Origin of the sequence: Rhodoplanes sp., assembly GCF_013377085.1 — a bacterium.
Taxonomy (GTDB): Bacteria; Pseudomonadota; Alphaproteobacteria; order Rhizobiales; family Xanthobacteraceae; genus Rhodoplanes.
This window is the reverse complement of record NZ_JACAAX010000006.1, coordinates 1-112,912: the sequence shown is the minus strand read 5'-3', so window position 1 is coordinate 112,912 and position 112,912 is coordinate 1. Positions and strand designations below refer to the sequence as shown.

Here is a 112,912-nt window from a genome sequence, read left to right as displayed (position 1 = left end):
AAACGTGATTGATTTGTCGCAGCTTGACAAGGCATTGTCCCCGCTGCCCGACAACGGAACGTTAGTCGAAACGGTCATTCGATGCGCATTGCAACCTGGAATGTTAATTCGGTGAAGCAGCGCCTCGACAACCTGCTCTCCTGGCTGGCGGAGCGGCGGCCCGACATCGTCTGCTTGCAGGAGACCAAGTGTGTCGACGACGCGTTTCCGCGCGATCCGATCGAGGCCGCCGGCTACAACGTGGCCGTGCACGGCCAAAAAACCTTCAACGGCGTCGCCCTGCTGTCGCGCCGGCCCTTCGACGAGGTGACGGCAGGCCTGCCCGGCGATCCGGCCGACGACCACGCCCGCTTCCTCGAGGGCGTCGTCTCGACCGGGAGCGGCGGCGCGGTCCGGGTCGCATGCCTCTACCTGCCCAACGGCAACCCGGTCGGCACCGAGAAGTACCCCTACAAGCTGCGCTGGATGGACCGCCTCGCTGCCTATGCGCAGGAGCGCCTGGCGCTGGAGGAGCCGTTCGTGATGGCCGGCGACTACAATGTGCTGCCGTCCGAAAAGGATGTCCCCAATCCCGAGGCCTGGGCGAAGGACGCCCTCTTCCTGCCGACCACCCGGGAGAGGTTCTCGGCGCTGACGACGATGGGCTTCACGGACGCGATCCGGGCGGGCTCGGACGCTCCCGGCCTCTACACGTTCTGGGACTATCAGGCGGGCTGCTGGCAGAAGAACATGGGCCTGCGGATCGATCACCTGCTGCTGTCCCCGCAGGCGGCCGACCGGCTCGTCGCCGCCGGCATCGACAAGCATGTGCGCGGCTGGGACAAGCCGTCCGACCACGTGCCGGTGTGGTGCGACCTGGCTATCGACGCGGCCTGAGCCGGCAGCGGCCGCCGGGTTCGTTCGGGCCCCGTTTTCTGCTGTACTTGGACTTCGCCGCCCCTACTCCCGCCGGCCGCCGCGCAGCCAGCGCTCGATATAGGAGAGCGCCGTCGCCCGCTCGTCGTCGGTCGCCGTCTTGAAGGCGGCGGCGTGCATGTCGGAGATCCAGGCCTCCTGGGCCGTCGCGGCGTCGCGGGCGAGGGTGAGCCACATCAGGCCGCGGGCGCCCTGGCGCGGCACCGCCTCGCCCTTGAACAGCATGGCGCCGAGCAATGCCTGGGCCTGGTACTGGCCCTTGTTGGCGGCGAGCTGCAGCCAACGCGCCGCCTGGCGAGCATCCTTCACGCCGCCGGGGCCTTCGAGATACATGCGGCCGAGATGGTACTGGGCGTCGGGATCGCCGAAATAGGACGCCGCATAGGTGTACATCTCGCGGGCCCGGTCCGGGTCGGCCTTCACGGTCGAGTTCGGGATGCCGTCGAGATAGTAGCCGCCGAGCGCCACGAAGGCGTTGGCGACGAAGCGGGCCCGCGGCGTGCCCGGGCTCTCGTCCGCATGGGCGTCGGCGACCTCGCGGAAATACTCGAAGGCACGCACGTCGTCCTGCTTGACGCCGTCGCCGTCCGCATACATGCGGCCGAGCTTCCACTGGGCGATCGGGTGGCCGCTCGCCGCGGCGTATTCGAGCGAGGAGACGCCGCCCTTGGTATCGCCGGCACGCAGCGCCTGGGCCCCCGAGCGGAAGGCTTCGACCGGCGTGATGCTGCGCAGCTCCGGCGGCGACGGCAGCCGCCCCGGCGACATGATGACGGTACCGCGCGGGAAAAGATCGACGCTCACGGCGGGCGCGATCTCGCCCGGCGTGCGCGAGCCGTCGAACGCGAGCGCGGTCCCCAGCCCGATGGCCAGGCCCGCAACGGCGAGAATGCCTATACGACTAGACGTCCGCATAACACTTCTTCTCGGCCACAGCGCCCGGATGGGTGACGGCGCCGGTCCGCGCCGGGCCCACCTGCTGGGCGTATTTCCACAAGTAACCCGACGTCGCCGTCGTCCGTTTGGTCTTGAAATCCTCGCGGCGCCGGTCGAGCTCCGCCTTCGGCAGCTTGACGTTCAGGGTGCCGGCGTCGGCGTCGATCTCGATGATGTCGCCGTCGCGCAGGAGGCCGATCGGCCCGCCGGCCGCCGCCTCGGGGCCGACATGGCCGACGCAGAAGCCGCGGGTGGCACCGGAGAAGCGCCCGTCGGTGATCAGCGCGACCTTGCCGCCGGTGCCCTGGCCGTACAGCGCCGCCGTCGTGGCCAGCATCTCGCGCATGCCGGGGCCGCCCTGCGGCCCCTCGTGGCGGATGACCAGCACGTCGCCGTCCTTGTAGCGGCGCTTCTTGACCGCCTCGAAGCAGGCCTCCTCGCCGTCGAAGCAGCGCGCCGGGCCCGTGAAGGTGAGGCTCTCCATGCCGGCGATCTTCACGATGGCGCCGTCGGGAGCGAGATTGCCCTTGAGGCCGACCACGCCGCCGGTCGGCAGCAGCGGACGGTTGGCGGGACGCACGACGTCCTGCGCCTTGTTCCAGGCCACATGGGCGAGGTTCTCGGCCATGGTGCGGCCCGTCACGGTCATGCAGTCGCCGTGCAGGAAGCCGTGGTCGAGAAGCGTCTTGAGGATGAGCGGAATGCCGCCGACCTCGAACAGATCCTTGGCGACGTATCGGCCGCCCGGCTTGAGGTCCGCAATATATGGGGTACGCTTGAACACATCGGACACATCGAACAAATCGAAGGCGATACCGCACTCGTTGGCGATCGCCGGAAGATGCAACGCAGCATTGGTCGAACCGCCCGTGGCCGCAACCGCGGCGGCGGCATTTTCCAGCGCCTCGCGGGTCACAATATCGCGAGGCCGGATGTTGCGCCGGATCAGGTCGACGATCAGCTCGCCGGCCGTCATGCAGAAGCGGTCGCGCATCTCGAAGGGCGCCGGCGCGCCGGCCGAGTAAGGCAGCGCCAGGCCGATCGCCTCGGAGACGGTCGCCATGGTGTTTGCGGTGAACTGCGCCCCGCAGGCGCCGGCCGACGGACAGGCGACCTGCTCGAGCTCGTCGAGGTCGGCGTCGGAGAGGTCGCCGACCGAGTGGCGGCCGACCGCCTCGAAGACGTCCTGAACCGTGACGGGCTGCCCCTTGAAGGTGCCGGGCAGGATCGAGCCGCCATAGATGAAGATCGACGGCACGTTCAGCCGGCACATGGCCATCATCATGCCGGGCAGCGACTTGTCGCAGCCGGCGATCCCGACCAGCGCGTCATAGGCGTGGCCCCGCATGGTCAGCTCGACCGAGTCGGCGATGACCTCGCGAGACGGCAGCGAGGACTTCATGCCCTCGTGGCCCATGGCGATGCCGTCCGTCACCGTGATGGTGCAGAACTCGCGCGGCGTGCCGCCACCGGCAGCGACGCCCTTCTTCACCGCCTGGGCCTGCCGCATCAGCGCGATGTTGCACGGCGCGGCCTCGTTCCAGCAGCTCGCCACCCCGACGAAGGGCTGGTGAATCTGCTCCTTGGTGAGGCCCATGGCGTAGTAGTAGGACCGATGCGGCGCGCGGTCGGGACCCTCGGTCACGTGCCGGCTGGGCAGCCTGCTCTTGAGGTCGGTCCTGGCATCCATCTCGCGTCATGTCCCCGGTCGAGATCGCGGACGACCGACGCTCACGGGCGTCGTGGACTGCGATCTGGACCCATTCGAAATCGTGGAGGCGTGTGGCGGAAAATAGGCGTTTAGGGTCGTTACCGGCCCGGTCACGGAAATGTTGATCCCCTGTTGCTGCCGCGACACACGCTGTGGTCACGCGTGCACAGACCGCCACGCGACGCGCGGCGTCCTGCATGCACGATCAATCTGCAGAAAACCCCGTCGCCCCGGCGCCACTATGCACAGCCACCGTCGCCGGACCGTCAAAGCGACGGTGACGAAGCGATCGATCTCGTCGAGATTTCCTTCACCATGCAGACGACCGCCCTCCCCCGTGCCCCGTCCCCTTTGCAGCGCCGCTTCTTCGACCGCAGCGTCCATCGCGTCGCGCCCGGGCTGATCGGCGCGACCCTTTTGGTCGACGGCGTCGGCGGCGTCATCGTCGAGGTCGAGGCCTACCACCACACCGACCCGGCGGCGCACAGCTATGTCGGGCGCACCGCGCGCAACGCCGTGATGTTCGGCCCGCCCGGCCATGCGTATGTCTACCGGTCCTACGGCATCCACTGGTGCGTGAACGCGGTGTGCGAGCCGGAGGGCGAGGCGAGCGCCGTGCTGATCCGGGCGCTGGCGCCGACCGCCGGGCTGGAGGCGATGCGGGCGCGGCGTGGCGTCGAGGACGAGCGCCTCCTGTGCAGCGGGCCGGGCCGGCTGTGCCAGGCCCTCGGCATCACCAGGGCACTCGACGGCGCCCCGCTCGACGCGGCCCCCTTCGTTCTGCTGGCGCGCGCCAAAAAGCCCGCGATCGTCGCCGGTCCGCGGATAGGCATCACCAAGGCGGCCGAGAAGCCGTGGCGCTACGGGCTGAAGGGCTCGCCCTATCTCAGCCGGCCGTTCCGGCCGGCGGCGCCGGCCCGGCCGGTGCGCTGAACCAGAAATTCGATTGGACCGACGATCGAAGGCTGCGGCGGCGGCCCCGGTGTCCCGGGACCGCCTCTCCGAACCCCATGGGCGCAGCCTTACTGCAGCGCCTCGCCGTGCTGGGTGACGTCGAGCCCCTCGATCTCCTGCTGGCGGCCGACCCGCAGCGGCACCAGCCGCTGGACCAGCATCAGCAGCACGAAGGTGACGAGGCCCGACCAGGCGAGAATCGCCAGCACGCCGTAGAGCTGGGCGACGAGCTGCTCCGGATGGCCTTCGAGCAGGCCCGGGACCCCGCCCGGCAGCTCCGGAGTGGCCGACACCGCCGCGGTCGCGAACACCCCGGCAAGCAGCGTGCCGACGGCGCCGCCGATGCCGTGGACGCCGAAGACGTCGAGGGAGTCGTCGTAGCCGAGCTTGGTCTTCAGCCAGGTGCAGGCATAGAAGCAGATGACACCGGCCATCAGGCCGATGACGATACCGTGCCAGGGCAGCACGAAGCCGGAGGCCGGCGTGATGGTGCCGAGGCCGGCGACCGCCCCCGAGATCATGCCGAGCACCGACGGCTTGCCGCGGGTCAGCCATTCGAGCGCCAGCCAGGCGAGTGCCCCGGAGGCGGCGGCGAGATGGGTGGCCACGATGGCGAACACGGCGCGCGAGCCGGCCCCCAGCGCCGAGCCGCCGTTGAAGCCGAACCAGCCGACCCACAGCAGGCCGGTGCCGATCACGGCGAGCGACAGGTCGTGCGGGGCGAAGTTCTCGGCTCCGTAGCCGTGCCGGCGGCCGAGCACCAGGGCGGCGACCAGGCCGGCGACGCCGGCATTGAGATGGACCACCAGGCCGCCGGCGAAGTCGATGGTGCCGAGCTGCATCAGGAAGCCGCCGCCCCACACCCAGTGGGCGATCGGCACATAGACCAGGAACAGCCAGCCGAACGCGAACCAGACGAAGGCCGAGAACCGCATGCGGTCGGCGACCGAGCCGGCCACCAGCGCCACCGTGATGACCGCGAAGGTCATCTGGTAGAGCATGAACAGCATCTCGGGGATGGTCTTGGCGAGCGGGCTGACCGTGTCGAGGCCGATGCCGTGCAGCATCACCCGGTCGAGCGAGCCGATCACGGCGCCGTCGCCCGAAAATGTCAACGAGTAGCCGAGCACGGCCCACAGCACCGAGCCCAGCGCGGTGGCGACGAAGGTCTGGGCCATGGTGGCGAGGATGTTCTTCTTGCGGACCATGCCGGAATAGAACAGCGCCAGCCCCGGGATGCTCATCATCAGCACCAGCGCGGTCGCGGCGATCATCCAGGCGGTGTCGGCCGCATCGATCTTGCCGGCGGCCTGTGCGGGGTCCTGTGCGGCGGCCGGCCCGAGCGCGAGCGCCGCCAACACGGCGGCGGCCACCGTCGCGGCGCCGAACCGGCGCCACGGGCGTGTTGGAGTCATAGCGGTGTCCCCCCTTGCGACCCGGCGCTCAGAGCGCGTCGACGTCGGTCTCGCCGGTGCGGATGCGCACCGCCCGCTCGACCGTGGTGACGAAGATCTTGCCGTCGCCGATATGGTCGGTGCGGGCGGCGCCGCGGATCGCCTCCAGCACGCGCTCGACCCGGTCGTCGTCGACCACGATGTCGACCCGCACCTTGGGGAGGAACGCCACCGTGTACTCGGCGCCCCGGTAGATTTCCTTATGGCCCTTCTGGCGGCCGTAGCCCTTGACCTCGGTGACGGTCATGCCCTGGGCGCCCGCGGCCGAGAGGGCGTCGCGGACGTCGTCCAGCTTGAAGGGTTTGATGACGGCGGTGACGAGTTTCATAGCGGCGCTCCGTTGCGAGTGGTCGGACGCCGGGCAGGACGGGATCGGGGCAGTCCCTGCGCCCGAAAAGGGCGCGGCGGTCCGAAGGCGTTTCGAGGCGCCCAAGATACCGGCAACCGAGGCTGGAATTTAAGCGAAATCGCGCGCCGTCCCCCATTTTGGCGGGGTTCGTGGCGGCCGCAGCACAAGACTGCCGCAGCCGCCGCTGCGCGAACGGGCACCAGCCCCGACGAGTCGGGTCCTGGCGGACCCGCCCGGCGGGCGCTTCAGCCGGCGTCCTTGAGCCGCTCCAGCGCCTCGAGGATCTTGGCCCGGCGGGCCATCGCCTCCTCGCGCTTCTCGCGCTCGCCCTCGACCACCTCCTCGGGGGCGCGGGCCAGGAAGTCGGCATTGCCGAGCTTGCCGTCGACCCGGGCGATGTCGGCCTCGGCCTTGGCCTTCTCCTTGCCGAGGCGGGCCCGCTCGGCCGCGAGGTCGATGACGCCGGCGAGCGGAATCGCCGCCACCTCGCCGCGGACCACGAGCTGGACCGAGCCCTTCGGCACGGCGTCGGCGGACTCGATTCCGGACAGCCGCGCCAGCCGCATCACCTCGGGCAGCCGCTTGGCGCGTTCGGCGGTCATGCGGGCGCCGGTGAGCACCAGCGGCAGCAAGGTCGCGGGCGGGACGTTCATCTCGGCCCGCACCGAGCGCACCGCCGTCACCAGATCGATGACCCAGCCGATCTCCGCCTCCGCCTCCTCGTCGTCGAGGCCCTTCGGCTCCGGCCAAGGCGCAAGCGCCAGCAGGCTTTTTCGCGGGTCGCCGCCTTCCGCCGTGACGGCCCACAGCTCCTCGGTCACGAACGGCATGAACGGGTGCAGGAGCTTGATGATCTCGTCGCGGACATGGGCCACCATGGCCCGGGTCTCGGTCTTCTCCGGCCCGTCCGCCCCGAGCAGGACCGGCTTGGCGAGTTCGAGATACCAGTCGCAATAGACGTTCCAGACGAAGCGATAGACGCTGGCCGCCGCCTCGTTGAACTTGTAGGCCTCCAGCGCCTCGGTGGTCTCGGCGACCGTGCGGGACAGCTCGTGGCCGATCCAGCGATTGAGAACGCTGTCGTTGGCGCGCGGATTGAAGCCCGGCACGGCGGCGCAGCCGTTCATCTCGGCGAACCGGCAGGCGTTCCACAGCTTGGTCGCGAAGTTGCGGTAGCCCTCGACCCGGGACTTGGCGAGCTTGATGTCGCGGCCCTGCGCCGCCATGGCGGCGAGCGTGAAGCGCAGCGCATCGGCGCCGTACTGGTCGATCAGCTCCAGGGGGTCGATGACGTTGCCCTTGGACTTCGACATCTTCTGGCCGCGCTCGTCGCGGACCAGGGCGTGGATGTAGACGGTCTTGAACGGGACCTCGTCCATGAAGTGAAGTCCCATCATCATCATCCTGGCAACCCAGAAGAAAATGATGTCGAACCCGGTCACGAGCACGCTCGTCGGGTAGAACCGCGCGACCTCCGGGGTCTGGTCCGGCCAGCCCAGCGTCGAGAACGGCCACAGGGCCGACGAGAACCAGGTGTCGAGCACGTCCTCGTCGCGGATCAGGAAGGGCTCGCGGCTCTCCGGGTCGAGCGCCATGTCGTGCCCTTCCATGGGCGTGATGGCCTCGGTCTCGGCGTAATAAGCGAGCGCGCGGGCGACCGCCTCCTCCTCGGTCTCGGCGACGAACACCTTTCCGTCCGGCCCGTACCAGGCCGGGATCTGGTGGCCCCACCAGAGCTGGCGGGAGATGCACCAGGGCTGGATGTTCTCCATCCACTCGAAATAGGTCTTCTCCCAGGTCTTCGGAACGAACACGGTCGAGCCGTCTCGCACCGCCTCGATGGCGCGCACTGCCAGCGCCTTGGCGTTGACGTACCACTGGTCGGTCAGGAACGGCTCGATCACGGCGCCGGAGCGGTCGCCGTGCGGCACCATGTGGGGGTGCGGCTCGATCTTCTCGAGCAGGCCCTCGGCCTCCAGCCGCTCGACGATCTTCTTGCGGGCCTCGAAGCGGTCGAGCCCATGCAGCGCGATGGTCTCCTGCAGCGCCTCGGTGACCGGCACGTCCTCCAGGAAGGCGGCGTTCTCGGCGAGATCGAGCCGGCCTTCGGTGTCGAGCACGCTGACCAGCGGCAGATGGTGCCGCCGGCCGACCTCGAAGTCGTTGAAATCGTGCGCCGGCGTGATCTTGACCGCGCCCGTGCCCTTCTCCGGGTCCGAATAGGTGTCGGCGACGATCGGGATGCGGCGGCCGACCAGCGGCAGGATCACATGGCTGCCGATGAGGTGCTGGTAGCGCTCGTCGTCGGGATGCACGGCGACCGCGGTATCGCCCAGCATGGTCTCCGGCCGGGTGGTCGCGACCGTGATGGTCTCCTGGGTACCCTCCACCGGGTAGCGGATGTACCAGAGGTTCCCCTTCACCTCGACCTGCTGCACCTCGAGATCCGAGATGGCGGTCAGGAGCTTCGGGTCCCAGTTGACCAGCCGCTTGTCCTTGTAGATCAGCCCCTGGTCGTAAAGCTCGACGAACACCTTCAGAACGGCGCGGGACAGGCCCTCGTCCATGGTGAAGCGCTCGCGCGACCAGTCGCAGGAGGCGCCGAGCCGCCGGAGCTGGTTGACGATGGTGCCGCCCGATTCCGCCTTCCAGGCCCAGACGCGCTCCAGGAACGCCTCGCGGCCCATGTCGCGGCGCGACGGCTCCTGGCGCTCCATGAGCTGGCGCTCGACCACCATCTGGGTGGCGATGCCGGCATGGTCGGTCCCCGGCTGCCACAGCACATCGCGGCCGCGCATGCGCTCGAAGCGCACCAGCACGTCCTGCAGGGTGTTGTTGAGGGCGTGCCCCATGTGGAGCGAGCCGGTGACGTTGGGCGGCGGGATCACCAGGCAATAAGGCGCCGCCGTCCGCCGCTCTGGCCGACCGGCCCGGAACGCCTGCGCGGTCTCCCAGGCGGCCGAGATGCGGTCCTCGATGGCGGCAGGCTGATAGGTTTTTTCGATCATTTTTTCGGGTTCTCGACGCGTCGGAGCATGATCCCGAAAAATGGGGACCGATGTTCGGAAGAGATCATGCTCCCCTCGATAGGATGGAGCGGGCCACCAAAGCCGTGGCCACCGCCCCTGTCAACGTCGCCGAACGGGTAGCGGCCGGGCCGCGGGCTCAGCCGGTCCGCCGAACCGACGCGGTGACGAACTTCGCCTCGTAGATGCGCCGCGCCCGCAGCATGTGGGCGACCGCGAGCTCCTCCAGGAGATCGAGCCGACCGTCGCGCAGCAGCCGCATCATCTCGGTGTGCTCGTCGCAAGCCTGGCCAAGCGCCTCGGCATCGGCGACCCCGTAGGCCCGGATCGGGAAGCTGAGCCAATCGTGCAACCGGATGGCGTTGGCGATGAAGGGATTGCCGCAGAGCGAGAACAGCGCCTGATGAAACATCATGTTGGTGCGGTGGACCGCGACCACGTCACCGCCCGTCGCCGCCTCGGCATGGCAGTGCCGCCACCGCTCGACCACCGCGAGGCCGTCGGCCGGCACTGTTCCCATGCGACGGACGGCCGCCCGGTGCAGCACCTCCCGCATGTCGTACAGCCGGGCGATCTCCCCGGCATCGAAGCGGCGAAGCTCGGCGCCGCGATGGCGCGGCTTGACCACCACGCCGAGCCGCTCGAGCTCGTCGAGGGCGGCGCGGACCACGTGGCGCTTGCAGCCGTAGTCCTCCATCAGATGGTCTTCGATGAGACGCCCGCGCGGAAGAATGCGGCCCAGGATGATGTCGGCCTCGAGCGCGGCGATGACGGCCGCGACCGGCGGCGACACTGGCCGGTCGGCCCCCGGCAAGGCGAAATAGGCGGAATCGGCGCCGCTCGCAGCGGGAGCGTCGGGCGCGCCTGGCGCGCTGGGCTGCGGATCCGTGGCGATTATCGATAATTTCATCGGCATCGAGGTGCTTTTCCCCGTCGTCCACCACCATAGACTGCGCTCATCGGTCCTGCAGCAACGGTGAGACGATGAACGCGAAGCCCAAGATCGCGGCGCGCCCGGACGACCTCGTCAGCATCGATCCGGCGACCGGCCGGATCGCCGGCACGGTGCCGGTGACGAGGCGCGGCGAGGTCGACGCCCTGGTGGCGCGGGCCGAGGCCGCATTCCGGTGCTCCGGCTGGGCGGCGCGGCGGCCGGACCGCAAGGCGGCCGTGCTGCACGAGGTGGCGCGCCGGCTGCTCGCCGAGAAGGAGGCGCTGGCGCTCCTGCAGATGCGCGACAACGGCAAGCCGCTCGCCGAGTGCCGCGCCATGATCGACGCCGCCGCCGGCGCCTTCCGCTACTACGCCGGCGTGGTCGAGACCCACGAGACCGAGGTGACGCCGCCGCGCGGCGACTACGTCTCGATGACGGTGCTGGAGCCCTACGGCGTGGTGCTGGCGATCACGCCGTGGAACTCGCCGATCATGAACGAGGCCCAGAAGGCGGCGCCGGCGCTCGCCGCCGGCAACGCCGTGATCCTCAAGCCCTCGGAGGAGACCCCCCTGCTGGCCCCCGAGCTCGTCCGCATCTGCCTGGAAGCGGGCCTGCCCGAGGACCAGCTCCAGGTCGCGCAGGGCACCGGCGAGGAGATCGGCGCCGCTTTGGTGGCGCATCCCGGCGTGCGGATGATCTCGTTCACGGGCGGCACCGACACGGGCCGGGCGATCGCCCGGGTCGCCGGCGCCCGCCTCGTCCCGGCCGCCCTCGAGCTCGGCGGCAAGTCGCCCCATATCGTCTTCGCCGACGCCGACCTCGACCAGGCGATCGCCGCCGTCGCTGCCGGCATCTTCGGCTCGTCGGGCCAGAGCTGCGTCGCCGGCTCGCGGCTGTTCGTCGAGGCGAGCGTCTACCGCCGGGTGGTCGACGGCGTGACGGAGCGCGCCGCCGCCGCACGCGTCGCGGCGCCCGACGATCCCTCCGTCGAGATCGGGCCGCTCGCCTCCTTCCGGCATCGCGACAAGGTCGCGCGCCACGTCCGCGAGGGCCTCGCCGAGGGCGGCCGGGTGCTCACCGGCGGCGAGGTGCCGCGCAGCCCGGTCTACGACATCGGCGCCTACTACGCCCCGACCGTGATCGAGGGCCTGCCGGCGACCGCCCGGCTCTGCCAGGAGGAGATCTTCGGGCCCGTGCTGGTGGCACTGCCGTTCCGCGACGAGGCGGAGCTGATCGCCAAGGCGAACGGCACGCCCTACGGGCTCGCCTGCGGCATCTGGACCGAGAGCTTCAAGCGGGCCTGGCGGATCGGCCGCGCCCTCGAGGCCGGCTCGGTCTGGATCAACACCTACAAGCAATCGAGCATCAGCTCGCCCTTCGGCGGCTTCAAGGACAGTGGGCTCGGACGCGAGAAGGGCGTCGACGGCCTGCGCCTCTACGGACAGGTGAAGAGCATGTATTTCGGCCTCCACACCCAGCCTTTCGGAATCGCCCGATGACCGGCGCCCGCGTCTCCGCCGCCGTGCCGATCGCCGGCCGCCGCTTCGTCGTCATCGGTGGCGCCAGCCTGGTCGGCTCGACCACGGCCGATCTCCTGCTGGCGCGCGGCGCCGGCGAGGTCGTGCTGTTCGACAACTTCTCCTTCGGCTCGCGCGAGGCGATCCGCCATCTCGCCGACGATCCGCGGGTACGGGTCTTCCAAGGCGACGTGATGCGGCTGCCCGACCTGCTCGCCGCCCTGGAGGCGGCCGACGGCGTGCTGCACCTCGCCGCCATGATGACCATCTCGATGGACCGCGACCCGTGGAGCGGGCTCGACGTCAACATCCGCGGCGCCCAGAACGTCATCGAGGCGTGTCTCGTGCGCGGCGTGCGAAAGCTGGTGTTCGCCTCGTCGAACGCCGTCTACGGCTACGGCCCCGGCGTCGCCGGCGACCTGGTCGAGGACACGCCGTTCCATTCGGCCGGCGCACCGCCCGCCGCCGTGCTGTACGGCGCCTCGAAGATCATCGGCGAGCAGCTCTGCCGCCAGGCGCACCGCAAGCACGGCCTCGACTATGTCGTGCTGCGCTACTCGACCGTCTACGGCGAGCGCCAGCACTATCGGGCCGCCAACGCGCTCTACATCGTCGAGACCCACGACCGCATCAAGGCCGGCTTGCGGCCGCGGGTGATCGGCGACGGCGCCGAGACCAAGCACTTCGTCTATGTGGGCGATCTCGCCCGCGCCAATGCGATGGCGTTCGAGGCGGCGGCGACCGACGTCGCCGTCAACGTCTCGGGGCCGGAGCCGATCACGACGCTCGCGCTGGTCGAGCTGGTCTGCGAGCTGACCGGCACGACGCTGCGCCCCGAGCATGTCGAGCCCGAGGCCGGCAAGGTGCGCCTCACCTCCGGCGGTGCCTTCCGGATCGACCACGCGGCGGCCGAGCGCGCGATCGGCTGGCGCCCGGAGGTGAGCATGCGGGAGGGCCTGCGCCGGCTGCTCGCCTGGCGCGACCAGGGCGCCGCGACCGTACAAGCCGCGGAGTAGAGCGGCGGCGCGCAACGTGCCGGGCCGCGAGCCCGGCGCCACAACAAGAAACCGAGACGCTCGACCGTTGGCCCGGGAGGACCGCACATGACCACGACGATCACGCGACGCCGCCTGATGGCGGCCGGCGCCGCCTGTCTCGCCATGCCGGCCGTGACGCGCGCACAGGGACCGTATCCGAGCCGGCCGATCGAGCTCTATGTCGGCTTCGCGCCCGGCGGCGGCACCGACATCACGGCCCGCACCTTCGCGAAATACCTCGAAGCCGCGCTCGGCGGCGCCGTCCTGGTCGTCAACAAGCCCGGCGCCTCCGGCGAGATCGCGCTGTCCCAGGTGGCGCGCGCCGAGCCCGACGGCCACACGCTGGCCGTCACCAACATGCCGGGCTTCATCACGATTCCGATCGAGCGCAAGGCGCAGTTCAAGCTCGACGACTTCCACCTGATCGCCAATCTGGTCAGTGACCCGTCGGCCTTCAGCGTGGCGCCCGACAGTCCGATCCGAACGGTCGGCGATCTCGTCACGGCGGCAAGGAGCCGCCCCGACCAGGTCACCTACGGCTCGACGGGGGTCGGCACCGACGACCACCTCGCCCTCGTGCTGTTCGAGGAGGCGGCCGGCGTGAAGCTCAACCACATCGGCTTCCGCGGCGCCGGGCCGCTCGCCACCGCGCTGGTCGGCAAGCATATCGACGTCGCCGGCCTGAATGTCGGCGAGGCGGTGCCGCAGGGCGGCAATCTCCGCATCATCGTCCAGGGCGGCACGACGCGCTCGCGCTTCGCGCCCGACGTACCGACTTTCAGGGAGGCCGGGCTGGCGATCGAGATGGGCTCGGAGCGCGGCCTGGTCGCGCCGCGTGGCCTCGACCCGGCGGTCGCCAGGCGGCTCGGCGAGGCAACCGCCAAGGTGTTCAAGGACCGCGAGTTCGTCGAGCGGATCGAGCAGCAGTTCACCGAGGTCGCCTATCGTCCGGGCGCCGCTTGGCGCGACAGCCTCGCCGCCGCCGACGCGCGGTTCCGCGCGCTGTGGCGCAACCGGCCCTGGTCGAGCAGCTAGCCCCGCCCGGCCCTGGAGGAGCGCGGCCGCCCTGGAGGGGCGGCCCGGATGGTATAAGCTGCCGACCCGACAGGACGCAGCTCGCCCGTGCCGATTCCCTCCCCCGCTCCGCCGCCGGCTGCGTCGCCTCCCGCGCCGCCGTCAGTCGCGCGCCCGATCGCCGTGCTGGCGCTCGCCGGTTTCGCCAGCCAGGCGCAGGTGCGCGCCGCCGACTCGGTGCTGCCGCAGATCGCCGCCGATTTCGGCGTGACGGTCGGGGCCGCCTCCATCGTCGTGTCGTCCTATCTGGTCGTGCACGGCACCATGCAGCTCTTCATCGGGCCGCTCGGCGACCGTTTCGGCAAGTACCGGACCATCACGGTCGCGGCCGCGCTCGCCGCCGTCCTGGTGCTGTGCTGCGCGCTCGCCGCCTCGCTCACCGGCCTGACGCTGATCCGCATCGCCTGCGGCCTGATGGCGGCCAGCATCATCCCGCTCGGCATGGCCTATATCGGCGACACGGTGCCCTACGAGCGCCGCCAGCAGGTGCTCGGCCGCTATCTCTCCGGCCAAATCTCCGGCCAGCTCTTCGGCCAAGCCGCCGGCGGCATCATCGGTGACGCCTTCGGCTGGCGGGCCGTGTTCGTCGTGCTCGGCAGCGTGTTCCTGGTCGTCGCCGCCGCCTTGCTCGTCGAATTGCGCCGTAATCCGCTGACCCGCGCCCGTCCGGCGCATGCCGACGCGCTCGGGCTGATCGGCGGCTATCGCGCCGTGCTGACCAACGCCTGGGCCCGGACCCTGATGGGCATCGTGTTCGTCGAGGGCCTGCTGATGTTCGGCTCGCTCGCCTATATCGGGGCCGACCTGCATGTCCGCTTCGGCCTGAGCTTCACCATGGTCGGCGTGGTGATCGGCACCTTCGGGCTCGGCGGGCTGATCTATGCGGGGTCCGTGAAGCTTTTGGTCGGCCGGCTCGGCCAGACCGGGCTGGCGATGGGCGGCGGGCTGGTGCTCGGCCTCGCCTATGCGACGCTGGCGCTGGCGCCGGTGTGGTGGATCACGCCACTCGGCGTCACGCTGGTCGGGCTCGGCTTCTACATGCTGCACAACACGCTGCAGACCAACGCCACCCAGGTCTCGCCGGAGGCGCGCGGCACCGCGGTCGCGCTGTTCTCGGCGGCGCTCTACATGGGCCAGCCGGTCGGCGTCGCCTTGTTCGCGTGGGTGATCGACCGCTTCGGGGCGCCGCCGGTGTTTCTCACTGCGGCCGTCCTGCTGCCGCCGCTCGGCCTGTGGTTCGCGGCCAAGCTGCGGGCGCGCGCCGCCGCGGCGGCATGATCCGCCGGCGTTTCAGAGCGCCGATCAGTTGCTGCGGCCGCGCGCGACGCGGTCGATCTCGGCCCGCACCATCCGCTCGACCATCTGGGGCAGATTGTCGTCGAGCCACGCCTTCAGCATCGGCCGCAGCATCTCGCGGACCAGATCCTCGAGCGTGCGGGCATTCTGCACCAGCACGGTCTCGGCGAGCGCGTTGAAGGCCGAATCGACCGCCGCCGAGGTGGTCGACGACATCAGCGGGCGGTCGGGCGGGACCTCGGCATAGGAGGCCGGGATCGGCCGCGCCGCCGGCTTGGCAGGGGCCGGCTCGTCGTCCCAGCCGGAAGGCTCGCTGAACACGACGTCCGAGTGGGCGTCGATCTTTTGGAAGGCCGGCGCCGGTGTCCGCATGGCCTCGGTGAGCTCGAGGACATCCTCTGCGGGAGGCGGCGGTGCGGGACGGGGCGCAGGCGCGGCGGCCACGGGCGGAGGGGGCGGCGGCGGAGGCGGCTCGGGTTCCGGCTCCGCGGGCGAGTCGAAGCTCGCGAACAGCGCGTCGATGTCGTCTTGGCTGTTGCTGGCGTCGGGCGGCTTGGCGGCTGCCGGCGGCGGCGGCGGTGCGGGCTTCGGGACGGCGGCCACAGGCGCGGGTGCTGGCTTGGCCGCAGGCGCCTTGGCGGTGTCGTCGTCGGCGATGATCCGTCGGATCGACGCGAGGATCTCCTCCATCGACGGCTCTGGCGCCTTTGCCGGTTGGTTCATGCGATCCGTTCCCGTTGCCGGTCGCTCCGGTCGAGCCGACGACTACCTGGTGCGAATCATCGCCCCGGCGCTGCCTCGCAGTATGAAGAGCGGACGATCATGTGCAACCAATCCAATGACATTACACCCAATTTCGGCGGCGCGCACGAGCCGCGCGGTCGCCGCTGCACCGTCAGCGGCCATCCGGAGTCCGCACGCCGCTCCAACTGTCGCGAACCTGATGATAGTGCGTCACAGGATCGTAGATCGAGGTCGGCAGCCCGAGCACCACGGGCGACAGCCGGCCGACCGCGGATAGGAGCGTGTAGGACGCCACCACGCGGTCGCGCTGCGCCGTCACCAGGGCGACCCGCGCATTGACGAGCTCCTGCTGGGCGTTGAGAACGTCCAGCGTCGTGCGCTGGCCGACCCGCGCTTCCTCGCGCACGCCGTTGAGCGCGATCTCGGCCGCCGACACCTGCGCCTGGGTCGCCTCGATCTGCGCCTTGGCGGCGACGAGCTGCCCCCAAGCCTGCACCACATTGGCCTGCGCCTGGTCGCGCGCCGTCTCGAGGTCGAGCCGCTTCTGCCCGAGCGTCTCCTTGGCCGAGCGGATCTGCGCGTAGTTGGCACCACCCTGATAGATCGGCACCGAGAGCTGGCCGATCACCGAGGCGGAGCCCTGCTTGGAGATGACCGGGCTGACCTGCCAGCTCTGCTGCGCGTTGGCCGTGGCCGTCAGGGTCGGGTAGAGCGCACCTTCGTTGATCTTCACCTGCAGGGCCTGGACGTCGATGCCGAACATCGCCGCCGTGACGTTCGGGTTCTGGGCCCGGCCGGTGCCGATGGCGCCCGGCAGGTTCGCCGGCGACAGTCGGTCGACTGGCGTCGCGGCCGCGAGCTTGCCGGGCTCCACGCCGATCACCTGGCGGTAGGTCGCCTTCGACGACGTGTAGTTCGATTCGGCCTGCGACACCTGCGAGCGGCCGGCGGCGAGGCGCGACTCGCTCTGCGCCACGTCGGTGCGGGTCACCTCGCCGACCGCGAAGCGGTCGCGGGTCTGGCGGAGCTGTTCCTGCAGCACCTCGACGTTGCGACGCTGCAGGTCGAGAATCGCGGTGTCGCGCAGCAGGTTCATGTAGGCGGTGGCGCCGTTGAGCAGGACGTTCTGCTCGATCAGCCGCAGCGTCTCGCGCGCCGCCGAGACCTGGCCTTCGGCCTGGCGTACGCGGTTGCCGGTCTGGAAGCCGTTGAACAGCGTCTGGGTTCCGGTGATGCCGACGCCTTGCGGCATGAAGTCACCTTCGATCACGACCCGCTGTCCGGCCGAGGCCTGCTCGGTGCGCTGATGCTGATAGCCGACCGAGGCGCTCGCCGAGACGCTGGGGCGATAGCCGGACAGCGCCGTCGGCACGTTCTCGTCGGTCGACCGCACGATCGCGCGCTGCGAGTTGAGCTGCGGATTGTTCTGATAGGCCTGGGCGAGCGCGCCAGGAAGCGTGTCGGCCAGCGTCGTTCCGGCGCTGCTCCCCAGCGCCGCCGCGAACCCCGCCGCGGCGAGAGCCGCTGCGGCGAACCGGTGCCGACGCGTCGTCGCCCCTGCCATGGTCTACCTCGAAATCGTGAACGCTCAGATATGTCGGCGGGCCGTGTGAGAGCTGGCCCACCGTGGCGTCACAATAAAAACCGCTCAGCGCCCTGGATACCCCGTCGGTGAAAAAGATGCGTGGTGGCGCATTCGCGCCACAGCCGGCCAGCGAACAGATTAGCCTTAGAAAACAAATACCGGCGGCTTGGAAAAGGCCGGCAGGACGGGCGCCGAGGCGTCGAAGACCGGAACCCCGCTCGCCTCGCGATTGACGGAGCGATAGAGCACGACCTCGCCCGGCGCCTTGCTGCCGATGACGGCGACCAGGCGACCACCCTCGGCGAGCTGCGCCAGCATCGCCTTCGGAACCGAATCGACCGTGCCGTTGATCAGGATGGCGTCGTAGGGCGCGCTCCCCGGCCAGCCGGCCTCCAACGGGCCCGACACCGCGGTCGCGTTGGCGACGCCGGCCGAGGCCAGGAGCCGGCCCGCCGATTCGGCGAGCGCTGCCGTCTCCTCGAGCCCGGTCACCTGGGCCGCGAGACGGGCCAGAACCGCGGTCGAGTAGCCGGTGCCGCAGGCGATGTCGAGCACGCGGTCGGTCTCCGCCAGGTCGAGCGCCTGGATCATGCGGGCCAGGACCATCGGCTTGAGCAGGCAGCGGTCGGGCCGGCCGTGCGTGACGGACGCGACCGCCAGGTCGCCGTCCATATAGGCCATGGCGGTCTTGCCCGCGGGCACGTAATGCTCGCGCGGGACAGCCAGCAGGGCATCAACCAGGCGCAGATCGGTGACGCCGTTCGGTCGCACCTGGTTGTCGACCATCTTGCGGCGGGCGGCAGCGAAATCCATGGGGTCGGCTCCGCTTGCGTCCGTGGGCCGGACGCGGCTCGGCCGGTGTTGTGGAGCAGGCCCCCGCAAAAGGCAAGGCGGCCCTGCCGGTCCGGCTACGGCCGCCCGGGCACAATCTCTCGGGAGGACCATTTGCAGTCGCTGGCCCATATCGTCGAAAGCCTCGAGCCGCTGGTGCGCGACCACGGGGCCGGCGCCGTCACGGTGATCATTCTGCTCGAATCCTTCGGCGTGCCGTTGCCGGGCGAATCGCTGCTGCTGTTCGCCTCGGCGCTGGCCGGGCGCGGCGAGCTGTCGTTTCCGGCCGTGGTGGTCGGCGCCTGGATCGGTGCGGTGGCGGGCGACAATGTCGGCTACGCCATCGGACGGTTCGGCGGCCGCGCCCTGGTGCTGCGGTTCGGCGGGACCATCGGCCTCGATGCCGCGCGGCTCGCCCGGGTCGAGGCGGCGTTCGCCCGCTTCGGCCCGGCGACCGTCGCGGTCGCGCGCTTTGTCGCGGTGCTGCGGCAGCTCAACGGCGTGGTCGCCGGCACGCTGGCGATGGACTGGCGGCGTTTCCTGGTCTTCAACGCGCTCGGGGCAGCCGCCTGGGTCGGCTTGTGGACGACGCTCGGCTATGTGGCAGGCGAGCACGCCGACGCGCTCGTCGCCGCCGGCCGGCGGTTCTGGCCGGCGCTCGCCGCCGTCGCGGCGATGACCCTTCTCGCCGCTGCAGTCTGGTGGCTGCGCCGACGGCGCAGACCGTAGTGTCAGCGCAGGAACGGATTGGTCGCCCGCTCGTGGCCGATCGTCGAGGTCGGGCCGTGGCCGCAGATGAAGGCGACATCGTCGCCGAGCGGCAGCAGCTTCTCGGTGATCGAGCGAATCAGGGTGTCGTAATCGCCACCCGGCAGGTCGGTGCGACCGATCGAGCCGCGGAACAGCACGTCGCCCGTGATGGCGAAGCCCTGGCTGCGGTCGACGAAGGCGACGCTGCCGGGCGAGTGGCCGGGACAGTGCAGCACCTCGAGCGCGAGCTCGCCGACGCTCAGCCGGTCGCCCTCCGTGAGCCAGCGGTCCGGCGTGCAGTTGCGGGCCTCGATGCCGTAGGCTTGGCCGGACTCGACCAGACTGTCGAGCAGGAAGGCGTCGTCGCGATGCGGGCCCGTGATCGCAACCCCGAGCCGCTCCTTCAGCTCCGCCGCCCCGCCCGCGTGATCGATATGCCCGTGAGTCAGCCAGATCTGCTCGACCGTGACGCCGGCCTTGGCGATCGTCTCGGCGATGGAGTCGAGATCGCCGCCCGGATCGACGACGACGCCCTTCTTGGTCGCCTCGCACCACAGCAGCGTGCAGTTCTGCTGGAACGGCGTGACCGGAATGATGGCGGCACGGGCACGGGTCGTCATGACAGGTCCTTGGTCAGCGTGTCGGGTGCGGCGGCGCGGTCGACGAGCCACAGGGTCTCCCCCGCGGACCTGGCCCGCGCGGCCGGCAGATCGTCGCCCGCGAGGATGCGCGACAGCGCCGCGCGCTTGTCTCGTCCCGACACGATGAACAGCATGGCCCGGCTCGACGCAAGCGCCGGCAGCGTGAGGGTGACGCGCGGAACGAGCGGCGGTTGGCCCGCCATGTCGACCCCGATCACCCAGCGCTCGCGCTCGTCGAGCCCGTCCGCCCCCGGGAACAGCGACGCCGCGTGGCCGTCCGCCCCCATGCCGAGCAGCACGAGGTCGAACAGCGGCCGGGCGCGATCGAATCGATCGGCCCCGTAATGCGCCATGAGCGCGCCTTCGTAGCGCCGCGCCGCCGCATCCGGGTCGGGCGCATCGGTGGGCATCGCGTGGATGCGCGCCGGCGGAACGCCGAGCGGGTCGAGCAGCACTTCTCGAGCCTGAACGGCATTGCTGAGCCCGTGCCCTGCCGGAACGAAACGCTCGTCGCCGAAGAACCAGTCGATCCGCCCGATCGGGATTTTTTCGCGCAGCGGCCGCGCAGCGAGCCGCCGATACACCGGCACGATGGTGGAACCACCGGTCAAGCACACCGCTGCATGCTCGTCCACGCGTTCGAGCAGCGAAGCGATGCGTTCCGCCGCCGCCGCGACCAGTGTGTCGTGATCGTCGAGGACGACGAAGTGTCGGTCGGCCATCCTTGAGTCCTCGTCGTCGCTGAGCGGGCGACTGCCCTCCTCCGTCATTCCGGGGCGCCGCGCAGCGGCGAGCCCGGAATCCATACTCACAGACCGGGGTTATGGATTCCGGGCTCGCGGACCTTCGGTCCGCGCCCCGGAATGACCGAGATATAAATAGCACCCGCCCTCAGCAGACCGGGCGCCAGCGGCGGCCGTGATCGCCGATCAGCCGGTGCGCCTCCTCGGGTCCGTCGCTGCCGGCCTTGTAGAAGGAGAGGCCCTCCGGGCCCGCCTGCCGCCAGGCGTCGAGGAAGGGCTGCACGGCGCGCCAGCCGGCCTCGACCCCGTCGGCGCGCTGGAACAGGATCGCGTCGCCGATCATGCAGTCGTAGATCAGCGTCTCGTAGCCGGTGCTCGGTGCGCTCTCGAAGTAATCCTTGTACTGGAACGTCATGTGCACACCGTCGATGGCGATCGACGGGCCCGGGACCTTGGCGTTGAACTGCAGCGAAATCCCCTCTTCCGGCGCGATCCGGACGGTGAGGAAGTTTTCCGCGAGATGCTCGATCGGCGTGTGGCGGAACATCGCGAAGGGCGCCTGCTTGAACTTGATCGCCACCTCGCTGACACGGGCGCACAGCGCCTTGCCGGTGCGCAGGAAGAACGGCACGCCGGCCCAACGCCAATTGTCGATCGACAGGCCGAGCGCCACATAGGTCTCGGTCGTGCTGTCGGGTGCAACGTCGCGGGTGGCGCGATAGTCCGGTACGTCCTCGCGGCCGGCCCGGCCGGCGAGATACTGGCCGCGCACCGAGCGGCGCAGCGCCTCCTCGGGCGTGATCATCTGAATCTCGTCGAGCACATTCGCCTTCTCGCTGCGCACCGAGCGGGCGTCGAAGCGCGACGGCGGCTCCATGGCGACCAGCGACAGGAGCTGGAACAGATGGTTCGGCACCATGTCGCGCAGCGCGCCGGTGGCATCGTAGAACTTTCCGCGACGACCGACCGGAAGCGTCTCCGCCACCGTGATCTGCACCTGGTCGATATGGTCGCGGTTCCAGATCGGTTCGAACAGGCCGTTGGCGAACCGCATCACCATGATATTCTGCACCGTCTCCTTGCCGAGATAGTGGTCGATGCGGAAGATCTGGTGCTCCTCGAAGACATCGAGCAGCGCCCGGTTGAGCGCCTGTGCCGAGGCGAGATCGGTGCCGAACGGCTTCTCGATGATCAGCCGGCGCCACGCCCCGTTCTCCTCGCGGGCGAGGCCGGTGCGGCCGAGCGCGCGGGCGGTCGGCGTGAAGGCAGTGGGCGGCGTCGCCAGATAATAGAGGCGGTTGCCGCGAGTGCCGCGCTTATGCTCGATGGCGACGAGCGTCTCGCCGAGCCGATCGAACGACGCCTCGTCCTCCGGGCCACCCTGGACATAGGTGACGCAGGAGAGCAGCCGCTCGACCACGGCCGGCTCGACCTTGCGGGTGGCGAACTGATCGAGGGCTTTTCGCAGGCCATCGCAGAACGCCGCGGTGGTCATCTCGGCGCGCGCCACGCCGACAATGGAAAAGGCGTCGGGCAGCAGGCCCGACGCGGCGAGATTGTAGAGGGCCGGCATCAGAAGCCGGTGGGTCAGGTCGCCGGACGCGCCGAACACCACGAAGCAGCACGGGTCAGCCGGGGGAACGACCCGCGCGCCGTTCTTTGCCGTCACGGACCCGCCTTCGGCTCGACATGGCCGCCGAAGCCCTGCCGCATCGCCGACAGGATCTTCTCACCAAACGTGTGGTCGCGGCGCGACCGGAAGCGCGCATAGAGCGCGGCCGAGAGCACGTCGGCCGGCACCGCCTCGTCGACGGCCGCCATGATGGTCCAGCGCCCCTCGCCCGAATCCTCCACATAGCCCGTGTAGTCGCCGAGATCGGCGTCGCGGGTCAGTGCCGAGGCGGTGAGGTCGAGCAGCCAGGACGTGATCACGCTGCCGCGCCGCCAGGTCTCGGCGATGTCGGTGAGGTCGAAGTTGAATCGCTCCTCCTTGGGCAGCGCCTCGCTGCCGGCGTTCTTGAGGATGTCGAAGCCTTCGGCATAGGCCTGCATCAGGCCGTACTCGATGCCGTTGTGGATCATCTTGACGAAGTGGCCGGCGCCGCTCGGGCCGGCGTGCAGATAGCCGCGCTCGGGTCGCGGATCGCGGCCTTCGCGGCCCGCGGTCGGCGGGATCTCGGCCTCGCCGGGTGCCAGCGTCGCGAAGATCGGGTCGAGGCGCTTCACCGTCTCCTTTTCGCCGCCGACCATCATGCAGTAGCCGCGCTCGAGCCCCCACACGCCGCCCGAGGTTCCGACATCGACATAGTGCACGCCGCGCTGCTTGAGCCAGCGGGCGCGGCGGATGTCGTCCTTCCAGAACGTGTTGCCGCCGTCGATCACGACGTCGCCGGACGACAAGAGCCCGGACAGCGTTTCGATCGTGCTCTCGGTGATCGGGCCGGCCGGCAGCATCACCCACACGACGCGCGGGGTTTCGAGCTTGCGCAGCAGATCCTCGATGTCGGAAGCGCCGACGGCGCCGTCGGTCACCAGGGCGGAGACCGCCCGCTGATCGCGGTCGTAGACGGCCGCCGTATGGCCGTTGCGCATCAGACGACGCACGATGTTGCCGCCCATCCGTCCGAGCCCGATCATTCCGATCTGCATGATGTGTTCTCCTTCAGCTCAGGGCGTGGCGCTCAGCGCGTGCTCGACGGCGGCGGCGAGCGCCGCCAGCCCGGCCGTGACGTCGGTCTTGATGTGGACCCGCAGCGCCCGCCGGCCGCGGTCGGACAAGACGCCGAAGTCGCCGCGCGCCTGCGCCGCCTTGACGAGGCCGAAGCTCGCGGTCTGCCCGGGAATCGGCAGGTCCGGGTGGTCGTCGGCCGTGATCTGGAGGACGACGCCGGTGTCCGGGCCGCCCTTGTAGGCCTGGCCGGTCGAGTGCAGGAAGCGCGGCCCGAAGCCGACGCAGGTGGCGACCTTGCGGCGCGCCCGCACGGCGAGCCGCATGCTCTGCAGCGTGCCGATATGGGAGCGGTTGCGTGCCACATAGGCGAGCAGCGCCACGTAGTCGCCGGGGCGGATGCGGGCGAAATGCGCCTTCAGCCAGCTTTCGAGATCATTGCCCGCCCCGGCGGCGCGCAGCGCCTCGGCGTTCTTGGCATCCGTGAACACGTCGAACGACCCGTTCGAGGCGACCGGCGTCTCGGCCGGCAGCCGCCCGGTCGCCTCGAAGGCGGCGGTCAGCTCGCGGGTCTTGATCTTGCTCGCCTCGACGTCGGGCTGGTCGAACGGGTTGATGCCCAGCACGGCACCCGCCACCGCGGTGGCGATCTCGAACCGGAAGAACTCTTGCGCAATCTCGGCGCGGTCGCGCAGCACGATGCGGACGACCGGGTGGCCGGCGTGCTCCAGCGCGGCGATCTCGGCGTCGTGCGGCGACGATGCGTCGGCGGCGAGCCTGAGATCGACGAAGATGCGGTCGCTGCCGTAGCACACCGGCGAGCCGAGCGGCTCGCCGTCGACCGGGATGATCGCCTTGCCGTTCTTGCCGGTCGACTCGGCGACGAGCTGCTCGGCCCAGGCGCCGAAATCGGCGAGCCCCGACGAGGCCAGCATCGTCATCTTGTCGCGACCGGCCTTGGCGGCGAGCCCGAGCACGAGGCCGAGCCGAACGCCCGGGTTGGCGGAAGGCGGCACGTCGGCGCCGCAGGCATGCACCATCACGTCGGCCGAGGCGACGAACGCCTCCACGTCGATGCCGGCCGCGGCCGCCGGCACCAGGCCGAACGGCGACAGCACCGAGTAGCGCCCGCCGATGGTCGGCTCGCCGTGGAAGATTTTTCGGAACCCGTCGCGCTTCGCCACCTTCTCGAGCGAGGAGCCCGGATCCGTGACGGCGACGACATGCTGGCCGGCCGCGTCGCCCACGGTCGCCCGCAGGCGGTCGAGGAAATAGGCGAGCATCACGTTCGGCTCGGTGGTCGAGCCCGACTTGCTGGAGACGATCACAAGCGTCGTGGCGAGCTTCACGGCGGCTTCGGTCGCCCGCACCTGCGCCGGATCGGTGGAATCGAGAATGCGCAGCCGCGGCCAGCCGGGCTGCGGCCCGAAGGTCTCGGCCAGCACCTCGGGGCCGAGGCTCGATCCGCCCATGCCGAGCAGCAGCACATCGGTGAAGCCGGCTGCCTTCACGTCGGCCGCGAAGGCCTTGTATTCGGCGAGCTTGTCGCGCGCCTCGGCCGTGCTCGACAGCCAGCCCAGCCACTTCGCCTCGTCGGTGCCGGTCCACACGCCGGCGTCGCGCGCCCACAGGTGGCGGATCAGGCCCTTGGCGCGCCAGGTCTCTGCCTCGGCCGACACGGCCTCGGCGAGGGCGCGATGGGCCGTGATGGTCTGCCGATTCATGCGGTCGCCCAAGACCTCGGCGCGCTTGGTCGCGACGGCGGCCAAAAGCTTGTCGGCGGCGTCGGCGAACAGCGCCACGCCCTCGGTGACCAGGCGGTCCGTCACCTCGTCGAGCGAGATGCCGGCCCGCGCCAGCCCGGCGAGCGCCGCCTCGGCCTCGTCGACCGATCGCTCGAGCGAGGCGGACGGGCTGCCGTGGTCGCGGAACGCATCGAGCGTCGCCGGCGGCACCGTGTTGACCGTATCGGGACCGATCAGCTCGTCGACATAAAGGACGTCGCTGTAGGATTTGTTCTTGGTGCCGGTACTGGCCCAAAGCAGCCGCTGCGGCCGCGCGCCCTTGGCGGCGAGCGCCTGCCAGCGCGCGCCGGCGATCATCGCCTTGTAGCTGCCATAGGCGACCTTGGCGTTGGCGATGGCGATCTCGCCCATCCGCTCCTCGATATGCGACTTTTCCTCGGGGTCGGCGACGGCGGCGGCCTTCTGCTCGAGCAGTGCGTCGACCGCGGTGTCGATGCGGCTGACGAAGAAGCTCGCCACGCTGGCGACCTTGGAGACGTCGCCACCCTTGGCCGCGAGCGCCTCGAGTCCGGCGATATAGGCCTCGGCCACCTCCTCGTAGACGCTCCGCGCAAACAGCAGCGTCACATTGATGTTGATGCCCTCGCCGATGAGGGTGCGCACGGCCGGAACGCCGGGCGCCGTGCCGGGCACCTTCACCATCAGGTTGGGGCGGTCGACGTCGCGCCACAGGCGGCGTGCCTCGGCGACGGTCGCCTCGGTGTCGAGCGCCAGATAGGGCGACACTTCGAGGCTGACGAAGCCGTCGGCGCCGCCGGTCGCGTCGTAGACGGGCCGCAGCACGTCGGCCGCCTTCTGGATGTCGGCGACGGCGAGCCGCTCGTAGAGGTCGCCGACGCTGCGGTCGCGCTCCTGCAGGGCCGCCCGGATGGCATCGTCGTACTCGTTCGAGCCGGCAATGGCCTTCTCGAAGATCGCCGGGTTGGACGTGACGCCGCGCACGCCGTCCTGCTCGACCAGCTTACGGAGATCGCCCTTCTCGACGAAGCCGCGGGCGACGAAATCGAGCCACACGGCCTGGCCTTGGGCCTGCAGCGCTTTCAGTGAAGTCATGGTCCTGGTCCAGAGGTTCGGGTTGCAGACCGAGCGGTCCGGTCGTAGGCGGCCCTCACGGGTCCGCGGGCGCCGGGACCCGGCACGGAGTCGAGCGTGATCTTAGTCGTTCGCACGCGCCCGACAACGACCGCGTCGACGGATCGTCGGGCCCGCGCTCCATTGTGATCGCCGTTTCGTCAAAGCGCGCAGGACGCGGCGCGGGGAACGGTCGGCGGAGCGCCGGCGAGGCTGCGGAACCACGCGAGAGGTCAGGGCTTGGCAAGAACCGCCTCGAGCGCACGGGCGAGCATTTCGGAGCGGAACGGCTTTTGGACGACCGGCATATGGGCCCAGGCAGGCGCCAGCCCGTCGGCACCGTATCCGGTGGTGAAGACGAACGGGACGCCGCGCTCGCGCAGCCGCTCGGCGACCGGATAGACCTCGACGCCGTCGAGATTGACGTCGAGCACCGCCACGTCGGGGCGCTCCTCGTCGAGGGCCGTCAGGGCTTCGTCGATACCCGCGACATTGCGCACCGTGCTGCAGCCGAGCTCGCGCAGCATGTCCTCGATCAGGAACGAAATGATGGCCTCGTCCTCGACGATGAGGACGTTCAGACGATCGAAATTCGGCAGAGACTGGTCTGCGTTGTCGTTCGACATCATCCCGGCGTCGATGACAATGGAATATCCATCGTACATCGCAGCCCGGACGCAGCGTAGTCAAGCGCGGCCGCCGCGCGGAGCTGCCGGGCGAGCCCGTGCTGCACCAGCCGCGAGCCGAAACCGCGGTGGTCCGGCGGGACCACGGCTGGGCCGCCCTGCTCGACCCACTCGATCCGGACGGTCGGCACGCTGTCGCGCTCGACCACCGACCAGGTCACCGCCACCCGGCCGGCCGGGACCGACAGAGCGCCGTATTTCACCGCATTGGCGGCGAGCTCGTGGAACACCAGCGAGAGCGTCAACGACGCCTGGGCGCCGAGCCGGATGGCGTCGCCGGCAATCTGCAGCCGGGTCGCCCCGCCACCGCAGCTCGGCGCCACCGCGCTCTCGACGATGGTCGCGAGGTCGATCGGCTCCCAGCGGCCGCGGGTGAGCTGGTCGTGGGCGCGGCTGAGCGCGATCAGCCGGCCCTCGAAATCGTCCTGGGCCTCGCGGGACAGGCCGCATTTGCGGATCGTGTGGTCGGCGAAGGACTGGACGGTCGCCAGCGTGTTCTTGACCCGGTGGTTGAGCTCGTTGAGCAGCGTGCGCTGCTGGTGGTCGACCCGCTTGCGCTCGGTGATGTCCTGGAAGCAGCCGACCGCGCCCAGCACGGCGCCGTCGTCGCCCGTGATCGGCTCGATATTGGCGAGCACCACGGCGCGGCCTCCGTCGGTTCTCTCCAGAACGATCTCGCGGTCGCGCACCGGCTGGCCGGTCCGCATGAAGTCGCCCACCGGGGTGTCGACGAGGCCGAGATGGTGCGTGCCGTGCTCGGTGTCGCGCACCGGCCGCGGCGGCCAGGCGGTGGGCGAGTCGTCGGTGACGATCGGCGAGCGGCCCCACATCTCGGCCGCCCGTCGGTTGCAATGGACGATCGCGCCGGCGCCGTCGCAGAGATAGGCAGCGACCGGAAGTGCATCGAGCATCTCTTTCCACGAATTCAGTTTTCGTGACGCGGCAAACAAATGCGAGCCACCCGATACGGCGCCGTCGTGCGTCAGAATGGGGTCCATTTCGGAGCCTTCACGGGGGGTGCAATCCGGCAGGAATGCTCAATTGCAGCCCTAACGCCGCAGCGCGGGATTGGTTCCACCGACCGATACGGAAGCTGTGGATGACGGATCGCCTTTGGCGACCGGGACCCGTTGGCTGTTACCGGCGGCGGTGCGCGTCAGGGCCGGGGCGCCAACCGGCAGCCGACGCGGGGATCGACGTCGTCCGCGGGCAGCAGCCCTTTCCGCGGCCGGACGGCTTCGATGCCGTGGTCAGCGGTTTCCGTCGAGAGCCGGAACCGGCCGATGGCCAAGGTCACCCGCGCGACCCGCGCGGCCTCGCCGATGTCGCCGTGGAAAACGGTCGAATCCAATCTCGAGCCGAACATCCGAGCCTTCCTCTCCCGCAATGGCGTGCGTGAGCGATCGTCATCGCGATCATGGTGAAGGCCGGTGGCGAGCAACGCCCACTACGTCTTCGACAAACCCGAGACACCGACAACCCTCACACTAGAGGGGCCGCGGTGGTTCGCTAATCCGGGCGAATGCGCTTGGTATGATTCCGCATTCGGTCGCGACGAATCGCGCCACATATACAATCGGTTATGACCGATTATCCGAAACCGTCGCAGCCCCCTTCGGATCTCCCGGCGCGGGGCCGGGTCAGTCCTCGTCCGGCGCGTCCTCGATCGGGTCGTAGCGGGTCGCGTCGAAGCCGAGCAGGTTCCACGACTGCACCATGTGGGCCGGTATCGGCGCCGTCACGTCGATGGTGCCGGCGCGCGGATGCGGGATCGCCAGACGGCGCGCCATCAAGTGAAGCCGGTTCTGAACCCCTCCAGGCAACTGCCAGTTTTCAATAGAGAAATACTTCGGATCACCAACGATCGGATGGCCTATATGGGCCATGTGGGCGCGCAACTGGTGGGTGCGGCCCGTCACCGGCTTGAGCGACAGCCAGGCGAGCTGCTGGGCGGCCGTCTCGACCACGGCGTAATACGTGACGGCGTGCGTCGCCCCCTCCTCGCCGTGCTTGGCGATCCGCATGAAGCTGTCGTCCTCGCGCTCCTCCTTGACCAGGAAGGTCGAGATACGGCCCTGCTTCGGCTTCGGCACGCCGGCGACCAACGCCCAGTAGACCTTTCGCGCCTCGCGCGACCGGAAGCTCTTGGCGAGGGTCGAGGCGGCGAAGCGGGTTTTTGCCACCAGCAGGCAGCCGGCCGTGTCCTTGTCGAGCCGGTGGACCAGCCGGGGCCGCTGGCCCTTGGCATCGCGCAGCACCTCCAGCATGCCGTCGACATGCCGCGTCGTACCGGAGCCGCCCTGCACGGCGAGCCCCATGGGCTTGTTGAGGACCAGCACGTCGTCGTCCTCGAACAGCGTGATGGACTTGAGGAACGCCCTCGTCTTCTGGTCGGCCTCCGAGCCGCCGGCCGGCTTCGGGGCGTCGAGCCGCAGCGGCGGCACCCGCACGGCCTGCCCGGCCTCCAGCCGGTCCTTGGTGTCGACCCGCTTGCCGTTCACCCGCACCTGGCCCTTGCGGACGATGCGCTGGATGTGACTGAACGACAGGCCCGGGAAGCGCGCCTCGAAGAAGCGGTCGACCCGCATGCCGTTCTCGTCCTCCGTCACCGTGACGGTCTGGACGGCGGTGGGCGGCGGAAGATTTGCGGCCTCGGTGGCCACCTCCACGGGTTCGGGCGCGGGCTGGTCCCGACGCGGACGCGCATCGCGGACGCGGTCCTGGCCGGGACGCTCCTCGCGGAACCGATCCTCGCCGGCATGGTCGTCTCGCCCCCGCGCGGGCCGGGGCCGCTCGGCATACGGACGATCGGCCGAGGGGCGCTCGGCCCGCGGACGGCCGGCAGTGGGCCGGTCGGCGTAGGACCGCTCAGCCAGCGTGCCGTCCTCGGGGGCGGCCTCGCGGCGCTGCTTGCCGGTCTTGAGGAAGCGCCGGTCGGGAGCGCGCTCCTCCTTGTTGCGGCCGGTGCGCGGACGGTCGTCGCTGCGGGCAACGCCGTAGATGCGCGTGCGTCCCTCGTCACCGTCGCGGCGCGGCCCGCGCGATCCCTCGCCCGCCGTCCGCTTGCCGCCGAATGCGGGACCACCGCCGGGCCGCTTCGCGCCGAAGGCGCCCTTTGGCTTGCTGCCGGGCTTGCCGGGACCACGCTTCGCGGCGCCCGGACCTTTGCCCGGAGGACCGCCCATGCGGCCGCGTCCCGGGCCGGCGGCCCGATCCTGATCGCGCGGACCGGCGATCCGCCGTCCGCCGCCCGGCTGCCGGGGTCCGCTGCCGCCTCGTGTCATGGCTCACCTCAGGTTCGGCGATTCCGGGCCGTGTGCAGCACGGCGACGATGTCGACGGCGTCCTCGCCGACCCGGTAGATCACCACGTATGGAAGTCCCGGCACGACCAGGATGCGGGTGCCCGGCACCTCGCCCGGCCGACCGGACCAAGGCATTCGGCGAAGTCGGTCGACTGCCGTATCGATCCGTCGGATCACCTTGCGGGCGGCCTCTGGATCATCCTGAGCGATGTAGTCGCGGATTTCTGCGAGGTCAGCAAGCGCAACCGTCCGATAGCGGAGCTTCATTTCGTCAGACGATCAAAGACCGCGCGAACCTCCTCCTCGCTCGCATAGTCCGGCTCGCCCTCCAGGCGACGCTCGATCTCGGCGACCTGATCGACGGTCAACCAGGTTCCGGTTTCACTCGCCTCGACATAGTCGGTGAGCAGCTCGGCCACCTCGGCCTGCTGTTCCTCGGGGAGAGCTTTGATCCTGACGAGGACCTCGTCGAGACGCTTGTTCATGGTGCGATTCCCCATCGGCTGCCCACGCGGAGGCCAGTATAAGCCAGGCACCAGACGCGATCGACCTCCTCAGCCGCCGCGCTCGCGCCTGAGCTTCGCCCAGTAGTCCAGGCGCTTGCGGATCTCGCGCTCGAAGCCGCGCTCGGGCGGGTCGTAGAAGGTCTGGCGGCCGAGGGCCTCCGGAAAATAATCCTGCCCCGAAAAGGCCTCCTCGGTCGCGTGGTCGTACTCGTAGCCGGCCGAATAGCCCTCCTGCTTCATCAGCTTGGTGGGCGCGTTGAGGATGTGCTTGGGCGGCAGCAGCGAGCCGGCCTGCTTGGCGGTGCGCATCGCCGCCCCGTAGGCCTTGTAGGCGGCGTTCGATTTCGGCGCGGTCGCCACATAGATCACCGCATTGGCGATGGCGAGCTCGCCCTCCGGGCTGCCGAGGAAGTCGTAGGCGTCCTTGGCCGCGTTGGCGATCACCAGGGCCTGCGGGTCGGCCAGCCCGATATCCTCGACCGCCATGCGGACGATGCGGCGGGCGAGAAACAGCGGGGCCTCGCCGGCATCGAGCATGCGGCACAGATAGTAGAGCGCCGCGTCGGGGTCGGAGCCGCGCACCGACTTGTGCAGCGCCGAGATCAGGTTGTAGTGGCCGTCCTGGCTCTTGTCGTAGATCGGCGCACGCCGCTGCACGATCTCCTGCAGCGTGGCGACGTCGAACACCTCGCCGGCGCGGGCGGCCCGCCACACCTCCTCGGCCAGCGTCAGCGAGGCGCGGCCGTCGCCGTCGGCCATCCGCACCAGCGACGCGCGCGCCTCCGCATCGAGCGGGAGGGCGCGGCCCTCTGCGGCCTCCGCCCTCGCGAGCAGCTTTTCGATGGCGGCAGCATCGAGCGGCCGGAACACCAGCACGCGCGCCCGCGACAGCAGAGCGGCGTTGAGCTCGAAGCTGGGGTTTTCCGTGGTGGCGCCGACCAGCACCACGGTTCCGTCCTCCATCACGGGCAGGAAGGAGTCCTGCTGGGCGCGGTTGAAGCGGTGCACCTCGTCGACGAACAGAAGCGTGCCCTGCCCCATCTCGCGACGATCGCGGGCGGCGTCGAACACCTTCTTCAAATCGGCGACGCCGGAGAAGACCGCGGAGATCTGGACGAACTCGAGGTCGGTCGCGTGCGCCAGCAGCCGCGCCACCGTGGTCTTGCCGGTGCCGGGCGGCCCCCAGAACACCAGCGAGCCGAGCGAGCGCGTCTCGATCATCCGGGTCAGCGCGCCGTCCGGCCCGAGCAGGTGGTCCTGCCCGACCACCTCGGCCAGGCTGGTCGGGCGCAGCTTGTCGGCGAGCGGACGCGGCGCGTCGTGATCGAGGCTGGCGGCCGCGAACAGCGAGGGTGAAGCGTCAGGCTTTTTGGCGCGGGTGGCCATGGAACGTCCTCAGCCGTCGACCGGCCGGGTTGCGGTGCGAGCGGCTAGAGCACTTTTCGCCGAAAACGATCCACACGCCGCTCATTCCCGCGCAAGCGGGAATCCAGGGCCGCCTGCCGTGTGGCCCCTGGGTCGCCGCCTTCGCGGGGACGAGCGGAAACCGATCGATTCACAACCACCGATAGATACTCTACCCGCCGAACACCACCGAGATGGATTGGCCCTCGCGCAGGATGGTGATCCGCCACAGGCGGTTCTGCTGGCCGGCGGCGCGTTCGAGATCGCTGCTCGATGCGATCTTCTCGCCGTTGATGGCGAGCACGACGTCGCCCTTGCGGAAGCCGAGGCTGCGGGCCGTCGAATTCTCCTGCACCTCGATGATGGCGACGCCCTGCAGCGAGATGTCGAGGCGGAGCTCATCGGCGAGCGCCGGCGACAGGTTCGCCACCTTGGCGCCCAGGAAGGGCGAGCGCGCCTTGATGACGCGCTCGTCGCGCGGGCCGTCCGGCACGGTCTCGAGCGGCACGCTGACGCGGATCTCGCGGCCGCTGCGCAGCACGCCGACCTGGGTCTGGCCGCCGGTCGCCTTCATGGCGAAGCGGTAGTCGAACGCATTGGGGTCGTCGACCTCGGTGCCGTCGATGGCGATGATCAGGTCGCCGGTGCGCAGGCCCGCCCGGTCGGCCGGGCTCTTCTGCACCACGGTGCCGACCAGCGCGCCGGCCGGCCGCTTGAGGCCGAAGGCCTCGGAAATCTCCGCCGTCACGGCCTGCAGCTTGGCGCCGAGCCAGGGCCGGCGCACCACGCTCGACCCGCCCTGGGCCGAGGCGATCACGCCGCGCACCATGTTGACGGGAATCGCGAAGCCGATGCCCTGCGAGCCGCCGGAGCGCGAGAAGATCGCCGTGTTGATGCCGATCAGCTTGCCGGAGAGATCGACCAGCGCGCCGCCCGAATTGCCAGGATTGATGGCGGCGTCTGTCTGGATGAAGAACTGATAGTCGGTGATGCCGACCTGGGTGCGGGCGACGGCCGAGACGATGCCGTGCGTCACGGTCTGGCCGACGCCGAACGGATTGCCGATCGCCAGCACCAGGTCGCCGACCGCGAGAGCGTCGGAATCGCCGAGCGCGATCGCCGGGAACTTCTCGCTGACGTCCTTGAGGCGCAGCACCGCGAGGTCGGAGCGCGCGTCCTTGAGGACGATCTCGGCCTCGAACTCGCGCTTGTCGGCGAGCGAGACCTTCACCTGGTCCATGTTCTCGATGACATGGTTGTTGGTCATGACGAGGCCGTTCGGATCGACGATGACGCCGGAGCCGAGCGAGCGTTGCACCTGCTCCTGCGGGCGGCCGCCAAAGAAGCGGCGGAACACCGGATCGTCCATCAGCGGATGGCGGTTCTCGACGATGCGGGCCGCATAGACGTTGACGACCGAGGGGGTGACGCGCTTCACCACCGGCGCGTAGGAGAGCTTGATCTCCCCGACCGAGGTCGGCACCCGGGACTCCTGGGCGGCGGCGGCGCCGATCGAGAGCGTCGCCAGGACGGCGGCGGCAATCCCCAGACCCGAGCGCAGAATGGACGGCATGGTGCGACTCCTCGTCGAAAGCTCGCGAACCATAGTGCCTCGCCCTCGGTAATTGAAGGGCCGCGGGAACCCCGAGCCGGGAACGACTGGATTCCCGCTTGCGCGGGAACGAGCGGGGTCCTCGGGGCGTCCCCCCGAAACCTCACTCGCGTGGCGGTAGCTTGCGCAGGTAAGCCACCACGGCGTCGATGTCGCCCGGGGTCATCCGCGAATAGAAGCCGTAGCCCATCGGCGGCTTGAGCTTCGTGCCGTCGCGCGAAATGCCTTCGGTGAGCGCACGCTTGATCTCGGCATCGGTCCAGCCGCCGAGCCCCTTGGTCGGGTGCGAGGTGATGTTGCGCGACGTCGACACGCCCCAGGGCCCCTTGAACTCCTGGTTGCCGGTTCCGGCCGCCGCGAAGTCGAGCCGGCCCTGCACCCGCGGCGTGTGGCATTCCATGCAGTGGGCGATGGTGACGAGGTACTCGCCGAGCTTCACCTTGTCGGTCAGCACGGCCGGGTCCACCGGCGTCTCGGCGCCGGGAAACACCTCGCGCGACACAGCAGCCTTGTAGACCGGGTTCTCGACCTTGTTGGGCGACGACTTGACGGTACGCAGATAGGCCACGATGGCCTTGGAATCCGCCGGCGTCAGCACACCATAGAAGCCGGTCGGCATCGGCGGGGCGAGCGGCACGCCGTTGGGGCGCACGCCGGTGCGCAGGGCCTTCTCGATGTCGTCGTCGCTCCAGGCGCCGATGCCGTTCTGCCGGTCCGGCGTGATGTTGGAGCCGCGCACCCGAAACGCCGGAGTGTCGAACACCGGGGTGCCGCCGGTCAGGGCACGCGCCATGTCGGGACCGTTGGCGCCGAACGGCGTATGGCAGTTGTGGCAGGTCATCACGGTGTTGACGAGGTAAGCGCCCCGTTCGACCGGCGTCTCGGCCCGCCCCGTCGTCGCACCCGCCGCCACGACCGCCAGCAGCCAAAGAAACGTCGTCAGCCCGCGCATCCCGATCTCCTCCCGTTTTGTCGCTTTGTGCGATTCGCGGCAGGATTGTTCGGAATACGCAGGCGTCCGTCCAGCAACCGGGCCGGCTCGCACCCGACTTGGGCCTGCAAAAGATCGTGACCAAACAAAACGCGCCACGGACGGGGTCCGGGCGCGCTCAGGGTCGAAACGTTTTGCAGCGCCGCTCCGATTCGGAACGGCCGTGTCAGGCGGCGGTCACGCCGCCTCGGCGTCCCTCTCGACCACCGGGCCGGAGTCCTTGCCCTTGGCGGAGACGTCGCGATCGACGAACTCGATCACGCCGACCGGGGCATTGTCCCCGTAACGGAAGCCGGCCTTGAGGACACGGGTGTAGCCGCCGTGGCGGTCCTTGTAGCGCGGCGCGAGCACGTCGAAGAGCTTCTTGACCATGGCGACGTCGCGAAGCTCGGCGATCGCCTGGCGGCGCGCGTGGAGGTCGCCGCGCTTGCCGAGCGTCACCAACTTCTCGACGATCGGCCGCAGGTCCTTCGCCTTCGGCAGCGTGGTGACGATCTGCTCGTGCTTGATCAGCGCCTGCGCCATGTTGGCGAACATGGCGCGCCGATGCTCGGACGTGCGGTTGAGCTTCCGGTGGGCGGAGCCGTGGCGCATGGTCGTATCCTCTTCCAGTCGGTCATTCCGGGGCGCGCGGCGATCCGGAATCCAGCACTAATGTCGACACTGGACCTGCTGACCGGCCGCAGCGCGTCCGGTCACGCAGACCTCAGTAGTGATCCTCGAAGCGTTTCGCCAGCTCCTCGATGTTCTCGGGCGGCCAGCCGGGCACTTCCATGCCGAGATGCAGGCCCATCTGCGCCAGCACCTCCTTGATCTCGTTGAGCGACTTGCGCCCGAAGTTCGGCGTGCGCAGCATCTCCGCCTCGGTCTTCTGAACGAGATCGCCGATATAGACGATGTTGTCGTTCTTCAGGCAGTTGGCGGAGCGCACCGACAGCTCGAGCTCGTCGACCTTCTTGAGGAAGGCCGGCGGGATGCCACCGAGGTCGTCGGCGAGCAGCATCGGCTGCTCCTGGCGCTTCGGCTCCTCGAAGTTGACGAAGACGTTGAGCTGGTCCTGCAGGATGCGGGCCGCATAGGCGAGGGCGTCATCGGGCGTCACGGCGCCGTTGGTCTCGATCGACATGGTCAGCTTGTCGTAGTCGAGGATTTGGCCCTCGCGGGTGTTCTCGACCTTGTAGGAGACCTTCTTGACCGGCGAGTAGAGGCTGTCGACCGGGATCAGGCCGATCGGCGCGTCCTCGGGCCGGTTGCGCTCGGCCGGGACATAGCCCTTGCCGGTGTTGACCGTGAACTCCATGCGGATCTCGGCGCCCTCGTCGAGATGGCACAGGATCAGCTCCGGGTTGAGGATCACGACGTCGCCGACCGTCTGGATGTCGGCGGCCGTGACGATGGCCGGGCCCTGCTTCTTCACCACCATGCGCTTCGGGCCTTCGCCCTGCATCTTGATGGCGATGTCCTTGATGTTCAGCACGATGTCGGTGACGTCCTCGCGCACGCCGGCGATCGAGGAGAACTCGTGCAGCACCCCGTCGATATGGACCGACTGCACGCTCGCACCCTGCAGCGACGACAGCAGGATCCGACGCAGCGCATTGCCGAGTGTGAGGCCGAAGCCGCGCTCGAGCGGCTCGGCCACCACGGTCGCCAGCCGCTTGGGGTCGACCCCGGGGGTGACCTGCAGCTTGTTCGGCCGGATCAGCTCTTGCCAGTTCTTCTGAATTGTCACGTCATCACCCATCGTTAGGTGGCGCGGGGGAATTTACGCCGCGCGTCCCGCTCCGCCCGCGGGACAAAAAAGCGGCGACGGGCCGAAACGGTCCGCCGGCTCGAAGAAACGATCAGACGCGCCGGCGCTTGCGCGGCCGGCAGCCGTTGTGCGGGATCGGCGTCACGTCGCGGATCGACGTCACCGTGAACCCCGCCGACTGCAGCGCCCGCAGAGCCGACTCGCGACCCGAGCCGGGACCTGCGACCTCGACCTCGAGGGTGCGCATGCCGTGCTCCTGGGCCTTGCGAGCGGCGTCCTCGGCGGCCATCTGGGCCGCATAGGGGGTCGATTTGCGCGATCCCTTGAAGCCCATGGTGCCGGCCGACGACCACGCGATCGCGTTGCCCTGGGCGTCCGTGATGGTGATCATCGTGTTGTTGAACGACGCGTTCACATGCGCCACGCCGGACGCGATGTTCTTGCGCTCACGACGACGGACGCGGGTGGCTTCTTTTCCCATTGTCGACCCTTCTGCGGCCGGCTCTCGCGCCCCGGTCCGCCCTGTATCCGTAAAAGAGATGCGGCTCGCTTACTTCTTCTTGCCGGCGATCGCCTTCGCCGGGCCCTTGCGGGTCCGCGCATTGGTGTGGGTGCGCTGGCCGCGCACCGGCAGGCCGCGCCGATGGCGCAGGCCACGGTAGCAGCCGAGATCCATCAGCCGCTTGATGTTCATGGCGACCTCGCGCCGCAGATCGCCCTCGACGAGGAAGTCGCGGTCGATCATCTCGCGAATCTGGAGCACTTCCTGGTCGGTGAGCTGCGACACGCGGCGCTCGACCGGGATGCCGACCTTGTCGACGATCTCCTGGGCCTTCGCCGGCCCGATCCCATGGATGTACTGCAGACCAATGAGGACGCGCTTATTGGTCGGAATGTTCACGCCAGCAATACGGGCCAAGGCCGCAGCTCCTTCTTCCCCCGGCCTTCGGGCCGGTCAAAACCGAATCAGTGACGCGCCGCCGATAAGCGCGAAAACGACGCCACTCCCCGACCTCCGGGGCTCGGCGCCGTCCATGAGTTCACTCCGACTGGGCGGGCAGTATGTACGGATTCCATCGGAACTCGTCAACCTCTGCGCCCGCAAGTCGCGGCAAGCCGAACTCCGGGACCGGCTCGCGCCGGCCGCCGACACCCTGCCCTGCCTTATCGTACCGCCGTCGGGGTGGATCGGCTCTCCCCCGCCGCCGCCTTCAACACCGCGTCGATCGCCTTGCTGACGTCCGCGATGGGCGCCATGCCGTCGATCGTCCGCAACTTTCCCTTGCCTTCGTAGTAGGCCGCAAGCGGAGCGGTCTGGGACCGGTAGGCGTCCAGCCGAGTCTTCAGGGCCGCGGCATTGTCGTCCGCCCGCAGGGACTCGCCCCGCGCCGTCATCTCACGCACCCGCTTCTCGACACGATCGAGCAGCGCCTTCTCGTCGACCTTCAGCTCGATCACGGCATCAAGCCCGAGGCCCTTGTCGACGAGCATTTTCTCGAGCGCCCCGGCCTGCGGCACGGTGCGCGGGAAGCCGTCCAGGATGAAGCCGTTGGCGGCGTCCGGCTCGGAAATCCGGTCGGCCACGATGGCGACCACCACCTCGTCCGGCACCAGGTCGCCGCGGGCCATGATGTCCTTGGCCTTGAGGCCCACCGGGGTCCCGGCCTTGACGGCGGCGCGCAGCATGTCGCCAGTCGAGAGCTGGACGATCTTGTAGGTGGTGACCAGGTGCTGGGCCTGGGTGCCTTTGCCGGCGCCCGGCGGGCCGAGAAGGATCAGTCTCATCGCCGTCGGCCTCTGAGCTTGGATTTCTTGATCAGGCCCTCGTACTGGTGGGCCAGCAAGTAACCCTGGATCTGGGCGACCGTGTCCATCGTGACGCTGACCACGATCAGCAGCGAGGTGCCGCCGAAATAGAACGGCACCGAGGCATAGGAGATCAGGATTTCCGGGATCAGGCAGACGATCGCGAGATAGGCGGCGCCGACCACGGTGATGCGCGAGAGGACGTGGTCGATGTACTCCGCGGTCCGCTCGCCGGGCCGGATGCCCGGGATGAAGCCGCCGTGCTTCTTGAGGTTGTCGGCCGTCTCGGTCGGGTTGAACACGATCGCCGTGTAGAAGAAGGCGAAGAAGACGATCATGCTGATGTAGAAGAGCAGGAACAGCGGCCGGCCGTGACCGAGCTGCGTCGTGATGATGCTCAGCCACTCCGGCCCCTGCCCCGCATTGAGGTTGGCGACCGTGGTCGGCAGCAGCAGCAGCGACGAGGCGAAGATCGGCGGAATGACGCCCGAGGTGTTGAGCTTGAGCGGCAGATGCGAGGTCTGCCCCTCGAACATCCGGTTGCCGACCTGACGCTTGGGATACTGGATCAGCAGCCGGCGCTGGGCCCGCTCCATGAACACGATGAAGGCGATCACGGCGATCGACATCACGATGATGACGAGGATCAGCCCGGTCGACATGGCGCCCTGACGGCCGAGTTCGAGCATGCCGGCGATCGCCGACGGCAACTCGGCCACGATTCCGGCCAGGATGATCAGCGAGATGCCGTTGCCGATGCCGCGCGCCGTGATCTGCTCGCCGAGCCACATCAGGAACATGGTGCCGCCCGTCAGCGTGATGACGGTCGAGATGCGGAACATCCAGCCAGGATCGGACACCACCGAGCCGGCGCCCTCGAGGCCGACCGAGATGCCGTAGGCCTGGAAGACGGACAGCACGACGGTGAGGTAGCGCGTGTACTGGTTGATGACCTTGCGGCCCTGCTCGCCTTCCTTCTTGAGGTTCTCGAGCGTCGGCGACACGGTCGTCAGGAGCTGGATGATGATCGAGGCGGAGATGTACGGCATGATGTTGAGGGCGAAGATGGCCATCCGGTGGATGCCTCCGCCCGCGAACATGTTGAACATACCGAGGATGCCGCCCGCCTGGGTGCGGAAGATCTGCTCCCACTGGCTCGGATCGATGCCGGGCAGCGGGATATAGGTTCCGAGCCGGTAGACCAGCAGCGCCCCGAGCGTGAACCAGATTCGCTTCTTGAGCTCTTCGGCCTTGGCGAGGGCCGAAAAGTTGAGATTGGCTGCCAGTTGCTCTGCTGCAGAAACCATGTCGAGGCTCCGGTTGACGCCCCCGGTGGCGTCGCCCGGCCGGCGTTTCCCGCTATATAGGGGTCAGCCGGCCTGTTCGCCCGTCTCTTTTCGCGGCGCCAGCACCTTGACGGAGCCGCCGAGCTTCTCGACGGCCGCGACCGCCGAGGCCGAGGCGCCGTAGACCTCGAACTGCAGCTTGGCCGTGAGCGTGTCGGCGCCGTTGCCGAGCAGCCGCACGCCGTCGCGGGCGCGCCGCAGCACCCCGGCCTGGACCAGCGCCGCCGCGTCGACCACCGCGTTCGGGTCGAGCCGGCCCTTGTCGACCGCCGCCTGCACCCGGCCGAGGTTCACCTCGGTCAGCGTCAGGGCGAAGATGTTGTTGAAACCGCGCTTCGGCAGGCGCCGATGCAGCGGCATCTGGCCGCCCTCGAACCCCTTGATGGCGACGCCGGTCCGGGCCGTCTGGCCCTTGCCGCCGCGGCCGGCGGTCTTGCCCTTGCCGGAGCCGATGCCGCGGCCGACGCGCATGCGCGACTTGCGGGCGCCGGGCTTGTCGGCGATCTCGTTGAGCTTCATGGCTGTTCCTCGGTCCTCTCGGGGTCGCGCGCGCGGTTCGTGGCAAAGGCGCCCGCCCTGCGGGCGCCGCCCGACCGGCCGGGGATCGGCCCCGGCCGCGACAGTCTCAGTCTTCCACCACCCGGACGAGGTGGTGCACCTTGTTGATCATGCCGCGTACCGACGGCGTGTCGGGCAGTTCCGACACCCGGCCGATGCGATTGAGGCCCAGCCCGATCAGCGTCTCGCGCTGATCGTGATGCCGGCGGATCGGGCTGCCGGTCTGCTGGACCTTGAGGGTCTTGGTTTCGGTCGCCATGGTCGCTTCTCCCGGCCGCCTTATTCGGTTGCAGCCTGCTCGTCGGCGCCTTCGCGGCGACGCGACTGCAGCGACGACACCTTGATGTTGCGCCGGGCCGCGACGGACCGCGGCGAATCCTGGTGCTTGAGCGCGTCGAAGGTCGCCCGCACCATGTTGTACGGGTTGGACGAGCCGATCGACTTCGCCACCACGTCCTGCATGCCGAGCGTCTCGAAGACGGCGCGCATCGGGCCGCCGGCGATGATGCCGGTGCCGGCCGGTGCCGCCCGCAGATAGACCTTGCCGGCGCCGTGACGGCCCGACACGTCGTGGTGCAGCGTCCGACCCTCGCGCAGCGGCACCCGGATCAGCCCACGCTTGGCCGCTTCGGTGGCCTTGCGGATCGCCTCCGGAACCTCGCGGGCCTTGCCGTGGCCGAAGCCGACCCGGCCCTTCTGGTCACCCACCACGACCAGCGCCGCGAAGCCGAAGCGCCGGCCGCCCTTCACCACCTTGGCGACGCGGTTGATGTGGACGAGCTTGTCGGTGAACTCGCTGTCCCGATCGTCACGGTCGCGTCCGTGTTCACGTGCCATCTGAAGTCGTCTCCCTCGGGCGATCGCCCGTCATCGCCCTAGAAATTCAGCCCGCCCTCGCGGGCGCCGTCGGCCAACGCCTTGACGCGACCGTGATAAATGTAGCCGCCGCGGTCGAAGACCACGTCCTTGACGCCCTTGGCGACCGCTCGCTCGGCGAGGAGCTTGCCGACCACCTTGGCGGCGCCGGTGTCGGCCCCGGTCTTGAGGCTTCCCCGCAGATCCTTCTCGAGCGAGGAGGCGGCCGCGACCGTCACGCCCTTCAGGTCGTCGATGACCTGGGCGTAGATGTGCTTCGACGAACGGAACACCGAAAGCCGCAGCCGGTCGCCGGCCGCCGCCCTGATGGCGCGCCGAACCCGGCTGGTGCGCCGCGCTGTCTTGATACTGAGCCTGGACATCGTGCGCTCCGCTCTATTTCTTCTTGCCTTCCTTGCGGAAGATGTATTCGCCCGCGTACTTGACGCCCTTGCCCTTGTAGGGCTCGGGCGGGCGGAACGCCCGGATCTCGGCGGCCACCTGGCCGACCTTCTGCTTGTCGATCCCGCTGACCAACACCTCGGTCGGCTTCGGCGTCACGATCGCGATCCCCTCGGGGATCGGATAGATCACGTCGTGGCTGTAGCCGAGAGCGATCTGCAGGTTCTTGCCCTGGACCGACGCCCGGTAGCCGACGCCGACGATCTCGAGCTTCTGCTCGAAACCCTTGGTGACGCCGGTGATCAGGTTGGCGACGAGGGTGCGCGACGTGCCCCACATGGAGCGCGCCCGCTTCGTCTCGGAGCGCGGGTCGACCTTCACGGTCCCCTGCTCCATCTTCACGATCACGTCCTCGGGCAGCACGATCTGGAGGGAACCCTTCGGCCCCTTCACCTTGACGGTCTGCCCACTGATGTCTGCGGTGACTCCGGATGGGACCGGCACCGCCTTCTTGCCGATGCGTGACATGCTGGCCCCTCTAGAACACCGTGCAGAGAACTTCGCCGCCCACATTGGCATCGCGCGCGGCGTGGTCGGCCATGACGCCCTTCGGGGTCGACACGACCGCGATGCCGAGGCCGTTGTTGACCCGCGGAAGCGCCTTGACGGAGGCGTAGACGCGGCGGCCCGGCTTCGACACGCGGGAGATCTCGCGGATCACCGGCGCGCCGTCGAAATATTTGAGCTCGATCTCGAACTCGGTGCGTCCGTCCGCGTGCTCGGTCGTCGAGAAGTCGCGGATGTAGCCTTCGCTCTTGAGAACCTCGAGCACGCTCGCCCGCAGCTTCGAGCCGGGGGTCGAGACCCGCGACTTGGCGCGCATCTGCGCGTTGCGGATGCGGGTGATCATATCGCCGATCGGATCGTTCATCGCGGCGCCCTCCTCACCAGCTCGACTTGAGGAGGCCCGGGATCAGGCCCTTGGAGCCGAGCTCCCGCAGCGCGATCCGGCTCATCTTGAGCTTGCGGTAATAGGCACGCGGACGCCCGGTGATGTCGCAGCGGTTGCGGATGCGGGTCGCCGAGCTGTTGCGCGGCATCTGCGCCAGCTTGAGGGTCGCGGCGAAGCGCTCCTCCATCGGCGCGTCCTTGTCGTTCGCCTCGGCCTTCAGCCGCGCCCGCTTGGCCGCGTGCTGAGCCGTCAGCTTCCGACGGTGCTCGTTCTTTTCGACAGAGCTCTTCTTCGCCATTCGATGCTCCTAACTCCGCGTTTGAGACGGAAACGTCATCCGACTCACTGCCGGAACGGGAAGTTGAAAGCGGCCAGAAGGGCGCGCCCCTCCGCGTCGCTGCGGGCCGTGGTGCAGACCGTGATGTCCATGCCCCACACCTCGGACACCTTGTCGTAGTCGATCTCGGGGAACACGAGGTGCTCCTTGACGCCGAGCGTATAGTTGCCGCCGCCGTCGAAACTCTTCGGGTTCAGCCCGCGGAAGTCGCGAACGCGCGGAAGCGCGATGTTGATCAGCCGGTCGACGAACTCGTACATCCGGTCGCTTCGCAGCGTCACCTTGCAGCCGATCGCCTGCCCCTCGCGCACCTTGAAGGTGGCGATCGACTTGCGCGCCTTGGTGATCACCGGTCGCTGACCCGAGATCATCGCCAGATCGGCGGCGGCCTGATCGACCTTCTTGCGGTCGTTGACGCCCTCGCCGATGCCCATGTTGATCACGATCTTGGTGATCCGCGGCACCTGCATCTGGTTCTTGTAGCCGAACTCCTCGGTCAGCTTCTTCTTGACCGTCTCGTTGTACTGGATGCGAAGGCGCGACGGCCCCTTCGGCTCCTCGACGGCCGGAGCCGCGGGCTTCGCGGACTTCTCGGTCTTCGCGCCTTTGTCGCCCTTCGGAGCGCCACCCTTCTCGGCCTTCGGGGCAGCGGACTTCGCGCCCTTCTCGACCTTGTCGGTCTTGCCGCCCTTGTCGGACTTCTTGCCGTCCTTCTTGTCGCTCTCAGCCATTGATCTCGGCTCCCGAACGCTTCGCGACCCGCACCTTGGTGCCGTCCGCCTGAATCTTGAACCCGATCCGGGTCGGCTTGCCGTCCTTCGGATCGGCGACGGCCAGGTTTGACAGGTGCACCGGCGCTTCCTTGGAGATGATGCCGCCTTCTTGGTTGGCGGACTGGCGCTGGTGTCGCTTGACCATGTTGACGCCGCGCACCAGGGCACGGTTCTCCGACGGACGCACCGCGATCACCTCGCCGGTACGGCCCTTGTCGCGCCCCGTGAGAACGACGACCTTGTCGCCCTTGCGGATCTTCGCAGCCATCACAGAACCTCCGGGGCGAGCGAAATGATCTTCATGTGGTTCTTGGCACGCAGCTCGCGCGGCACCGGGCCGAAGATACGCGTGCCGACCGGCTCCATCTGCGGGTTGATCAGCACGGCGGCGTTCCGGTCGAACCGGATCACCGAACCGTCCGGACGGCGAATGTCCTTCGCCACCCGCACGACGACCGCCTTCATGACGTCGCCCTTCTTGACGCGGCCGCGCGGGATCGCCTCCTTCACGGACACCACGATGACGTCCCCGATGGTCGCGTACTTGCGCTTGGAGCCGCCCAGCACCTTGATGCACATGACACGGCGAGCGCCGGAATTGTCCGCCACGTCGAGATTGGTCTGCATCTGGATCATGAGCCGCCTCTTGTTCTTTCGTGTTGAGCGCGCCGACTATTTCGCGCGCTTCTCGCCCTGGACGACAGCCCAACGCTTCAGCTTGGAGATCGGGCTGTGCTCCTCGATCCACACGGTGTCGCCCACCGCGTATTGGTTGGTCTCGTCGTGCGCGTGGTACTTCTTCGAGCGCCGGACGGTCTTCTTCATCACGGGGTGCGTGAAGCGACGCTCGACCCGCACGATGACGGTCTTGTCCTGCTTGTCGCCCACCACGACACCCTGCAGCATGCGCTTCGGCATCGTTTTCTCCTTACTTGGCCACGGCGGCTGCGCGCTTCACCTGCGCCACCGTCTTGATGCGGGCGATGTCGCGGCGCACCTGCCGGACCCGCGAAGTGTTCTCGAGCTGGCCGGTCGCCTTCTGGAAGCGCAGGTTGAACTGCTCCTTCTTCAGCTTCAGGAGCTCGTCGTCGAGCTGGTCGACCGTCATGGTGCGAAAGTCGTCGATCTTGGCCATGGCGTTCACGTCCTCACTCCGCGATGCGCTCGATGAAGCGCGTCTTGATCGGCAGCTTGGCGGCCGCGAGCGTCAGTGCCTCACGGGCCACCTGGCTGGTGACGCCGTCCACCTCGAACAGGATCTTGCCGGGCTTCACCCGGGCGACCCAATACTCCGGTGCGCCCTTGCCGGAGCCCATGCGGACTTCGAGGGGCTTCTTGGAGATCGGCACGTCCGGGTAGATGCGGATCCACACGCGGCCGGCGCGCTTCATGTGACGCGTCATCGCCCGCCGTGCCGCCTCGATCTGGCGGGCCGTGATCCGCTCCGGCGCCATCGCCTTCAGGCCGAACTGGCCGAAGGCCAGAGTCGTCCCGCTGGTCGCGATGCCGTGAATCCGGCCCTTGTGCGCCTTGCGGAACTTGGTGCGCATCGGTTGCAGCATGGATCGTCGCCTTTCCTGTCCTCTCGCGCCGGGCGGCTCAGGCCGCGTCGCGGCGCGGACGGCCGCCCGCGTCGCTCTCGGCCTGGCGCTTGTCCTGCGCCATCGGATCGTGCTCGAGAATCTCGCCCTTGAAGATCCACACCTTGACGCCGCAGGTGCCGTAGGTCGTGAACGCGGTCGCAACCCCGTAGTCGACGTCGGCGCGCAGCGTGTGCAGCGGAACCCGGCCCTCGCGGTACCACTCCATGCGGGCGATCTCGGCGCCGCCGAGCCGGCCGGAGCAGTTGATACGGATGCCCTCGGCGCCGAGCCGCATGGCCGACTGCACCGCCCGCTTCATCGCGCGCCGGAAGGCGACGCGACGCTCGAGCTGCTGGGCGATCGATTCGGCCACGAGCTGAGCGTCGAGCTCGGGCTTGCGGATCTCGACGATGTTGAGAACGACATCCGAATTGGTGAGAGCGGCCACCTTGCGGCGGAGCTTCTCGATGTCGGCGCCCTTCTTGCCGATCACCACGCCCGGCCGCGCCGAGTGGATGGTGACGCGGCACTTCTTGTGCGGCCGCTCGATGACGATGCGCGACACCGCCGCCTGCTTGAGCTGCTTGAGCAGCTCGGCGCGGATCGCCATGTCCTCGTGCATCAGCTTGCCGTACTCGTTCTTTCCGGCGTACCAGCGCGAATCCCAGGTGCGGTTGATCCCGAGGCGCAGCCCGATCGGATTGACCTTCTGACCCATGGGGCCTCTCCTTAAGACGCGCTGGCTTCGACCTGACGAACGACGATCGTCAGGTGCGAGAACGGTTTCATGATCTTGCCCGAGCGTCCGCGACCGCGCGGCACGAAGCGCTTGATCACCAGCGCCTTGCCGACATGGGCCTGCGATACGACCAGATCGTCGATGTCGAGTTCGTGGTTGTTCTCGGCATTGGCGATCGCCGACTGCAGGCACTTGCGGACGTCGCGCGCGATCCGCTTGCGCGAGAACTCGAGGTCCGCGAGCGCAGCCTGCACCTTCTTGCCGCGAATGAGCTGCGCGACCAGATTGAGCTTCTGCGGCGAGACCCGGAGCATCCGGGCGACCGCCTTGGCCTCGTTGTCGGCGAGGCTGCGCGGACGTTTTGACTTGCTCATCTCTCGTTCCCTCGCCTCACGCCCGCTTGGCCTTCTTGTCGCCGGAGTGGCCGTGGAACGTCCGGGTCGGCGAGAACTCGCCGAACTTGTGCCCGACCATTTCCTCCGTCACCATCACCGGGACGTGCTTGTGTCCGTTGTGGACCCCGAAGGTGAGCCCGACGAACTGCGGCAAAATCGTCGAGCGCCGGGACCAGATCTTGATCACGTCGTGTCGGCCGGACGAGCGGGCGGTTTCCGCCTTCTTCAGCAGATAGCCGTCGACGAACGGGCCTTTCCAAACGGAGCGCGCCATCTCGTGCTTCCTTACTTCTTCTTCCGCGCGTGGCGGCTCGAAACAATGAACTTCGTGGTGCTCTTGTTCTTGCGGGTCTTCTTGCCCTTGGTCGGGAAGCCCCACGGAGTCACCGGATGCCGACCGCCCGAGGTGCGGCCTTCGCCGCCGCCGTGCGGATGATCGACCGGGTTCATCGTCACGCCACGATTGTGCGGGCGCAGACCGAGCCAGCGGGAACGCCCCGCCTTGCCGATCGAGGTGTTCATGTGGTCGGGGTTCGACACCGCCCCGACCGTCCCCATGCAGCGGCCATGGACCAGGCGCTGCTCGCCGGAATTCATGCGCAGGATGACGTAGTCGCGATCGCGGCCGACGATCTGCGCGTAGGTGCCGGCCGATCGTGCGATCTGCCCACCCTTGCCGATCTTGAGCTCGACATTGTGCACGATCGTGCCGATCGGCATCGAGGCGAGCGGCATCGCGTTGCCGGGCTTCACGTCGACCCGCTCGCCGGAGACGACGGTGTCGCCGGGACCGAGGCGCTGAGGCGCCAGGATGTAGGCGAGCTCGCCGTCCTGGTACTTGATCAGCGCGATGAAGGCCGAGCGATTGGGATCGTACTCGATCCGCTCCACCTGCGCCGGCTGGTCGTGCTTGACGCGCCTGAAGTCGACGAGCCGCAGCGCCCGCTTGTGGCCGCCGCCGCGGAAACGCACAGTGGTGCGGCCGAGATTGTTGCGGCCGCCGCTCGAGCTCTTGCCCTCGGTCAGCGCCTTGACGGGCTTGCCCTGCCAGAGAGCCGAACGGTCGACAAGGACGAGCTGGCGCTGGCCCGGAGTCGTCGGCTTGAAGGTTTTGAGTGCCATCGTGATCCCCTTAGAGCCCGGTCGTCACGTCGATCCGGTGCCCCTCCTCGAGGGTCACGATCGCTTTCTTGACGTCGGAGAGCTCTCCCTTGACGCCCCGGAAGCGCCGCAGCTTACCCTTGCGGATCAGCGTGTTCACGGCCTTCACCTTGACGTCGAACAGCTTCTCCACCGCCTCTTTGATCTGCGGCTTGGTGGCGGTCTTGCGGACCTTGAAGAGCACCTGGTTGTTCTCGGACGCGACCGTCGCCTTCTCGGTGATGATCGGGCTGACGATGACGTCGTAGTGGCGCGGATCCCTGGTGGTCATTTGAAGCGCGCCTCCAGCGCATCGACCGCGGCGCGGGTCAGCACGAGCTTTCTGCGACGCAGGATGTCGTAGACGTTGATGCCCTGCACGGGCAGGACGTCGATGTTCGGGATGTTGCGTGCCGCCAGCGTGAACTTCGATTCGAGCTCGGCGCCGTCGATGATCAGCGCGTTCTCGAAGCCGAGCTTGGCGAAGCGGGCCTTCAGGGTCTTGGTCTTGCCGTCGTCGAGCGCGGCCCTGTCGAGCACGACGATGCCGCCGTCCTTGGCCTTGGCCGAGAGGGCGTGACGCAGCGCCAGCGCCCTCACCTTTTTGGGCAGCTCGATCGCATGGCTGCGGACCTGCGGACCGAAGGCGCGGCCGCCGCCACGAAACTGCGGCGCACGCGCCGAGCCGTGGCGGGCACTGCCGGTGCCCTTCTGCTTGAACATCTTCTTGCCGGTGCGCCAGATCTCCGCGCGGTTCTTGACCGCGTGAGTGCCCCGCTGGCGCCGCGAGAGCTGCCAGACGATGCAGCGTTGGATGAGGTCGGCGCGCGGCTCCAGGCCGAAAATATCGGCCGAGAGCTCGATCGACCCCGTCGTCTCGCCGTCGAGGGTGGTGACCTTCAGTTCCATCTTACGCTCCCTCGCCCGGCGCGGCCGCAGCCTCGGTCGCCGCGGCGCCGACGGTCGCCGGGAGCCGGAACTTGCCCGGATGCGGCACCTCCTTGGGCAGCGACTTCTTCACGGCGTCCCTCACCGTGATCCAGCCGCCCTTGGCGCCGGGGACCGCTCCCTCGACCAGGATCAGCCCGCGCATCACGTCGGTCTGGACCACCTTGAGGTTCAGGGTGGTCACCCGCTCGACGCCCAAATGACCGGGCATTTTCTTGTTCTTGAAGGTCTTTCCCGGGTCCTGGCGACCACCGGTCGAACCAATCGACCGGTGCGAGACCGACACGCCGTGCGTGGCGCGCAGGCCGCCGAAGTTCCACCGCTTCATGCCGCCGGCAAAGCCCTTGCCGATCGAGGTGCCGGTGACGTCGACGAACTGGCCGACCACGAAGTGGTCCGCCGTGATCTCGGCGCCGACCGGGATGAGGCCGTCGTCGTTCACGCGGAACTCGACCACCTCCCGCTTCGGCTCCACCTTGGCCACCGCGAAATGCCCGCGCTCCGCCTTCGACACGTTCTTGGGCTTGCGGACCCCCGAGCCGAGCTGCATCGCGACGTAGCCGTTCTTTTCCTTGGTGCGGTGGGCCACGACCTGACAGTTCGCGAGCCTGAGCACCGTGACAGGCACGTGCTCGCCCGCGTCCGTGTAGACGCGGGTCATTCCCACCTTTTGTGCGATCACACCGGAACGCATCGTTGTCGTCCTTTCCTGCGCTCTGCCGTGTGGCGCCTTAGAGCTTGATCTCGACGTCCACGCCGGCGGCGAGGTCGAGCTTCATCAAGGCATCGACGGTCTGCGGAGTCGGATCGACGATGTCGAGCAACCGCTTGTGGGTGCGCATCTCGAACTGCTCGCGGCTCTTCTTGTCGACGTGCGGCGAGCGATTGACGGTGAACTTCTCGATCTTGGTCGGCAGCGGAATCGGACCGCGCACCTGCGCACCGGTCCGCTTCGCCGTCGCCACGATCTCGCGCGTCGAGGCGTCGAGAATACGGTGATCGAACGCCTTGAGGCGAATTCTGATGTTCTGGCCGTTCATGTCTTCTGCCTCGATCGCCGTCGCTAATGGCGAATAGCGAATAGCGAATGGTGAGTAGGGAAGAGAGAGCAGTGAATGGCGAACGGAGCCGTCTCCATTCGCCACCCCCTACTCGCCATTCGCTTTTACTCGATGATGCTCGCGACCACGCCGGCGCCGACCGTGCGGCCGCCCTCGCGGATGGCGAAACGCAGCTTCTCTTCCATGGCGATCGGCACGATGAGGTGCACTTCCATGGCGATGTTGTCGCCCGGCATCACCATCTCGACGCCTTCCGGCAGGTGTACGACACCAGTCACGTCGGTCGTCCGGAAATAGAACTGCGGACGGTAGTTGGTGAAGAACGGGGTGTGGCGGCCGCCCTCTTCTTTGGTGAGGATGTAGGCCTCGGCCTTGAACTTGGTGTGCGGCTTCACGGAGCCGGGCTTGCACAGCACCTGGCCGCGCTCCACGTCCTCGCGCTTGGTGCCGCGCAGCAGGCAGCCGACATTGTCGCCCGCCTCGCCCTGGTCGAGCAGCTTGCGGAACATCTCGACGCCGGTGACCGTCGTCTTGACGGTCGCCTTGATCCCGACGATCTCGACTTCCTCGCCGACCTTGACGATGCCGCGCTCGATACGGCCGGTCACCACGGTGCCGCGTCCCGAGATCGAGAACACGTCCTCGACCGGCATCAGGAAGGGCTGGTCCTTCGGACGATCCGGCTGCGGGATGTAGTCGTCGACCGCCGCCATCAGCTCGAGGATCGACTGCTTGCCGAGCTTCTCGTCCTTGCCCTCGAGCGCCATCAGGGCCGAGCCCTTGACGATCGGAATCTTGTCGCCCGGGAAGTTGTACTTGGACAGAAGCTCGCGAACCTCGAGCTCGACCAGCTCGAGCAGCTCGGGATCGTCGACCATGTCGACCTTGTTCATGTAGACGACCAGCGCCGGCACGCCGACCTGGCGGGCGAGCAGGATGTGCTCGCGGGTCTGCGGCATCGGGCCGTCGGCCGCGCTCACCACCAGGATCGCGCCGTCCATCTGCGCCGCACCCGTGATCATGTTCTTCACGTAGTCGGCGTGCCCGGGGCAGTCGACATGCGCGTAGTGGCGCTTCGCGGTCTGATACTCGACATGCGCCGTCGAGATGGTGATTCCGCGAGCCTTCTCCTCCGGAGCCTTGTCGATCTGGTCATAGGCCGTGAACGTCGCGCCGCCGGACTCGGCGAGGACCTTCGTGATCGCGGCCGTCAGCGTCGTCTTGCCGTGATCCACGTGCCCAATCGTGCCGATGTTGCAGTGCGGCTTGTTACGTTCGAACTTCTCTTTGGCCATCGGGACTCTCCGTTGCCTTTAGGCGTCTAAGCGTTGCGGTCGTGGCGGTCAGGCCTGCGTGGTCACGCGTACTTGGCCTGAACCTCCTGTGCCACGTTGTTCGGGACTTGCTCGTAGTGATCGAACTGCATGGTGAAGGTGGCACGTCCCTGCGACATCGACCGCAGAGTGTTGACGTACCCGAACATGTTGGCGAGCGGCACCATCGCGTTCACGACGTTGGCGTTGCCCCGCATGTCCTGGCCCTGGATCTGGCCGCGGCGGGAATTGAGATCCCCGATGACGGAGCCCGTGTATTCCTCGGGCGTCACCACCTCGACCTTCATGATCGGCTCGAGCAGCACCGACCCGCCCTTCTGCAGGGCTTCGCGCAGCGCGGCACGCGACGCGATCTCGAACGCCAGCGCCGACGAGTCCACGTCGTGGTACTTGCCGTCGACGAGCGATACCTTGAGGTCGACCACCGGGAAGCCGGCGAGCACGCCCGAGCCGAGGACCGAGTTGAGGCCCTTCTCGACGCCCGGAATGTACTCCTTCGGCACGTTGCCGCCGATCACCTTGTTCTCGAACTCGAAGCCGGTGCCGGCCTCGGTCGGCTCCACCAGGATCTTGACGCCGGCGAACTGGCCGGAACCGCCGGTCTGCTTCTTGTGCACGTAGTCGATGGTGACCGACTTGGTCAGCTTCTCGCGATAAGCCACCTGCGGGGCGCCGATATTGGCCTCCACCTTGTAGGTGCGCTTGAGAATGTCGACCTTGATGTCGAGATGCAGCTCGCCCATCCCCTTGAGGATGGTCTGGCCGGACTCCGGATCGGTCGACACGCGGAAGGACGGGTCCTCGGCCGCGAGCTTGTGCAGCGCGACGCCGAGCTTCTCCTGGTCGGCCTTCGACTTCGGCTCGATCGCGATCTCGATGACCGGATCGGGGAACTCCATCTTCTCGAGGATGACCTGGTGCTGCGGGTCGCACAGCGTGTCGCCGGTGCGCGCCTCTTTCAGGCCGGCCAGCGCGACGATGTCGCCCGCATAGGCCTCCTTGATGTCCTCGCGGTTGTTGGCGTGCATCAGCAGCATGCGGCCGATGCGCTCCTTGCGCTCGCGGGTCGAGTTCACCACGCCGGTGCCGCTCTGCATGATGCCCGAATAGATGCGGCAGAACGTGATGGTGCCGACGAAGGGGTCGTCCATGATCTTGAAGGCGAGCGCGGCGAGCGGCTGGGTGTCGTCGGGCGGCCGCGCCACCTCGTTGCCCTTGGGGTCGATCCCCTTGATGGCAGGCACCTCGACGGGCGACGGCAGGAAGTCGACCACGGCGTCGAGCAGCGGCTGGACGCCCTTGTTCTTGAAGGCCGAGCCGCACAGGACCGGATAGAACGTGCCTTTCACCACCGCCTTGCGGATCAGCCGGCGGAGCGTCGCGTCGTCGGGCTCCTGCCCGTCGAGATAGGCCGCCATCACGTCGTCGTCGAGCTCGACCGCGGCCTCGATCATCAGCTCGCGATATTCCTTGGCCTGATCGAGCATGTCGGCCGGAATCTCGATGTCCTTGTAATCGGCGCCGAGGTTCTCGTCGTCCCACACCACGCCGACCATGCGGATGAGGTCGATCAGGCCCTTGTACTGGTGCTCCGAACCGATCGGGAGCTGGAGCGCGATCGGACGCGCGCCGAGCCGGACCTTGATGTCGTCGAGGCACTTGAAGAAGTCGGCCCCGACCTTGTCCATCTTGTTGCAGAAGACGATGCGCGGAACCCGGTACTTGTCGCCCTGGCGCCACACCGTCTCGGTCTGCGGCTCGACGCCCTGGTTGGAGTCCAGCACGCATACGGCGCCGTCGAGCACGCGAAGGCTGCGCTCGACCTCGATGGTGAAATCGACGTGGCCGGGCGTGTCGATGATGTTCAGGCGCTTGCCCCGCCAGAAGGCGGTCGTCGCGGCCGACGTGATGGTGATGCCGCGCTCCTGCTCCTGCTCCATCCAGTCCATGGTGGCCGCGCCCTCATGGACCTCACCGATCTTGTGGCTCTTGCCGGTGTAATAGAGGATCCGCTCCGTCGTCGTGGTCTTGCCGGCATCGATGTGCGCCATGATGCCGAAGTTGCGGTAGTCCTCGATCGGATGGGCGCGGGGCATGGGGGTATCCTTCAGTGTCTTTCTGCGGCGCTCGTCCGCATTACCAGCGGTAATGCGAGAAAGCGCGGTTCGCTTCCGCCATGCGGTGCGTGTCTTCGCGTTTCTTAACCGCGTTGCCGCGGTTGTTGGAGGCGTCGAGCAGCTCGGACGAGAGCCGCTCCGTCATGGTCTTCTCGTTGCGATCACGCGCCGCCGAGATCAGCCAGCGAATGCCGAGCGCCTGACGGCGATCGGTGCGGACCTCGACGGGTACCTGGTAGGTGGCGCCGCCGACGCGGCGCGAGCGAACCTCGATGGCCGGCATCACGTTGTCGAGCGCTTGCTGAAAGACCGACAGCGGGTTGGTCTTGGTCTTGCCCTCGATGATGTCGAAGGCGCCGTATACGATCGCCTCCGCCGACGACTTCTTGCCGGCATACATGATCGAGTTCATGAACTTGGTGACCACCACGTTCCCGAACTTCGGGTCCGGGAGGATTTCGCGTTTTTCGGCGCGGTGACGGCGGGACATGTCGCTTACTCCGCTCTTACTTCGGACGCTTGGCGCCGTACTTCGACCGGCGCTGCTTGCGGTTCTTGACGCCCTGGGTGTCGAGCACGCCACGCAGGATGTGATAGCGGACGCCCGGCAGGTCCTTCACGCGGCCGCCGCGGATCATCACGACCGAGTGCTCCTGCAGATTGTGGCCCTCGCCCGGGATGTAACCGATCACCTCGAAGCCGTTGGTCAGACGGACCTTGGCGACCTTGCGGAGCGCCGAGTTCGGCTTCTTGGGCGTCGTCGTGTAGACGCGCGTGCACACGCCCCGCTTCTGCGGGCTCTGCTGCAGGGCCGGGACCTTCTTGCGTGCCCGCTGCGGGACGCGCGGATTTCGGATCAGCTGATTGATCGTCGGCATCGCTCGCCTTCAGTCTCCCTGCGGGTCGCCCCGCTCTGCGGGTTATCCCGCGTCGCGCCGAACTCGTCGCGAAATCGCGCTGACGCGCGAAAACGCACCGCCGCGCCGTCCCTTGCGAGGATGGCGCTTCCGTCGACAGAGGAACGCGCGGTGTTGCCACCCCGCGTTCGTGTGCACATACCTGACAGTCGTGTGTCAGAGGCAGCGTTTGAGCATCAATCGTCGAGGCTGAAGCGTCCTGTCGGCGATTCGGTGCTCACAGGCCCCGAACAGTCGAAAGAGTAGGACAAGCCGTTCCGATCAGCGAAGCTCACCGCCTGCCGAAAAGTGGGCGGGTTTTAACGGCCGGGCCGAGGGAAGTCAAGCCTCAAAGGTCTCGGGGACCCGCGGTTTTTCATGCCTCGCCGGCATTTGAGCCGTCGTGCGCCGCGCCGCCTCGTCCGATCACGCCCCCTCGTGGCTGCGCATGCTGCGCGTACGGATCTGGTCTGCGACCTCCTCCCCGTCCCGGTCACGCAGCGAGAACACCTGCAAATAGCCGTTCAACACGTTGCCCCGGGCCGACAAGGCGACCGGCTCGGCCCCGCGATCGGGGGCGATCAGGCGGCGATAAAACCTGGAGAGCGCCCCCGGCTCACCCCGCTGAGTCGCGACGTTCTCCCGCACGGAATCGGCGGTGAGCGGCGGTCCGGGCTCGGTCGTCGAGAAGCTGGCCCAGGCGCCCGAATCGCAGTGCATCGGGGTCCGGCAGCCGTCCCGGCCGACACCGATTCCCGGCACGTTCCTCGAACGATTCGGGCACCCGGTCCGGCGGGATGGCGCCCTCGGCGGTGCCGATCTCGTCGCCGAAACAGACCGTCGGGATTCCGGGTAGGACGCGACGCAGCATCGCCGCGAGCCCCCCGGCCCGTGGCCCGTGGCCCGTGGCCCGTGGCCGATGAGGCGGCTCGGCATTGCCGTTTCCGCAATCATTCCAATGGCGGTTGACTTTGACCCGTCATCCTTCGAGGTGCAAGGAGCGCGGCGGTGCTTCGCGCCGTCCGGGCGCGCGCCTCGAAGGATGAACGGCCCCCCAAGTCGACCTCGACGCCTTGGGCACTCGATCGTGTCGAACTCGGGCAAGCGCGAGATCGATGCCGTCGCCCGTCGAGGGCGGCGCTGCGCGCGGCCACCGCAGCGTAACGGAGAGAGCCAGGATCAGGCGTCGGTATCAGGTGCCGCAGGCATCACTCGGCCCAGCCCCCTCCTCCGCGGCCCGTGGAGGGCCTGGGCGCGCCCAGCAAGGAAAGGGCCGCCCGGATCGCCGGGCGGCCCCTTTGCTCTTTCAGGCCGGTGCCCAGGTGGCCTACTCGGCCGCCGGCAGCGCCGCCGGCAGCTCCGGCGGCTTCTCGGCCTGCTCTCTCTCGCGCTCCTCGAGGATGAGGGCGTCGCGCTTGCCGGCGATCGCGCGCAGCACGTTCATCTGGGCGCCCGTCCCGGCCGGAATCAGGCGGCCGACGATGACGTTCTCCTTGAGGCCGTCCAGCGTGTCCGCCTTGCCGGCCACGGCCGCCTCGGTGAGCACGCGGGTGGTCTCCTGGAACGACGCCGCCGAGATGAAGGAGCGGGTCTGCAGCGAGGCCTTGGTGATGCCGAGCAGAACCGGATGCGCCTTCGCCTCCTTCTTGCCCTCCTCGACGGCGCGGGCATTGACCTCGTCGAACTCGACCCAGTCGATCTGCTCGCCCTGGATCAGGTCGGTCTCGCCCGAATCGTCCACCTCGACCTTCTGCAGCATCTGGCGAACGATCACCTCGATGTGCTTGTCGTTGATCTGCACGCCCTGCAGCCGGTAGACCTCCTGGATCTCGTTGACCAGATAGGCGGCCAGCTCCTCGACGCCCTTGACGGCGAGGATGTCGTGCGGGGCGGGATTGCCCTCGACGATGTAGTCGCCCTTCTCGATCAGGTCGCCGTCCTGCAGATGGACGTGCTTGCCCTTCGGGATCAGGTACTCGCGCGGCTCCACGTCCTTCTCGTTCGGCTCGATGGTGAGCCGGCGCTTGTTCTTGTAGTCGCGCCCGAAATGCACCGTGCCGGAGATCTCGGCGATCACCGCCGCCTCCTTCGGCCGCCGCGCCTCGAACAGCTCCGCCACCCGCGGCAGACCGCCGGTGATGTCGCGCGTCTTGGCGCTCTCGGTCGGCATGCGGGCGATGGCGTCGCCCGCCTTCACCTTGTTGCCGGGATCGACCGAGAGGATGCAGTCCACCGCGAGCTGGTAGCGGGCGTCGCCGCCGCGGGCCAGCTTGAGGATCTTGCCGTCGTCGCCCTTGATGACGATCGACGGACGCAGATCGGCACCGCGGCCGGCGCCGCCCTGCGCGCGCCAGTCGATGACGACGCGCTTGGCGATGCCGGTCGATTCGTCGAGCGTCTCCGACATCGACTGGCCTTCGACCAGGTCCTCGAAGGCGATCGTGCCCTCGGCCTCGGTCAGGATCGGCCGCGTGTAGGGATCCCACTCGGCGATGCGCTGGCCGCGCTTGACCTTGTCGCCCTCGTCGACCTTCATTCGCGAGCCGAACTGGATGCGGTGGACGGCGCGCTCGGTGCCGTCCTGGTCGGCCACGATCACGGCCATGTTGCGCACCATGGCGATCAGCTCGCCGTCGGAGTTGCGCATCATGTTGCGGTTCTTGATCCGGATCATGCCTTCGAAGTTCGACTCGATGAAGGACTGCTCCGAGATCTGCGCCGCGCCGCCGATGTGGAAGGTCCGCATGGTGAGCTGCGTACCCGGCTCGCCGATCGACTGCGCCGCGATGACGCCGACCGCCTCGCCCATGTTGACCGGGGTGCCGCGGGCGAGATCGCGCCCGTAGCAGGCCCCGCACACGCCCGAGGTGGTCTCGCAGGTCAGCACCGAGCGGATCTTCAGCTCCTGCACGCCCGCCGTGACGATCGCATCGACGTCACGCTCGTCGAGCAGCGTGTTGCGCGGCACGATGACGGTGGTGCCGGTCGGGTCGCGCACGTCCTCGGCCACGGTGCGGCCGAGGATGCGGCTTCCCAGCGACGCAACCACCGTGCCGGAGTCGATGATGGCCCGGACCTTGATACCGCCCGTGGTGCCGCAGTCGTCGGTCGTGATGATGCAGTCCTGCGCCACGTCGACCAGACGCCGCGTCAGGTACCCGGAGTTGGCCGTCTTCAGCGCCGTGTCGGCGAGGCCCTTGCGGGCGCCGTGGGTCGAGTTGAAGTACTCGAGCACGGACAGCCCTTCCTTGAAGTTCGAGATGATCGGGCTCTCGATGATCTCGCCCGACGGCTTGGCCATCAGGCCGCGCATGCCGGCGAGCTGGCGCATCTGAGCCGGCGAGCCGCGGGCTCCGGAATGAGCCATCATGTAGATCGAGTTGATCGGCACCTCGCGGCCGGACCCGTCGTCCAACTTACGCACCGCCGAGATCTCGCGCATCATCTCGTCGGCGATCTGCTCGGTGCACTTCGACCAGGCGTCGACCACCTTGTTGTACTTCTCGCCCTGGGTGATCAGGCCTTCGAGGAACTGCTGCTCGAACTCCTTGGCGAGCGTGCGCGTCTGCTCGACGATCTTCCACTTCGAGCTCGGCACGACCATGTCGTCCTTGCCGAACGAGATGCCGGCCTTGAAGGCGTGGTGGAAGCCGAGCGCCATGATGCGATCGCAGAAGATCACGGTCTCCTTCTGGCCGCAGTGGCGGTAGACCGTGTCGATCATGTTGGAGATCTCGCGCTTGGTCATCAGCTTGTTGACGACTTCGAAGGAGATCTTCTTGTGGCGCGGCAGCACCTGGCCGAGGATCACCCGGCCCGGCGTGGTGTCGCAGATCCGGCGGCTGTCCTCGCCGGTCTCGTCGATCCCGTCCCAGCGGTACTTGATCTTCGAGTGCAGCGTGACGACGCGCTCGCCGAGCGCGTGCTCGATCTCGGCCAGGTTGCCGAACACCTTGCCCTGCCCCGGCTCGTTCTCGCGAATGAGCGACAGGTAGTAGAGGCCGAGCACGATGTCTTGCGACGGCACGATGATGGGCGAGCCGTTGGCCGGGTGCAGAATGTTGTTGGTCGACATCATCAGCACGCGCGCCTCGAGCTGGGACTCGAGCGAGAGCGGCACGTGGACGGCCATCTGGTCGCCGTCGAAGTCGGCGTTGAAGGCCGCGCAGACCAGCGGATGGAGCTGGATCGCCTTGCCTTCGATCAGCACCGGCTCGAACGCCTGGATGCCCAGGCGATGCAGCGTCGGGGCGCGGTTGAGCAGCACCGGATGCTCGCGGATCACCTCGTCCAGGATGTCCCAGACCTCCGGCTTCTCCTTCTCGACGAGCTTCTTGGCCTGCTTCACCGTGGTCGACAGGCCCTTGGCGTCGAGCCGCGAATAGATGAACGGCTTGAACAGCTCGAGCGCCATCTTCTTCGGCAAGCCGCACTGGTGCAGCTTGAGCTCCGGACCGACGACGATCACGGAGCGGCCCGAATAGTCGACGCGCTTGCCGAGCAGGTTCTGGCGGAACCGGCCCTGCTTGCCCTTCAGCATGTCGGCGAGCGACTTCAGCGGGCGCTTGTTGGCTCCCGTGATGACGCGGCCGCGCCGGCCGTTGTCGAACAGCGCGTCTACGGCCTCCTGCAGCATCCGCTTCTCGTTGCGGATGATGATGTCGGGCGCGCGCAGCTCGATCAGCCGCTTGAGGCGGTTGTTGCGGTTGATGACGCGGCGATAGAGGTCGTTGAGATCCGAGGTCGCGAAGCGGCCGCCGTCGAGCGGCACCAGCGGCCGCAGATCGGGCGGGATCACCGGCACGACGGTCAGGATCATCCACTCGGGCTTGTTGCCCGATTGGACGAACGCCTCGATCAGCTTCAGCCGCTTGGCGAGCTTCTTCGGCTTGAGCTCGGAGGTCGACTCGGCGATCTCCTTGCGCAGATCCACCGCGAGCTTCTCCAGGTCGATCGCCTTGAGCATCTCGCGGATCGCCTCGGCGCCGATCATGGCCGTGAAGCTGTCCGCGCCGTACTCGTCCTGCGCCCGCAGATAATCCTCTTCCGACAGGAGCTGGCGGTTCTGCAGCGGCGTCAGGCCGGGCTCGAGCACCGTGTAGTACTCGAAGTACAGGATCCGCTCGAGGTCCTTCAGAGTCATGTCGAGCAGCAGGCCGATGCGGCTCGGCAGCGACTTCAGGAACCAGATGTGCGCCACCGGAGCGGCGAGCTCGATATGGCCCATCCGCTCGCGACGCACCCGCGACAGCGTCACCTCGACGCCGCACTTCTCGCAGATGATGCCCTTGTACTTCATGCGCTTGTACTTGCCGCACAAGCACTCGTAGTCCTTGATCGGACCGAAGATGCGGGCGCAGAACAGACCGTCGCGCTCCGGCTTGAAGGTCCGGTAGTTGATGGTCTCCGGCTTCTTGATCTCGCCATAGGACCACGACAGAATCTTTTCCGGGCTCGCGATCGAGATGCGGATCTGATCGAACACCTGGGCCGGCACCTGCGGCCCGAAAAGATTCATGACCTCTTGATTCATCGTCATCTCCACGCTCGGTGGGTTCGACCGTCGACCGTTCCGCAGCCGTATCGGTCCTTGAATTCGCCCGCGACGGGCCGCACCGTGAGCCGTCGCGGAAAGGCGCATCCCGGAGAACGTCGCGGGGCGCGTCCCGGCCGCGGCCCTTCGGCCGCGGCATCGGAAGGGCCGGGAGACACCCGGCCCGTCCTGCGGGTTACTCCGCCGCCTCCGCCGTGTCGCCCGGGCCGCGCGCGTTCTTGGAGTTGTACAGGTCGACGTTGAGGCCGAGCGAGCGCATCTCCTTCACCAGCACGTTGAAGGACTCGGGGATGCCCGCCTCGAAGTTGTCGTCGCCGCGCACGATCGACTCGTAGGCCTTGGTACGGCCGGCGACGTCGTCGGACTTGACGGTGAGCATCTCCTGCAGCGTGTACGCGGCCCCGTAGGCCTCGAGCGCCCACACCTCCATTTCGCCGAAGCGCTGGCCGCCGAACTGCGCCTTGCCGCCCAGCGGCTGCTGGGTGACGAGCGAGTACGGGCCGATCGAGCGGGCGTGGATCTTGTCGTCGACCAGATGGTGCAGCTTGAGCATGTAGATGTAGCCCACCGTCACCTTGCGGTCGAACTGGTCGCCGGTGCGCCCGTCGTGCAGGACCACCTGCCCCGAATGGTCGAGCCCGGCGAGATCCAGCATGTTCTCGATGTCCAGCTCCTTGGCGCCGTCGAACACCGGGGTGGCGATCGGCACGCCCTTGCGCAGGTTGGTGCCGAGCTCGACGAGCTCGCCTTCGCCCAGCGACTGGATGGTCTTGTTGTCCTCGCCGTAGACCTTGTTGAGCATCTCCTTGAGAGGCTTCAGGTCGCTGCGGGCATAGTAGGCGTCGATCGCCAGGCCGATGCGCTTGCCGAGGCCGGCGCAGGCCCAGCCGAGATGGGTCTCGAGGATCTGCCCGACATTCATCCGGCTCGGCACGCCGAGCGGATTGAGGACGATGTCGACCTGCTGGCCGTCCTCCAGGAACGGCATGTCCTCGCAGGGGACGATCTTCGACACCACGCCCTTGTTGCCGTGGCGGCCGGCCATCTTGTCGCCGGGCTGGATCTTGCGCTTCACCGCGACGAAGACCTTGACCATCTTCATCACGCCGGGCGGCAGCTCGTCGCCACGCTGCAGCTTCTCGACCTTGTCGAGGAAGCGCTGCTCCAGGCCCTTCTTGCTCTCCTCGTACTGCTTCCGGATCGCCTCGATCTCGGTCATCAGCTTGTCGTTGGCGGCAGCGAACAGCCACCACTGCGACCGCGGATACTCGTCCAGCGCCGCGCGGGTGATCTTGCTGTCCTTCTTGAAGCCCTTCGGGCCGGCGATCGCGGCCTTCCCGTCGAGCAGCTCGGCGAGGCGGCCGTAGACGTTGCGGTCGAGGATCGCCTGCTCGTCGTCGCGGTCCTTGGCGAGACGCTCGATCTCCTCGCGTTCGATGGCGAGGGCGCGCTCGTCCTTCTCGACGCCGTGCCGGTTGAACACCCGCACCTCGACGACGGTGCCCTGCACGCCGGGCGGAACCCGCAGCGACGTGTCGCGGACGTCCGAGGCCTTCTCGCCGAAGATGGCGCGCAGGAGCTTCTCCTCCGGCGTCATCGGGCTTTCGCCCTTCGGCGTGATCTTGCCGACCAGGATGTCGCCCGCGTGAACCTCGGCGCCGATATAGACGATGCCGGCTTCGTCGAGGTTTTTCAGGGCCTCTTCGGAGACGTTCGGGATGTCGCGGGTGATTTCCTCGGGGCCCAGCTTGGTGTCGCGGGCCATCACCTCGAATTCCTCGATGTGGATCGAGGTGAAGACGTCGTCCTTGACGATCCGCTCGGAGAGCAGGATCGAGTCCTCGAAGTTGTAGCCGTTCCACGGCATGAACGCGACGAGGACGTTGCGGCCGAGCGCCAGTTCGCCGAGATCGGTCGAGGGACCGTCGGCGATGATGTCGCCCTTGGCCACCGAGTCGCCCACCTTCACCAGCGGACGCTGGTTGATGCAGGTGTTCTGGTTGGAGCGCTGGAACTTCTGCAGCCGATAGATGTCGACGCCCGACTTGGTGGGGTCGAGATCCTCGGTCGCCCGCACGACGATACGGGTGGCGTCCACCTGGTCGATCATGCCGGTCCGGCGTGCCGCGATGGCGGCGCCCGAGTCACGCGCGACCACGCCCTCCATGCCGGTGCCGACGAACGGCGCCTCGGAGCGCACCAGCGGCACCGCCTGCCGCTGCATGTTCGAGCCCATCAGGGCGCGGTTGGCGTCGTCGTTCTCGAGGAACGGGATCAGCGCCGCGGCGACCGAGACGAGCTGCTTCGGCGACACGTCCATGTAGTCGACGCGGTCGGGCGGCATCATCAGCACGTCGCCGGAATGCCGGCAGACGATCAGATCCTCGGTGAACTGGCCCTTGGCGTCGATCGGCTGGTTGGCCTGGGCGACGTAGTAGCGCCCTTCCTCCATGGCCGAGAGATAGATCACCTCGTCGGAGACCCGCCCGTCCTTGACGCGTCGATACGGCGTCTCGACGAAGCCGTACTTGTTCACCCGCGCAAAGGTGGCGAGCGAATTGATCAGGCCGATGTTCGGGCCTTCCGGCGTCTCGATCGGGCAGATGCGGCCGTAATGGGTCGGGTGCACGTCGCGCACCTCGAAGCCCGCCCGCTCGCGCGTCAGACCGCCCGGGCCGAGCGCCGAGAGGCGGCGCTTGTGGGTGATCTCGGAGAGCGGGTTGGTCTGGTCCATGAACTGCGAGAGCTGCGACGAGCCGAAGAACTCGCGCACGGCCGCCGCCGCCGGCTTGGCGTTGATCAGGTCCTGCGGCATCACGGTGCCGATGTCGACCGAGCTCATCCGCTCCTTGATGGCGCGCTCCATGCGCAGCAGGCCGATGCGATACTGGTTCTCCATCAGCTCGCCGACCGAGCGCACCCGGCGGTTGCCCAGATGGTCGATGTCGTCGATCTGGCCCTTGCCGTCGCGCAGATCCACCAGCGTCTTGATGACGCCGAGGATGTCGTCCTTGCGCAGCACCCGGATGGTGTCGGGGCATTGCAGGTCGAGGCGCATGTTCATCTTGACGCGGCCGACCGCGGACAGGTCGTAGCGCTCGCTGTCGAAGAACAGCGAGTTGAACATCGCCTGCGCGGTGTCGATGGTCGGCGGCTCGCCCGGCCGCATCACCCGGTAGATGTCGAACAGGGCGTCCTCGCGCCGCATGTTCTTGTCGACCGCCAGCGTGTTGCGGATATAGGCGCCGATATTGACGTGGTCGATGTCGAGGACCGGAACCTCCTTGTAGCCGACCTCGGCCAGGAGCTTCAGGGTCTTGTCGGTGATCTCCTCGCCCGCCTCGACATAGATCTCGCCCGTGTTGGCGTTGACGAGATCCTCGGCGATGTAGGAGCCGATCAGCTCCTCGTCGGTCATGCGCAGCGCCTTCAGCCCCTTCTCCTGGAGCTGGCGGGCCTGCCGGACCGTGATCTTCTTGCCGGCCTCGACGACCACCTTGCCGGTGTCGGCGTCGACCAGATCGTTGATGGCCTTGTAGCCCTTCAGCCGGTTGGCGTCGAAGGGCACGCGCCAGCCGTCCTTGGCGCGCTTGTAGATGACCTGGCGGTAGAACGTGTTGAGGATCTCCTCGCCGTCGAGGCCGAGGGCATAGAGCAGCGACGTCACCGGAATCTTGCGGCGCCGGTCGATGCGCGCATAGACGATGTCCTTGGCGTCGAACTCGATGTCGAGCCAGGAGCCGCGATACGGGATGATGCGGGCGGCGAACAGGAGCTTGCCCGACGAGTGGGTCTTGCCCTTGTCGTGATCGAAGAACACGCCCGGCGAGCGATGCATCTGCGAGACGATGACGCGCTCGGTGCCGTTGACGATGAAGGTGCCGTTGTTGGTCATGAGCGGGATGTCGCCCATGTAGACATCCTGCTCCTTGATGTCCTTGACCGACTTGGCGCCCGTCTCCTCGTCGACGTCGAACACGATCAGGCGCAGCGTCACCTTGAGGGGCGCCGCATACGTCATGCCGCGCTGGCGGCACTCGTCGACGTCGTATTTCGGAGGCTCGAACTCGTAGCGCACGAACTCGAGCTGGGCCGTGTTGGAGAAGTCCGAGATCGGGAACACCGACTTGAAGACGGCCTGCAGCCCCTCGTCGGGCCGCCCGCCTTTCGGCTCCTGGATCAGCAGAAACTGGTCGTACGACGCCTTCTGAACCTCGATGAGGTTCGGCATCTCTGCGACTTCCTGGATTTTACCGAAGAACTTGCGGACCCGTTTGCGACCGGTGAACGTCTCTGCCATCGTGGCCTCTCGCTTCCTCCGCCGGCCGAAATGGCGACGGGGGGCTTCCGGCAGCTCGTTCGAGCGCGTCCCGGAAGCGGCATCTCGGCAGGGCTTTCGCGACGCGACCTCATGGGCCGATGCCGCGCGCCCGCCGTCCGAGTCAGGCGATCCGGGCTTGCCCGGACCGCGCACTCATCGTCACCGCCCTGCGGGACGGCCCCGATTCCGCAATATAGGAACGGAATCGCTTGACAAAGCTCACGTTTACTTGAGTTCGACCTTGGCGCCCACCTTCTCGAGGGTCGCCTTGATCTTCTCGGCCTCGTCCTTGTTGACGCCTTCCTTGACGGCCTTCGGGGCGGCCTCGACCAGATCCTTGGCCTCCTTGAGGCCGAGCCCGGTGAGCGCGCGCACCTCCTTGATGACCTCGATCTTCTTGTCGCCGACGGCGGCCAGGATGACGTTGAACTCGGTCTTCTCCTCGACCGGCGCAGCGGCGGCAGCGGCCGGGCCGGCCACCGCGACGGCGGCGGCGGCGGACACGCCCCACTTCTCCTCGAGCAGCTTGGCGAGCTCGGCCGCCTCGAGCACCGTGAGGCTCGACAGGTCGCTAACGATCTTCTGCAGATCAGCCATTAAAGTCAGTCCTTCTCGATTTCGACTAGGTCGGGTTTGGTGCGAGCCTTACGCCGCGTCCTTGTTGGCATAGGCCTGAACCACCCGAGCGAGCTTGCCCGCCGGGGCATTGACGAGCTGAGCCATCTTGGTCGCCGGGGCCTGGATGAGGCCGACGATCTTGGCGCGCAACTCGTCGAGGGACGGCAGCGAGGCGAGCGCCTTCACACCGTCCGGGTTCAGGGCGGTCTTCCCCATCGCCCCGCCGAGGATCACGAGCTTGTCGTTAGCCTTGGCGAAGTCGGAGACGACCTTCGGCGCGGCGATCGGATCACCCGAATAGGTGAGCACGGTCGGCCCCTTGAGCAGGGGCGCGACGACCGCCGCGTCGGTGCCATCAAGAGCGATCTTGGCGAGCCGGTTCTTGGCGACCTTCACCGACGCACCCGCCTGCTTGGCCTGCTTCCGCAGGTTCTGCATCTGGGCCACGGTGAGGCCGGCATAGTGAGCCACGACCACCACGTTGGAGGCCTTGAAGACCTCGTTCAACGTCGTGACGAGCTCTTTCTTTGCCGCTCGATCCACGTTTTGCTCTCTCTGGTTGGCGGCTCCCGGAAGGAACCGCCGGTTGCGTCGAATCGTCCCGCTCCTGCGCGTTTCGGCGCCGGACCAGAACGATGCTTCATGCCCTGTCCCCCGAAAGCGCGCCGACGCGCCGCCGGGACAAACCCGAGTCGGAACCGTACGGGGTCTCCCCCGAATCGCTCTTCCCCGTCTGTGCAGGCCCTTGGAGCACCGAATTAAGCCTTTGCCGTCGCACGTCTTGCTCGAGCAGAAGCACCTGCAGTCTCGGACAGGACCAGCCGTTCGACCGGAACGGCTGCACGCGCCGCGGAGTTGGCAGATCCGTCCCCCGTCCCTTCAGATCGATCCCGTCGGATGCCCAAAAGGAACAGAGTCCTGAACCGCCAGATTTTCCGAGAACACGCAAGGGCGCGCCGACAAAGGGCCGGCACGCCCGTGGGGGGTATTTAACGGCTCGGGACCGTTTTGCCAAGTCCCCTCTCGCGATGCGGTGTCGGCAAGGCGGGGGAGCGGTGCGGGATCTCTGCGTCCGGCGGTAGCGCGGTCTGAGGAATCGCGCGCTCGGCGGCACTCACTCTATAAATACTGCACTCACTCTATAAGTGTGGATAAATAGGGACACCTCGCCATACAGCGAAGCCTGATGATCGAAAGGGCCGGCCGCGCCGGCCGACTCGCTGGCAAAAGCGTCGGTCGGGCGCCCGGCCTCCGCAGGGAGCAGGAGCGCGGAGGCCGGGCCCGACGGCGCCGCGCATGACCGCGGAAAAAGCGCCAGATCAACCGTGTACTAGTCCTAGCCCATCACCCGTTTTGGTGGAGTTTACGAGTCCGCTCAAATTTTTGGGGTGACCGGGACAGGCGTCGCGACCGACGGCAGGACGATCCGGACCAGGAGCCCCCGCGGGACACCGTCCAGCAGCGCCAGCGTGCCGCCATGTGCCGTCACCACCACCTGGGCGATCGACAGGCCGAGCCCGAAGCCGGTCGTCCCGTCCATGCTGCGGGCCGTCTCGCCGCGGACGAAGGGCCGCAGCATGGCGGTCCTGTCGCGCTCGGGAATGCCCGGGCCATCATCCTCGATGTCGATCACGACGCCGGCCACCGTCGCGGCGAGGCGCACCCGCGCGCAACCACCGTACCGAACGGCATTGTCGACCAGGTTGGTGACGGCCCGGTGCAGCTCGTCCGGATGCCCCCGCACCGCGACATGATCGGGGCCCGCATAGGAGACATCGTGCCCCAGATCGGCGAACTGGTCGCACACGGTGGTCAGGCTCGCCGTGAGGTCGACCATCACGGGAGCCCGGGCCGACCGCCCGTCTCGCATGAACATCAGAAGCGACTCGACCATGGCGCGCATCTGGTCGAGATCGGCCAGCGCCTGCGCGCGCAACCCTTCGTCCTCGATGAACTCGCTGCGCAGTCGCAACCGGGTGATCGGGGTGCGCAGATCGTGGCCGACGGCCGCGAACATGCGCGATCGCTCCTCCAGCATCGCTTTAACGCGTGCCCGCATATGGTTGAGCGCACGAGCAGCGCTTCGAATTTCCTCCGGCCCGCGCTCGGGCAGCAGCATGATCTCTCCGTCCGGCCGGAACGCCTCGGCAGCGCTGACGAAGGCGCGCAGCGGCCGTGTCAGGGCGCGGGCCGCCCACCACCCGAGGACGGTGATCAGAATGGCCAGCACCAGGATCGACACGATCACCGGGTCGATGGGCCGCCCCGGCGGCGGCATGACGCTGGCCGACAGCACCGCCCCGTCGCTCAGCCGCACCGCGACCCGCTCGGGTCGCTCCGGGCCACCCGGCGCCACCAGCGCCGCCGTCGTGCCCGGCGGCAAATGGCGGCGTAGCCCCTCCAGCCGCGGGTCGTCGGCGTCGCCGGCCGGTTCGGCGCCCGCCGGCGCCAGCCGCATCTGCATGCGTGGAAAGGCGCGGGCCGCCTCGGCGATCAGGTCGGCCCGGCGGGCCGGGTCGCGCGTCTCGGCCAGGCGGACCAGGGCGACGAGAGACGGTCCGTCGTCGCGCTCCCGTCCGTCGTCCTGGCGCAGCAGAAAGCCGATCGTCAGCACCACATGGATGGCGAGGAGCGACGCCACCACCAGGGCCGCGATCTGGCTGCTGATCCGCTGCGGCAGCAACGCGCCCGGCCGGAGCGTCATGAAGCCGAGACCTCGGGCGTGAACACGTATCCGCCCGAGCGGACCGTGCGGATGATCTCGGGGTGATGCGGGTCGGCCTCGATCTTGCGGCGGAGCCGGCTGATCAGCACGTCGATGCTGCGCTCGAAGGCGCCGGCGCTGCGCCCCTGGGTGAGGTCGAGGAGCTGGTCGCGCGACAACACCCGGCCCGGATGCTCGCACAGCGCCTGCAGGAGGTCGAACTCGCCGCCCGTGACGGCGACCGCTCCGCCCTCCGGATTGGTCAGCTTGGCGAGCCCGCAATCGAGCCGCCAGCCCAGGAAGGTCATCACCCGCGGCCGCCGCCCGGCCGGGCTCCGCAGCCCGCTGTCGCTGCGCCGGAGCACGGCCTTCACCCGTGCCAAAAGCTCGCGCGGGTTGAACGGTTTGCCCAGATAGTCGTCGGCCCCCATCTCGAGCCCGACAATGCGGTCGACCTCCTCGCCGCGGGCGCTCAGGATGATCACCGGCACCGAGGAGCCGGCCCGCAGCCGGCGGCACAGGCTGAGCCCGTCCTCGCCGGGCAGCATCAGGTCCAGCACCACGAGGTCGATCCGGCTCGCGTCCATCACGCGGTCCATCTCGCGCCCATTGCCGGCGAGCGACACGCGGCAGTCATTGGCACGGAGATAGCGGGCCACGAGGCGGCTGATCTCCTGGTCGTCCTCGACAACCAGAATGTGCGGAGATTCGGTCATGTCGGGTCCTTCCGACCGGCCGCAACGGAGAAACGGCCGGGATCTGGCGGTATTTTTTGTTTCTGATTGTTTCCATAAGCACTCAGGAAACACCGAGAAACAACAACGTGGATCACAGCAAGACTTCGTTAAACGCGTGAGCCGAGCGTGAACGCCGCACGGATACACCGGCTCGACTTTTGTTTCTACGGGGGACTACGCGATGACCTCGATTTCCGCCGCCGGCCTGCAGAGCCAGGCGTTCTCGTCACCTCGCGATCGGCTGCAGAACGAGCTTTTGTCGGAGATCTCGAGCGGCACCGTGAGCGCCAGCGACCAGTCGGCGCTGAGCTCCGCCCTCGACAGCATCGACTCCGCGCTGAAGAGCACCGGCGAGAGCAGCCGCAGCGCAGGCTCCGCCCCACCCTCGCCCGACGAGATGAAGGCCAAGATCACCGACCTCATCAACCAGCAGGTGAAGAGCGGTGCGCTCACCTCGGACCAGGCCGACGAGTTGTCGAACATCTTCGACAGCGCATTCAAGAACGGCGCCGGCGGCCCGGGCGGTGCCGGCGGAGCGGGTGGCCCGCCGCCCGGCGGTCCTCCCCCCGGCGGCGGCGGCGCCGGCCCCGGCGCGAGTTCCTCAACCGACAACACACCGTCGTCGGACTCGTCCTCGTCGGACTCGTCGTCCTCCACGGACTCGGCCGTGGCAAAGCTGCTCGCCGAATTCCTCGACGCCGTGCAGCAGTCGACGAGTTCCTCCTCCGGCTACGACGCGAACGGCAAGTCGTCGCGCCTCAGCAGCGCCCTGGTGGTCGATTTTCAGAGCTGACGGCCGGTCTCGACGACCCGATCCGTCCCGTTCCGCCGGCGCCCCGCGCCGGCGTTTTCGCGCCGTCCCCCCTGCCGGTCCGAAGCCGCTGTCCGGCCCGGCGCCCACCGCCGCCGGTGGCGGCCCCGGCGACGCCGTTCACCGTGCCGACGCATCGTGATTTGCGGCCGACCCGTGGCTCCACTAGAGCCATAGCGGCTGGCCGCCCGGCCGGTCGCGCGCCCGATCGCCCCTGTGCGACGCGGACGCCGAAGGCTTCCCTCCGGAGACCATGGCCAATGCCCATGAAGGCCGCCGAGCTGATCGCTCCCTACCGCATCACCAAGGGCCGCAAGTTCAAGCTGTCGAGCATTGCGCCGGACGACACCCACGGCCTCGACATCGAGAAGGAGGACGCCAAGCTGCACATCGCGGCCGGCGTGACCAAGCTCTCCGAGATGCAGGAGATGCTCTACGCCCAGGACCGCTGGTCGGTGCTGCTGATCTTCCAGGCCATGGACGCCGCCGGCAAGGACGGCGCCATCAAGCACGTGATGTCGGGCGTCAACCCGCAGGGCTGCGAGGTCCATTCGTTCAAACAGCCCTCGACGCTCGAGCTCGACCACGATTTCCTGTGGCGCTGCGCCTGCCGGCTGCCCGAGCGGGGCCGCATCGGCATCTTCAACCGCTCCTATTACGAGGAGGTGCTGGTCGCCCGCGTCCACAAGGAGGTGCTGGCACGCCAGAAGCTGCCGCCGAGCCTGGTGACGAGCAACATCTTCGAGGAGCGCTACGAGGACATCGCCAATCACGAGAACTATCTCGCCCGCAACGGCACGCTGATCCTGAAATTCTTCCTGCACGTCTCGAAGAAGGAGCAGAAGCAGCGATTCCTGGAGCGCCTCGACGAGGCCGAGAAGAACTGGAAGTTCTCCGGCGCCGACCTCGCCGAGCGGGCTCACTGGAAGGAGTACATGCAGGCCTACGAGGACATGATCCGCGCCACCAGCGCCCCGCACGCGCCCTGGTTCGTGGTGCCGTCCGACAACAAGTGGTTCGCCCGCCTGGTCATCGTCGCCGCCATCGTCGAGGCCATGAAGGGGCTGGAGCTGAGCTTCCCGACGCTGAGCAAGACCGAACGGGCCAGCCTGCTGCAGGCCCGCAAGGTATTGGCGGCGGAGAACTCCGGCGGCTGACACGGCCGCCTCCGGCCGGCTCTCCTCGAATTGTTCGGCCGGTCGAACCGGTCGAACAATTATCGACACGACTCTCAGTCGGAGCTTGAAACCATCCAGTCGATGGCGTGAATGTATCCGGCCGGGCGGAAGCGCCGCCCGTGCTGGTGATTGCACAGATTTGGTTCGGGGGGCCCACATGCATCGGCTTCTCGTGATGACTTCGGTTCTCGCCGCCTCCGTCATCGTCGCCTCCGCCGGCGGCCCCGGCGCCGGCTCGGCCCATGCCCAGAGCAAAAGCGACGTGACCGCCTGCCAGTCGGGCGACCTCGACGTCCGCCTCGCGGGCTGCGCCCGCGTCCTCGCGCTGGGGAGCAAGGTGTCGGCCACGAACCGCTCGGCCGCACACAACAATCGGGCCGATGTCCACAATGCACGGGGCCAGTACGATCAGGCGATCCGCGAGCTCGACGAAGCTCTGCGACTCGACCCGACCAACGCCAACGCATTCAACAACCGCGGCATCGCGTTCGCCGGCAAGGGCGACAACCAGCGCGCCCTGCGCGACTTCGACGACGCCCTGCGTCTCGGCCCGAAGAACGCCACCATCTGGGCCAACCGCGCCGGCGTCCATCGCAACATGGGGAACCTCGTCCAGGCGTTGCGCGACTTCGACGAGGCGGTCCGGCTCGATCCGAACGCCGTGCCGCTCCTCAACGCCCGCGCCAACGCCTATTTCGACAAGGGCGAGTACGACCGTGCGATCGCCGACTACGAGCAGGCGATGCGACTCGCTCCCAAGGACGCGGTCGTGGTTCACAACCGCGGCAATGCGTACCGCCAAAAGGGCGAGCACGATCGCGCCATCCGCGACTTCGACACCGCGCTGCGCCTGCTGCCGACCTATGTGGCCGCCTACGTCAACCGGGGCCACAGCCACCACGCGCGCAGCGAGCATGCCGAAGCGATCCGCGACTTCGACGAGGCGATCCGGCTCGAACCCCAGTCCGGCCCCTACTACGCCTACCGGGGCCGGGCGTACCGGGACTCCGGCGAGGTCGAGCGTGCGCTTCGCGATTTCGACGAGGCGATCCGACTCAATCCGCGCGACGACGGCGCCCTCCACTTCCGGGCCGAGGCCTATGCGAGGCGTGGCGACCTCGACCGGGCGCTGCGCGATCTCGACGAGGAGATCCGGATCACCCCGAAGGATGCGGCGGCCTACAATCTCCGCGGCTTCGTCTACCGGCAGCGGGGCGACCTCGACCGGGCGATCCGCGACCTCGACGAAGCGACCCGCCTGAGCCCGCAGCTTCCGGCCGCCATCAGCAACCGGGGCGAGGCCCACCGGTTGAAGGGCGACCTGCCTCGCGCCCTGGCCGATCTCGACGAGGCGCTGCGGTTCGACCCGACCCTGGCCCCGGCCCTGACGAGCCGCGGGCTGGTCCACGAGGCGCGCGGCGACCTCGCACGCGCCAAGGACGATTTCCGGGCAGCGCTGAACGCGCCGGCGCGGAGCTACCTGACCGGGCCGTGGGCGGTCGACACCGCGCGGGCGCATCTCGCCACCATCGAGACCGGCACGCCGGCCGCGCCGACCCCGGCCTCGACCACCGCCGCGGTGACGCCGAGCCCGCCGCCGGGGCCGTCGGTCGCGGCCACGCCGCCGACCTCGGCGGCCGGCCCGCTGGAGCAGGCGTCAGCGGCGGGCCGCGGAAACCGGGTCGCCCTGGTGATCGGCAACGGCGCCTACCGCTACGCCACCGCCCTGCCCAATCCGAGCAACGACGCGCGCGACCTCGCCCGCTCGCTGCGCGGCCTCGGCTTCGACGTGGTCGAGGGCATCGACCTGGAAAAGCACGGCATGGAGTCCAAGATCCGCGAGTTCGGCAAGAAGCTCGACCGCGCCGACCTCGCCTTGTTCTTCTACGCAGGACATGGCCTCCAGGTCGCCGACAAGAACTACCTGGTGCCGGTCGACGCCAAGCTGGAACGGCCGGGCGACCTCGTGCTCGACACCATCACGGTCGACGACGTGCTCGCCCAGATGGAGAGCGAGCGGCGCGTCAATCTCGTCTTCCTCGACGCCTGCCGCGACAATCCGCTGGCACGCTCGCTCGCCTCGTCGCTCGGCACCCGCTCGGCGTCGGTCGGCAGCGGCCTCGCCCCGATCCAGAGCGCGGTCGGCACCATGATCGTCTATGCGACACAACCCAAGAACGTCGCGATGGACGGCGACGGCCGCAACAGCCCGTTCACGGCGGCGCTGCTCAAGCATATCGGCACGCCGGGGCTGGAGATCGGCGCCGTGATGAAGCGGGTGCGCGCCGACGTCTACCAGGCGACCCGGCAACGGCAGTTGCCATGGGACCACTCGTCCCTGATGGGGGATGTCGTGCTGGCCCGGTGATCCGAAACCCGCTGGATCGGTCGGCCGTCGCGGAGCACGCCGACGGTGCGATCCCGGGCTCCGACCGTGATGTCGATGGTTCCGACGGGGCACAGGATTGCGGCCGCGGCCCACTCCGGGTCAGCCCGGGCCGCCTCTCGGGCCTTTGTATTATCAGCGATAATTCTTGATCGAACCGATTGGGCCTCCCGTCACACAAACCTTCGCCGGGGCTTGAATCCACCCGGTCGATTGCGGGAATGTTCCATGGCGGGCGAATGCACGACCCGTGGCGATTGCGCGACATTCCGGGAGGGCCCGATGCGCCGGCTTCTCGCGATCCTCTCCACCATCACGGTCCTGGCCTTCGGGCTGGGCGGCACCACACCCGCGCAGGCGCAGAGCCAGAAGGACTGGACCGCCTGCCGCACCGGCGACCTCGACGGCCGCGTCGCCGCCTGCACCCGCATCATCGAGCGCGGCGGCAGCAAGCTCACCGGGCGCGACCGCTCCTCGGCCTTCAACAACCGCGCCTATGTCTACAACGAGAAGGGCCAGCACGACCTCGCCATCAAGGATCTCGACGAGTCGCTGCGCGCCGATCCGACCAACGCCACGGCGTTCAACAATCGCGGCTTCGCCTTCAACGCCACCGGCAATCCGGACCGCGCCATCCGCGACTACGACGAGGCGATCAGGCTCGATCCGAAGAACGTCGTCGCCTTCGCCAACCGGGCGAACGCCTGGCGCAAGAAGGCCGACCACGAGCGCGCGCTGCGGGACTACGACGAGGCGATCCGGCTCAAGCCGAGCGCCGCCGACTATTTCAACGCCCGCGGCAATGTCTTCTTCGACCAGCGCAACTGGGACCGCGCCATCCAGGACTACGACGAGGCGATCCGCCTCGCGCCGAAGAGCGCCGTCTATTTCAACAATCGCGGTAACGCCTACCGCAACAAGAACGACCACGACAAAGCCCTGCGCGATCTCGGCGAGGCGCTGAAAATCCAGCCGAACTACGTCTCGGCGCTGATCAATCGCGGCCACACCTATTACAACAAGTCCGACTGGGAGCACGCCATCGCCGACTACGACGAGGCGATCCGGCTCGAGCCACGCGTCGCCGCCTATTACAGCTTCCGCGGCAACGCCTATCGGGGCCGCAACGATCCCGATCGCGCCATCCGCGACTACGAGGAGGCGACCCGGGTCGATCCGCGCTACGGCCCCGCCTATCTGAATCGCGCCCAGGTGCTGGTCGGCCGCAACGACCTCACCCGCGCCGCGGCCGATCTCGACGAGGCGATCCGGCTCAACCCGCGCGACGCGATCGCGCTGAATCTGCGCGGCTACGTCCACAACCAGCGCCGCGACTTCGACCGCGCCGTTCGGGATCTCGACGAGGCGATCCGGATCAATCCGCGGCTCGCCTCGGCGCTCGCCAATCGCGGCACCAGCTATCGCGGCAAGGGCGAGATCGACCGGGCGATCGTCGACTTGAGCGAGGCGCTGCGGATCGAGCCGAATTTGGCCCCGGCCTTGACCAGTCGCGGCCTCGCCTTCGAGGCGCGCGGCGAGACGGCGCGGGCGCGCGACGACTTCAAGGCGGCGCTCGCCGCCCCCAACCGGACCTATCTGAGCAGCGCCTGGGCGATCGAGACCGCCCGCGCTCATCTCACCGCCATCGAGGCCGGCGTTCCCGCCGCCCCGTCGACCGGCAGTCCGGCCCCCCCGACGGCAACCCCGCCGACCGTGACGACACCGTCGGCGCCGTCCGCCTCGGTGACACCACCACCGCCGCCGCCTCCGCCTCCCGCCGCCGCCGAGCCGCCCAGCGGGCGCGGCGGCCGCGTCGCCCTGGTGATCGGCAACGGCGCCTATCGCTACGCCACCACGCTGCCCAATCCGGGCAACGATGCGCGCGACATCGCGCGCTCGCTGCGCGGCCTCGGCTTCGACGTGGTCGAGGGCATCGATCTCGAGAAGCACGGCATGGAGGCGAAGATCCGCGAGTTCGGCAAGAAGCTCGACCGTGCCGATCTCGCCTTGTTCTTCTACGCGGGACACGGCCTGCAGGTCGCCGACAAGAACTACCTGGTGCCGGTCGACGCCAAGCTGGAGCGGCCCGGCGACCTCACCCTCGATACCGTGACGGTCGACGACGTGCTGGCCCAGATGGAGAGCGAGCGGCGCGTCAACCTCGTGCTCCTCGACGCCTGCCGGGACAATCCGCTGGCGCGCTCGCTCGCCTCGTCGTTCGGCACGCGTTCCGCCTCGGTCGGCTCCGGCCTCGCCGCCATCCAGAGCGCGGTCGGCACCATGATCGTCTACGCGACGCAGCCCAAGAACGTCGCGATGGACGGCGAAGGCCGCAACAGCCCGTTCACGGCGGCGCTGCTCAAGCACATCAACACGCCCGGGCTGGAGATCGGCGCGCTGATGAAGCGGGTGCGGGCCGACGTCTATCAGTCGACCCGGCAGCGGCAGCTCCCGTGGGACCACTCCTCGCTGATCGGCGACGTGGTGCTGGCGCGTTGAGGGCGAAGCCGGAACACATGGAGTGCATCGGCGAGCCAGCCCTGCACCACCCCGGGTTGCGCGACCCGGCCTGCGGCAATTCCGCCACGGCAGCGGGAAATAAGAATGGTTCCGAGGGTTTCGGGGCCGGCTTTCCTTGTTGGGTCGAACACCCCTCTGCTAGGTTTCTGGCCGGGAGGCCGACCCGGGGCTGGCTGAACGCCCGGCCTGTCGCAGACGACGTCAGGATGACCGAATGAGCCGACGGCTGGCCCACTGTGTTCCGCTTCTCGCGCTGGTCGCGGCCCTGGGGCTGCAGGCCGCGGCGACGGCACAGGTTTTGCCGACCGGCGGAACCGTGACCCAGGGCAGCGTCACGATCAACCAGCCCTCGGCCACCAGCCTGGTGATCAATCAGGCGAGCGCGGCCGGCATCATCAACTGGTCGACCTTCTCGATCGGCACCGGCAACCAGGTCCAGTTCAACAACGGAACCGGCGCGACCCTCAACCGCGTCACCGGCAACGTCCCCTCCTCCATCAACGGCCTGCTGACCGCGACCGGCAGCGTCTATCTGGTCAATCCGGCGGGCGTTGCGGTCGGTGCGGGCGGCATCGTGCGGACCGGCGGCAGCTTCGTCGCCTCGACGCTCGACGTGAAGGACGCCGATTTCCTGGCCGGCGGCAGCATGACGTTCGACGGCGCCAGCACGGCCGCCGTGGTCAATCTCGGCCGCATCGGCTCGGCCCGCGGCGACGTCGTGCTGATCGCCCGGACGGTGCAGAACGACGGCAGCATCGTCGCGCCGCAGGGCACCGCCGCGATGGCGTCCGGCCGCGAGGTGGTGCTGAGCGACGGCTCGCTCGGCAACGGCAAGGTCTCCATCAAGGTCGCGGGCACCAACGGACAGGTCGTCAATCGCGGCTCGATCCGGGCCGCCAATGTCGAGTTGCGCGCCAATGGCGGCAACGTCTTCGCGCTCGCCGGCAACACCAACGGCGTCATCAAGGCGACCGGCGTCGCCAACAAGGGCGGCCGCATCTTCCTCACCGCCGAGGGCGGCAGCGTCGTCGCCACCCAGCGCATCGAGGCGCGCCGCGTCGCCGCAATCGACCCGACCGCGCCGCGCGGCTCTCGCGTGAAGGGGCCGAGCACCGGCGGCGACATTCTGATCGAGGCCGACGCCGTGACGATCGGCGGTGTGCTCGACGCCTCCGGCACCGGCGGCGCCGGCGGCCGCATTGTCGTCACGGGCGGCAATGTCACGCTCGCCTCGGGCGCCCTGCTCGACGCCTCGGGCACCACCGGCGGGCTGGTGCTGGTCGGCGGCGACCGCGCCGGCGGCAGCACGGCGAGCACCAATTTCTACGACCGCGCGGTGCGCAACGCCGACACCGTGACGATCGAAAGCGGCGCCGCCATCAAGGCCGACGGCACCACGGGCAGCGGCGGCAATGTCGTGGTGTGGTCGCAGCAGCAGACGAGCTTCGCCGGCACGATCTCGGCCCGCGGCAGCGACACCGGCGGCGACGGCGGCTTCGCCGAGGTGTCGAGCCACGGGCTGCTGAACTACGCCGGCACCACCGACCTGCGGGCGCCGGCCGGCCGCACCGGCACGCTGCTGCTCGATCCCTATGACATCCTGATCAGCAGCAGCTCCGACACCGCCGTCACGGGGAGCAGCCCGTTCACGCCGACCGGAAACACGTCGGTGCTGAACGTGGCCACCCTGGAGAATGCGCTGGCGACCGCGAACGTCGTGGTGACGACCGGCGGCGCCGGCAGCCCCGGGGCGCAGGCCGGCAACATCACGGTCGACGCGGTCATCACCTGGAGCAGCGCGAATACGCTGACGCTGAGCGCGTATAATAACGTCACGTTCAACTACTACGCCCGCGCCATCAATACCGGCGGCGGCAGCCTGATCATCCGGGCCGACAACAGCGGCACCGGTGTCGGTACGGTGAATTTCATCTATTATATGGGTCCGACGGTCGATTTCAGCGGGAGCACCGGAACCGTCTCGATCTATTACAATCCGCTCAGCTACGCGTCCCCGTCGACGTTCACGGCCAATGTCGCGACGGCCTATTCCGGGCAGTTGACGTCGTACATGCTGGTCAACAACGCCAGTGACCTTGCGAACATCAGCACCAATCTCTCCGGCACCTATGCGCTCGGACGCGATTTCTCGGCGGCGACGTTTGCCGGTTTCAGCCCGGGAACGGCCTTTTCCGGCACGCTCGACGGCAATGGCGGCCTCGGCGTCAACCACACGATCTCGAACCTCGGCCTGGCGGGCAGCGGCACCTTCGGCCTGTTTCCGATCATCACCGCGTCCGGCACCGTCCGCAATCTCACCCTGAGCGACGTCTCGATCACGGCCACGGGCGCCAACGCGACAATGGGCGCGGTCGCCGGCATCAATTACGGCACGATCAGGAACGTGACCGTCACCGGGACGGTCGACGGAGGCGGCTTCGGCGGCGTCTGGGCCGGCGGTATCGCCGGGCTCAATGGCGGCGTCATTGTCGATACGACGGCGGTCGTGTCGGTCGCGACGGGTGCGAGCGGGAGATCCGGCGGGCTGGTCGGCTTCAACACGTCGTCCGGCACGATCGTCGGCTCGACGGCCTGGGGATTTGTCGGCAGCGGCACCCAGGGCGAGGCCGGCGGCCTGGTCGGGCGAAACGACGGCGAGGTCATCGGGTCGTCCGCCTACGCCGGCGTGAGCGTCGGCGTGGACGGCGATGCCGGCGGGCTGGTCGGCTACAACACGTCGTCGGGCGCGATCGTCTGGTCGTCGGCCTACGGGATCGTCAGCAGCGCCGCCTACGGCACGGCCGGCGGTCTCGTCGGCTACAACAGCGGCGAGGTCTTTTGGTCGTCCGCTGCCGGGGCCGTGAGCGTCGGATACAGCGGCGATGCGGGCGGCCTGGTCGGCTTCAACGCCTCGTCGGGCGTGATCGTCTCGTCGTCGGCCTCCGGGCTCGTCAGCAGCGCCGCCTGGGGCACGGCCGGCGGCCTCGTCGGCACCAACAACGGCGAAATCCTCCACTCTTCCGCCTCCGGGGCCGTGAGCGTCGGGTTGAGCGGCGATGCGGGCGGCCTAGTCGGCTTCAACGGCATCCACGGAACCATCATCGGCGGTTACGCCATCGGCACGGTCGATGCCGCCGACGACAGCACGGCCGGCGGTCTGGTCGGCACCAATGCCGGCCTCGTCGTCGACGCCCACACCACCTCGGTCGTCACCGGCGGCTCGGACAGTGCCATCGGCGGGCTCGTCGGCTGGAACAGCGGCACGTTGCAGAACGTCTGGGCGATCGGGACCGCCGAGACGACCGGAACCAACAGCGCGGTCGGCGGCCTGGTCGGCTTCAACGTCGGCGACATCGACCACGCCTTCGCCGATGTCGACGTCAGCGGCGGCAGCGGCACGGCGCTCGGCGGCCTGGTCGGCGTGAACGCGACGGTGACCGGGTACCCGGCCGCGACCATCACGGACTCCTATGCGGTCGGCGCGGTGACCGGGGACGGAACGGCGGTGGTCGGCGGCCTCGTCGGAATCAACGGCGGGATCATCGACCAGACCTATGCGACCGGCGCGGTGACGACCGGTGCCGGCGGAACCGCGGGCGGCCTCGTCGGCCGGAACACCATCTCGGCCGGATCCCCGGTCGCAACGACACTGAACAACTACATCGTCACCGGGGGCGGCACCGTCACCAGCTCCTACTGGGACCCGCTGTCGACCGGCCAGACGACCAGCTCCGCCGGAACGCCATACACCACCGCCCAATTCGCCCAGGGCCTGCCGCCCGGGTTCGACCCGGCCGTCTGGCGCACGTTCACCGGACAGACCTATCCTTACTTGAGCGGGACTCCCTATGCGTTTCTGCTCGGCGACTGGATCGGCGCGCTGACCACCGACATCCTCGCCCCGGTCGTGCCGGCGAGCCTGATCGCCGATCCGAACGCGGGAGGCCCCCCGGTTCCGACCCGCAACAACATCACCGCGCCGCAGAACAACACCGGCCCCGGCACTGGCGGAGCCGGCGGCCGCGGCGGCCCCGGCAATCCAGGCGCCGGCCCGCCCCCCGGGCCCGGGATCGACCGCAGCCCGAGCGAGCAGCAGTTCAGCGGCGTGCCGCCGATCAGCGAGACGCGGTTCATCCCCAACGAGATCGTGCTGCAGATCCCGGCGAGCGTCACCCGCGCCCAGATCGAGGCGATCGCCCGCATGCTCGGCGTCGAGATCGTCTCGGCCGACCCGATCAACATCACCAGCCGCACCGTCTACCGGTTCAAGATGAAGGCCGGGCAGGATATCCGCGCCCTGATCCGCACCCTCGAGCAGAACCGCATCGTCTCCTCGGCGCAGCCGAACTATGTCTACGGCCTCGCCCAGGCCGCACCTGCCCCGGTGCCCACCCCGGCGGCGACCGACCCGGCCGCCCCGCCGGCTGCGACCGGGCCCGAGCCGGCCGCCTCCGGCTCGAGCGACCTCGCCAGCGACCTCGCCGCCCGCACCACGCTGCCGACCGGCGACCCGGCCCAATACGTCATCCAGAAGCTGCAGCTCGGCGCCGTGCACCAGCGGGTGCGGGGCGCCAACATCACGGTCGCGGTGATCGACTCGGAGATCGATCTCCGCCATCCCGACCTGCAGGGCGTCCTGGTCGAGCGCTTCGACGCCACCGGCAGCCCGAGCAAGCCGCACACCCACGGCACCGGCATGGCGGGCGCCATTGCGTCGCGGTTCCGCCTGCTCGGCGTCGCGCCCGGCGTGCGGCTGCTCGCCGTTCGGGCCTTCTCCGAGACCAACACCAGCGCCGAGGCGACGACAGCCCAGGTTCTCAAGGGTCTCGACTGGGTCCTCACCAAGAGCCCGCGCATCATCAATATGAGCTTCGCGGGCCCGCGCGACCTGATGACCGAGCGGGTGCTGGAGGCGGCGAGCCGCCAGGGCATCGTGCTGATCGCCGCCGCCGGCAATGCCGGACCGAAGTCGCCGCCGCTCTATCCGGCCGCCGACCCCAACGTCATCGCCGTCTCGGCGACCGACAACGACGACAAGCCCTTCGCCATGGCCAACCGCGGCAAGCACATCGCCATCGCGGCGCCGGGCGTCGACGTTCTGGTGCCGTCGCCCGACGGCGCCTACCAGCTCACCACCGGCACCTCGGTCGCCGCCGCCCATGTGAGCGGCGTCGCGGCTCTGCTGCTCGAGGCGCGGCCGACCCTGACGCCGGCAGAGGTCCGCGCCATCCTGATCAAGACGGCAAAGCCGCTCGGGCCCGGCAAGGACCTGCAGACCGGCGCCGGCCTGATCGACCCGATCCGCTCGCTGAGCAGCCTCGGTCCGGCCACGTCGGCAGCGCCCCCGGTGATCCCCCCGGCCGCACCGATCCGACCCGGCGTGGTGCCGGCGCAACCGCTGAGGTGACGGCAGAGAGACACGAAGGGCTCCGGACGGAGCCGCGAAAAGACTTCAAGGACCGGGCACAAAGCTTGGCCTGTACTGACAAAAAGAGTTCTTGGCGTAAGGGCAGGCGTGGATGTGTGACGACAGACGGGCGGAGGCCGGCCACAGGCCGCGACCGATCGCGACGCCGGGCGAGACCGCCCCGCGGCGGTCGTGGGCGCTTGCCCGCGGCATCGCCCTGCTCGCCGCCGGGGCCGCCCTCACCGCAGCCGCCCTTGTGGGCGCCGGACCGGCCGCCGCCCAATATGTCGAGCGCAACCTGCCGCCCGCCCCGCCCCGCGGCACCGCCCCGCCGATCGGCTTCATCACGCCCGACCTGCTGAAGGGCGAGGACGAGACCCCGCTCGGCGCGACGCTGCGCGGCATCGTCCTGCTCGGCGCCAAGGACCAGCCCTTGGCGCGGCCGCGGCAAGCCGGCGTCGACATCGAGCGGATCCCCGCAATCGACCCCAAAGCGTTGCGAGAAAAGCTCGCGGCCTTCCTGGGCCGGCCGATCAGCCGCAAGCTGATCGCCGAGGTGCAGGCCGCCATCACGGGCGTCTACCGCGAGTCCGGCCGCGCCTTCGTGTCGGTCACGGTCCCGCCGCAGGAGATCACGGGCGGCGCCCTGCAGGTGCGCGTCTTCGAGTACAAGGCCGGCCGCGTCGCCGTGACGGGCGCCGAGCGCGCCGGCCAAGACCATATCCGGACCCGGGTGCGCATCACGCCGGGCGAGCACATCGACAGCCGCCGGCTGGAGACCGACCTCGACTGGCTCAACCGCAACCCTTTCCGCCGGGTCGAGGCGGTGTTCGGCCCGGGTCGCGACCTCGCCGAGGCCGATCTGTCGCTGCGGACCACCGAGCAGCGGCCCTGGCAGGTCTACACCGGCTACGCCAATACCGGCACGCTCTACACCAGCCGCGACCGCTACTTCGTCGGTGGCTCGGCGGCATTGCCGGGCGAGATCGTGGCGTCCTACCAGGCGACCGGCAGCCCCGACTTCTGGGTCTATGACGGGCATCCGATCGGCCAGCCGCAGATCGCCCAGTACCAAAGCCATGCCGGCCGGGTGATCGTGCCGATGTGGCCGCGATCGAGCCTCGAGCTGATCGCCAACTACATCCAGACCAACGAGCAGCCGACGCTGGCGCTGCGCTACCGCACCCGCACGACCGAGCTCTCGGCGCTCGAGCGCAGCGCCCTGTCCGACCTGCTGCCGTGGGCGTTCGGCGACCTGCTGCTCGGCGTCGAGGTGAAGCACCAAAACCGCGAGCTGTTTTTCGTCGGCTCCCCGTTCGCGGATTTCGGCGTCGATCTCTTCCAGATGGTGGGGGGCTTCGCCGGCCGCTTCAGCGACCGTTTCGGGGTCAACGATCTCGATGTCCGGGTCAAGGTGAACCCGGGCAACATGCTGCCCGACAACACGTCCCGCGCCTGGAGCCTCTACACCAACGGCCGGGTGGACGACATCCACTACGCCTATTCGACGCTCGTCTATGTGCACACCACCCCGCTGCCGAAGGGCTTCATCCTGACCAACGAGCTGTTCGGCCTGATCTCCGGCACGCCGCTGCCCGACACCGAGCGCATCTCGCTCGGCGGCGCCTTCCAGGTGCGCGGCTACATGACCGAGGACCGCACCGTCGACCAGGCCGTGATCTCGCGCAACACCCTGTATCTGCCGGGCTTCAGCGTCGGCGAGCATTTCAAGGCCAAATGGCTGCAGGACAAGCTCGTGCCCTATGTGTTCAGCGACATCGGCTGGGGGCGCGAGATCTTCCTGAACCAGTCGACCACCCTGGCTTCGATCGGCGCCGGCTTCGACGACCAGATCGCCGCCGGCTGGCGCGCCAACCTGGCGGCCGGCTATGCGCTGCTCGACGGCCCCCACACCCCTGCCGGCTCCTGGCGCATCCATGCCCGAGTGACCGCCACCTACTGACCCGGACTCCCGATGACCCGCATTCCGCTCCGCCCCGTGCTGACGATCCTGGCGCTCGCCACCCTGGCCCAGGCTGCCGTGCCGGCCGCCCTCGCCCAGGCCCAGGCCCCGACCCGCACCACCGCCACCTACGAGGACTGGACGGTGCGCTGCGAGTCCCCGCAGGGGTCCGCCCAGAAGAGCTGCGAGGTGTTCCAGGCACAGCAGCCGCAGGGTCAGGCCGGCCCGATCTCGCAGGTGGCGATCGGCCGCGCCGCCAAGACCGACCCGCTCAAGATCGTGGTCCAAGTCCCCGTCAATGTCTGGCTCGCGACCGGCACCCGCCTGTTGTGGGACGACAAGCAGCCGCCCCTGGCGCTGGCCTTCAAGCGCTGCGTGCCGGCCGGCTGCTTCGCCGACGCCGACCTCTCCGACGACCTGCTGCGCCGCATGCGCGCCCGGGCCGAGCCGGGCCGGCTCGAATACAAGGACGCCATCCAGCGCGACGTCGGCATCCCGGTCTCCTTCAAGGGCTTCGCCCAGGCCATCGACGCCCTGGCGAAGCAGTAGGGGCGCATCGGGACTTCTCCGTCATTCCGGGGCGCTGCGAAGCAGCGAACCCGGAATCCAGCGGCAAACTCCGAGGACTCGGCTGGATTCCGGGTCCGGCGCGTTGCGCCGTCCCGGAATGACCAGGGCTGAAGCCCTCCCCCCTTGCTCCGGGCGCGTTTCCCTGCCACATGCCGGGCATGACCCAGCCGCTCCGTGACCTGGACCCGGCCCTCGCCGTGCCCGCCGCCGATTCGTCCGCCATCCCGGCCCCGCCGGGCGAAACGCCCGACACCCCTGCGCCGTCGGACTCCGCCGCCTCCTCTGCGGCCGCACCGTCCACGCTGGCAGCCGAGGTCGCGCGACGGCGCACCTTCGCCATCATCTCCCACCCGGACGCCGGCAAGACGACCCTGACCGAGAAGCTGCTGCTGTTCGGCGGCGCCATCAATCTGGCCGGCGAGGTCAAGGCCAAGAAGAACCGCCGCGACACCCGCTCCGACTGGATGTCGATCGAGCGCGAGCGCGGCATCTCGGTGGTCACCTCGGTGATGACGTTCGACTACCGCGACCGGGTGTTCAATCTCCTCGACACGCCCGGCCACGAGGACTTTTCGGAAGACACCTACCGGACGCTCACGGCCGTCGACTCCGCCGTCATGGTGATCGACGCCGCCAAGGGCATCGAGGCCCGCACCCGAAAACTGTTCGAGGTGTGCCGGCTGCGCGACATCCCGATCGTCACCTTCATCAACAAGATGGACCGCGAGAGCCGCGACCCCTTCGAGATCCTCGACGAGATCGAGAAGACGCTGGCGCTCGACACCACGCCGATGACCTGGCCGATCGGCCGCGGCCGCGACTTCATGGGCACCTTCGACATCGCCCATGGCGGTGTGCGTCTGCTCGACACCAAGGACGACGGCGGCCCGCCCGTGCCGATGACGATCGCCGAGATCGCCGCCCTCAATCCGTCCCTCGACGCCGATGCGATGGCGCAGGAGATGGAGCTGGTCACCGAGGCCTGCCCGCGTTTCGACCTCGTCCCGTTCCTGGAAGGCCATCTGACGCCGGTCTATTTTGGCAGCGCCTTGAAAAATTTCGGCGTCCGCGACCTCCTGGACGGCCTGCACGGTTTCGCCCCGCCGCCGCGCGCACAAAACTCGGATGCCGGCCCGATCGAGGCCGCCGATCCGCGCATGTCGGCCTTCGTGTTCAAGATCCAGGCCAACATGGATCCGAACCACCGCGACCGCATCGCCTTCGCGCGGCTGTGCTCGGGCAAGCTCACCCGCGGCATGAAGGCCAAGCTGGTGCGCACCGGCAAGCCGGTGACGCTGTCGACCCCGCACTTCTTCTTCGCCCAGGACCGCTCGATCGCCGACGAGGCTTTCGCCGGCGACGTGGTGGGAATTCCCAACCACGGCACGCTGCGGATCGGCGACACGCTGACGGAAGGGCGCGACATCACCTTCGTCGGCGTCCCGAGCTTCGCGCCCGAAATCCTGCGCCGCGTACGCCTCTCCGACGCCATGAAGGCGAAAAAGCTCAAGCAGGCCCTGCAGGAGCTGGCCGAGGAAGGCGTCGTCCAGGTGTTTCGCCCGACCGACGGCTCGCCCGCCATGGTCGGCGTCGTCGGCCCGCTGCAGCTCGACGTGCTGAAGGCGAGGCTGTCCGCCGAATACGGCCTGCCGGTCGACTTCGACATCGCCGAGTTCCAGCTCGCCCGCTGGATCTCGTCAGACGACAAGGCCGCGCTCGACACCTTCGTGGCGGCGAACCGCTCCGGCATCGCCGAGGACCTGGACGGCGACCTCGTCTATCTCGCCCGCAACGAGTTCTATCTCGGCTACACCCGCGAGCGCGCCCCCGGCATCGCCTTCACGGACGTGAAGGAGACCCAGAAGGGCAAGTGAGGCCCCGGATCGCCGTCACGGACACGACATGGACGGTGCGGCCGCGGCCGGCCGTCCCGAGGTCCGTCGGCGGCGCGCGGGCACCGCGTGCCGAACCGCCGCCTGGGAGGGCGCTTCCGCCGACGTCGCGACGGCGTTAGGATCGTTGTCGCGGACGAACTGCATCATGAACCGCTTGAACACCTCCGCGGCCGGCGACAGGGCGCGCGTGCCGTGCTGGTAGACCATCATCTTGCGGTTCAAAACCGGTTCGCCCAGCGGGCAGATGACCAGCCCGTAGGCCGACGCGAGTTGCGCGATGAACGGCCCGGCCAGCACCACGCCGCGGCCGACGGCGGCCAGCCCGAGCGCGGTCGAGATGTGGTTGACGACCAGCGCCACCGTGAACCGCGCCCCGCCGAACTCGAAGGCGATGTGGTCGATCATCTCCTGCCCGACGACGATGACGGGCTCGTCCCGCACCTCGCACCAGGTCGCAACGCGGCTCGCGAAGCGATGGCCCGGAGGACAGATCACCGAGACGGGCGTCGTGAACAGCGGCGCGCCGGAGACATCGGCATCGAAGCCTCGCTCGGGTCCGAGTCCGAGGTCGACGTCGCTCCTCCCGACCATCGTCTGCAGCTCGCTCATCGGCACGTCGACCAACTGGACCCGGACGGTCGGATGGGCGATTGCGAAGGCGGACATCATCTGCGGCAGCAGCGTGCAGGCGATGAGCGGCGCACCGGCGACCCGGACCTGCCCGGCGCGGTGATCTCGCAAGTCTGCCGTGCAGCGCTCCGCCGCCCGGACATGTTCGACGGCGCGCTGCGCGTATGGGAGGAAGTCCTCGCCGGCGCGCGACAGCCGGACCGAATGCGACGTGCGGTCGAACAGCTTGACGCCCGAACGCTCCTCGAGCTCCCTGATGAGGGCGCTGACCCCGCTCTGGGTCAGATGCATGACCTTGGCGGTCGCCGTAAAGCTCCGCAGATTGGCGACGGTGAGAAACGCCACCAACTGTCGAACGGATATGTCCATGGCGGTCCCCACGAGCCGGCCGCGTCCGGGGGGCTGCCAAGAAGGCGACGCGGAAGGTCTGCCGGCTCGACAGCTAGCAGATCGCGCCGGGACGAGCGATACGGGCCGACCCTACGGCGTGTGGCCGCGTCGGCTCACGCATCGCGCGAGCGCCGGCGCCACGAGGACATGGCGTCGGCGCGCGGCCGGGGGCTGGGTGGCGGGGTCTTATGCCGGACCCGGCTGATCACCTCGGTGGTCATTCCGGGGCGCCGCGCAGCGGCGAACCCGGAATCCAGCCAAGTCCTCAGCATCCGTCGCTGGATTCCGGGTTCGCACCACTCGGACGGCGCGAAGCGCCGATCCGGGTGGTGCGCCCCGGAATGACGGTGAACTGATCAGCCGGATTTCGTATCACTTCACGGTTTCGACCACCGAGGCCTTGATCGTCTCGTCGGTCAGCTCCTGGCCGAGGCCGGGCAGCTCCGGCACCTCGTAGATGCCGTTCTTCGGCTGATAGTCGTACTTGCAGGTGCGGGTGTTGGGCTCGAGCAGCGCGTAGCGGTGCAGCTCGTGGATGACGAAGTTCGGGATCGCGGCTTCCATGTGCAGGGCCGCCGCCGTCGAGATCGGGCCGCCGCACACGTGAATCTGCACCGTGGCGTCGTAGACATGCGCCATGTCGCAGATCTTCTTGGTCTCCGAGATGCCACCGGCGACGCAGATGTCGGGCTGGATCACGTCGATCGAGCCGTCCTCCAGGAACGGACGATAGCCCCAGCGGGTGTAGATGCGCTCGCCCGCCGCGATCGGGATGGACACGGCGTCGGCCACCTTCTTCATCTGCTTGGGGTTGAGCGGCATCACCGGCTCCTCGTAGTAGAAGACGCCGAGCGGCTCGATCATCCTGCCGAACTGGATCGCCGAGATGGTGTCGGTGAAGGCGTGCATCTCGACGATGATGTCGACGTCGCGGCCGACTGCCTCGCGCATGGCGACGAGCCGGTCGTAGCCGAGCCGCAGCACCTTGTCGGGAAGCGGACCGGTTAGATAACGCTTGTTCCAGTTGCCCTCGTGGTCCATCGCGACGGTGTCGACCTTGAGGGCGTCGTAGCCTTCCGCGACCGCGGTCCGGGCCGCCTCGGCGTACTGCTCGGGCTCGATCAGCATCGACTTGTCGCTGCCGGCGCCCCAGCCGAACTGGAGCTGGCTCGCATAGGTGCGGATCTGGCTGCGCGTCTTGCCGCCGAGCAGCACGTAGAGCGGCACGTTCAGGGCCTTGCCGCGGATGTCCCAGCAGGCGATGTCGAGGCCGCTCATACCGGCGAACACGACGGTGCCGCCGCCCTGCGCCCAGAACGTCTTCTTGAACATCTTCTCCCAGATGGCCTCGGTGTCCATCGGGTTCATGCCGATCAGCAGGCGGGCCAGATCCTTGGCCATGCCGAAGCCGGCCGAGGCGCCGACACCGTAGGCCAGTCCCACCTCGCCGAAACCGGAGATGCCCTCGTCGGTGTTGATCCGCACGCAGACGGGCCGCCACTTGCTGGACGCCGACTGGAAATCGTTGGCGACGTCGATGATGTCGATGCTGGTGATCTTCATGAGAGTACTCCCGCCGACCCGTGTCGGCCTTCGTGCGGACTGATCAATATTTCTGGACGACGAGCACGCCGGCCACGACGGTCGCGACGGCGCCGGTGGCGACGAGGCAGAGCAGACCGCCGTCATAGGTGCCGGTGATGCTGATGAAGAGGCCGATCAGCGCCGGTGACAGCGCCGACAGGCCGTTGGCGATGCCGTTCATGGCGCCGGACGCGGTCGACATGGATTTTCCGGGCACCAGGCCCTGGAGCAGCGTCCACGCCGCCGGCGTTCCCATGGTGGACAGGCCGACCGCGAGCGCCAGCAGCACCGCCGAGGCGTACTTGTCCGACACGGTCGCGCCGAAATAGACGCACAGGCCGGCCAGCGCCATGGCGGCGCACAGGATCGGGGCGTTGCGGCCGATCTTGTCGCTGAGGAAGCCGGTCAGCGCCTTGAAGGCGATGCCGAAGACGAAGGGCAGCGAGGCGAGCCAGCCCATCTCGGCCCAGGTGAAGCCGCGGGCGGACTTGAGATACGCGGGTAGCCAGGAGATCAGGCCCCAGTACATGCATTGCAGGCACAGATACCAGACGACGAGAAGCCAGTAGTTGTAGTTCGTCACGAACGGCTCGAGCCGCTGGACCAGGGTGAGCCGGGTGTCGTCGACCGCGGTCTCGCGCCCGCGTTCGGCGGCCTGCCCTTCCTCGATATAGGCGAGCTCGGCGGCGTTGATGGACTTGTGCTGTCGCGGCGTGTCGGCGGTGTGCCGCCACAGCATCCAGATCGGGATCAGCCCGATCACGAAGCACAGGTGGAAGCTCTCGCGCCAGCCGAAGGTGCCGATCACGTAGGTGAACAGCGGCATCGCCACCGCGGGCGCCACCGACTGGCCGATCACCCAGGCGGCATTGGCGCGGCCGCGTTCCTGCGGCGGGAACCAGTTCTTCACGAACAGGCTCTGCAGCGGGTAGTAGAAGCCTTCGCCGACCCCGAGGATCACCCGGCCGGTGATGATGATCGCGAACGACGTCGCAAGTCCACCCATCAGCAGCGACACGCCCCATAGCCCCACGCACAGCATCATGGCGCGGCGCGGGCCGAGATAGTCGCCGATCGGGCTGAGCACGACATTGGCGACGCCGTAGGCGGCGAGAAAGACCGACATCATCATGCCGATCTGCACGGCCACGCCCTTGATGCCCATGTCGGTCAAGAACTGGTCGTTCGCCGCCAGGACCGAAACATTGACCCGATCAAGATAGGCTATGAAAATACCTATGAAGAGACAGGAGACGATGACGAAACGTTTCCTGGTCGGAATTTCCCCCAGGCTTGCGGCCGTACCGGCGAGCGTCGTCGGGCTCGGCATGACGCAACCTCCTTGCCATCCAGATCGTGCAGGGATGTGATCGAGCGAAATAAGGCGGGACCGTCTCGAGAAGCCGGTATTTACCTTTGCTTGGAAAGCGGAACCGGTAAAACGAATAATTATTGTCGATCGAGCACTCCGCCTCATGGACGGGACCGGCCCGATGGCGACCGCGGCCGCGCCCTCACCCGAGAAGCCCGACCCGGTTCGTCGGACGGCATTGCCGCCGAAGACCGGCGACACGCCGCAGGGTTGCCTTCCGATTGCCTCCGGTCCATTTTGCTGCAGCGCAGCAATCCCACTGAGACCGCCCCCGGACCCAAGACCATGCTCGCGACCCTGACGCGGTGGGCCGGCCTCGACCGCGCCGCCCTCCTCCACGCCGCCGGGCTCGCCGGCTCCGCCTGGCTCGCCTTCGCGATCGCCGCCAGCCTGCATGTGCAGAACGCCTACTGGGCCGCCATGCCGGTGTTCGTGGTCGCCCAGTCGTCGCGCGGGCTGCTGCTCGAGCGTGCCTTCTACCGGATGGTGGGAACGCTGGCGGGTGCCGGTCTGGGCTTCGCCATCGTGCAGACCGGCCATCCGATGATCGAGCTCGCTTTGCTCGCCATCGTTGTCGCCGTCGGAGCCGGGCTGACCCACATCCTGCGCGGCGTGCATTCCTACGGCGCCTTCATGGCCGGCATGACCACGGCCGTGGTAGTGCTGCCCGCAGTGCTCGCCCCGACGCACGCCACCGAGCTGGCGATCGCACGGGTCGAATGCACCCTGGTCGGCGTCGCTGTGGTGACCCTGGTGATGGGCGTGATCACGCCCGGTTCACGACGCGACGCCTTCTACCAGCGAGCGCGGCGACTGGCCGCCGACGCGGTCGCCTTCGCGGCCGACGCCGTTCGGGGCGACCCGACCCGCGTCACGGCCGCGGCGGAGCGCGCCGTGCTGGCCGAGGTCGCCGATGTCGATGCGCTCGCCGTGATGGTCTCGGCCGGATCGGTCGAGGGCTATCGCCGTCTGCGCCACGTCAACTCGCTGGTCGCCGGGGCCATCGAGGTGATGGCGGCAGGCCGCGCCGCCGGAGCGCGCCGGCGACGCGGCGACCCCATTCCGACCGTCTTGGCAGATCGGCTGTACGCGGTGGCGGAGCGCCTGCACAGCAAGGCGCCGCCGGACCGCTCCGGTCCGGCGATCCCGGACGACAGCGCCAGCCCGGAGGCCCGGCGGATCGCCACCGCGCTCGACCAGATCCTGGCCGCCGAACAGGCGCTGTTCGCCGAGCCCGGCCGCGCCGACGCCATTTCGTTCGGCCGCAAGGCGCGCTATCTGGCCCCGTATCGCGACTGGATTCTTGCGCGTGATACAGGGCTTGCGGCCGGATCCGCAACTTTCGTGGCAGGCGCGCTCGGCTACGCCACCGGCTTTGCGGCGGCCGAGCTGACGGCGCTCGGCATCTGCATCTTCTCGATGGTGCTCGGCTCGATGCCGGTTCCCCAGAAAATCGCGCCGCTGCTGTTCACCGGCGTGGTGGCCGGCGTCGCAGCCGCGATCTTCTATCGGCTGGTCGTCCAGCCGACCGTGCCGACGCTGGCGGCCGTGGTGTTTTCGGTGCTCCCGTTCATCCTGGTCGGCGCCGTCGCCCGGGCGAGCCCAAAGACCGCGATCCCGGCGCTCGACTTCAACATGTGCTTCCTGCTGGCGAGCCAGGCCGGGATGCCGGCCGCCGAGACGGCAACCGTGCTGGTGGACTCGCTCGCCCTGGTGGTCGCAGCCGCCCTGCCGAGCGCCGGCCATCTGCTGATGCCGCGCCAGGCCGAGCGGCACGCCGCCGAGGTGGCGCGGGCGATCCGGCAGGATATTTCCGGGCTGATCGCCCGCTTCGCCCCGAGCTCACGCGACGGATGGAACCCGCACGCCAGCCGGCGAATGCTCCGCCTGCTCGTGCATCTGCGCCGTGCCGGCGATCTCGGCGACGTGGCGCCGCGCGGGCTCCTGGCCGCGCTCAATCTCGGCCATGCCGTGATGGATCTGCATGTCGTCGCCCGCGACGACGTCCGGCCCACGACGGTGCGGGCCGAGGCCGAGGCGGCGCTCACGATCCTGGCCGATTTCGAGGCCTCGCCCGACGCGGTCGCGGCGACCCTCACAGGCCTCGCCGACCGCACGGCGGACGCGGACCTCACCCGCGGCCTCGCCGCCGCCGCCGATGCGCTCATGGCCGGGCGGGCGCTGTTCGCCTACGGCACGGCCGTTGGGGGCTGAATGGAGGCGGGGGACGCGGCGCCACTCGGCGCCCGCAGATCCCCCGACAGGGTGCAAGGGCGGCAGCGCGTTCGGGGCGGTGTCTCGCCGGCTTCAGTACGGCCGGCCGCCGGACAGGCGGCGGACATTGTCCTCGACGCAGCGCCGTACCGGCACCATCGCCTGCGCGGCGGCGTCGTCGAGCGAGGCACCGCCGAGCAGCGCCGCCGCGGCGGCCATCTCGCCCATCAAGGCGGCGATCACCTTCTCGGCGACCATGCGCTGCGCCTCGTCGACGGCGGCGGGGCCGCCCTCCGCGAGGCGAATCGTGCGCAGCGCGATGACGGTCTGCGCGCTGATGCCGAGACCGGCGATGCTGAGGAAACTGGTGAACGGATCGACCATGGCACGCCTCCGACGCCGCGGGCCGAGGCAATGGCCGGGGTCGCGGCCGAGCGTGATGATCGCGCAGAAGTCGTAAGGGACGGTAAAAGTGGGCGGTAAATATCGATTTTTAGCGAGATCGGTTCCGAAAAGTCACACGTCTCCGTCCATCTAACCTGGATGATCGCGGCTCCGCCGCGGCAAGACGAACGACGTGCGCTGTCACTTGCCACGGGGGGCAGTAACGGCAGATGCGATCGCGGCACCCTGCCGGTCCGCATCGCGGACCGGCCTGCCCGGCGCGGCGACGCGGCGCGACGCAGTGGTCGCGACAGCCGCCTCAGTACACCACCACGCTGCGGATCGACTGACCCGCATGCATCAGGTCGAAGCCGCGATTGATCTCGGCGAGCGGCAGCGTGTGGGTGATCATCGGATCGATCTCGATCTTGCCCTGCATGTACCAGTCGACGATGCGCGGCACGTCGGTCCGGCCGCGGGCGCCGCCGAAGGCCGAGCCCTTCCACACCCGCCCGGTGACGAGCTGGAACGGCCGCGTCTGGATCTCGGCGCCCGCTGCAGCGACGCCGATCACTACCGACACGCCCCAGCCGCGATGGCAGGCCTCGAGCGCCTGTCGCATCACGGTGACGTTGCCGGTGCAATCGAATGTGTAGTCGGCGCCACCGATCTGGTCGGCGCCGCGCTTGGTGAGATTCACCAGATACGGAACCAAGTCGCCGCCGACCTCCTTCGGATTGACGAAATGCGTCATGCCGAAGCGTTCGCCCCACGCCTTCTTGTCGTTGTTGAGGTCGACCCCGATGATCATGTCGGCGCCGACCAGTCGCAGCCCCTGGAGGACGTTGAGGCCGATGCCGCCGAGCCCGAACACGATCGCGGTGGCGCCCGGCTCGACCTTCGCGGTGTTGATCACGGCGCCGATGCCGGTCGTCACGCCGCAACCGATGTAGCAGACCTTGTCGAACGGCGCGTCCTCGCGGATTTTCGCCACCGCGATCTCGGGCAGCACCGTGAAGTTGGCGAAGGTCGAGCAGCCCATGTAGTGGTGGATCGGCTTGCCTTCGCAGGAGAAGCGCGACGAGCCGTCCGGCATCAAGCCCTGCCCCTGGGTGGCGCGGATCGCCGTGCACAGATTGGTTTTTCGCGACAGGCAGGACGGGCACTGCCGGCACTCCGGCGTATAGAGCGGGATGACATGGTCGCCCGGCCTCACCGAGGTGACGCCCGCCCCGACCTCGCGCACGATGCCGGCCCCCTCGTGACCGAGGATCGCCGGGAAGAGCCCCTCCGGATCGGCGCCCGACAGGGTGAACTCGTCGGTGTGGCAGATGCCGGTCGCCTTGATCTCGACCAGCACCTCGCCGGCGCGCGGACCCTCGAGCTGGACCGTCGTCACCGTGAGGGGCTTGCCCGCCTCGAACGCCACCGCCGCTTTCACGTCCATCCGTCTCTCCTCCGAAGCCCAGTCGGGCAATCCCGACCCATATCAGCCGATTCGGCCGGCCCCTGTCCGCCCGGTCCATGCCGCCGGGAGCGGCGGGACCGCCACGGCGCGGCGAGCCATGTCCGTCATGATGGCGCCGCACCGAGGAGCGCTACGCGAGGTTGTGGGCAACCCCGAGCCCGGACGATTCCGACCAGAACGAAATACCGCAAATTCACCTGATTGGATTATAGACCATCCAGGATCACGGCGGGCCCCGGCGGCGCGCTCCTGACGGACAACCATGCGCATCGACCTTCCGACGCTGTACGCCGTCTCGACACTCGCGACCACGGTCAGCGGGCTGATGCTGCTGTTCTCCTGGCTGCAGAACCGCAGCGCCACCACGCTCGCCTGGTGGGGCAGCGCGACCCTGGTGCTGGTCGCCGCCGGCAGTCTCCTCGCCCTGCGCGGGGTGATCTCCGACCCGCTGTCGATCATCGCCGGCAACTGCCTCTGGCTCGGGGCCTACGGCATGATGTGGTGCGGCGCCCGCGCCTTCGAGGGACGCTCGCCACGCCCGGTGCTGGCCGCGGCCGGCGCCGTCGCCTGGCTCGCCCTGTGCCAGAGCGAGACGTTCGGCGCCACGCCGGAGCTGCGCGTCCGCGTCTTCTCCGCCATCACTCTCGCCTATGCGCTGCTGATCCCGTGGGAGTACTGGCGCGCCCGCGACCCGCGGCCGATGTCGCGCTGGCCCGCCATCGTGCTGCTGCTGATCCAGGCGGTGCTGTACGCCGCGCGCATTCCCTTGGCGGAGCGCCTCGTCTTCCCGATCGCGCCGGACAATGTCGGCGTGCTGATCCCGCTCGGCATCGTGGGGCTGCTCCTCCACTTCTTCTGCATGGCCTTCCTGGTGATGGCGATGGTGAAGGAGCGGCTCGAGCTGCAGTTCCGGCACGCCGCGCTGGTCGACCCGCTCACCGGGATCGCCAACCGGCGCGCCTTCTTCGACCGCGGCGAGCGAATTCTGGCCCGGATCGGCGCCAATGGCGGGTCGGCCGCCCTGCTGATGATCGATCTCGACTTGTTCAAGCGGGTCAACGACACGCTCGGGCACGAGGCCGGCGACCGCGTGCTGTGCGCCTTCTGCGGCGTCGCCGCCGAGCTGCTGCGTCCGACCGACCTGCTCGCCCGGACCGGCGGCGAGGAGTTCGCCTGCCTGCTGCCGGGGACCGCGACGGCCGACGCGGTGCGGGTGGCCGAGCGCATCCGTCTGGGATTCGCCGCCCATGCGGCGCCGATCGGCACGTCGGACATTCTGACGGTCAGCATCGGCGTCGCGACCACCGCGTCCAGCGGCTACGCCCTCGCCGCGCTGATGCATGCGGCCGATCGGGCCCTCTATGCCGCCAAGGCGAACGGCCGCAACCGGGTGGAGTGGGTGAAGGACGGCGATCCCGGTGCCGACGGCCGGCTGACCGAATACGGCCGCCTCGTCGACGAGACACCGATCGCCGCCAACTCCCCGGCGCCCGACGACCACCCCCGCGCGTCCGGCCGGAACGGCTCCGGACAACGCGACACGGCCGATGCGGCCTAGGGGCCCGCGCGAGTCCACCCTCGCCGCAACGGGAGGAATTTTGTGCGCCGGCCCGGCCGGCGGCCAGCGACGCCGCGCATCTGCCGCCTCACGTTGCAGTGTGTTGCGTCGTGCGGCGTTCCGTTGTGTTAATGGGCAGTAAATCCAATTTCAGCAAAGTTTACTCAACCGAGAACGGGACTCTCACCGGATTGGGCTAGAACAAGTCCTGCGCTCTGTGCAACATGCGGGGCGCGACCGGACCGTTCATGCACATTGATCAACCCACCCTCTTTGCCGTGACCGCGTTCGCCACCGCGGTCAGCGGCCTTTTGTTGCTGATGTCTTGGCTGCAGGACCGGTCGTCGACGACGCTCGCCTGGTGGGGCGTCGGCATGCTGCTGCTGGACGTCGGCAATTCCCTCATCGTCCTGCGCGGCGTCATCCCGATCGAAGTGTCGATCATCGCCGGCAACTGCGTGCAACTGTTCGCCTACGGCCTGATGTGGTCGGGCGCCCGCAGCTTCGAGGGCCGGCGGCCGATCCTGCTGCTGCCGCTCGCCGTCTCGGCGACCTGGTTCACGCTCTGCCAGTTCGATTTTTTCTGGACCGACATGCCGCTGCGCATCCGCGTCTCGTCGGTCCTGATCTTCTCCTACATGATGCTGATCGCCTCGGAGTATCTGCGCCCCCGCAACCCCGAGCTGATGTCGCGCTGGCCGACCATCTTCCTGCTGATGCTGCAGGGGGGCGGGATGCTGATCCGGCTGCCGATCGCCGAGAAGCTGATCTTCCCGGCACCGGCCAACTCGCTGACCGAGACCCTGGTGCCGGTCGGCGCCGCCGCACTGGTGCTGTTCTCCTTCGCGCTCGCCTTCCTGGTGATGGCGATGTCGAAGGAGCGGCTCGGGCTCGAGCACAAGCGCGACGCGCAGATCGACCCGCTAACCGGCGCCGCCAACCGGCGCGCCTTCTTCGACCGCGGCGAGCGGGTGCTGCGCCGCCTGCTGGCCGACGGCGGCGACGCGGCCGTGCTGATGCTCGACATCGACAAGTTCAAGCGGATCAACGACACCTTCGGCCACCAAGCCGGCGACCAGGTGCTGTGCGCCTTCTGCGACACGGCGAGCCGGGTGCTGCGGCCGACCGACCTGCTCGGCCGCACCGGCGGCGAGGAGTTCGCCTGCCTGCTGCCCGGCGCGACACTCGCCGAGGCCTTCGCGGTTGCCGAGCGGATCCGGATCGAGTTCGAGGCGTGCCGGATCGACCTCGGCGCGGTGCGGCCGACCTCGACGGTCAGCGTCGGCGTGGCGACCACGGCCGAGGTCGGCGGCAGCCTGACGGCCCTGATGGCCGCAGCCGACAGGGCGCTGTACGGGGCCAAGGCGAACGGCCGCAACCGGGTCGAGACGATCGCGGGCGTGATGGCGGTGGGTACTCCGGTCGCGCCGGACGACGATATGCCGGCCCGCCACGCGGCCGCCCACGGAACCGCCCTGCCGGACCCGGCCGGCGCGGCCCATGCGAGCCGGGCCCATGCGAGCCGGGCCCATGGAAGCCCGGACCACGCGCGCGCCTGGCCCGCCGGCGCCGGACAGACGGTGCCGCCGCGCCGGAATTCCTCCGTGGTGGCATGACGGCCCAGTCGATTTTTCGTTCCGATCGGCTATAAGGATGCCTCGCCCCGGCCGCCTCGCGGCCCGGCGAATGCGCTCGTAGCTCAGCTGGATAGAGCATCAGACTTCGAATCTGAGGGTCGGCGGTTCGAATCCGTCCGAGCGCGCCATTCATCGTGTTGTCGGTGCAGGAGCCGGTGGACCGGCGGCACGACGGTTGACGTCGGATATCCGATGCCGCCGTTGCGCCGGGCGGCCCGGCAGACCCACGACAGAATGCAAGACGGGCCCGGAAATACTCTTGGTTGCGCGACGACAGCAGCGGTCGTTATGAGCCATAAAATCGCTTTGAGAATTGTCATGGCCACGCACGAGAGGATGGTTACACGGGACAGCATCCCGTGTTGAAGAAGGACCCCCACGATGCTGAAGGCCAAAGACTTCGACCTCACCAATCCCATCGTCGTCGTGCGACTGATCGCCGGGCTATTCTACATCCCGCACATTCTCTTCAAGGTTTTCGGATTCTCGACGTCGCTCGCGGTGTTCGCGAAGATGGGATTTGAGCCGGCGATCTTCTGGCTGTCGCTGGCGTTGCTGACCGAGACCTTGTGCGCCATCGGGCTCACCTTCAACCTCTACACCCGCTATGTCGGCCTGATGTCGGCCGGCACGCTCGCCTTCGCGGTGTATGGCACGGTCGCGCTCAAGGGGCCGGGCTGGCTGTGGAATCTCGGCGGCGTCGAGTATCTGGTGTTCTGGGGCGTGGTGTCGCTGGCGCTGGCCGTGAACGCCTGGAAAGAGGTGCTCTCCACCCGCACCGGCTTTGCCCGCCTGACGGCCGTCACGGCCGGCAACTGATCGCCCGCTCCACGAGCATCCGGATCCGGTCCGGAGCAAAACGCCTCGCGCGCGTCGGAGCCGCCCTCCGGCGCGCGACTTTTTAAGCTACGGTCACGCCAGCGCGCCGTGGCGATGCGTTGCCGCCAGGGTCTCGATGACCCGGCACTCGGCGACGCGACCGCAGGCGCATTCGTCGATCATACGGGCGAGCTCGTCCCTCAAGGCGCCGAGCCGGGCGATGCGGTCCTCCACCTCGACGAGCCGGGCGCGGGCGATCGCATCCGCCGAGGCGCAGGACTGCTCGGGGTGGTCCTGCAGCGACAACAGCGCCCGGATCGCCTCGACGTCGAAGCCGAGCTCGCGGGCATGCCGGATGAAGGCCAGCCGCCGCAGATCGTCGTGCGTAAAAAGCCGCCGGTTGCCCCCGGTGCGAGCCGGCGCGGCCAAAAGCCCGATCTGCTCGTAGTAGCGGATGGTCGGCACCTTGACGCCGCTCTTGCGGGCGGCCTCGCCGATCGGAACCGCCTCGCCGGCAGCATTGTCCTGACTCATGGGGCTTGCTCCTCTAGCCGCTAGAGGATGTATCCACTCGGTCGGACTTTGAAAGGGCTTTTCGATGTCGGACGTGGTCGAGACGCGTTTTCGCGTCGCCGGAATGGATTGCGGCTCCTGCGCCGCCAAGGTCGAGGCGGCGGTGAGCCGGCTGCCCGGCGTCGAGACCGTCGCGGTATCGGCCACGGCCGGCACCATGACGGTGACGCACGCGCCCGACACTCGCCTCCTCCCGGCCCTGCGGACGAGCCTGACGGCGCTCGGCTACGACGTGACGCCCACCGATGGTCCAGACAAAGCCGCGGGCGGCGATCTGGCCCCGTCCGACGACCACGCACATGCTGATGCGCCCGGCGATGTGCCGTGGTGGAAGAGCCGCAAAGGCACGGCGACGATCGCCTGCGGCATCGCCCTCGTCGCCGCCTATGTGGTCGGCAAGATAGAACCGGAGATCGCCTGGTGGGCGTTCCTGGCCGCGCTGGCGGTCGGCCTGGTCCCTGTGGCACGGCGCGCGCTCGCGGCGCTGCGCAACGGCACGCCGTTCTCGATCGAGATGCTGATGACCATCGCGGCGGTCGGCGCCGTCGTCATCGGGGCGGCCGAGGAGGCCGCCATGGTGGTGTTCCTGTTCCTGGTCGGCGAGATGCTGGAGGGCGTCGCCGCCGGACGGGCGCGCGCGAGCATCCGCAGCCTCACGGCACTGGTGCCGAAGACCGCACTGGTCGAACGCGACGGCAGGGTCGAGGCGATCGCCGCCGATCGCCTCGCGGTCGGCGCCGTCATCCTGGTGCGCCCCGGCGACCGCATCGCCGCCGACGGCATCATCGTCGCCGGCGAGGCGGCGCTCGACGAGGCGCCCGTGACGGGCGAGAGCATGCCGGTCCGCAAGGGCCCGGGCGCCACCGTGTTCGCCGGCGCCATCGACACCGACGCGGTCTTGCGCGTGCGCGTCACCGCAGCGGCGCAGGACAACACCATCGCGCGCGTGGTCCGATTGGTGGAAGAAGCCCAGGAGGCGAAGGCGCCGACCGAGCGGTTCATCGACCGATTCTCGCGCTGGTACACGCCGGCCGTGGTCGCGGTGGCGGCGCTGGTCGCGGTCGTCCCGCCGCTGCTTCTCGGCGCGAGCTGGGACGCCTGGATCTACAAGGGCCTCGCGCTCCTGCTGATCGGCTGCCCCTGCGCCCTGGTGATCTCGACGCCGGCCGCGATCGCGGCGGCGCTCTCGGCCGGCGCCCGCAGCGGCCTGCTGGTCAAGGGCGGCGCGGTGCTGGAAAACCTCGGCACCATCACGGACGCGGCCTTCGACAAGACCGGCACGCTGACCGAGGGCAAGCCCAAGGTGACGGACCTCTTAGGCGTCTCGCGCGACACCCGGCAGGTGCTCTCCATGGCGGCGGCGCTGGAGACCGGCTCGAGCCATCCGCTCGCCCGCGCCATCCTGGAGCGCGCCGCGGCCGACCGCGCGCCGGTGCCGCCCGCCGCCGACGTCAAGATCGTGCCCGGGAAAGGCCTCGGCGGCCGGTTCGGCGGCGAGATCTTGTTCCTGGGCTCGGCCGAGGCGGCGGCGGAGCGTGCGACGCTCGACGCGGTGCAGCGCGCAAAAGTCGCCGGGTTCGAGCGCCAGGGCAAGACCGTCGCGGTGCTGGTCGCCGGCGACACGGTCGCCGGCCTGATCGCCATGCGGGACGAGCCGCGCGCCGATGCGGCGGCGGGGCTCCGTGCCCTCGAAGCCGCCGGGATCACCACCGTGATGCTGACCGGCGACAACCGCCATACCGCCGCGGCGATCGCGGCCGATCTCGGCATCGTGGCGCATGGCGGGCTGTTGCCCGAGGACAAGCAGCGCATCGTGCGTGAGCTGCAGGCGCTGGGAAAGTCGGTCGCCAAAATCGGCGACGGCATCAACGACGCCCCGGCGCTCGCCGCCGCGACGGTCGGCATCGCCATGGGCGGCGGCACCGACGTGGCGCTGGAGACGGCCGACGCCGCCATCCTGCATGGCCGGGTGCTCGATGTCGCCCGCATGATCGCGCTGTCGCGCGCCACGATGGCCAACATCCGGCAGAACATCACCATCGCGCTCGGGCTGAAGGCGGTGTTCCTGTTCACCACCATCCTCGGCATCACCGGCCTGTGGCCGGCGATCCTGGCCGACACCGGCGCCACCGTGCTGGTGACGGCGAACGCCATGCGGCTCCTGGCCTGGCGGATGTGAGGCAGCGCCGCGAAGCAACGCGAGACGGAGGATACGGCGTCGGCGGAGCCGGACGCCGACCTCAAGCGGCGCTGTCGATCCTGTACGGGCGGACCAAAAGCTCCGCCGGGATTTTCCAGGCCGCGCTGATCGTGCGGATCATGTCGACCGTGAGGGCGCGGCGGCGCGACAGGATCTCCGAGGCGCGCGAGCGCGATCCCAACAGGTCGGCGAGCTCGCTCTGGGTATGCCCCAGCTCGTCGATGGCATGGCGCAGCACATCGACCGGATCGAAATCCTGGTCGGGTTCGAGCGGCCACCGCCTCGCCTCGTAGCTCTCCACCAGCGTGACCAGAACATCGAGCCTGTCGGCCTCCTCGCTGCCCTCCGGCGCGCCCCGGCACGCCTCGATCTCTGCGAGCGCCGCGCCGTGGTCCTGGTCGGTCTTGATGGGTCGGATATCCACGGTGCACCTCGTCAGAATTGGGAGACGGTCAGCGCATCGATGCTGTCGTGCTCGGCATGGGTGCCGACGAATTTCACAATGGCGCGAACCCACCCGATCCGTCCCGCCGAAAAAAATCGTCCGGACCTCGCGTCCATCTTGAAACGGACCGTCATTGCAGATAAATATGACTGACCAGTCAGTCAGTGGAGGCCGGCCATGGCCACCCCGAAGCGCCCGTCATCCCGAGAGGCTGCGGCCAAGGCTCATGCGGTGAAGGCTCGCGCGGCGAAAGCCCCTGCCGCGAAAGCGCCCGCCCCCGAGGACATGGCCGCGACGGAAACGGCGACGCCGTCCGTATCGATCGCCGTGCCGCCGACCTCCGCCCCACCTGCCTCGCTCTCGCCCCCCTCCCCGGCCCACCGCAACGGCCGCGCCGAAAAAACCGCCGCGCGGCGCGACGCCATCCTGCGGGCGGCGCTCGACGAGTTCAGCGAGCGCGGCTTCGCCTCGGCGCGGCTCGACGACGTCGCCAGGCGCGCCGGCATCGCCAAGGGCACCATCTACCTCTACTTCCGCGACAAGGAGGCGCTGTTCCAAGACCTGATCATCGCCATGCTCGGCCCGCTGATCGCCGAGATGAAGGCGCTTCCGACCCACGACGTACCGGCCCGCGTCGCGCTGGAGCGCCTGCTCGGCGTGTTCGCGACGGAGGTCTACGGCACGCCGCGGCGCCATGTGCTGCGGCTGGTGATGAACGAAGGCCCGCGCTTTCCCCGGCTGGCCGAATTCCACTATCGGAATGTGGTCGAGCCGGCGATCGCCGCCATCCGGACCCTGCTGGCCCGTGCGGTGGAGCGCGGCGAGCTGAGACACCGCGCCCTCGTCGACTACCCGCAGCTCGTGGTCGCGCCCGGCCTCCTCTCGGTGATCTGGAGCGGCATGTTCGACCGCTTCGTGCACATCGACCTCGAAACGATGCTGCGTGCCTATCTGGACATCCTGTTCGACGGCGGAGAACGCTCATGACGCTCCGCCCAGGCTTCGGTGCTGTCGCCCGGCTCGCACTCTTCGCCTTGTTCGCGGCGACGCTGGCCGCCTGCAACGATTCGCCCGTCACCTATCAGGGCTGGGTCGAGGCCAACCTGATCTTCGTCGGGCCCGACGAGGCCGGCCGGGTGGAGAACCTGTCGGTGCGCGAGGGCGACCGCGTGGAGGCCAAGGCGCCGCTGTTCACCATCGACGACGCCTTGCAGCGCGCCGACGTCAACATGTTCGAGGCGCAGCTCGAGAACGCCCAGCAGGCCTTCGACCGCGCCAAGACGCTGCTGAAGACCCAGACCGGCACCCAGAAGACCTACGACGACGCCGAGGCGGCGCTGCGCACCGCCAAGGCGCGGCTCGCCACGGCGAAGACCCATCTCGATCGCCGCGTGCTGGCAAGCCCGGTGACCGGCACGGTACAGCAGATCTACTTCCGCTCCGGCGAGATGGTCTCGGCCGGCAAGCCGGTGCTCGCCATCCTGCCGCCCGGCAATCTGAAGGTCCGCTTCTTCGTGCCGCAGGAGACGCTGCCGCGCATCGCCTATGGCGACACCGTGCGGGTGCGTTGCGACGGCTGCGCGGCCGACATCACCGCCAAGGTGAGCTTCATGGCCCGCTCGGCCGAGTTCACGCCGCCCGTCATCTACAGCCTGCAGGAGCGTGACAAGCTGGTGTTTCTCATCGAGGCGCTGCCCGACAAGCCCGAGGCCCTGCGGGTCGGCCAGCCGGTCGATATCGGGCTCGGCGCCCCCTCCTCCGCGCCGGCGACAGCGGCAGCCCGATGAGCACGATCGCCCTGCATGCGGCGAACGGCGGCCCGACGGGGCCGGCGCCGCCCGACTATCCGCCAAGCGATCCGCACGCCATCGCCATCGAGGTCGAGGGGCTGACCAAGTCGTTCGACGGAAACGTGGTGGTGAAGAACCTCACCATGCAGGTGCGGCGCGGGCTGATCTACGGCTTCCTCGGCCCCAACGGCTCCGGCAAGACGACGACCATCCGCATGCTGTGCGGCCTGCTGACGCCCGATTCCGGCCGCGGCACCTGCCTCGGCTACGACATCCGCACCGACTCCGAGAAGATCAAGCGGCATGTCGGCTACATGACCCAGCACTTCAGCCTCTACCAGGATCTCTCGGTGCGCGAGAACCTGGAGTTCGTCGCCCGCATCTATGGCCTGCCCGATCCGCGTGGCGCCGCCCGCGCCGCGATCGAGCGGCTCGGCCTGACGGCCCGCGCCGAGCAGCTCGCCGGCGCGCTGTCGGGCGGCTGGAAGCAGCGCCTCTCGCTCGGCGCCTGCACGCTTCCGGATCCGCAGTTGCTGCTGCTCGACGAGCCGACCGCGGGCGTCGACCCGAAAGCGCGGCGCGAGTTCTGGAACGAGATCCACGCCCTCGCCGCCCAGGGCCTCACCGTGCTGGTCTCGACCCACTACATGGACGAGGCCGAGCGCTGCCACGAGATCGCCTACATCGCCTATGGCAACCTGTTGGCGCACGGCACCGTGAAGGAGGTGATCGCGGCCTCCCACCTCACCACCTGGACCGTGACGGGACCGAACCTGACGGCGTTGGCCGACACGCTGTCGCACCGCGACGGCATCACCATGGTGGCGCCGTTCGGCACCAGCCTGCACGTCTCCGGGCCCAAGCGCGACAAGGTCGATGCCGCCATCGCGGCGTTCCGCGACGATCCGACCCTGGCATTCGAGCGGGCCGAGCCGTCGCTGGAGGACGTATTCATCGACCTGATGGGGCGTCATCCCGACAACATCGGGGGCCGGCCGTGAAGCGTCTCGAACCGCGAGTTCCAAAAAGTCTGTCATTCCGGGGCGCGGACCGCAGGTCCGCGAGCCCGGAATCCATACCCCCCGCGCCAGTGGTTCACGACAGACAGGGGTTATGGGTTCCGGGCTCGGCGCTTGCGCGCCGCCCCGGAACGACGGGGCAATGCCGCCGGAGTGAGGTGAAGCAAACTTTGCCGTGGAGGCCGATGTCATGATCGGCGAGCGCACCCGCATGTTCCTGCGCCGGGTCGGCGCCATGCTGCTGAAGGAGGTGCTGCAGCTCCGGCGCGACCGCGTCTCGCTCGCCACCATGATCACGATTCCGCTGATGCAGCTTCTCTTGTTCGGCTACGCCATCAACACCCAGCCCAGGAATCTGCCGACCGCCGTGCTGCTGCAGGAATCGAGCGATGTCGGCCGCACCATTCTTCGCGCGTTGGAGAACACCAAATACTTCAAGATCGTCCGCGAGGCACGCGACGAGCAGGAGTTCGACCGGCTGCTGCAGTCCGGCACGGTGCTGTTCGGCATCGAGATCCCGGCGAACTTCGAGCGCGATCTGCGGCGCGGCGACCGCCCCGCCCTGCTGGTCGCGGCCGACGCCTCCGACCCGGTCGCCTCCGGCTCGGCGCTGGCCGCGCTTTCGACCCTCACCCAGACGGCGCTGCGCTGGGACCGCTCGATCCCGGAGTTCACCGCGACGCCGTTCGAGGTGCGCACGCATGCCCGTTACAACCCGGCCGCGGTGAGCCAGCTCAACATCGTGCCGGGCCTGCTCGGCACCATTCTCACATTGACCATGCTGATCTTCACGGCGCTCGCCGTGACCCGCGAGATCGAGCGCGGCACCATGGAGACGCTGCTCGCCATGCCGATCACGCCGGTCGAGATCATGCTGGGCAAGATCGCGCCCTATGTGGTGATCGGCTTCGTCCAGGCCTCGCTGATCGTCGGCGCCGGCTTCCTGCTGTTCGCCGTGCCGATCTTCGGTAATCTCTTTCTGTTGGCGACGCTCACCACGCTGTTCATCGCCACCAACCTGTCGGTCGGCTACACCTTCTCGACGCTGGCGCAGAACCAGCTCCAGGCCGTGCAGATGGCCATGATGTTCTTCCTGCCCAACCTGCTCCTGTCCGGATTCCTGTTTCCGTATGCCGGCATGCCGCAATGGGCCCAATATGTCGGCGAGGCGCTGCCTCTCACCCACTTCCTGCGCATCGTCCGCGCCATCATGCTGAAAGGCTCGACGCTGGCGGACCTGCGCTACGACAGCCTGGCGCTGGTCGTTCTGATGCTGATCGCCATGACGATCGCCGTGACCCGGTTCCGGACGACGCTGGATTGATGATCGTCGCGCATTGACTTTCGACCTCGTGATGCCGTGTTTCGCCGGGGTCACTTCCGCAAAAGCCCCCGGCACACGTACAAGTCCGCGACGAACTGATCGATCGACCGGCCGGCTGACCGCTCCCGCCGCGAGCGTAGAGGGTCCGAACGGAATAAGCCTTCATCACCTCGGCGTGCGAGCTCCGCCGGCGATCCGACACCAACGCCAGCTTCGACTCGAAGGGACGCCGACGGTCGCCATACGCCTGGGCGTCCCGACCGCGGCGGGACGTCAAATCCGGATCGGCCGCACGAGACGCGCGCCTGCTCGAAGCACTCGGTCGCCGCGGTCTCGAAATGTGCGAACAACAGCATGACAGTCGGTCCGCACCCACGAGGCCGAGCAGTGACGGCGCCGGGTCGTCGCTCGTGCAAGGCCTGATCGGGGACCGCTCGTGCAGGCAAGTGCGTTGAACGGACGTCGGACGAACCCGACCTGTTCAAAAGTCGTCAGGTGGCGGGCGTTCGAGGGCGCTGCCGCCGATCGGGGTCCATGACGGCGGCTTTTGTTTGTGAGGAAAAGCAATCCGCCCCCGAATGAAGACCGAGGTGGTCGACGTGAACGAGTTGAGTGGTCCGAACCCACAGAAATCGATCTGTGTGAGCTCTTTGTCACGAAGAAACTTGCAGCAATTCGGATACCATTCCGAATTGTCGAGAATGAGCATTCCGTCGGGCGCCAGGTGCTCTATCGCCGAACGCGTGCAGTTCATGCGCTCGGCGCCATCGACGAGGATGATGTCGAACTCGCCGAGGGCTCTGATCTCTTCCGGGTATTTGGCGAGGTCCGGCTGGCCTATCAGCATGATTGTGCCGCCGGCATGCTTTTTCATCTTCTCGAACCACGGGACGTGGTGCTCCACGGAGCATACTGTTGCGCCGCGCCTCGCCCAGAACAGTGTCGAGCCGCCGCTCCCGAATTCGAACACGCGTCGCCCACGCAACTCGAGACTGTCGAGGAAATCGATGGCGGGATAGGTGAGCCACGGAAGCGGTTCGCCCTGCGCATCGACGCAGTTTCCATCGGCATCGCGCCGCGTCTGTCCGCGGCGGTGCACCAATATCCACGCCGCTCGCAACCCACAGACGAGGAATCGCGGAAGAAACTTGAGGACGTTGCTCATCGACATCCGAGAACCGGTAGGGAATTGCCGCTCGGGTTGTCAAGCAGTCGAGCCATTCGTCTTGCCCGATGCCCTCGGCGTTTTGCGATTCCGATCCCGACGAGCACCGAAGACGCCGCGGACGAGACCGTCGCGGGTTTCGTCGAGACGCTCCACGGCTCTCGTGTCGGCGACCGCCATCGCCTCGGATGCCGCCGACCCGGAGGCTCGGACTCGCAGGCCCGGACCATCCGGTCATGGGCGGCTTTGATACGGGGCAGCTCCTGCATGGTCAGGCCGTGTCCGCGAGCTGCTCCGGATCGAACCGCTGTCCGTTCCCCTTCCCGACCCGGTGCAGAACCCGGTGCGGCGACCGGTGCTGATCCGGCCGCCTCCCTTCGTGAGGTCGACAGGCTCGACGCAATCGATCGGTTCGTAACGGCTCGTGCCGTTCTCCGGCCGATCGCCATCATGGATCGGCAGCCGCAAGTCGCGGTCCACATCGGGCGCGCGGCCTGGCCGATGCAGGACGTCCGCCGAGTGCAACGAGGCCTCGTCTGCCGCGCCTCAATAGCGGACCTTGTCCGGCTTGTCCGCCCACAGCCGAAACGCCTCGGCCGCCTCCTCGGCAGCGAGCCGGCGCAGCGGCAGCACGCGCGCCGCGAGCGGCCGGGCCACCTCGTCGTAGAGCGCCTGGTCGTCGAAGCCGATGGCGGCCGCGCCGGCGCGGTCGTTGCCGTAGACGATCTCCTTTACGCGCGCCCACCAGATCGCGGCGAGGCACATCGGGCACGGCTCGCAGCTCGTGAAGACGATCGCACCTTCCAGCACATGGGCGCCGAGGTTTCGGCAGGCGTCGCGGATCGCCACCACCTCGGCATGGGCGGTCGGATCGCCGTCCGGCACCACCCGGTTGACCCCCTCGCCGACGATGCGGCCGTCCAGGACCACCACGGCCCCGAACGGCCCACCACCGGTCTCGACGGACTCTTCGGACAGCGCGATGGCGCGACGCATGAAGTCGATCTCGCTCACTGGTCTCCTCCTGTCGCGACGACGCACGAAACGCGGCACACGGTCATGATCGGACGCCGGCGGGCCGCCGTCGAGCGACCTCACGCCGGACGGCGCTTCTTGCCCGTCGCGCCGGACCTTGTCGACCTCCTCCGCACGGCCCGGCCGCGCGCCGCCGCCGCCCGTGCCACCTCGGCGGCGATCGCCGCGACGGAGCGCGCCAGCCGGCGGTCCGGCGTCCGTCGCCAGCACGCCGCGAAGCGCACCTCGGCGAGCGGCGCCGGCGTGCGCACCACCTCGAGATCGCCGTCGGTCAGCTCCCGCTGCACGGCCGCCGGAGGAACGCAGGCCACCGCGAGGCCGTCGACCGCCATGCGGACGATCGGGGCGAGCGTGCTGCTCACGTGCAGCCGCAGGTCGGGCACGTCGGCGAAGGCCTGGCGCACGACGGCATGAATCTCGCCGCGGCGGACGAACGTGATGAGCGGATGCTCCGCGACCTGCGCGAACGAGACCCGCCGGCCGCCCAGCCGGAGCGCCGGGCTCGCCACCAGACCCATGGGAAAGCTGCACAGCTCCAGGATCTCGATGCCCGGATCGTTGAGCGGCAGCAGCAGGAAGCCGAGGTCGATCTCGTCGGCGCGCAGCTTGTCCTCCAGCGACGGCGAGGCGCCGGCATCGATCTCGAGGACGAGGTTCGGATAGCGCTCGTCGAGCGCATGCATGAAGTCCTGCAGCCAAGTGTGGACGATCGTCTCGACCACGCCGAGCCGGAACACGCCGTGCACGGCGTCGGGTGCCGCGATTGCGTGGTGCATGGCGTCGTGCAGCGACAGGATGCGCTCGACATGGACGAGGAGGTCGCGCCCGCGCTCCGTGCAGGCGACGCTGCGCCGGGTCCGTTCGATCAGGGTGACGCCGAGCTCCGTCTCGAGCTGGGCGAGGCGCTGGGAGACGGCCGGCTGGGTGATGTTCATCCGGGCGGCCGCCTTGTGGAAGCCGCCGAGCGTCGCCACCCAGTAGAAGGCCTGCAGCAGACGAACGTCGATCACGGCACACCTTGATTAGCGTGGCTTATCGATACTGATCGCAAATGATAATTTGACCTTGTCCCGAGGTCCAGTGTCTGTTGGCGGGGTCGCCCGGGTGCGTTCGTCGCGCCACCGGCTGCGGCCCCGAGAGGACCTCCCCATGACCACGACCAGGACGATCGGCTGCCTGCTGGCGGCCGTGCTTGCATTCGGCGCCGGCCCGGCGCTCGCCGACACCACCTTGCGGCTGAGCGAGCCGATGGAACCGGGAAGCCCCGAGGCGATGGCGCTCGCCGCCTTCAAGGCGAATGTCGAGACGCAGTCCGGTGGACGGCTGCGGATCGAGGTGCATCTGCGCGATGCGCTCGCCGCCGCGCGGTCGCCGCTGGAAGGCCTGCGGACCGGCACGATCGATCTCTACACCGGTCCGCTCGACACCTACCGGCCGATCGCGCCGCAGGAGATCGGGGTGCTGGCTCTGCCCTATCTGTTCGCGAGCGCGGAGCATTTGCGGCGCTATCTCGACAGCCCGACGTTCGAGCGGGCCGAGCGTCGCCTGATCGAGTCCGGAATTCGCTTCGTCTCGACCGACTTCAACGGCGTGCGCGGCCCCGACCGGGTCATCGTCGCGATCCGGCCGATCCGCACGCCGGCCGATCTCGACGGGCTGCGCATCCGCGTCAACAACGACGACCTCGCCACGCGCTCCTGGCGCAGCGTCGGGGCCGTCCCGGTCGCGCTCGGCTGGAACGAGACCTATCTGGCGCTGCGCCGTGGCGTCGCGGAGGCGGCCGCGGTTCCGCTCGGGCGGGTGCGCGCGTCCCATTTCGCGCATGTCGCGCCGTTCGTCACCGCCACGGGCGACTCGCCGCGGGTCTGGCCCATGGCGATCAGCGAGCGGGTCTGGAAGGGTTTGAGCGCATTGGACCGGGCCGTGCTGGTCGAAGCGGCGAACCAGGCGGGCCGCGTCTATACGGGACTCGCGGCCGAGGACGCCGCGCGCGACCTGGGCGATGCCGTGATGGCCGACAACGCCGTGCTGGCGGCGATTGATCCTGCACCGCTGCGCGCCAGGATGGCGCCGGTCTGGGAGGAGCTGATCGTGCGCGGCCTGTTGTCCCGCGACGTCTACGACACCGTCACGGCGCTGGCGCCCTGACACGCCGACCGCCGAGCGGCCCTGCCGGACGCTGCGGCAGGACCAAAGCCGACGTCACAGCATGCGGCGCAGCTCGGAGATCGACGGCGCCTTGCGCGCCTTGAGGTAGCGCACGGCGCGCTCGGTGGCATCGCCCGAGACCGTGATGTAGCGCTCGAAGGCCGCCTTGTAATCGACCCGGGCGTTGCGGGTCATCAGCACCGTGAAGACGCTCTTGGCGTCGGGCCAGCCGAGGCCTGCGGCCTTGCACAGCACCAGCGCGCCGTCCTCGAAGCCGAGCCGCACGAGGTTGCGGATCGCCTCGGCCGGCACGCGAGTGAGGCTGGCGAGCGTGTCCATCGTCTCGTCGAGCTTGCCGTCCCGCGCCGCGGCGACGAGCAGGCGACGCTGGGTCGCGGTATCGATCTCGCGGGTCGCATCGCTCGGGCGCGCGCGGGCGGGCCCGCGGGCGGGCGCCGCCCCGGCCGGCTCGGCCGGCGCGAGCAGCGACTGCGCCATGCGGCGGCGCACGTCGGGATCGGGATCGCGCAGGAGCTGCTGGCGGACCGGCTCGGCGACCAGCCGCACCAGCGCCGCGAACAGATCGGCCGGCACCTCGCGGCGATGGACGATGTGCTTGGCGAGGTCCTCGTCCTGCCGGGCCCGGCCGGCGAGGCGTTGGAAGCCGCCGCGCGAGATCAAGGCGCCCTCGTTCGCCGCCACCCGGTGCGCCACCGCGGTGTCGCCGCGATCGACCAGCACGTCGGTGACCTTTTCGGGCACCATGATGCGGCCGGCGAGTGCGAACAGATGGGCCTGGCTCTTGGAGCGGGCGATGCGCACCAGAAAATCCTCGGCGAGGATCGGCGAGCGTTCCAGCACCGGGCCGGACACCGCGATGTCGTCGTCCTCGGCGAGCCGGTGGATCACCTTGGTCGGACCGCGCTGCACCGGCGCGACACGCACGCTGAGCTGCGCCATCGCCTCGTCGGTGGTGTTGTCGAGCAGATGGTGCATCACGGTGTCGAACAGCTCGAGCTGCTGCTCCGTATAGGCATGAACGCCGCGCAAGAAGAGCTCGGCGACCCGCAGCACGTCGTCGCCGCGCTCGGCGCTGCGCAGCGCCTGCGGATCCGGCAGCAGGCCCTCGTCGAGCGGACCGTCCGTGAAAGCGACGCCGAGGCGGTGACGCTCGCGCCAGGCGATGGCGCATTCGCGGGTATCGCCGTCGAAGCTGAGGCTGAAGGCGTCGGGAAGGCTGTCGATCTCCGACACCAGCACGCACGCCCCGCCGCGCGAGACATTGAGGACGGCGCAATCGCGCTCGAGTCCCTCGCCGGTGATCTGGCCCATCTTGAGCGTCAGATAACGCGGGTACTGCCGGTTTTGAGTCATCGGCCCTGCTCCCGTCGGGACCAGACTATCGGCCCCCAACCGGAGGACACTGCCACTACGATGATGCAATTCCGTAAAATGAATTCCAACGATTTGTATTAAACCGGCCGGCCTATCTCGGAGCCGCCGCGCCGAGGCACCCGAACAAGGCGGCCACTCCCGTCGGGCCGGGCCGGCGCCGCCGCGGCGGGCCCCGTGCGGAGCGGCGCGGGCGCCCCTACATTAGGGCGGTCGCGCCGCCCCGGCGCCCGCCAGGAGACCCCCGAATGGAGACCGAGACCAAGACCTATCCGGTGACCCGCACGGACGAGGAGTGGCGGCGGCTGCTGACGTCCGAGCAGTACGCCGTGATGCGCCAGCACGGCACCGAGGCGCCCGGAAGCTGCTCGCTGCTGCACGAGAAGCGCGCCGGCGCCTTCGTGTGCGCCGGCTGCGGCCAAAAACTGTTCGTCGGCAAGACCAAGTTCGAGAGCGGCACCGGCTGGCCGAGCTTCAACGATCCGGTCGACGGCGCCGTGGAGACCACCACCGACCGCGGCTACGGCATGGTGCGCACCGAGGTCCACTGCAGCCGCTGCGGCAGCCACCTGGGCCACGTGTTTCCGGACGGCCCGCCGCCCACCGGCCTGCGCTACTGCATCAACGGCGTCGCGCTGAACTTCGAGCCGGCGTGAGGGATACGCGTCGGGCCGACGCGTCGGACGAACACTTCAAAGCGGTGGATCGGAGCGATTCACCGCTTCCGTTTTTGAGAACAATATGAGAACATTTCGTTTCGTCGGCACAACGACGCAAAGTCGGCTCGTCGAGCGGATCGATTCGGATCCGGCTCGACCGGCGGGGCGGGGTAGAAGACGGAATGAAGGTCGCGGGGCTCTTTGCGGGAATCGGCGGCTTGGAGCTCGGCCTTTCGGCGGCCGGCCATGAGGCGTCGATCCTCTGCGAGATTTGGGAACCTGCACGCGCCGTGCTGGCGAGCAGGTTTCCCGACGTGCCGTTGGCGCCGGACATTCTCGGCTTGCGCTCGCTGCCGGGCGACACCGAAATCGTCGTCGGCGGGTTTCCCTGTCAGGATCTGAGCCAAGCCGGGATGACGGCCGGAATCGGCGGCAAACGGTCCGGGCTCGTCGGCCAGGTTTTCAGACTGCTCGATCGCCGGCGCGTCCCTTGGGTCGTGCTGGAGAACGTGTCCTTCATGCTTCACCTCGACCAGGGCAAGGGCCTGCGGCTGCTTGTCGAGGCGTTCGAGGAGCGCGGCTACCGCTGGGCCTATCGGGTGGTGAACTCGCTGGCCTTCCTGCCGCAACGCCGGGAGCGCGTGCTGTTCGTCGCGACGAGGACGGACGCCGATCCCGCCGATGTGCTTCTCGCCGACGACCATGAGCCGGTCGATCCGCGAACCACTCTCGCCACCCACGCGCATGGTTTCTATTGGACCGAAGGGATCCGCGGGCTCGGCTGGGCACCGGACGCGATCCCGACCCTCAAAAACGGCTCGACGGTCGGGATCGCCTCACCGCCGGCGATCCTGCTCCCCGGCGGCGACGTGGTGACCCCCGACATCCGCGACGCCGAGCGGCTTCAAGGGTTCGCGCCCGACTGGACTGCGCCGGCCGTGACGGTCGGACGCGCATCGCTGCGCTGGTCGCTGGTGGGAAATGCCGTCACGGTTCCGGTGGCCGAGTGGCTCGGCAAACGCCTCGCCGAACCGGGATCCTACGACCCTGAGCGCGACCGGGAGCTCGGTGCAGACGGACGATGGCCGAAAGCCGCCCGCTTCGACGGAGACCGGCGGCATCGAGTCGACATCGGCTCGTTCCCGATCCGGCGCGCTCGTCCATCGCTCGTCCGTTTTCTCCGCCATCCCGGCAAGCTGCTCTCGGCACGAGCGACGCGCGGGTTTCTCGGGCGAACCGAGCGCAGCACGTTGCGCTTCCAGCCTGGATTTCTGGATCGGCTCCGCTGCCATCTCGAGCGGATGGAAAGCGGGGCCGACGGCATGAAGCTCGATCGGATACCGACCCTCGCCGCGGAATGAAGCGACCGACGCCGACCGATCCCAAACGCAGCGCGCTCATGGCGCGCGTCCGCCAGCACGGCACTGCGGCCGAGCTTGCCGTCGCTGCGGCGCTGAGGGCCGCGGGGCATGCTTATCGGCTGAACGTGCGTTCCCTTCCAGGTTCACCGGACTTCGCCAATCGTACGCGGAAATGGGCCGTTTTCGTCCACGGCTGTTTCTGGCACCGGCATCCCGGATGCAAGCGGACCACGACCCCCAAGGCGAACGCGGCGTTCTGGCAGAACAAGTTCGAGACCAATCAGAAGCGCGATACGGCCGCCGTTCGGGCGCTGCGCCGGGCCGGCTTTCGGGTCGTGATCGTCTGGGAATGCGAAACCGTCGACGCCGACGCCCTCGCGGCCCGGCTTCACAGATCCTTGAACCGCGTCGCGTAAATGTGGGCGAGGCGATCGATCATCGATGCGTAGTGATAGATGTCACCGGGCTGGGGAGCCGGCGGGGTACTCACCAGCCCGACCGGCGATCCATCGTTGGCGCAATCGACGATCACGATCGCCAGCGCATCGTAGCCCGTGTCGCCCGGTTTGGCCCTTTTCGGCAATTGCCGAATTTTATCGACCGCGAGGCTCGCATCGCGTGGCTGGTCGTGCGTGCTCCAGTCGGGATCGGCAGCCCGGTTCTTCTTGTTGAGGTCCGGGCTCAGATAGCGGCTCGCGATGTTGACCATCGCAAATCCGGCGGCGATCGCCTGGTCGGTGGCCCCGTGGACGGTGAGATGCGACGAATTGAGTTCGTCGTAGAGGCGCGGCAAGGCGCGCTGATGCGCTGTCATGCAAGCCTTTGCTTCGAGCGCCATGAGGACACTTCCGACAGGCGCGCGACGCAGCTCCGGAAGAGCCGCGAATTCTGATTTCTCTTTGTCGTCGAGTTCGATTTCGAGATCGCGGGCCATTCGGTCCAGTGACAGCGCCGGATCGTCGACATCTGCGCCGGATCGCGTGCAGAATACGAGATCCAGGTTCTTCTTTCTGTCGTGCACGAAGTCGCGCATTTCATGGTTGATGCCGAAATAGACGCGGCCGGCCTCGACGTGGCGGTACAGCAGCGGGCAGGTGCGGAGGAGATCGAAGACGATACCCCAGCAGGCGACTTTTGAATGATGGTCGCTACGTGAATGGTATTGCCAGCGGTTGCCCAACCGATCCTCGCGGGTCGGCTTCGACAAGGTGCGGACGAGGATCCCAGGACCGTACATCGCACGCCCGACAAGATGTTTGGCAGACTTTTGCGCAAGCACCATTAAGGCCAGACTCGCGTCGAGTCGACCGACAAGGCGGACGGGTTCACCCTACAGACCCGACGTCCCCTTAGTCATCTGCCCCCCAAAAAAGTTGCGGCCGGCTCTTGGGGGAGAGTATAATTACTCTAGTAATATCAGATAGATCGAAAGATACCGTCCCTGTTCCCCAGATTTTCCCCACATTGAGTTGGTGGCAATGGAAGGCCTGATACGGTTTCCGGGTGATCAGCTCGGATTTATGATGTCTGACCACCAATGGA

Annotated in this window: 101 protein-coding genes and 1 tRNA gene; 29 read left to right on the top strand and 73 right to left on the bottom strand. The window is 68.5% G+C overall.

The window, feature by feature from the left end; genetic code table 11:
• Positions 1–81: 81 nt before the first annotated feature.
• Complete coding sequence (xth, locus tag HXX10_RS06875; protein WP_296521006.1) at positions 82–876, top strand: exodeoxyribonuclease III; 795 nt, start codon at positions 82–84, stop codon at positions 874–876.
• 63 nt (positions 877–939) lie between these two features.
• Here xth and HXX10_RS06870 read toward each other — a convergent pair whose 3' ends face one another.
• Entirely contained in the window at positions 940–1,830 is an 891-nt protein-coding gene (locus HXX10_RS06870) for a tetratricopeptide repeat protein (RefSeq protein ID WP_296521004.1), read from the bottom strand.
• Positions 1,817–3,541 carry a dihydroxy-acid dehydratase gene (ilvD, locus tag HXX10_RS06865; protein ID WP_296521002.1) on the bottom strand — a complete coding sequence of 575 codons (1,725 nt, stop codon included), beginning with the start codon at positions 3,539–3,541 and terminating at the stop codon, positions 1,817–1,819. Before ilvD ends, HXX10_RS06870 begins: the two co-directional genes overlap by 14 nt.
• 336 nt (positions 3,542–3,877) lie before the next feature.
• On the opposite strand from ilvD, the gene HXX10_RS06860 reads away from it, so the two are divergent.
• Positions 3,878–4,495, top strand: coding sequence for a DNA-3-methyladenine glycosylase (locus HXX10_RS06860; protein WP_296521000.1), 618 nt, complete (start codon positions 3,878–3,880; stop codon positions 4,493–4,495).
• 89 nt (positions 4,496–4,584) lie between these two features.
• Here the strand turns inward: HXX10_RS06860 and HXX10_RS06855 are convergent, their stop codons facing one another.
• From HXX10_RS06855 to HXX10_RS06840, 4 genes are all read right to left on the bottom strand, one after another.
• Positions 4,585–5,931 (bottom strand): ammonium transporter, encoded by a 1,347-nt coding sequence (locus tag HXX10_RS06855; RefSeq protein WP_296520997.1) that lies wholly within the window; start codon positions 5,929–5,931, stop codon positions 4,585–4,587.
• Positions 5,932–5,959: 28 nt separating this feature from the next.
• Positions 5,960–6,298, bottom strand: coding sequence for a P-II family nitrogen regulator (locus HXX10_RS06850; protein ID WP_296520995.1), 339 nt, complete (start codon positions 6,296–6,298; stop codon positions 5,960–5,962).
• Between the two features lie 266 nt (positions 6,299–6,564).
• On the bottom strand, positions 6,565–9,327 hold the full coding sequence (locus tag HXX10_RS06845) for a valine--tRNA ligase (protein ID WP_296520993.1): 2,763 nt from the start codon (positions 9,325–9,327) through the stop codon (positions 6,565–6,567).
• 157 nt (positions 9,328–9,484) lie between these two features.
• On the bottom strand, positions 9,485–10,255 hold the full coding sequence (locus tag HXX10_RS06840) for a GntR family transcriptional regulator (protein WP_296520991.1): 771 nt from the start codon (positions 10,253–10,255) through the stop codon (positions 9,485–9,487).
• 74 nt (positions 10,256–10,329) lie between these two features.
• On the opposite strand from HXX10_RS06840, the gene HXX10_RS06835 reads away from it, so the two are divergent.
• The 4 genes from HXX10_RS06835 (at position 10,330) to HXX10_RS06820 (ending at position 15,185) form a co-directional block, all read left to right on the top strand.
• Complete coding sequence (locus HXX10_RS06835; protein ID WP_296520990.1) at positions 10,330–11,778, top strand: aldehyde dehydrogenase family protein; 1,449 nt, start codon at positions 10,330–10,332, stop codon at positions 11,776–11,778.
• The gene (locus tag HXX10_RS06830; RefSeq protein WP_296520987.1) at positions 11,775–12,812 is read left to right on the top strand and encodes an NAD(P)-dependent oxidoreductase; all 1,038 of its coding nucleotides are present in this window, start codon (positions 11,775–11,777) and stop codon (positions 12,810–12,812) included. The genes HXX10_RS06835 and HXX10_RS06830 overlap by 4 nt, the downstream gene beginning before the upstream one ends.
• A gap of 87 nt (positions 12,813–12,899) precedes the next feature.
• On the top strand, positions 12,900–13,868 hold the full coding sequence (locus HXX10_RS06825) for a tripartite tricarboxylate transporter substrate binding protein (RefSeq protein WP_296520985.1): 969 nt from the start codon (positions 12,900–12,902) through the stop codon (positions 13,866–13,868).
• An 87-nt stretch (positions 13,869–13,955) separates the two neighbouring features.
• Positions 13,956–15,185, top strand: a complete 1,230-nt coding sequence (locus HXX10_RS06820) for an MFS transporter (protein ID WP_296520983.1) — start codon at positions 13,956–13,958, stop codon at positions 15,183–15,185.
• A 24-nt stretch (positions 15,186–15,209) separates the two neighbouring features.
• Here the strand turns inward: HXX10_RS06820 and HXX10_RS06815 are convergent, their stop codons facing one another.
• The 3 genes from HXX10_RS06815 to HXX10_RS06805 form a co-directional block, all read right to left on the bottom strand.
• The gene (locus HXX10_RS06815; RefSeq protein ID WP_296520981.1) at positions 15,210–15,926 is read right to left on the bottom strand and encodes a PopZ family protein; all 717 of its coding nucleotides are present in this window, start codon (positions 15,924–15,926) and stop codon (positions 15,210–15,212) included.
• A gap of 172 nt (positions 15,927–16,098) precedes the next feature.
• Complete coding sequence (locus HXX10_RS06810; RefSeq protein WP_296520977.1) at positions 16,099–17,511, bottom strand: TolC family outer membrane protein; 1,413 nt, start codon at positions 17,509–17,511, stop codon at positions 16,099–16,101.
• 165 nt (positions 17,512–17,676) lie between these two features.
• On the bottom strand, positions 17,677–18,345 hold the full coding sequence (locus tag HXX10_RS06805) for a protein-L-isoaspartate O-methyltransferase (RefSeq protein ID WP_296520974.1): 669 nt from the start codon (positions 18,343–18,345) through the stop codon (positions 17,677–17,679).
• A gap of 132 nt (positions 18,346–18,477) precedes the next feature.
• Here HXX10_RS06805 and HXX10_RS06800 point away from each other — a divergent pair, with 132 nt between their 5' ends.
• The gene (locus tag HXX10_RS06800) at positions 18,478–19,092 is read left to right on the top strand and encodes a DedA family protein (protein WP_296520972.1); all 615 of its coding nucleotides are present in this window, start codon (positions 18,478–18,480) and stop codon (positions 19,090–19,092) included.
• A gap of 2 nt (positions 19,093–19,094) precedes the next feature.
• Here the strand turns inward: HXX10_RS06800 and HXX10_RS06795 are convergent, their stop codons facing one another.
• The 52 genes from HXX10_RS06795 to HXX10_RS06540 form a co-directional block, all read right to left on the bottom strand.
• Entirely contained in the window at positions 19,095–19,733 is a 639-nt protein-coding gene (locus HXX10_RS06795) for an MBL fold metallo-hydrolase (protein ID WP_296520969.1), read from the bottom strand.
• Positions 19,730–20,524 (bottom strand): 6-phosphogluconolactonase, encoded by a 795-nt coding sequence (gene pgl / locus HXX10_RS06790; protein WP_296520967.1) that lies wholly within the window; start codon positions 20,522–20,524, stop codon positions 19,730–19,732. Before pgl ends, HXX10_RS06795 begins: the two co-directional genes overlap by 4 nt.
• Positions 20,525–20,645: 121 nt before the next feature.
• Entirely contained in the window at positions 20,646–22,166 is a 1,521-nt protein-coding gene (gene zwf / locus HXX10_RS06785; RefSeq protein WP_296520966.1) for a glucose-6-phosphate dehydrogenase, read from the bottom strand.
• Positions 22,163–23,146: a phosphogluconate dehydrogenase (NAD(+)-dependent, decarboxylating) gene (gene gnd / locus HXX10_RS06780; RefSeq protein ID WP_296520965.1), complete on the bottom strand. Its 984-nt coding sequence runs from the start codon at positions 23,144–23,146 to the stop codon at positions 22,163–22,165. The genes zwf and gnd overlap by 4 nt, the downstream gene beginning before the upstream one ends.
• A gap of 18 nt (positions 23,147–23,164) precedes the next feature.
• Positions 23,165–26,023: a bifunctional transaldolase/phosoglucose isomerase gene (locus HXX10_RS06775; protein ID WP_296520963.1), complete on the bottom strand. Its 2,859-nt coding sequence runs from the start codon at positions 26,021–26,023 to the stop codon at positions 23,165–23,167.
• A 251-nt stretch (positions 26,024–26,274) separates the two neighbouring features.
• Positions 26,275–26,670, bottom strand: coding sequence for a response regulator (locus tag HXX10_RS06770; RefSeq protein ID WP_296520962.1), 396 nt, complete (start codon positions 26,668–26,670; stop codon positions 26,275–26,277).
• Positions 26,667–27,638 carry an HWE histidine kinase domain-containing protein gene (locus tag HXX10_RS06765; protein WP_296520960.1) on the bottom strand — a complete coding sequence of 324 codons (972 nt, stop codon included), beginning with the start codon at positions 27,636–27,638 and terminating at the stop codon, positions 26,667–26,669. Before HXX10_RS06765 ends, HXX10_RS06770 begins: the two co-directional genes overlap by 4 nt.
• 245 nt (positions 27,639–27,883) lie before the next feature.
• Entirely contained in the window at positions 27,884–28,093 is a 210-nt protein-coding gene (locus HXX10_RS06760) for a hypothetical protein (protein WP_296520958.1), read from the bottom strand.
• A gap of 274 nt (positions 28,094–28,367) precedes the next feature.
• Entirely contained in the window at positions 28,368–29,912 is a 1,545-nt protein-coding gene (locus tag HXX10_RS06755) for an RluA family pseudouridine synthase (protein WP_296520956.1), read from the bottom strand.
• Between the two features lie 107 nt (positions 29,913–30,019).
• Positions 30,020–30,298, bottom strand: coding sequence for a type II toxin-antitoxin system RelE/ParE family toxin (locus HXX10_RS06750; protein ID WP_296520955.1), 279 nt, complete (start codon positions 30,296–30,298; stop codon positions 30,020–30,022).
• Entirely contained in the window at positions 30,295–30,516 is a 222-nt protein-coding gene (locus tag HXX10_RS06745; protein WP_296520953.1) for a hypothetical protein, read from the bottom strand. The genes HXX10_RS06750 and HXX10_RS06745 overlap by 4 nt, the downstream gene beginning before the upstream one ends.
• A 69-nt stretch (positions 30,517–30,585) precedes the next feature.
• Positions 30,586–31,923: a replication-associated recombination protein A gene (locus tag HXX10_RS06740; RefSeq protein ID WP_296520951.1), complete on the bottom strand. Its 1,338-nt coding sequence runs from the start codon at positions 31,921–31,923 to the stop codon at positions 30,586–30,588.
• 190 nt (positions 31,924–32,113) lie between these two features.
• The gene (locus HXX10_RS06735; protein WP_296520949.1) at positions 32,114–33,514 is read right to left on the bottom strand and encodes a Do family serine endopeptidase; all 1,401 of its coding nucleotides are present in this window, start codon (positions 33,512–33,514) and stop codon (positions 32,114–32,116) included.
• Positions 33,515–33,656: 142 nt separating this feature from the next.
• Positions 33,657–34,505, bottom strand: coding sequence for a c-type cytochrome (locus tag HXX10_RS06730; protein WP_296520947.1), 849 nt, complete (start codon positions 34,503–34,505; stop codon positions 33,657–33,659).
• Positions 34,506–34,721: 216 nt separating this feature from the next.
• The gene (gene rplQ, locus HXX10_RS06725) at positions 34,722–35,138 is read right to left on the bottom strand and encodes a 50S ribosomal protein L17 (RefSeq protein ID WP_296520945.1); all 417 of its coding nucleotides are present in this window, start codon (positions 35,136–35,138) and stop codon (positions 34,722–34,724) included.
• Positions 35,139–35,250: 112 nt separating this feature from the next.
• Entirely contained in the window at positions 35,251–36,288 is a 1,038-nt protein-coding gene (locus tag HXX10_RS06720) for a DNA-directed RNA polymerase subunit alpha (RefSeq protein ID WP_296520942.1), read from the bottom strand.
• 100 nt (positions 36,289–36,388) lie between these two features.
• The gene (gene rpsK / locus HXX10_RS06715) at positions 36,389–36,778 is read right to left on the bottom strand and encodes a 30S ribosomal protein S11 (protein WP_111421657.1); all 390 of its coding nucleotides are present in this window, start codon (positions 36,776–36,778) and stop codon (positions 36,389–36,391) included.
• A 69-nt stretch (positions 36,779–36,847) separates the two neighbouring features.
• Positions 36,848–37,216, bottom strand: coding sequence for a 30S ribosomal protein S13 (gene rpsM / locus HXX10_RS06710; protein ID WP_296520936.1), 369 nt, complete (start codon positions 37,214–37,216; stop codon positions 36,848–36,850).
• Between the two features lie 245 nt (positions 37,217–37,461).
• Positions 37,462–38,082, bottom strand: coding sequence for an adenylate kinase (locus tag HXX10_RS06705; protein ID WP_296520934.1), 621 nt, complete (start codon positions 38,080–38,082; stop codon positions 37,462–37,464).
• Positions 38,079–39,410 (bottom strand): preprotein translocase subunit SecY, encoded by a 1,332-nt coding sequence (gene secY, locus HXX10_RS06700; RefSeq protein ID WP_296520933.1) that lies wholly within the window; start codon positions 39,408–39,410, stop codon positions 38,079–38,081. Before secY ends, HXX10_RS06705 begins: the two co-directional genes overlap by 4 nt.
• A gap of 63 nt (positions 39,411–39,473) precedes the next feature.
• On the bottom strand, positions 39,474–39,968 hold the full coding sequence (rplO, locus tag HXX10_RS06695; protein ID WP_296520931.1) for a 50S ribosomal protein L15: 495 nt from the start codon (positions 39,966–39,968) through the stop codon (positions 39,474–39,476).
• 106 nt (positions 39,969–40,074) lie between these two features.
• The gene (rpmD, locus tag HXX10_RS06690; protein WP_296520930.1) at positions 40,075–40,266 is read right to left on the bottom strand and encodes a 50S ribosomal protein L30; all 192 of its coding nucleotides are present in this window, start codon (positions 40,264–40,266) and stop codon (positions 40,075–40,077) included.
• Between the two features lie 20 nt (positions 40,267–40,286).
• A complete protein-coding gene (gene rpsE, locus HXX10_RS06685) occupies positions 40,287–40,844 on the bottom strand; it encodes a 30S ribosomal protein S5 (protein ID WP_296520928.1) in 558 nt (185 codons plus the stop codon).
• Between the two features lie 38 nt (positions 40,845–40,882).
• Entirely contained in the window at positions 40,883–41,245 is a 363-nt protein-coding gene (rplR, locus tag HXX10_RS06680; RefSeq protein WP_296520926.1) for a 50S ribosomal protein L18, read from the bottom strand.
• Positions 41,246–41,258: 13 nt separating this feature from the next.
• A complete protein-coding gene (rplF, locus tag HXX10_RS06675) occupies positions 41,259–41,792 on the bottom strand; it encodes a 50S ribosomal protein L6 (RefSeq protein ID WP_296520923.1) in 534 nt (177 codons plus the stop codon).
• Positions 41,793–41,802: 10 nt separating this feature from the next.
• Entirely contained in the window at positions 41,803–42,195 is a 393-nt protein-coding gene (rpsH, locus tag HXX10_RS06670) for a 30S ribosomal protein S8 (RefSeq protein ID WP_296520921.1), read from the bottom strand.
• Between the two features lie 13 nt (positions 42,196–42,208).
• On the bottom strand, positions 42,209–42,514 hold the full coding sequence (rpsN, locus tag HXX10_RS06665; RefSeq protein ID WP_296520919.1) for a 30S ribosomal protein S14: 306 nt from the start codon (positions 42,512–42,514) through the stop codon (positions 42,209–42,211).
• Positions 42,515–42,558: 44 nt separating this feature from the next.
• Complete coding sequence (rplE, locus tag HXX10_RS06660; RefSeq protein ID WP_296520917.1) at positions 42,559–43,284, bottom strand: 50S ribosomal protein L5; 726 nt, start codon at positions 43,282–43,284, stop codon at positions 42,559–42,561.
• Complete coding sequence (gene rplX, locus HXX10_RS06655) at positions 43,277–43,594, bottom strand: 50S ribosomal protein L24 (protein WP_296520915.1); 318 nt, start codon at positions 43,592–43,594, stop codon at positions 43,277–43,279. The genes rplE and rplX overlap by 8 nt, the downstream gene beginning before the upstream one ends.
• Positions 43,594–43,962, bottom strand: a complete 369-nt coding sequence (gene rplN, locus HXX10_RS06650; protein WP_111383548.1) for a 50S ribosomal protein L14 — start codon at positions 43,960–43,962, stop codon at positions 43,594–43,596. The genes rplX and rplN overlap by 1 nt, the downstream gene beginning before the upstream one ends.
• A 36-nt stretch (positions 43,963–43,998) precedes the next feature.
• Positions 43,999–44,244, bottom strand: a complete 246-nt coding sequence (gene rpsQ / locus HXX10_RS06645) for a 30S ribosomal protein S17 (RefSeq protein ID WP_111383549.1) — start codon at positions 44,242–44,244, stop codon at positions 43,999–44,001.
• A 10-nt stretch (positions 44,245–44,254) separates the two neighbouring features.
• Positions 44,255–44,461: a 50S ribosomal protein L29 gene (rpmC, locus tag HXX10_RS06640; protein WP_296520913.1), complete on the bottom strand. Its 207-nt coding sequence runs from the start codon at positions 44,459–44,461 to the stop codon at positions 44,255–44,257.
• Between the two features lie 13 nt (positions 44,462–44,474).
• Entirely contained in the window at positions 44,475–44,888 is a 414-nt protein-coding gene (rplP, locus tag HXX10_RS06635) for a 50S ribosomal protein L16 (protein ID WP_296520911.1), read from the bottom strand.
• 37 nt (positions 44,889–44,925) lie between these two features.
• Positions 44,926–45,627 (bottom strand): 30S ribosomal protein S3, encoded by a 702-nt coding sequence (gene rpsC, locus HXX10_RS06630; RefSeq protein WP_296520910.1) that lies wholly within the window; start codon positions 45,625–45,627, stop codon positions 44,926–44,928.
• 11 nt (positions 45,628–45,638) lie between these two features.
• Positions 45,639–46,022, bottom strand: a complete 384-nt coding sequence (gene rplV, locus HXX10_RS06625; RefSeq protein WP_296520909.1) for a 50S ribosomal protein L22 — start codon at positions 46,020–46,022, stop codon at positions 45,639–45,641.
• A 16-nt stretch (positions 46,023–46,038) separates the two neighbouring features.
• Positions 46,039–46,317 carry a 30S ribosomal protein S19 gene (rpsS, locus tag HXX10_RS06620; RefSeq protein ID WP_296520908.1) on the bottom strand — a complete coding sequence of 93 codons (279 nt, stop codon included), beginning with the start codon at positions 46,315–46,317 and terminating at the stop codon, positions 46,039–46,041.
• 11 nt (positions 46,318–46,328) lie between these two features.
• Complete coding sequence (gene rplB, locus HXX10_RS06615) at positions 46,329–47,165, bottom strand: 50S ribosomal protein L2 (protein WP_296520906.1); 837 nt, start codon at positions 47,163–47,165, stop codon at positions 46,329–46,331.
• A gap of 10 nt (positions 47,166–47,175) precedes the next feature.
• Complete coding sequence (locus HXX10_RS06610) at positions 47,176–47,475, bottom strand: 50S ribosomal protein L23 (RefSeq protein WP_296520904.1); 300 nt, start codon at positions 47,473–47,475, stop codon at positions 47,176–47,178.
• Positions 47,472–48,092 (bottom strand): 50S ribosomal protein L4, encoded by a 621-nt coding sequence (gene rplD, locus HXX10_RS06605; RefSeq protein WP_296520903.1) that lies wholly within the window; start codon positions 48,090–48,092, stop codon positions 47,472–47,474. The genes HXX10_RS06610 and rplD overlap by 4 nt, the downstream gene beginning before the upstream one ends.
• A gap of 1 nt (position 48,093) precedes the next feature.
• A complete protein-coding gene (rplC, locus tag HXX10_RS06600; RefSeq protein WP_296520901.1) occupies positions 48,094–48,825 on the bottom strand; it encodes a 50S ribosomal protein L3 in 732 nt (243 codons plus the stop codon).
• A gap of 37 nt (positions 48,826–48,862) precedes the next feature.
• A complete protein-coding gene (gene rpsJ, locus HXX10_RS06595; RefSeq protein ID WP_008385434.1) occupies positions 48,863–49,171 on the bottom strand; it encodes a 30S ribosomal protein S10 in 309 nt (102 codons plus the stop codon).
• 125 nt (positions 49,172–49,296) lie between these two features.
• Entirely contained in the window at positions 49,297–50,487 is a 1,191-nt protein-coding gene (tuf, locus tag HXX10_RS06590; RefSeq protein ID WP_296520898.1) for an elongation factor Tu, read from the bottom strand.
• Between the two features lie 62 nt (positions 50,488–50,549).
• Positions 50,550–52,622, bottom strand: coding sequence for an elongation factor G (fusA, locus tag HXX10_RS06585; protein ID WP_296520896.1), 2,073 nt, complete (start codon positions 52,620–52,622; stop codon positions 50,550–50,552).
• A 40-nt stretch (positions 52,623–52,662) separates the two neighbouring features.
• A complete protein-coding gene (gene rpsG / locus HXX10_RS06580; RefSeq protein WP_296520894.1) occupies positions 52,663–53,133 on the bottom strand; it encodes a 30S ribosomal protein S7 in 471 nt (156 codons plus the stop codon).
• A gap of 16 nt (positions 53,134–53,149) precedes the next feature.
• Complete coding sequence (gene rpsL, locus HXX10_RS06575; protein ID WP_008385443.1) at positions 53,150–53,521, bottom strand: 30S ribosomal protein S12; 372 nt, start codon at positions 53,519–53,521, stop codon at positions 53,150–53,152.
• Positions 53,522–53,965: 444 nt separating this feature from the next.
• A complete protein-coding gene (locus HXX10_RS06570; RefSeq protein ID WP_296520885.1) occupies positions 53,966–54,259 on the bottom strand; it encodes a hypothetical protein in 294 nt (97 codons plus the stop codon).
• A 607-nt stretch (positions 54,260–54,866) separates the two neighbouring features.
• The gene (rpoC, locus tag HXX10_RS06565; protein WP_296520883.1) at positions 54,867–59,072 is read right to left on the bottom strand and encodes a DNA-directed RNA polymerase subunit beta'; all 4,206 of its coding nucleotides are present in this window, start codon (positions 59,070–59,072) and stop codon (positions 54,867–54,869) included.
• Between the two features lie 196 nt (positions 59,073–59,268).
• Positions 59,269–63,393: a DNA-directed RNA polymerase subunit beta gene (gene rpoB / locus HXX10_RS06560; protein ID WP_296520881.1), complete on the bottom strand. Its 4,125-nt coding sequence runs from the start codon at positions 63,391–63,393 to the stop codon at positions 59,269–59,271.
• Positions 63,394–63,639: 246 nt separating this feature from the next.
• The gene (rplL, locus tag HXX10_RS06555) at positions 63,640–64,011 is read right to left on the bottom strand and encodes a 50S ribosomal protein L7/L12 (RefSeq protein WP_296520879.1); all 372 of its coding nucleotides are present in this window, start codon (positions 64,009–64,011) and stop codon (positions 63,640–63,642) included.
• A 48-nt stretch (positions 64,012–64,059) separates the two neighbouring features.
• On the bottom strand, positions 64,060–64,575 hold the full coding sequence (gene rplJ, locus HXX10_RS06550; RefSeq protein ID WP_296520876.1) for a 50S ribosomal protein L10: 516 nt from the start codon (positions 64,573–64,575) through the stop codon (positions 64,060–64,062).
• 832 nt (positions 64,576–65,407) lie between these two features.
• Positions 65,408–66,736, bottom strand: coding sequence for an ATP-binding protein (locus HXX10_RS06545; RefSeq protein WP_296520874.1), 1,329 nt, complete (start codon positions 66,734–66,736; stop codon positions 65,408–65,410).
• Positions 66,733–67,452: a response regulator gene (locus HXX10_RS06540; RefSeq protein WP_296520872.1), complete on the bottom strand. Its 720-nt coding sequence runs from the start codon at positions 67,450–67,452 to the stop codon at positions 66,733–66,735. Before HXX10_RS06540 ends, HXX10_RS06545 begins: the two co-directional genes overlap by 4 nt.
• A gap of 202 nt (positions 67,453–67,654) precedes the next feature.
• Here HXX10_RS06540 and HXX10_RS06535 point away from each other — a divergent pair, with 202 nt between their 5' ends.
• The 8 genes from HXX10_RS06535 (at position 67,655) to HXX10_RS06500 (ending at position 84,182) form a co-directional block, all read left to right on the top strand.
• On the top strand, positions 67,655–68,266 hold the full coding sequence (locus HXX10_RS06535) for a hypothetical protein (RefSeq protein WP_296520870.1): 612 nt from the start codon (positions 67,655–67,657) through the stop codon (positions 68,264–68,266).
• Between the two features lie 278 nt (positions 68,267–68,544).
• Positions 68,545–69,441, top strand: coding sequence for a polyphosphate kinase 2 family protein (locus tag HXX10_RS06530; protein ID WP_296520868.1), 897 nt, complete (start codon positions 68,545–68,547; stop codon positions 69,439–69,441).
• A gap of 178 nt (positions 69,442–69,619) precedes the next feature.
• Positions 69,620–71,830 carry a tetratricopeptide repeat protein gene (locus HXX10_RS06525; RefSeq protein ID WP_296520866.1) on the top strand — a complete coding sequence of 737 codons (2,211 nt, stop codon included), beginning with the start codon at positions 69,620–69,622 and terminating at the stop codon, positions 71,828–71,830.
• Between the two features lie 300 nt (positions 71,831–72,130).
• Positions 72,131–74,347, top strand: a complete 2,217-nt coding sequence (locus tag HXX10_RS06520; protein WP_296520864.1) for a tetratricopeptide repeat protein — start codon at positions 72,131–72,133, stop codon at positions 74,345–74,347.
• Between the two features lie 235 nt (positions 74,348–74,582).
• Positions 74,583–79,775 (top strand): S8 family serine peptidase, encoded by a 5,193-nt coding sequence (locus HXX10_RS06515; protein ID WP_296520862.1) that lies wholly within the window; start codon positions 74,583–74,585, stop codon positions 79,773–79,775.
• A 112-nt stretch (positions 79,776–79,887) separates the two neighbouring features.
• Positions 79,888–81,738, top strand: a complete 1,851-nt coding sequence (locus HXX10_RS06510) for a ShlB/FhaC/HecB family hemolysin secretion/activation protein (protein ID WP_296520860.1) — start codon at positions 79,888–79,890, stop codon at positions 81,736–81,738.
• A gap of 12 nt (positions 81,739–81,750) precedes the next feature.
• A complete protein-coding gene (locus HXX10_RS06505) occupies positions 81,751–82,287 on the top strand; it encodes an invasion associated locus B family protein (RefSeq protein WP_296520858.1) in 537 nt (178 codons plus the stop codon).
• A 179-nt stretch (positions 82,288–82,466) separates the two neighbouring features.
• On the top strand, positions 82,467–84,182 hold the full coding sequence (locus tag HXX10_RS06500) for a peptide chain release factor 3 (protein ID WP_296520856.1): 1,716 nt from the start codon (positions 82,467–82,469) through the stop codon (positions 84,180–84,182).
• 15 nt (positions 84,183–84,197) lie between these two features.
• On the opposite strand, the gene HXX10_RS06495 is transcribed toward HXX10_RS06500, so the two are convergent.
• The 3 genes from HXX10_RS06495 to HXX10_RS06485 form a co-directional block, all read right to left on the bottom strand.
• A complete protein-coding gene (locus HXX10_RS06495) occupies positions 84,198–85,202 on the bottom strand; it encodes a LysR family transcriptional regulator (protein ID WP_296520854.1) in 1,005 nt (334 codons plus the stop codon).
• A 393-nt stretch (positions 85,203–85,595) separates the two neighbouring features.
• Positions 85,596–86,786, bottom strand: coding sequence for a mandelate racemase/muconate lactonizing enzyme family protein (locus tag HXX10_RS06490; protein ID WP_296520852.1), 1,191 nt, complete (start codon positions 86,784–86,786; stop codon positions 85,596–85,598).
• A gap of 43 nt (positions 86,787–86,829) precedes the next feature.
• On the bottom strand, positions 86,830–88,137 hold the full coding sequence (locus tag HXX10_RS06485) for an MFS transporter (protein WP_296520850.1): 1,308 nt from the start codon (positions 88,135–88,137) through the stop codon (positions 86,830–86,832).
• 327 nt (positions 88,138–88,464) lie between these two features.
• On the opposite strand from HXX10_RS06485, the gene HXX10_RS06480 reads away from it, so the two are divergent.
• Entirely contained in the window at positions 88,465–90,393 is a 1,929-nt protein-coding gene (locus HXX10_RS06480) for an FUSC family protein (RefSeq protein WP_296520848.1), read from the top strand.
• 93 nt (positions 90,394–90,486) lie between these two features.
• Here HXX10_RS06480 and HXX10_RS06475 read toward each other — a convergent pair whose 3' ends face one another.
• Both HXX10_RS06475 and HXX10_RS06470 read right to left on the bottom strand, forming a co-directional pair.
• On the bottom strand, positions 90,487–90,777 hold the full coding sequence (locus HXX10_RS06475; protein WP_296520847.1) for a hypothetical protein: 291 nt from the start codon (positions 90,775–90,777) through the stop codon (positions 90,487–90,489).
• Positions 90,778–91,096: 319 nt separating this feature from the next.
• Entirely contained in the window at positions 91,097–92,224 is a 1,128-nt protein-coding gene (locus HXX10_RS06470; protein WP_296520845.1) for an S-(hydroxymethyl)glutathione dehydrogenase/class III alcohol dehydrogenase, read from the bottom strand.
• A 283-nt stretch (positions 92,225–92,507) separates the two neighbouring features.
• Between HXX10_RS06470 and HXX10_RS06465 the strand changes: the two genes are divergently transcribed.
• The 4 genes from HXX10_RS06465 (at position 92,508) to HXX10_RS06450 (ending at position 96,259) form a co-directional block, all read left to right on the top strand.
• Positions 92,508–93,803 carry a GGDEF domain-containing protein gene (locus HXX10_RS06465; protein WP_296520844.1) on the top strand — a complete coding sequence of 432 codons (1,296 nt, stop codon included), beginning with the start codon at positions 92,508–92,510 and terminating at the stop codon, positions 93,801–93,803.
• A gap of 248 nt (positions 93,804–94,051) precedes the next feature.
• Positions 94,052–95,419 (top strand): GGDEF domain-containing protein, encoded by a 1,368-nt coding sequence (locus tag HXX10_RS06460; protein WP_296520842.1) that lies wholly within the window; start codon positions 94,052–94,054, stop codon positions 95,417–95,419.
• A gap of 72 nt (positions 95,420–95,491) precedes the next feature.
• Positions 95,492–95,568 (top strand) — tRNA-Arg (locus HXX10_RS06455).
• A 253-nt stretch (positions 95,569–95,821) separates the two neighbouring features.
• Positions 95,822–96,259, top strand: a complete 438-nt coding sequence (locus tag HXX10_RS06450) for a DoxX family protein (RefSeq protein WP_296520840.1) — start codon at positions 95,822–95,824, stop codon at positions 96,257–96,259.
• Between the two features lie 93 nt (positions 96,260–96,352).
• Here the strand turns inward: HXX10_RS06450 and HXX10_RS06445 are convergent, their stop codons facing one another.
• On the bottom strand, positions 96,353–96,793 hold the full coding sequence (locus tag HXX10_RS06445) for a helix-turn-helix domain-containing protein (protein ID WP_296520839.1): 441 nt from the start codon (positions 96,791–96,793) through the stop codon (positions 96,353–96,355).
• A gap of 64 nt (positions 96,794–96,857) precedes the next feature.
• Between HXX10_RS06445 and HXX10_RS06440 the strand changes: the two genes are divergently transcribed.
• A complete protein-coding gene (locus HXX10_RS06440; protein ID WP_296520837.1) occupies positions 96,858–99,011 on the top strand; it encodes a heavy metal translocating P-type ATPase in 2,154 nt (717 codons plus the stop codon).
• Positions 99,012–99,072: 61 nt separating this feature from the next.
• Here the strand turns inward: HXX10_RS06440 and HXX10_RS06435 are convergent, their stop codons facing one another.
• On the bottom strand, positions 99,073–99,456 hold the full coding sequence (locus tag HXX10_RS06435) for a helix-turn-helix domain-containing protein (protein ID WP_296520836.1): 384 nt from the start codon (positions 99,454–99,456) through the stop codon (positions 99,073–99,075).
• A gap of 306 nt (positions 99,457–99,762) precedes the next feature.
• On the opposite strand from HXX10_RS06435, the gene HXX10_RS06430 reads away from it, so the two are divergent.
• The 4 genes from HXX10_RS06430 (at position 99,763) to HXX10_RS06415 (ending at position 103,610) form a co-directional block, all read left to right on the top strand.
• Positions 99,763–100,464 carry a TetR/AcrR family transcriptional regulator gene (locus HXX10_RS06430; RefSeq protein ID WP_296520834.1) on the top strand — a complete coding sequence of 234 codons (702 nt, stop codon included), beginning with the start codon at positions 99,763–99,765 and terminating at the stop codon, positions 100,462–100,464.
• Positions 100,461–101,264 (top strand): efflux RND transporter periplasmic adaptor subunit, encoded by an 804-nt coding sequence (locus HXX10_RS06425; protein ID WP_296520833.1) that lies wholly within the window; start codon positions 100,461–100,463, stop codon positions 101,262–101,264. The genes HXX10_RS06430 and HXX10_RS06425 overlap by 4 nt, the downstream gene beginning before the upstream one ends.
• Complete coding sequence (locus HXX10_RS06420; RefSeq protein WP_296520831.1) at positions 101,261–102,268, top strand: ABC transporter ATP-binding protein; 1,008 nt, start codon at positions 101,261–101,263, stop codon at positions 102,266–102,268. Before HXX10_RS06425 ends, HXX10_RS06420 begins: the two co-directional genes overlap by 4 nt.
• Positions 102,269–102,476: 208 nt before the next feature.
• A complete protein-coding gene (locus HXX10_RS06415) occupies positions 102,477–103,610 on the top strand; it encodes an ABC transporter permease (RefSeq protein ID WP_296520829.1) in 1,134 nt (377 codons plus the stop codon).
• A 481-nt stretch (positions 103,611–104,091) separates the two neighbouring features.
• Here HXX10_RS06415 and HXX10_RS06410 read toward each other — a convergent pair whose 3' ends face one another.
• The 3 genes from HXX10_RS06410 to HXX10_RS06400 all read right to left on the bottom strand — a co-directional run bounded on the left by HXX10_RS06410 (position 104,092) and on the right by HXX10_RS06400 (position 106,820).
• Positions 104,092–104,775, bottom strand: coding sequence for a hypothetical protein (locus HXX10_RS06410; RefSeq protein ID WP_296520827.1), 684 nt, complete (start codon positions 104,773–104,775; stop codon positions 104,092–104,094).
• Between the two features lie 546 nt (positions 104,776–105,321).
• Positions 105,322–105,789, bottom strand: coding sequence for a nucleoside deaminase (locus HXX10_RS06405; RefSeq protein WP_296520825.1), 468 nt, complete (start codon positions 105,787–105,789; stop codon positions 105,322–105,324).
• 80 nt (positions 105,790–105,869) lie between these two features.
• Positions 105,870–106,820 carry a LysR family transcriptional regulator gene (locus HXX10_RS06400; RefSeq protein ID WP_296520823.1) on the bottom strand — a complete coding sequence of 317 codons (951 nt, stop codon included), beginning with the start codon at positions 106,818–106,820 and terminating at the stop codon, positions 105,870–105,872.
• A gap of 139 nt (positions 106,821–106,959) precedes the next feature.
• On the opposite strand from HXX10_RS06400, the gene HXX10_RS06395 reads away from it, so the two are divergent.
• Positions 106,960–107,958, top strand: coding sequence for a TRAP transporter substrate-binding protein (locus HXX10_RS06395; RefSeq protein ID WP_296520822.1), 999 nt, complete (start codon positions 106,960–106,962; stop codon positions 107,956–107,958).
• Between the two features lie 54 nt (positions 107,959–108,012).
• Here HXX10_RS06395 and HXX10_RS06390 read toward each other — a convergent pair whose 3' ends face one another.
• Positions 108,013–109,332: a DUF2336 domain-containing protein gene (locus tag HXX10_RS06390; protein ID WP_296520820.1), complete on the bottom strand. Its 1,320-nt coding sequence runs from the start codon at positions 109,330–109,332 to the stop codon at positions 108,013–108,015.
• 266 nt (positions 109,333–109,598) lie between these two features.
• Here HXX10_RS06390 and msrB point away from each other — a divergent pair, with 266 nt between their 5' ends.
• The 3 genes from msrB (at position 109,599) to HXX10_RS06375 (ending at position 111,786) form a co-directional block, all read left to right on the top strand.
• Positions 109,599–110,006, top strand: a complete 408-nt coding sequence (gene msrB / locus HXX10_RS06385) for a peptide-methionine (R)-S-oxide reductase MsrB (RefSeq protein WP_296520817.1) — start codon at positions 109,599–109,601, stop codon at positions 110,004–110,006.
• Positions 110,007–110,191: 185 nt separating this feature from the next.
• The gene (locus tag HXX10_RS06380; RefSeq protein WP_296520815.1) at positions 110,192–111,370 is read left to right on the top strand and encodes a DNA cytosine methyltransferase; all 1,179 of its coding nucleotides are present in this window, start codon (positions 110,192–110,194) and stop codon (positions 111,368–111,370) included.
• Positions 111,367–111,786: a very short patch repair endonuclease gene (locus tag HXX10_RS06375; RefSeq protein ID WP_296520814.1), complete on the top strand. Its 420-nt coding sequence runs from the start codon at positions 111,367–111,369 to the stop codon at positions 111,784–111,786. Before HXX10_RS06380 ends, HXX10_RS06375 begins: the two co-directional genes overlap by 4 nt.
• On the opposite strand, the gene HXX10_RS06370 is transcribed toward HXX10_RS06375, so the two are convergent.
• Positions 111,759–112,652 carry a hypothetical protein gene (locus tag HXX10_RS06370; RefSeq protein WP_296520813.1) on the bottom strand — a complete coding sequence of 298 codons (894 nt, stop codon included), beginning with the start codon at positions 112,650–112,652 and terminating at the stop codon, positions 111,759–111,761. The two genes, HXX10_RS06375 and HXX10_RS06370, sit on opposite strands and share 28 nt — an antisense overlap.
• Positions 112,653–112,912 lie beyond the last annotated feature (260 nt).

What these genes read in the sequence shown, in the direction of transcription:
- HXX10_RS06610 (WP_296520904.1), bottom strand. Translation starts at nt 47,475, where the DNA reads ATGACCACCAGGGATCCGCGCCACTACGACGTCATCGTCAGCCCGATC.
- HXX10_RS06485 (WP_296520850.1), bottom strand. Translation starts at nt 88,137, where the DNA reads ATGCCGAGCCCGACGACGCTCGCCGGTACGGCCGCAAGCCTGGGGGAA.
- rpmC (WP_296520913.1), bottom strand. Translation starts at nt 44,461, where the DNA reads ATGGCCAAGATCGACGACTTTCGCACCATGACGGTCGACCAGCTCGAC.
- HXX10_RS06390 (WP_296520820.1), bottom strand. Translation starts at nt 109,332, where the DNA reads ATGACTCAAAACCGGCAGTACCCGCGTTATCTGACGCTCAAGATGGGC.
- HXX10_RS06850 (WP_296520995.1), bottom strand. Translation starts at nt 6,298, where the DNA reads ATGAAACTCGTCACCGCCGTCATCAAACCCTTCAAGCTGGACGACGTC.
- HXX10_RS06795 (WP_296520969.1), bottom strand. Translation starts at nt 19,733, where the DNA reads ATGACGACCCGTGCCCGTGCCGCCATCATTCCGGTCACGCCGTTCCAG.
- rplL (WP_296520879.1), bottom strand. Translation starts at nt 64,011, where the DNA reads ATGGCTGATCTGCAGAAGATCGTTAGCGACCTGTCGAGCCTCACGGTG.
- rpsN (WP_296520919.1), bottom strand. Translation starts at nt 42,514, where the DNA reads ATGGCGAAGAAGAGCTCTGTCGAAAAGAACGAGCACCGTCGGAAGCTG.
- HXX10_RS06775 (WP_296520963.1), bottom strand. Translation starts at nt 26,023, where the DNA reads ATGACTTCACTGAAAGCGCTGCAGGCCCAAGGCCAGGCCGTGTGGCTC.
- HXX10_RS06530 (WP_296520868.1), top strand. Translation starts at nt 68,545, where the DNA reads ATGCCCATGAAGGCCGCCGAGCTGATCGCTCCCTACCGCATCACCAAG.
- HXX10_RS06805 (WP_296520974.1), bottom strand. Translation starts at nt 18,345, where the DNA reads ATGGATTTCGCTGCCGCCCGCCGCAAGATGGTCGACAACCAGGTGCGA.
- gnd (WP_296520965.1), bottom strand. Translation starts at nt 23,146, where the DNA reads ATGCAGATCGGAATGATCGGGCTCGGACGGATGGGCGGCAACATCGTG.
- rplQ (WP_296520945.1), bottom strand. Translation starts at nt 35,138, where the DNA reads ATGCGCCACGGCTCCGCCCACCGGAAGCTCAACCGCACGTCCGAGCAT.
- HXX10_RS06835 (WP_296520990.1), top strand. Translation starts at nt 10,330, where the DNA reads ATGAACGCGAAGCCCAAGATCGCGGCGCGCCCGGACGACCTCGTCAGC.
- pgl (WP_296520967.1), bottom strand. Translation starts at nt 20,524, where the DNA reads ATGACGGAGGAGGGCAGTCGCCCGCTCAGCGACGACGAGGACTCAAGG.
- HXX10_RS06870 (WP_296521004.1), bottom strand. Translation starts at nt 1,830, where the DNA reads ATGCGGACGTCTAGTCGTATAGGCATTCTCGCCGTTGCGGGCCTGGCC.
- HXX10_RS06570 (WP_296520885.1), bottom strand. Translation starts at nt 54,259, where the DNA reads ATGCACTGCGATTCGGGCGCCTGGGCCAGCTTCTCGACGACCGAGCCC.
- msrB (WP_296520817.1), top strand. Translation starts at nt 109,599, where the DNA reads ATGGAGACCGAGACCAAGACCTATCCGGTGACCCGCACGGACGAGGAG.
- HXX10_RS06755 (WP_296520956.1), bottom strand. Translation starts at nt 29,912, where the DNA reads ATGGGCGGTCCTCCGGGCAAAGGTCCGGGCGCCGCGAAGCGTGGTCCC.
- HXX10_RS06410 (WP_296520827.1), bottom strand. Translation starts at nt 104,775, where the DNA reads ATGAGCAACGTCCTCAAGTTTCTTCCGCGATTCCTCGTCTGTGGGTTG.
- HXX10_RS06395 (WP_296520822.1), top strand. Translation starts at nt 106,960, where the DNA reads ATGACCACGACCAGGACGATCGGCTGCCTGCTGGCGGCCGTGCTTGCA.
- HXX10_RS06465 (WP_296520844.1), top strand. Translation starts at nt 92,508, where the DNA reads ATGCGCATCGACCTTCCGACGCTGTACGCCGTCTCGACACTCGCGACC.
- rpoB (WP_296520881.1), bottom strand. Translation starts at nt 63,393, where the DNA reads ATGGCAGAGACGTTCACCGGTCGCAAACGGGTCCGCAAGTTCTTCGGT.
- HXX10_RS06815 (WP_296520981.1), bottom strand. Translation starts at nt 15,926, where the DNA reads ATGAACCAACCGGCAAAGGCGCCAGAGCCGTCGATGGAGGAGATCCTC.
- ilvD (WP_296521002.1), bottom strand. Translation starts at nt 3,541, where the DNA reads ATGGATGCCAGGACCGACCTCAAGAGCAGGCTGCCCAGCCGGCACGTG.
- HXX10_RS06430 (WP_296520834.1), top strand. Translation starts at nt 99,763, where the DNA reads ATGGCCGCGACGGAAACGGCGACGCCGTCCGTATCGATCGCCGTGCCG.
- HXX10_RS06470 (WP_296520845.1), bottom strand. Translation starts at nt 92,224, where the DNA reads ATGGACGTGAAAGCGGCGGTGGCGTTCGAGGCGGGCAAGCCCCTCACG.
- rplO (WP_296520931.1), bottom strand. Translation starts at nt 39,968, where the DNA reads ATGAAGCTCAACGAGATCGCCGACAAGCCCGGCGCCCGCAAGTCGCGC.
- rpsG (WP_296520894.1), bottom strand. Translation starts at nt 53,133, where the DNA reads ATGTCCCGCCGTCACCGCGCCGAAAAACGCGAAATCCTCCCGGACCCG.
- HXX10_RS06475 (WP_296520847.1), bottom strand. Translation starts at nt 90,777, where the DNA reads ATGGTCGATCCGTTCACCAGTTTCCTCAGCATCGCCGGTCTCGGCATC.
- HXX10_RS06415 (WP_296520829.1), top strand. Translation starts at nt 102,477, where the DNA reads ATGATCGGCGAGCGCACCCGCATGTTCCTGCGCCGGGTCGGCGCCATG.
- HXX10_RS06720 (WP_296520942.1), bottom strand. Translation starts at nt 36,288, where the DNA reads ATGGGTGATGACGTGACAATTCAGAAGAACTGGCAAGAGCTGATCCGG.
- HXX10_RS06375 (WP_296520814.1), top strand. Translation starts at nt 111,367, where the DNA reads ATGAAGCGACCGACGCCGACCGATCCCAAACGCAGCGCGCTCATGGCG.
- HXX10_RS06505 (WP_296520858.1), top strand. Translation starts at nt 81,751, where the DNA reads ATGACCCGCATTCCGCTCCGCCCCGTGCTGACGATCCTGGCGCTCGCC.
- HXX10_RS06735 (WP_296520949.1), bottom strand. Translation starts at nt 33,514, where the DNA reads ATGCCGTCCATTCTGCGCTCGGGTCTGGGGATTGCCGCCGCCGTCCTG.
- HXX10_RS06825 (WP_296520985.1), top strand. Translation starts at nt 12,900, where the DNA reads ATGACCACGACGATCACGCGACGCCGCCTGATGGCGGCCGGCGCCGCC.
- HXX10_RS06740 (WP_296520951.1), bottom strand. Translation starts at nt 31,923, where the DNA reads ATGGCCACCCGCGCCAAAAAGCCTGACGCTTCACCCTCGCTGTTCGCG.
- HXX10_RS06495 (WP_296520854.1), bottom strand. Translation starts at nt 85,202, where the DNA reads ATGGACATATCCGTTCGACAGTTGGTGGCGTTTCTCACCGTCGCCAAT.
- rpsL (WP_008385443.1), bottom strand. Translation starts at nt 53,521, where the DNA reads ATGCCGACGATCAATCAGCTGATCCGAAATCCGCGCGTCCCGCAGCGG.
- HXX10_RS06490 (WP_296520852.1), bottom strand. Translation starts at nt 86,786, where the DNA reads ATGAAGATCACCAGCATCGACATCATCGACGTCGCCAACGATTTCCAG.
- rpsS (WP_296520908.1), bottom strand. Translation starts at nt 46,317, where the DNA reads ATGGCGCGCTCCGTTTGGAAAGGCCCGTTCGTCGACGGCTATCTGCTG.
- HXX10_RS06535 (WP_296520870.1), top strand. Translation starts at nt 67,655, where the DNA reads ATGACCTCGATTTCCGCCGCCGGCCTGCAGAGCCAGGCGTTCTCGTCA.
- HXX10_RS06425 (WP_296520833.1), top strand. Translation starts at nt 100,461, where the DNA reads ATGACGCTCCGCCCAGGCTTCGGTGCTGTCGCCCGGCTCGCACTCTTC.
- rpoC (WP_296520883.1), bottom strand. Translation starts at nt 59,072, where the DNA reads ATGAATCAAGAGGTCATGAATCTTTTCGGGCCGCAGGTGCCGGCCCAG.
- HXX10_RS06540 (WP_296520872.1), bottom strand. Translation starts at nt 67,452, where the DNA reads ATGACCGAATCTCCGCACATTCTGGTTGTCGAGGACGACCAGGAGATC.
- rpsH (WP_296520921.1), bottom strand. Translation starts at nt 42,195, where the DNA reads ATGAACGATCCGATCGGCGATATGATCACCCGCATCCGCAACGCGCAG.
- HXX10_RS06370 (WP_296520813.1), bottom strand. Translation starts at nt 112,652, where the DNA reads ATGGTGCTTGCGCAAAAGTCTGCCAAACATCTTGTCGGGCGTGCGATG.
- rpsQ (WP_111383549.1), bottom strand. Translation starts at nt 44,244, where the DNA reads ATGCCGAAGCGCATGCTGCAGGGTGTCGTGGTGGGCGACAAGCAGGAC.
- rplB (WP_296520906.1), bottom strand. Translation starts at nt 47,165, where the DNA reads ATGGCACTCAAAACCTTCAAGCCGACGACTCCGGGCCAGCGCCAGCTC.
- HXX10_RS06420 (WP_296520831.1), top strand. Translation starts at nt 101,261, where the DNA reads ATGAGCACGATCGCCCTGCATGCGGCGAACGGCGGCCCGACGGGGCCG.
- HXX10_RS06445 (WP_296520839.1), bottom strand. Translation starts at nt 96,793, where the DNA reads ATGAGTCAGGACAATGCTGCCGGCGAGGCGGTTCCGATCGGCGAGGCC.
- rplP (WP_296520911.1), bottom strand. Translation starts at nt 44,888, where the DNA reads ATGCTGCAACCGATGCGCACCAAGTTCCGCAAGGCGCACAAGGGCCGG.
- rpmD (WP_296520930.1), bottom strand. Translation starts at nt 40,266, where the DNA reads ATGGCGACCGAAACCAAGACCCTCAAGGTCCAGCAGACCGGCAGCCCG.
- rplR (WP_296520926.1), bottom strand. Translation starts at nt 41,245, where the DNA reads ATGTCCAGGCTCAGTATCAAGACAGCGCGGCGCACCAGCCGGGTTCGG.
- HXX10_RS06730 (WP_296520947.1), bottom strand. Translation starts at nt 34,505, where the DNA reads ATGCGCGGGCTGACGACGTTTCTTTGGCTGCTGGCGGTCGTGGCGGCG.
- rplV (WP_296520909.1), bottom strand. Translation starts at nt 46,022, where the DNA reads ATGAGCAAGTCAAAACGTCCGCGCAGCCTCGCCGACAACGAGGCCAAG.
- HXX10_RS06745 (WP_296520953.1), bottom strand. Translation starts at nt 30,516, where the DNA reads ATGAACAAGCGTCTCGACGAGGTCCTCGTCAGGATCAAAGCTCTCCCC.
- xth (WP_296521006.1), top strand. Translation starts at nt 82, where the DNA reads ATGCGCATTGCAACCTGGAATGTTAATTCGGTGAAGCAGCGCCTCGAC.
- rplX (WP_296520915.1), bottom strand. Translation starts at nt 43,594, where the DNA reads ATGGCTGCGAAGATCCGCAAGGGCGACAAGGTCGTCGTTCTCACGGGG.
- rplN (WP_111383548.1), bottom strand. Translation starts at nt 43,962, where the DNA reads ATGATCCAGATGCAGACCAATCTCGACGTGGCGGACAATTCCGGCGCT.
- secY (WP_296520933.1), bottom strand. Translation starts at nt 39,410, where the DNA reads ATGGTTTCTGCAGCAGAGCAACTGGCAGCCAATCTCAACTTTTCGGCC.
- HXX10_RS06845 (WP_296520993.1), bottom strand. Translation starts at nt 9,327, where the DNA reads ATGATCGAAAAAACCTATCAGCCTGCCGCCATCGAGGACCGCATCTCG.
- HXX10_RS06525 (WP_296520866.1), top strand. Translation starts at nt 69,620, where the DNA reads ATGCATCGGCTTCTCGTGATGACTTCGGTTCTCGCCGCCTCCGTCATC.
- HXX10_RS06705 (WP_296520934.1), bottom strand. Translation starts at nt 38,082, where the DNA reads ATGAGACTGATCCTTCTCGGCCCGCCGGGCGCCGGCAAAGGCACCCAG.
- rpsK (WP_111421657.1), bottom strand. Translation starts at nt 36,778, where the DNA reads ATGGGAAAAGAAGCCACCCGCGTCCGTCGTCGTGAGCGCAAGAACATC.
- rpsC (WP_296520910.1), bottom strand. Translation starts at nt 45,627, where the DNA reads ATGGGTCAGAAGGTCAATCCGATCGGGCTGCGCCTCGGGATCAACCGC.
- HXX10_RS06810 (WP_296520977.1), bottom strand. Translation starts at nt 17,511, where the DNA reads ATGGCAGGGGCGACGACGCGTCGGCACCGGTTCGCCGCAGCGGCTCTC.
- HXX10_RS06450 (WP_296520840.1), top strand. Translation starts at nt 95,822, where the DNA reads ATGCTGAAGGCCAAAGACTTCGACCTCACCAATCCCATCGTCGTCGTG.
- HXX10_RS06520 (WP_296520864.1), top strand. Translation starts at nt 72,131, where the DNA reads ATGCGCCGGCTTCTCGCGATCCTCTCCACCATCACGGTCCTGGCCTTC.
- rplD (WP_296520903.1), bottom strand. Translation starts at nt 48,092, where the DNA reads ATGGAACTGAAGGTCACCACCCTCGACGGCGAGACGACGGGGTCGATC.
- rplE (WP_296520917.1), bottom strand. Translation starts at nt 43,284, where the DNA reads ATGGCTGAGAGCGACAAGAAGGACGGCAAGAAGTCCGACAAGGGCGGC.
- HXX10_RS06380 (WP_296520815.1), top strand. Translation starts at nt 110,192, where the DNA reads ATGAAGGTCGCGGGGCTCTTTGCGGGAATCGGCGGCTTGGAGCTCGGC.
- HXX10_RS06760 (WP_296520958.1), bottom strand. Translation starts at nt 28,093, where the DNA reads ATGTTCGGCTCGAGATTGGATTCGACCGTTTTCCACGGCGACATCGGC.
- HXX10_RS06765 (WP_296520960.1), bottom strand. Translation starts at nt 27,638, where the DNA reads ATGCTCGATGCACTTCCGGTCGCTGCCTATCTCTGCGACGGCGCCGGC.
- rpsJ (WP_008385434.1), bottom strand. Translation starts at nt 49,171, where the DNA reads ATGAACGGCCAGAACATCAGAATTCGCCTCAAGGCGTTCGATCACCGT.
- HXX10_RS06750 (WP_296520955.1), bottom strand. Translation starts at nt 30,298, where the DNA reads ATGAAGCTCCGCTATCGGACGGTTGCGCTTGCTGACCTCGCAGAAATC.
- rplC (WP_296520901.1), bottom strand. Translation starts at nt 48,825, where the DNA reads ATGCGTTCCGGTGTGATCGCACAAAAGGTGGGAATGACCCGCGTCTAC.
- HXX10_RS06545 (WP_296520874.1), bottom strand. Translation starts at nt 66,736, where the DNA reads ATGACGCTCCGGCCGGGCGCGTTGCTGCCGCAGCGGATCAGCAGCCAG.
- HXX10_RS06500 (WP_296520856.1), top strand. Translation starts at nt 82,467, where the DNA reads ATGACCCAGCCGCTCCGTGACCTGGACCCGGCCCTCGCCGTGCCCGCC.
- tuf (WP_296520898.1), bottom strand. Translation starts at nt 50,487, where the DNA reads ATGGCCAAAGAGAAGTTCGAACGTAACAAGCCGCACTGCAACATCGGC.
- HXX10_RS06840 (WP_296520991.1), bottom strand. Translation starts at nt 10,255, where the DNA reads ATGAAATTATCGATAATCGCCACGGATCCGCAGCCCAGCGCGCCAGGC.
- rpsE (WP_296520928.1), bottom strand. Translation starts at nt 40,844, where the DNA reads ATGGCACGTGAACACGGACGCGACCGTGACGATCGGGACAGCGAGTTC.
- HXX10_RS06460 (WP_296520842.1), top strand. Translation starts at nt 94,052, where the DNA reads ATGCACATTGATCAACCCACCCTCTTTGCCGTGACCGCGTTCGCCACC.
- HXX10_RS06830 (WP_296520987.1), top strand. Translation starts at nt 11,775, where the DNA reads ATGACCGGCGCCCGCGTCTCCGCCGCCGTGCCGATCGCCGGCCGCCGC.
- HXX10_RS06515 (WP_296520862.1), top strand. Translation starts at nt 74,583, where the DNA reads ATGAGCCGACGGCTGGCCCACTGTGTTCCGCTTCTCGCGCTGGTCGCG.
- HXX10_RS06440 (WP_296520837.1), top strand. Translation starts at nt 96,858, where the DNA reads ATGTCGGACGTGGTCGAGACGCGTTTTCGCGTCGCCGGAATGGATTGC.
- HXX10_RS06480 (WP_296520848.1), top strand. Translation starts at nt 88,465, where the DNA reads ATGCTCGCGACCCTGACGCGGTGGGCCGGCCTCGACCGCGCCGCCCTC.
- fusA (WP_296520896.1), bottom strand. Translation starts at nt 52,622, where the DNA reads ATGCCCCGCGCCCATCCGATCGAGGACTACCGCAACTTCGGCATCATG.
- HXX10_RS06770 (WP_296520962.1), bottom strand. Translation starts at nt 26,670, where the DNA reads ATGATGTCGAACGACAACGCAGACCAGTCTCTGCCGAATTTCGATCGT.
- HXX10_RS06855 (WP_296520997.1), bottom strand. Translation starts at nt 5,931, where the DNA reads ATGACTCCAACACGCCCGTGGCGCCGGTTCGGCGCCGCGACGGTGGCC.
- rplF (WP_296520923.1), bottom strand. Translation starts at nt 41,792, where the DNA reads ATGTCACGCATCGGCAAGAAGGCGGTGCCGGTCCCATCCGGAGTCACC.
- HXX10_RS06860 (WP_296521000.1), top strand. Translation starts at nt 3,878, where the DNA reads ATGCAGACGACCGCCCTCCCCCGTGCCCCGTCCCCTTTGCAGCGCCGC.
- HXX10_RS06510 (WP_296520860.1), top strand. Translation starts at nt 79,888, where the DNA reads ATGTGTGACGACAGACGGGCGGAGGCCGGCCACAGGCCGCGACCGATC.